The sequence below is a fragment of the Lacibacter luteus genome, assembly GCF_004118265.1.
GTDB lineage: Bacteria > Bacteroidota > Bacteroidia > Chitinophagales > Chitinophagaceae > Lacibacter > Lacibacter luteus.
In genome coordinates this window covers 922,742-1,038,084 of sequence record NZ_SDHW01000001.1, presented here as the reverse complement: position 1 = coordinate 1,038,084, position 115,343 = coordinate 922,742, and the positions used below count along the sequence as shown (strand labels likewise).

The window sequence follows — 115,343 nt, the reverse complement described above, 5'->3', positions numbered from 1 at the left end:
CGCAGGTCTCCCGACCTGTGCATTGTTGTCACTAAACTTTGCATTATCGAATCGAAGGAGTAGTAACAGTTGGCAACAGGTCAGAGACCTGCGCCAGCGGAAGAATAGAGACTTAGCTGGGAAACAAGCACTTGTGCCACTTGATAATGCATTTGATTGATTATGTTTTTTTTAAATAGTTTTCAATCTCCTCTGAATGTTTCGCTATCTTTTCTTGTGTTGTTTTTAGTTTTGTTACTTCCATTTTAAGCGGGTTGTAATTCTTATTGTGAATTTCAAAATATTCATTCTCGTCTGCTTTCCAGTAAGGAAAGTCTTTTGTAAGTAGCCTTTCTATCTCTTCTTTCCGGTCTTTTTTGTCAAAATTTATCTTATATTTTTTGTGCAAATCATCAACTATTTGGTTGCGTCTATGACGAATATTATTACTTCTATCACTTAGACTTCGGACAAATGGCTCAAGTATTTGTAGTTCTGGTTCAATTTTATTTAATCGTTCAGTTATCAATTCAATCTCACGCTTTAGGACTGGCAAAAGCTCCTTATTTATGATTTTAATTTCATTTATTATTTCAGAAATCGCCTGTATAGCAGAAAAGTTTTTCAAATGATTGATAAACGTTAGAGCTCCGGAAACTTTTTCCGCCCTATATTCAATTATTTTATAACCATCATTTCTTATAATAATTAAATCTTTGTCTAAGTTTAGAAGTTTGAATTCATTGTATTCCATTATTTTTTTCAACCCCTCGACCATTTTTTTAGCTTCTTGGATAATGTATGTCTCGACGAATTTATTCTCATTTGAAATTGATGAGTTATATAAGGACTTGCAATCTTCCATCGCATCATTCCAACTCTCATCCGCTAATTTATATTTTCTGGTATAGCGCTGAATTTCGTAGGTCGATGCATCATTATAAATAATCCAGTCGCTATATGGGATTATTTTTATGTTTTTATATGTTATTACTAAATAAAAATAGCTTACATAGCCGTACCCGAAATTAGTCTTAAATTGAATTTGGAATTTATCGCTAAGTTGAAATGGTTCTGCTGACCATCCTGCTTTTCTATGAGAGAAGGCCAATGTTTTTTCTTTCTCAATCAAGGACTTTGCAAACGTATAAGCATTCTCAATTCTATAAGCACTCAATCTTATTTTGACAATGTTAATAAGCTCATCTTTGGGCTCGCTAAGTAAGTATCGGAGTCCTTTATAGCCCGAATAGTTAGGTATTTCTTGATATGAGTTGGCAATTACTTCACAATAATCAAAGTAGTTTAATAGAAAACGAAACTCTTTAAACTCTCGGAGTAGTGTTTTTTTTTGCGTACTTGTTTCAAGTGCATTTAAAAATTTGTGAAGCTCATGCTCGAGTAATTTTTCAATATTCAAAAAATCTACTTTTAAGTATTTACTATCGAGATCTAGTTTCAGTAATACTAAATAGTCTTTGTTTATTTTTCCTTGCATTTACGGTTTTTTATCGATTGGTATAGCCTCCACCAGAAAATAGTTAGAATGATTTGGTTGGTGGGGGCACCAGCCATTAAGGCGAATATTATTCAAAAATCCCAAACTACTCCTGCCAATTCTCCACAACCCTAAACCGCACAAACATATCCTCACTATACCATTTTTCTTTTCTTGTTTTTTGCACCACATCGGCATGCTTCGGCATTTTGTATGCAAACTGTTTCATGTGTTCTTTGCTTTCCCAAACAGAAAAAGTGGCCTGCTTTAACCAGGGATTTTCACCAATGCCCACCGAAAACTGAAAACCATCAGCCTTCCGCATTTCGTTTGATACGGCATCCACATGTTCCCAAAAACGGGAGCGTTTACTGCGGCGGATGGTCGCCCGGGTGAGTACCGCAACCGGTCCTTCATAATCGCTTTTTACCGGGAGTTCGCCAAACGCCTGTTTTCCGTCCCAACTGCCATGTCCTTCAATCGGCTCCAGTAAAAAAGTTTCGGTCTGGCAGCCAAAAAGGCGCCACCAGCCAGGAATGAACTTGCCAAACGCCTTTCGGTGCAGACTTGCTTTGTCCGAAAACCCGGTCAGTTCAGTCTTGTCCATCACCACTAATACCGCCCATTGCTGCCAATCGGTAGTTTGGCTGAACGTGCCGCCCTTGCCACAGCCCAGCAACTTGTAAAACCGTACCCGGCGGTTGAGCCAAAGGGGTAAACGATGCAGCGCCATGGCCAGCAAAGCAAAGTAGATAAAGCGCTTTTTGTAGCGTATAAGGGTTAAAACTGCATACATAACGTGACGGCCAATATTATTGTGTTGGCAGCAAATAAAGCCTGTTTCTGTTGAAAACCTACAGCAAACTGTTGATAAGATGCAAAAAGGGTAAATTTTTTTGCAACCCGAATCGCCTATATTTGTCGCCTTCCTAAATTGAAAAATAGTGCGTTTAAAGAGTTTAGAAATCAAGGGTTTTAAAAGTTTTGCCGATAAAACTGTGGTTAGTTTTGATGAAGGTGTAACCGGCATCATTGGCCCCAACGGTTGCGGCAAGAGCAATATTATCGACAGTATCCGCTGGGTTATTGGTGAGCAAAAGATCAGCCATCTCCGTAGTGAAAACCTGGAGAGCCTGGTGTTTAATGGTTCCAAAACAAGAAGCGCTTCGGGTTTGGCCGAGGTGAGTCTTACGTTTGAGAACACCCGTAACCTGCTGCCTACCGAATTCAGCACCGTAACAGTAACCCGTAAGTTTTATAAAAGTGGTGAGAGTGAATACCGCCTTAACGATGTACAATGCCGTTTAAAGGATATTCAAAATCTTTTCCTCGATACTGGTGTAAGTACCGATAGCTATGCCATCATCGAATTGGGTATGGTGGATGATATCATCAAGGATAAGGACAACAGCCGTCGCCGCATGTTGGAGCAGGCTGCCGGTATCACCATCTACAAAACACGTAAGAAAGAAGCCAAGAATAAACTGGATGCTACTGAACAGGATCTGGCCCGTATTGAAGATCTGTTGTTCGAGATCAACAACCAGTTGAAAACACTGGAGAACCAGGCCAAGAAAGCAGAGAAGTATTACGAGATCAAAAAAGAATACCGTGAAGTAAGTATTGAATTGGCGAAAGCGGCTCTCGAAGGATTTAACCTTACCTGGAAAACTCTCAACGAACAGCACGACGAAGAAACGAATAAGAAAGTTGAGCTGGAAGCAAAGATCGCTACCGATGAAGCAGCGATTGAACAGGAGAAAGTAGGCTTTATTGAAAAAGAACGTGAGCTGCATTCAATGCAGCATTCGTTTAATGATATTCTGCAAAACCTGCGTACCAAGGAAAACGAAAAGAACCTGGCGCAGCAGCGTTTGCATTACCTGAAAGAAAAAGAAACCAGCTTAAAGGATTTCTTAGCAAAAGCAGGCGGACAGTTAAAAGGCATTGAAGAAAGTATTCAGTTTACCGATTTACAAATTCAGGAAGAAGAAGTAAAGCTGAACGATTTGGGTTCGCAACTGGATACCTTACGCAGTGCTGTTGAAAGCACACGTAAAGTGTTTGATGAAAAGCGCAGCGGTATTGATGAGATCCGTAAAGAGAACCAGGCTATTCAACGCAGTCAGTTTGAAGCGGAGAAGAATGTAGCCGTTGGCGAAACATCTATTCAAAACCTGCAACGCACCATCTTCCAGTTAAAAGAAGAACAAGCCAACCGCAAACAACAGTTGCAACAGCTGGAAGAAGATAAACAGCAGAAAGAACATGAGCTGGCAAACTGCAGAGAAGAATTACAAAACCTGCAGGAGCAACACGAGTTCACCAAAGAACAGATTTTGCAAACACAATCGGCATTGGAAGGTTTGCGTAACCAGCTGGCCGATGAAAACCGTAAACTCGATTCAAAGAAAAATGAATACGATCTTCTGAAGAGTCTTGTTGACTCAATGGAAGGTTATCCTGACAGTGTGAAATTCTTACATAACAATCCCGATTGGAATGTAGAATCGCCATTGTTGAGTGATGTGATCTATTGTAAAGAAGAATACCGTACAGCAGTTGAAAACCTGTTGGAGCAATACCTCAACTATTATGTTGTGGGTAATATGAATGATGCGTTGAAAGCGGTGAATCTGTTACATGGCAACCAGAAAGGAAAGGCCAACTTCTTTATGCTCGATCAGTTCAATGGTCAGCAAGGATTGAATGAAGTTCCTGCAGGAACCATTGCTGCATTGAGTGTGGTGGAAGTGGATGCAAAATATCAATCACTCATCAACTATCTGTTAGGACAGGTAGTGATTGCAGAAGATGAAAATAATTTACCTGTTGGTTTTAATGGCGTGGTGCTGGAGAAGACCGGTAAGTTCTTCAAAGGAAAATATTCACTCAGTGGTGGCAGCGTTGGTTTGTTTGAAGGAAAGAAACTCGGTCGTGCAAAAAATCTGGAACGTTTACACGAAGAAATTTTAGCACAGGAAACAGTGGTGCTCGATCTGAAACATGCTATCCAGATGCGCCACAACGAAGTGATCGGTTTCAACGAGCAGTTGAAAGAAAATGCGATCAAAGAAACCGAATCAGCCATCAATCAATTGGTGAACCAGGTGTATGGTTTGGATAACCGCATGGAAAACCTGCGTGGTATGGAAGCCAATGCGGTAAAGCGTTTGGAAGATCTGGAACTGCAGCAGGAAGAAGTGCAGGAAAACCAACAGCAGCACCGTGATGAGCTGGATAAATACAATGCACAACTCGATGAGCTTGCAGGTAAACTGGAAGCTATTGAACAGGAATATGCAGCGGCAGAACGTGGATACAGTGAAGCCAATCAATCGTACAATGATTATAACCTCAATGTAACACGCCAACAAAGCAAGGTAACATCGCTGAAAACAGAGCTTGAGTTTAAACGCAACCAGTTAATGGATCTGCAATTGCAGGTAACTACGAACTCTGCTGCGTTGGATGAAGCTGCCAACCAGATCAACGATAGTGAAGCGAACTTGCTGGATGCACAGGATGCATTGGTGACCTTGTTGCAAAACAAAGAAACCGAAGAGCGTAAGCTGAACGAAGCCGATCAATACTATTACAATCTGCGTAATGCATTGGGCGAAAAAGAAAGTGAGCTCCGCAGCAAACAAAAAGAGAAAGAACTGGTTGATCATTCTCTCAGCGAAATAAAAGATAAACTCACTGATCTTAAATTGCAGTTAAGCGGTACCAAAGAACGTTTGCAGGTTGAGTTTAAAGTAAATCTTGAAGAAGTAATTGAAGAAGACCGTACAGGCGATGAATCGCAGGAAGACTTGCAGGCGAAAGTAGATCGTATGAAAAAGCGTTTGGAAAACCTCGGCGAGGTAAACCCGACAGCGATCGAAGCGTTTGAAGAAATGCGCAAGCGTTACGAGTTTATTCTTGAACAGAAGAATGATCTTGTTACTGCAAAAGAATCGTTGCTGCAAACCATCCAGGAAGTGGAAGCAACCGCCAACCAGCGTTTCCTCGAAACCTTTAACCAGGTGCGTGAAAACTTCCAGAAAGTATTTAAGGCCTTGTTTACCGATGATGATACGGCCGACATGGTTTTGGAAAATCCGGAGAACCTTGCTGAAACAGGAATTGATATTGTGGCGAAACCAAAAGGTAAACGTCCGAGCAGTATTACACAGCTGAGTGGTGGTGAGAAAACATTAACAGCAACAGCGATGTTGTTTGCGATCTATCTTATTAAGCCTGCTCCGTTCTGTATCCTTGATGAGGTGGATGCACCATTGGATGATGCCAACGTAGGTAAGTTCACCAACATGATCCGCAAGTTCAGCGAAAACTCACAGTTCATTATTGTAACGCACAACAAGCAAACAATGGGTGCGGTGGATGTGATCTATGGTGTAACCATGCAGGAAGCCGGTGTAAGTAAACTGGTGCCGGTGGATTTCAGGAATTTGAATTAAGGAATGTATTTGTGTTATAACAAAGAGCCGAAGCAATTGCTTCGGCTCTTTTATTTGTAATCAACTCTTAAGTTGTAGAGATGTCTCCTTCGTCGACATGACGGAGGGGAGTTGAGTTTTGCTGTCTTTCCGACGTTAGGAGGAATTTGTTTGGCTTTAGTACATAGATGAAGCAGATCCCTCGTTCACGGGATGGCATCAATTATACAACAACAGCTTATCAACAATCTCATTCAGTTTTTCTGTGTTTTCAAACACATAACTTTCACCGGCTTCTTTCAATAACTTCAGATTCTTCTTACTCACATTATCCATTTCAGGCGATGCCGTTTTCAGGTCGGGTTCAATACGATAGTAATCCTGTTTGTCTGCATCATCTAATGTATCCCACATACGTACAAGATGATAATGCACTGTTTCACTGTTGCCACTCATCATAATATCAATAAGCACGGGTAGCCATTTTATTAAACCGGCATTGCGTAGTTGTTCAAACTCATATTTCTTTTTACTGCTTCCTGTACCAATGCTTACAAGCAACATGTCTTTTGCTGCAGGCTTATCGGGCTTTGGTTGTTTATAGTTGCCAAACAATACACGCTGATCGCTAAAGTTTAAACCTCTTGCTTCGCTGTAAGCACACAATGCAGGATTGTTGACGAACACACCACCATCAATTAAAAACTGCGGTGCTTCACTTAAGCTGTAGATCATGGCCGGTTCAAAATAAGTAGGAGCAGCGCTGGTTGCCCTTGCCACATTTCGTATTTTAAAATCACGCACTTCGCCACCAATTTTTCTGGAGTTGGCACTGTTGAAGAAGGCGGCTCTTCGTTCGTAAAAGTTATAAGCAGTAATCACACATGGTTTGATCATCTGGCTAAGTGATGTGTCGCCAAGGTACTCCTCCAGCAATACTTCCAGATTGTCAGAAGGGAAACTTTCGTTCCAGAAACTGAAATTTTTAAAGTGCTGCCAGAATTTTTTGTGAAAGATCTTATTACCAAACTTCATGTACAGTTGTACGGCATCGGTAGCAGAAAATTTTGCTTTGCCCGTTTCTTTCTCATCAGGCATTAAATAAATGCTGGTAAGAATGCCACCGGTGCTGGTGCCGGCAATCATATCGAAGTACTCACCAATTTTTGCTTCTTTATTGCCTGTTACTGCACGAATGCGTGTTTCAAGATATTCCACAATCGTTCCGGGAATAACGCCCCGTATTCCTCCGCCGTCAATACTGAGGATTCTTATTTTAGATGTACTGCGGTTGCTCATGGTTAGGTTGTTTTCAGAAAAATACAAAGTTGATCCCGCATTTAAAATACTTTAATGTGGTTACCGTAAACGTTTGCATAATAAACAGGGGCGTTGCATTGTTATATGACCGATTCGTTCGATATTCGGAACCTAAATCAATTGCATGCAGCGTATTTGCTTGTTTCCGGGAACATTTGATCCTATCACCGTCGGCCATCTTGATATCATTTACCGATCGCTCGATCTGTTCGATAAACTGTATATCGGCATTGGCCGCAACGCAGCCAAAGTGCCTATGTTCAGCGAAGAAAAGAGAGTGGACTGGATTCAATCTATTTTTAAAGATGAACCACGTGTTGATTCGGTAGTTTATGAAGGCTTAACTGTTGATTGCTGCAAACGTGTAAATGCAAAATTCATTCTGCGTGGTATCCGCTACGTAAACGATTTTGAATACGAAAAAGCAATTGCCGATATGAACCGCAGTCTTGATCATAATATCGAAACAATTTTTCTTACTTGTTTACCGCAATACACATCGGTTGCTTCAACATTGGTGCGTGATGTTATACGCAACGGTGGCGATGCATCGCCTTTTCTTCCGCCGATCGTAAATCAGGCTGTGCAAAACAAATAAGCGATGGCTGCTATCTGGTTCAAACAAAATTTATCGCTTGCTGATTTTGAAGGTATGGAAGCCAATACCATTGCAGATGTAATTGGTTTACGGTTTTCTGAAGTTGGTGATAATTACATCAAAGGAACCATGCCTGTCGATCATCGCACACACCAACCATATGGATTGTTGCATGGTGGTGCAAGTTGTGTGCTTGCAGAAACATTGGGCAGTGTTGCTTCGGCAAAGATCATCGATCCGGAAAAATTTATTTGTGTTGGTTTAGAGATCAATGCCAACCATATCCGTTCTGTACGCAGTGGAATTGTTACAGGTATTACTACTCCCATTCACATTGGAGCAAGTACGCATGTATGGGATATAAAGATTTACGACGAACGGGAAAAACTTGTTTGTGTAAGTCGTCTTACTGTTGCCATTTTAAAAAAGCCCTGACGCTATTCAGCTTTCTGTAAGTAACGGTAAGTAGTAATTGCTTAATGTTTTTGTAACTTACAGTTACGAACATTACCTGTAAATACTCCTTATGAATTGGCATTATCTCCCTACCGACGAAGTTATTTCTGTAACCGGTTCATCGCAAAATGGTTTGCGAACCGAAGATGCAGTGTTGAAACTTGCAGAGTATGGTCCTAATGAACTGCAGGAAAAAAAGAAGAAACCAGCCTGGGTTTTGTTTCTGCAACAGTTTAAAGATTTTATGATCCTTGTATTGCTGGTTGCAGCAATTATTGCAGGTATTGCAGGCGATCTTACCGATACCATTATTATTCTCATCATTGTTATACTGAATGCAGTGGTTGGTTTTGTGCAGGAGTATCGTGCAGAAAAAGCAATGGAAGCATTAAAGAAAATTGCAGCCTTGCAGGCGCAGGTTTTGCGTGATGGGAAACCTGTTATACTGCCCTCAGCAGAACTTGTGCCCGGTGATTTGGTATTACTTGAAGCAGGTAATGTTGTACCTGCAGATTTGCGTTTGATTGAAACTTTCAGTTTAAAAATTGATGAATCGGCATTAACCGGCGAATCTGTTCCTGCAGAAAAAACAGAACAGAAAATGGGCGAGATCGATATGCCAATTGGTGACCGTTTGAACATGGGATTTAAAAGCACACTGGTAACAAATGGCCGGGCAAAAGGAATTGTGATTGCTACAGGCATGCAAACCGAAATTGGTTTAATTGCACGCATGTTGCAGCAGGATGAAGCAGCAACACCGTTACAAAAACGTATGGCCGATTTTGGCCGCAAGCTTTCCTACATCATTCTGTTTATCTGTTTGTTGTTATTTGCCATTGGTTTGCTGCGTGGCGAAAAACCATTGAACATGCTGCTGGTATCTATTTCGCTGGCAGTAGCAGCAATACCGGAAGCATTGCCTGCATTAATTACCATTGCACTTGCAAGAGGTGCCAAGCGATTGGTAAAGAAAAATGCATTGATAAGAAAATTGCCTGCTGTTGAAACGTTAGGTTCGGTAACATTTATCTGCTCCGATAAAACAGGCACACTTACACAAAATAAAATGAAAGTGGTGCAGGTGCAGGGCGAACAACAGGCAGCATTACATCTCCATAGTCTTTCTGTTTTTGATGTGGCCATTGCATTGAATCATGATGTAAAAGAAACAGAAGAAAAAAAACTCATTGGCGATCCCACCGAAATTGCATTGGTAGAATATTTTCAAATCCAACATAGTGTTGCTAAACTGCAGGAACTGCAAACTGTGTTACTACGTATAGCCGAACTTCCATTCGATTCCGATCGAAAATGTATGACCACTGTACATCGTTACCAACAGCAATACCTTGTTCTGTCTAAAGGTGCTGTTGAATCGGTAACGGCTTCTCTTGAAACATGGATCGATACAGATGCGATTTTGCGAACAGCAGATGAGTGGTCGCAGAACGGCATTCGTGTGATTGCATTTGGTTTTAAACTGGTGAATGAATTACCCGAACCTTTCAGTTATGAAAATGTTGAAACCGATCTGCAATTTGCCGGGCTTGTTGGTATGATTGATCCGCCGAGAGAAGAAGTAAAGCAAGCGATTGCAGAATGTAAAGCTGCAGGTATTCATCCGGTAATGATCACCGGCGATCATCCGGCAACCGCAGCGGCTATTGCAAAAGAGATCGGCATACTTACAAAGAACGATCTGGTAATGACGGGTAAAGAGTTGAAGTCGATAGCAGCCGATGAATTTGAGGAACAGGTAGAAAAGATCCGTGTATATGCACGTGTATCACCCGAGCAAAAATTAAATATTGTAAAAGCACTGCAGCGCAAAAATCATTTTGTATCGATGACGGGTGATGGGGTGAATGATGCGCCTTCGCTCAAATCATCCAACATTGGTGTGGCAATGGGTATTAATGGTACCGATGTAAGTAAGGAAGCAGCACACATGATCTTGCTTGATGATAATTTTGCCACCATTGTAAAAGCAGTAAAAGAGGGCAGAAGGATTTACGATAACATCCGCAAGTTTGTAAAGTATATTATGACCTGTAATGGTGCAGAAATATGGACGTTGTTTCTTGCGCCCTTGATTGGCTTACCCATTCCGTTATTGCCCATTCATATTCTCTGGATCAATCTTGTAACAGATGGTTTGCCGGGGCTTGCGCTTGCAGGCGAAAGAGCAGAGAAAGATATTATGCAACGCCCGCCACGTAAAACCAATGAAAGTTTATTTTCCGAAGGTATCGGGTATCATATTGTATGGGTGGGTTTATTAATGGCCGGTGTTACATTGGGTATACAGGCATGGAGTATTAACCACAGTGGTGCACATTGGCAAACAATGGTGTTTACTGTTTTATCGCTGGCGCAACTTGGTCATGTATTAGCTATACGAAGCGAACGGAGGTATTTGTTTCAACAGGGATTACTCAGTAATAAAGAATTGCTGGGAGCCGTATTGCTTACGTTTGTATTGCAGTTAGGTGTAATTTATTTGCCGTATGCAAATGCAATATTTAAAACGCAGCCATTAACGTTGCAGGAGTTGGCTATTTGTATTGGTGCAGCAGCAATTGTATTTCATGCAGTAGAGTTTGAAAAATTTATTAAAAGCAAACTGCAGAAATAAAAAGCAAAAGGGTACAGACATAACAATTCTCATGGCCTGAATTATTATCAGATCCCGTTTTAAAAAAGCAATCGTTTAATGTGGGGGAAGAGTGTTACAGCACAAGAACGCTGTTAGCGCCGCCGAAGGCGTTTGGTTGTTCTTCATCGGCTTCGGGTTCGTTTACCCAATCGGTAGCATTCACCAGGTACTTAAATTCGTGTTTCGATTCTTTTGGCAGGTTGATCTCTGCTGAGAAAGTACCATCTTTTTTCTTGCTTAATACCAAAGGATTGTTCCAGTCGCTGTTTAAACCAAGCACTTCTACTGAATCTGCACTTTCAGGTTTAAATGAAAACTTCACCTTGCAATAGTCCTTTGTTTTGTAGTAAGTTTTTTGGATCATTTATGTTTGTTTTAGGTTTACTGTTTACCTGAATAAATAATTAATCAGACTATGGAAATAAACATTTCCGCTTTTTATACCGGAAACAAAGATAGGTAACCCACGAGAACCCTTTATCAGCCTGCTTCTTATTAACAACTAACGGCTGTTATGTGTATAAACTAACGCATTAGTTTGTTTTTTGCCTGCTGTTCACGAATCATTTCAGGATAGCCCATCTTTCTTGCTAATGCATTTACTGCAAGAACAATCCGTTTTGTGCGTGTTTCTTCTGTTTTGGCACTCTCAATCCATTTGCTGAAATAATTACGATGCGAACCGGCTAACGATTGAAAATGTTGTAAAGCTTTCGGTTCATCTTCCAGGCACTCCATAAAATCGGCAGCAATTTCATATGCTTTTGCTTGTAATGCGAGTTGTACTTTCAGTTTATCGCCTGCACGTTTGTCAATTGCTTTTCGTACATCGGCTTTTAATGGAATAATAAAATCGCCTTCACCCATCGGCAGCAAAGTCATGGCATCAAATGCAAACGCATCAAATTTTCCTTTTACACGAAACGTTTTTTTGCAGCCTGGATTTATTTTTTCAGCAATTGCAGCAGGAATGAGAATGTAGGTCCACCCGGTTTTTTCGCCCTGTTTTTCAAATTTTTTGATGATGGTTTCAAAGCTGATCATAGTTCAACTTACAAACTTTTTTGCAGGCAGGAAAGTATGCACATTATTTCTGCTGGCATGGTTCTTGTTTTTATCCGTTGAACTTCGTTAACAAAGTATCTCCCCAATTTTCCATCTGTAAGTAAACGTATCGTAACGTCTTCCCGAAAGGGTATTGAATAATTTTTGCAGTGCAAACTGCAAAACAGTTCATCTATTATAAAAACTACATAAACAGAAATTCAACACCAAATGAAATGAGCCGGAAAATTATGAAGCAGCATAAGCTTATGTATAGCAGCATGGTTTTTCAGTGAATAACAGTTGGCAATTTAAAACGCAAAAAAAGTAAGCAATGAAAAAGATTCTATTTGCATTCTCATCAACAGCATTTTTAATGATCGCATCTATTGTAACAGTAAAAGGGCAGGACTCATCGATAAAAGCAGAAGTAATGCCTGTAGCTGTTCAGCAGGATATTGTTGATATTGCCGGCGGTTCGCCCGAACATACCACGCTTGTAAAAGCAATTACTGATGCTAATCTTGTAAAAGTATTTAAGATGAACGGGCCATACACGGTGTTTGCGCCAACCAATGCAGCGTTCGATAAAATTCCTGCCGCAGATCGTACAAAACTTATGAAGAGTAAAGCCGATCTGGCAAAAACATTGAAGTATCATGTAGTAGGTGGTAACTGGAATTCTGTAACATTAATGGCTGCTATTAAACATGGTAATGGTGTGGTTGAATTGCCCACGTTGGCAGGCAGTAAATTAAAAGCAACGGTAGAAGAAGGTAAAGTAAAGTTGACCGATGAAACAGGTAATGCATTTTATGTTACCAATGCCGATATTATGGCAAGCAACGGTGTTATTCATATTGTTGATGGTGTAGCAATGCCAATGCAACAGGTAACAGCCGCTAAAAAATAAGTTGGTTTTCTTGGTATAACGGCCCCGTCTTTTTTTTAGACGGGGCTTTTCTTTTTACCGGAAGAAATCACTTACTTTTAAAATTATGACACTGCTTGTTACAAATATTAAGCAACTGGTTGGCGTAAGAGAAGAGAATGTTTTACTGCGTGGGAAAGAGCTTGCACAGTTGCCTGTTATTGAAGATGCTTACCTGTTAATTAACGATGGCGTAATTGCAGCTTATGGCGAAATGAAACATTTGGGCGAATGGGCAAATTCTATGGAACAGACTTTTGATGCGAGAGGACAGTTTGTTTTACCTGCCTGGTGCGATAGCCATACACATCTTGTATTTGCCGGAAGCAGAGAAGAAGAGTTTGTTGATAAGATCAAAGGTGTGAGTTACGAAGCCATTGCCGCAAAGGGTGGAGGTATTTTAAACTCTGCAGCAAAACTTGCGGCTATGAGTGAATTGGAGTTGTTGCGTTTGGCATGGAGCAGATTAGAAGAGTTGATAAGTCTTGGCACAGGTGCCATTGAAATAAAAAGCGGTTATGGCTTATCGGTAGAAGCGGAGTTGAAAATGCTGCGTGTTATTCAGCAGCTGAAAGAAACCTCACCTATACCTGTTGTATCAACTTTTCTTGGCGCCCATACGTATCCGTTAGCTTACAGAGATGATCACAAAGGATATATTGATGCGATCATTAACGAAATGCTGCCGGTAATTGCCGATGAAAATCTTGCAGACTTTGTGGATGTGTTTTGCGAAAAGGGATTTTTTTCTGTTGAAGAAATGGAAGAGATCTGCAAGGCTGCAATGCAATATGGATTAAAACCCAAGCTGCATGTAAACCAGCTGCACAGCATTGGTGGTTTGCAAAAAGCTATTGAGCTGAATGCTGTTTCAGTCGATCATTTAGAAACAATGACGAATGCAGACATTGCAGACCTTGCACAGTCGAATGTTATTGGTACGCTGTTACCTTCAGCAGCTTTTTTTCTGCGCATGCCTTATCAACCTGCCCGTGCAATCATTGATGCAGGTGCGGCAGTAGCATTGGCCAGCGATTTTAATCCCGGCTCTTCACCCTCGGGTAATATGAATCTTGTAGTAAGCATGAGTTGCATTGGTATGAAGATGTTGCCCGAAGAAGCCATCAACGCTGCAACCATCAATGGCGCTTTTGCTATGAATCTTGAACAGGAGGTTGGAAGTATTACTGTAGGCAAACGGGCCAATCTTATTTTTACAAGGTCTATTCCTTCACTTCCTTACCTTCCTTATGCGTTTGGCAGTAACCTCATTGATCGTGTAATGATTGGTGGAGAGTTTTTTCGTTGATGTATTAACAACTATCGTGCAGGTACATCCCGTCCAGGGAGGGGAGAATGTATTTAAACAATCAAACAGGTTGAAAGGGGTGAGTTTGGATGCAAGAAAAAAAATGGACTATGACGCACTGAACTTAGTTGATTGAAATAAGTTATATTACAGAAACAAACCAACTGCCATATGCAATCGTTCCGTTATTACAACAAAGAAGATGTACTTACGCTTACGAAGATCCGTCGTTTTGAAACAAAGCTTGGCGAACGTGTTCAACTGCCCAATAACAAAGAACAGTTCGAAGAGATATTAAAAACATCTACTGCCCGTTTTGCTTTGTTTGGTATACCCGAAGATATTGGTGTAAAAGCAAATGATGGGGTTGGTGGCGCACATACAGCATGGTTTCCTTTTTTAACTGCCTTTTTAAATACGCAGAGCAACGATTTTCTGCAAGGGGATGAAGTGTTGCTCTTAGGACATTTCGATTTTCATCATATAGAACATCTAATCGAAGAAAATGCACACGGGCACGAAGAACGGCTCGATGCTTACAGACATGCAGTAAACAGTATTGATGATGAAGTAGAAGCCTTAACAAAACTGATTACATCGTATGGCAAAATACCCATTGCAATTGGTGGCGGACATAACAATGCTTATCCTTTAATAAAAGGTGCTGCAAAAGGATTGCACAAGATCAATAAAGTTCAACTGGCACAAATCAACTGTATTAACCTGGATGCTCATACCGATTACCGTCCGTTGGAAGGAAGGCACAGCGGCAATGCATTCCGTTATGCAGAAGAAGATGGCTACTTACAGAAATATTGTGTGATAGGTGTGCATGAAAATTATATTCCGCAAAATGTATGGATCGATATTGTAAACAATCCCTTTATCGATTTAATTACATACGAAGATATTTTTCTGCATGAAAAAAGAAACTTTATACAGGCCGTAGCACATGCTACAGGTTTTACAGAAGATACGTTTACCGGTATTGAACTGGATATGGATTGCATACGTAAAACACTAAGCAGTGCTTTAACACCTGTAGGTATTGATGAAATACATGCAAGGCAATACCTCAACTTTGCAGCAACAGATGCAAAAGTTGCTTACCTGCATATTTGCGAAGCCGCAAGTGCATTAAACGATGGAAGAAGAAGTGAAACCATTGGAAAGCTTATAAGCTATCTTGTAAGCGACTTTATTAAAGCAAGCCTGGAAATGTGACGGGGTGGGGTGAATGGTGAGTAGTGAATGGTGAATGATGACCGATGGCGGCAAGACGTTGTAAACGTCAGACACTTTAGTGATAATTTGTTATTCTTCATTTCGTATTTTTCATTCTACAAACAGCAGTGGTCTGTCGCCCGTCGTCTATGGACTTCTCTACATCACCGCTCCGTAAATCTTTATATCCGTTTGTTTATTCACTTCTTTTAATTGCGTTTCTAAAGCAGCTGCTTCTTTTGTTTTCTGTTGCGCTTTGTAAGCTGTAAGCAAACCTGTAATAGCCCATACATTCAGATTGTTGTTTTTCAGATCGCTTAAAAAAACTGCTTCAGCTTTTTTCCATTCTTTTGCTTTTATTAAGGCATTACCTAAATAATGTTTTGGATTCAGCAACCAGTCTCTTGGTTCGTTGTACACCATTTGTTCTTCCGTAGCAACTGCATTGCCGAACAAAGCAATGGCATCGGCAGTACGGTTTTGCGCAAGTGCAATACTGCCTGCCAACAGATCGGCAGCTGTTTTTGCACCGTCAATGGCAGGAGAGAAGGGCGTAAACGGTACAGCAAGACTTTCATCTTTCAACAACGCTCTCAACAAACCATACTCCCGTTTTGCATCGGGCAGTTTTTTCAATTGTATAAATGCCATGCCTCTGCCGAAATGATAAAGCACATTGGCATAAACCTGTTTTGCAGGAGGCGGTTGCATGGTAAGCAAAGCAACACTGTTTGCAAAACGCACCTCTACCAATACCGATGTGTAATAGATGTATTGAAGATAGTTGCCCATTGCACCTTCCATCAATAAATAATCGGCAGGAATACTTGCTGCTGTTTTTTCTGCACTCTCTTCAGCATATTTTTTATTGCCCATCATAATAGCATGATTGGCTTGCATGTGCAGGTTATGAATGACGTATAAAAAATCGGCACCGGCAGCCGGTGCAAATACCTGCAATATTTTTTTATACCCGGCAACAGCTTCTTCGTTTACACGAACACCTTTGTTGTAATTACCTGTACGCAAATAAATATGCGAAGGCATATGCACCATGTGCGATAGTGCCGGAGTAAGTTTACCCAAACGATCGGCACTTGCAGTAGCCAATGCAGCATAAGGCGATGGCTCCATTACATGAATGTAATAATGATTGGCGCCTGGATGATCGGGTGTTGAAGCAAGTAGTTTTTCAAGCACAGTACGTATGCGTGCTGTCCATTCTTTGGGTGTGCCATTGGTAAACCAAAGATCCCAGGGGTGCTGCAACATCAACGCATCGGCATACAAAGCAGCAACGTCGGCCGAGTTGGAAAACTGTTCGTATAGGGCCTTCATCTTGTCAGCATACAACTGATTCAAATGTGTTCTTGCTTGTGTACTGTCTGCACTGTAACGAATGGTTTGTGCTGCGATCAATCCTTTTTCAACAGCAGTACAATTAGCTGCAAATTCATTTGCTTTTGCAACAGCCGTTAATGCATCGGGCGAAGCAGCATAACCTACATCGTTAATATTCGGTCCGTAAGCCAATGCCTTCGCCCAATGGATCATGGCAGCGCCTGCATCAAACTTTTCTGCTTTTTTAAACGACGCCATTGCTTCAATAATGTGAAAGCCATAATACATGTTCATGCCCTGGTTAAAATAAAACTGTGCACTATCGCTTTGCGTAGTGATTTTCCATTGCCATGAGCCGGCACCTGCAATGGGTGGAATATCCACTTCGTCGAGAAAGTTTTTCAATGCATTCCAGTCGGGCGTGCAACGGATGCTGCGTTGTTGTTTATAGGTTTGCAGTTGCGTCAACTGTTTCGATGTGTGCAAACGTTCGGTTAACTGTACAGCAAAAAATGCAGTAACAAAAGCAGGTAATGCAAGCAGCAGCAAACGGATAGCCATAGTAAATGATTGAAGCAAAAAACTACAATAAATAGCGGAGAGATGCAAGCAGATAATTCGGGAGGGAGCGTTGTGAGTGCCGGGCAATGATTCAATAATCGAATGTTGAAGCAAAGCAGGAGGTTTTTTGCTTTTTCATTTCTAATTCTTCATTTATCATTCCTAATTCCTACTTGCTTTCTGCATTAAAATGCGTAGTGTTCTTCAGTTCTTCCATTACGTTAAAAATAATGGGGCAGCGATCGTAATGCATCATAACTGTAAACAGTCTGCGGTTGAACTGTGGAAGATGCAATGCAGGAAACTCACGACAGCCTGCAAAACGCACTTCATAAATGCTGCATTTATTATCGGAAAGAAAGTGACAGGGGATTTTATTCAGGATCATCAGTTCATGCCCGCCCTTCTCTACATACTTTTCATCAAAAGCTTCACGGCTCATGTGCAGGTGAGCAGAAGCTCTGTCGGCCTCTTCGGCAGTAATGTTCACCATTAATCCTTTGCAACAGTTGCCACAATCGGTACAACTTATCTGTGGCGAAATAACGTTGTCGAGCCGTTGCACTTCTGCATCCAGTTCATCTTCGTTGAGTTGTTTCAGGTGTTGTACAAAGCGATCGTTTTCCTGTTGCTTTGCAGTTGCTGTTTCCAGTATCGCCTGTAAAGAAAGTTGTAGTTGCAATAGAATAATTTGCGCAAAGGTAGTGGTTTGATGGAGGATGAGGGAAGCAGGATTTGGGGCCTGATAGCTATCGGGATGGGATTTGTTACGGGGGTGGTATGAGTGATAACCAAGCAATCAAACGTTGATGTTCTGCGGTCTATCGTCTGTTATCCTTTTTGCAGGTTGCAGTCCCCTCCAAACGAAAGGTATGTGCAGCAAACAGTGGAGGAGACTCCTGTCATCAAGAAAAAGATTTTTCAATACAACAAATCATTAACGAAACATCGCTGGCTGTTGCTTGTTACTCTCAGCAATCAAAATAAATTTGCAGCCGAAAAATATTCACAGTTAAATCGCTAACATGAAACCAAAGCTTACATTTTTATTGCTTCTGTTCATTCTTTCTGTTAACATCATTTCTGCACAAACAAAGCAGGATAGCCTGGAAATAAGACAAGCTGCTCTTGCTTATATCGAATCGCAACACAAACCCAACCCAGGGTTAATGGACAGTGCATTGCATTCCCGTATGGTAAAGCGAACATTCTGGAAAGACAAAGCCACAGGTAAAGATTATGTACGTGAAACAACAACAGAGTCGATGATTCTGCTGGCAGAAAGCTATAATAAAAAGGGTGATAAGTTTCCTGCTTCTCCCAAAAAAGAAGTGATCTTACTCGATGTTTCTGAACGAACAGCCTCCGTTAAATTAATTGCAGACGAATGGATCGATTATATGCATATTGTGAAGTTGAACGGTGCATGGAAGATTATCAATGTGCTCTGGCAGTTTAACGATGTACAGCAACATTAAAAATCAAAACACAAAAATTCCAATCCCGATAGTTATCGGAATCTAATGCCTCTGCTCGTGTCTTCTCCGGCAGGAATAAAATTGAAAAGGTTGGTGAAGAAATGAATCAAGGCTGAAGCGTTGCCTGTTGCGGGTAGTGGCCCAACAATAAATCTGTAAAGGTCTGTTGTCCATCGTCGGTGGTTTGTATCGAAGCGGTTAAAAGCTGAGTTGTTCTAAAGAAAACTGCGCCTGTCGCAAACGGCCTTGTTTTTGTCGCAGTACGGCTTGCAGCTGCAACTGCAAAGTAGTAGGTTTGGTGAAAATATACGAACGCATAAAAAAACAAACATCATGGCACAGATCAATCCTTACATCCATTTTAACGGCAATGCAGAAGAAGCATTTGAGTTTTATAAATCGGTATTTGGCGGCGAGTTCGCAATGCTGTCAAGATTTAAAGACATGGCAGCCTCCGGTTTTCCTGTTGCGGAAGAAGAAACCGAAAAGATTATGCATGTTGCTTTACCCATTGGTAACAACAGTGTGTTAATGGGAAGTGATACACCTTCTGTAATGGGTAAACACAGCGAACAGGAAACAAGAAGTAAAATTGCCGTTGCTCCAGCAAGCAGAGAAGAAGCCGATCATTTGTTTAACGGCCTTTCAGCAGGAGGACAAGTAGAGATGCCTATGGCCGATAGTCCATGGGGAGCATATTTTGGTATGTTCAGAGATAAATACGGTATTGAATGGATGATCAATTACGATCTGCAGCAAAAATAGAAAGCAGTACAGCTGTAAATAATCTCAATAAACACAAAGCCTTCCATTTGGAAGGCTTTGTGTTTATATTCATTTGAGCAGATTAATAATCCACTTTCATTTCAACCCTGCGGTTGGCGGCTCTGCCTTTTGCTGTGCTGTTACTTGCAACAGGTTGCGTATCGCCATAACCTTTAAATGTAATACGGTCGGCTGTAATGCCTTTGCTTATGAAGTAATCGGCAACTGCTTTTGCTCTTCTTTCGCTCCACATCATATTCCGTTCAGGTGTACCTAAGTTGTCGGCGTGTGCAGCAATGCTTAGTTTAAGTGCCGGGTTTTGTTGTAATACTTTTACCACTTCATTTAACGATGCAAATGATTCTGGCAGTATTACATCGCTTGCAAACCGGAACAGGATATGTTTTGCTGCAAAGTCAATCTTCTGTTTTACTTCCTGTTTAATTTCAGGGCAACCATTGTTGGCAGCAACACCTGCTTGGTTGGGGCATTTATCTTCCTCATCGTTCACACCATCTTTATCGCTGTCGGGTATAGGGCAGCCATTGTAACGTGCAAGACCTGCAACATCTTTACACTTGTCATCTTTATCTGCAACGCCATCAGCATCTGTATCGGGGCAACCATTGAGCGGTCCTTTTTCTGTTGGGCATGCATCATCTTTATCTGCAACGCCATCAGCATCCGTATCGGGGCAACCATTGAGTGTACCCTTGGCTGTGGGGCAAGCATCGTCTTTATCTGCAACACCATCTCCGTCGGTATCGGGGCAGCCGTTTAATGTTCCTTTTACATCCGGACATTTATCGTTGGCATCTGCAAAACCATCGCCATCGCTGTCGGGTGGCAATACAGGTTCAACTGGTATCGGCTCAACAGGAGCAGCAGTTGTTTTCTTCTTTCCAAAAGGAAAGTCTTGCGCAAAGCTGATGCTGTGGTAAATATAATCGTTGGTAATGCCCGCCGTAATTTTTTTACGCCATTGTATTTGCGTAAACAAGTAGGCGCCTTGTTTAAAACGAAACTGCAAACCCACACCCAAAGGAGCATATACCGCAAATTGTTTGGGAAAATAACCCATGCCAATACCTGCGGTTAAAAAAGGATTTACAGGTGCAGTTTCTTTAAAGGCACGCATATGCAGCAACGCATCCAGCTGTGTGGAAAAACCAGCCTGCCCGATTGTATCGTTTTTTACAAAATTGGCGGGAAAGTTGGAAAACGTTCCGGTAAGGCTGCCCGAAAAATCGATATTACTGGTAAGGCCACGCCAGTAGCTTACACCAACACCAAACGACATGCGTCCGGCTTTATACCAGGTATTTTGATTAAATGCTTTACTTGCCGAAGAATCTTTTATTAATCCGGGTAATTCGTAATCGGAAAGACTAAGATTGTACGACAGCAGTTGCTGTTTCTTTTTAGAAGGGGCTTGGGCGTTTGTACTCAACACAAACAAGGTGAGTACTGCAGTTAGTAAGCGGGTTTGGTTCATAGAAATCTATTAGGTGCTAAATTAACGTTCCGTTCTCATTTATGGTATAAAATCAGTTTCTTTTTGTGCGTAAATCATATGTTTTTTTATAGGAAATCTCAAATGGGTAACGTACATTTAAGTAGCTCTTTGATGAAACAATATTCTTCACTTTTTAAAACTGTTTCCCATGGTTTCAACAGACACAACACAGCTTAACATGGAATGCAGCTCTTGGAGAGAGCAATTGCGTTCCTGCCGTAACGAAATGAGTCAGCTGAGAGATCAGCTTCAACTTATGGCCAGCGGCGAAAAAGACAAAGATGTCCTTACCGAAGTGGAACATTATCACAACCAGTTTTACATTCAACAGATCAATATCCACGATCTGAAACAAGCGATCAAATCACACGACCGTCGACTGCAAATGGAAGAAATGCGTATGTCCGGTCAACTATCTCCCGAAGCATTACAGGAGCACGAACAACTACACGAACAGTACGAGGTGTTGCAAAGCACACTAAGCGAACTGCGTAGCGATTTTATGCATTTTATAGCGAAAGCATAAAAAGCTCTTTGTAAAACACCTCACTCTTCCCATTCAACAGCCACCCATTCAATTCTATCTGTATCCATCTGTACAAGCATCTACCTGCAGCAATTATGCGGGCAGGCATTTATTTACCATATAAAATTGAATGTTATGGCAGACTTTGATACTTCACATGTAAAAAACATTGTCTTGCTGGGCCATGCCGGCTCCGGTAAGACAACATTAGCGGAAAGCATGCTCTACGAAGCAGGCATTATTAACCGCCGTGGCTCCATTGCCGAAAGAAATACCGTTGCCGATTATCACGAACTGGAACAGGAAAGAGGCAACTCTGTTTTTTCGAAACTGCTCCATAGTAAATGGCGGGGCTATAAAATAAACATCATTGATACACCGGGTTACGACGATTTTGTGGGCGAAGTTATAAGCGCACTGCGAGTTGCCGACACCGGTGTTATGCTCCTGAATGCAGCACATGGTGTAGAAGTAGGCACAGATATAATCTGGGATTATACCGAACAGTTTAAAACACCAATGATCTTTGCTGTTAATAAACTGGATGATGAAACTGCTGATTTTGATAAAACGGTTGCCGAAGCCAAAGCGCATTTTGGATCGAATATAACAGTGGTGCAATATCCACGTCAGCAGGGAGCAGGCTTTCACGAAATTATTGATGTGCTCCGCATGACAATGTATAAGTTTAAAGACTCTGGCGGTAAACCGGAGAAAATGGCAATACCGGACGATGAAAAAGAAAAAGCCGATCTGCTCCACAAAGAATTAATTGAAGCTGTTGCCGGAAACGATGAAACACTTATGGAGAAGTATTTCGACAAAGGCGAACTGGATGAAGATGAAATTAAAGAGGGCATGAAAAAAGCCATGATTCATCACGATCTGTTTCCGCTGTTTTGTTTATCTGCCGAACGCAATATGGGAAGTGGACGATTAATGGGCTTTATCGATAATGTTTGTCCCAGTGCCAACGAAATGCCTGCGCAAACAACAAAAGCCGGCAATACTCTTCCATGTGATGCAAACGGACCTGTTTGCATTTTTGTTTTTAAAACAGTTACCGAGCAACATGTAGGCGAACTCTCTTTCTTTAAAGTGTACAGTGGTACAATTAAAACAGGGATGGAACTGGTAAACGAAAACACCGGTGTAAGCGAAAAAATCAATCAGCTCTTTGTTGTTGAAGGAAATAAGCGCACACAGGTAAACGAGTTGGTGGCAGGCGATATTGGTGCTACTTTAAAACTGAAAAACACACATGTAAATAACACGTTGCACGAGCGTGGTAAGGATATGGAATTGATGCCGATTGTTTTTCCTGCATCAAATCTTACCATGGCAATTGAAAGCACAAAGAAAGGTGAAGAAGAAAAACTTTCTGCCGCATTACACGAACTGCGTAACGAAGATGCTACGTTTAAAGTGGAAGTATCGCCGGAGTTAAAACAAACACTCATCCATTGCCAGGGCGATATGCATTTGGCAGTAGCCAAATGGAAAATAGAAAATCAGCATAAGCTGGATGTGAAGTTTATTAAGCCACGCATTCCGTTTAGAGAAACCATTCGTAAGAGTGCCGAAAGTATGTACAGGCATAAAAAACAAAGTGGTGGCAGTGGCCAGTTTGGCGAAGTGCATTTGCGTATAGAACCCTGGTACGAAGGAATGCCTGAGCCCGATGGTTTAAACGTACGTGGTAAAGAAACGCATGTACTGCCATGGGGTGGTAAGCTGGTTTATTACAACTGCATTGTTGGGGGTGCTATCGATCAACGTTTTCTGCCATCTATTCTTAAAGGTGTAATGGAAAAAATGCAGGAGGGTCCGTTAACAGGATCGTTTGTGCGTGATGTACGGGTAAGCGTGTTCGATGGTAAAATGCATGCAGTAGACAGTAATGATATCTCGTTTAAAATTGCAGGATTGCAGGCGTTTCGCCAGGCATTTCAACAGGCCGATCCGCAATTGCTGGAGCCCATGTATCATGTAGAAGTGTTATGCCCCGAAGATCTTACCGGTTCTGTAATTGGCGATCTGCAAACACGCAGAGCGTTGGTGGAAGGGATGGATACCGAAGGTCATTTTACAAAAGTGATGGCAAAAGTTCCATTGGCCGAAATGCAGGATTATAGCAGTAACCTTCGTTCGTTTACACAGGGCCGTGCAAAATTCAGAATGCATTTTCTCGATTATGAAGCAGTGCCGTTTGAAGTACAACGTAAACTTGCTGATGATTACAGTAAGGTAGCGAAGGAAGAAATGATGGCCTGAGTAATTCTGAAGTCTGAATAAAAAAAATCCTGCCAACGGCAGGATTTTTTTTATTACTCAATACGGAACGATATTTTGCAAACACATCCAAAAGTGGTAACCTGTCCGTCTTTTACATGTGCTTTTATGTCCTGCACATAAACCGAATCGATATTACGAACGGTTTTCGATGCTTCGGCAACAGCTTGTCGTATGGCATCATCAATTCCTTTTTCTGAAGAAGCAATTACTTCAATAATTTTTACAATAGGCATCGTTACTTGTTTTAAAGTGTAAGGAAATTGTTTGCTATGTTAAGTTACTCTTTGCTTACGGTGTTTGCAAGCACTCTTTTTGCCGGCACTTAATGTATTGTAACTGCGGTGTAGTTGATTGTTTGCCGGAGCAACTGAACAGTTATTATAAGGCTTAAGTACTACTACTTATATCCCCAAAATAAGAACAAACGAAAGCAGGCGGATGTATGCAATGTCGTCTTTATATAAGAAATTTGCAGATGTAAAAGAGCAACTGCGACAATGAACTTTTTTGTGTTTAGCGGGCACATTAATTAATGGGCAGTTTAGTTGAAATAAGTGTATTCATTTGTTTTTTGATAAAGGTGTAAGTGGCAAAATCCTGTCGGCTAGAATCAGCGTAGATGATATTGACCATTTTACCGTACCCAATTTTTTTTATGTTAGTCGCCGAATTACCCAAATTTGAAGACGTCCGGTTGGCCGATCTTCATCTATACCATCTTCTTGATTCTCCCCCTGAAAAAGAGTTTGATGAATTGCGTGAGCTGGCTGCCAGAATTTGCAATTGCCCCGTATCCATGATTAGTCTGGTTGATCGGGACAGGCAATGGTATAAATCGCAACAAGGTTTTGATGTTAAAGAAACCGGTCGAGATGTAGCCTTTTGTTCGCATGCAATTTTGCATAACGAATTAATGATTGTGGAGGATATGACAAAAGACATCCGGTTCGATGATCATCCGTTTGTGACCGGAGAACAGCATGTACGTTTTTATGCAGGAGCACCAATTGTATCGCCAACAGGCCAGAACCTTGGTACTATCTGTGTTATAGACCAGCAACCACGTACACTTAACGATTTTCAAAAACACGCATTGGAAATATTATCGAACCAGGTTACAAAGCTGCTGGAGCTACGATTAAAAACAAAGATTATTGAAGACAGAGCCGCTCGATTAATATCATTAAAAGACCAGGCTTTACAGGAATTTATTGCAGAGAACGATCAGGCGCAATTATTAATGGCAAAAGAACTGCACGAAAATATTGCACAGGATCTTGCAGCCATACGGCTATACTTAACCATGGCCGATAATGGCAATGAAAAAAATGTACAATTTATTGCTGCAGCACAAAAAGCAATAAGGCAGGTTATGGATAACGTTAAAAATCTCTCGTATAATTTCAGTCCTTCTACACTCGAAACATCCAATCTTCAATTGTTAATGGAAGATCTGTTAGAGAAGAATAAAAAAGATGGACTGGATGTTGAATTACTTATCAGCGGTAATAGTTCGTCGGTTTCTTTTTTGCAATTGATAAGTTATGTACGTATAACAGAAGCTTGGTTACAGGTGTTGTTAAAACAACCGCTTATAACTAAAGTAAACATTACAATAACGATTGATGCAGGCGTGCATATTGTTATCAGTGACAATGCTGCTGATCGCTGGTTTGCCGATAAAGAGAATGAAATCTTCCGTAATGCATTATACTATCGTGTAATTGGTATGAACGGGCATTTGCGTTTTGTAGAATCTGCAAATGGATTAAACGAATTACATGTGCAATTGCCGATCGTAAAAAAGGAGATATATTCTTCCGGTAACAATTAATCTCTAAACTCCTGCGAAATCATTAACCCGTTTTTACCTCCGTCGGCAATACCAATTCCAACCCGTTTAAACTTAGGGTTTAAAATAGCTTCTCTGTGCAGTTTCGAATGCATTAATCCTGTGTGAGCTTTGCTGAGTGTTGAAGCATAAGCAAGGTTTTCGCCTGCAAGCTTGTATTGAATGCCAGCTTTTTTCATTCTGTAAAACGGGTCTTTCCCCTCAGGAGATACATGCGAAAAATATCCACGACGCAACATGTCTTCCGAGTGTTGTCTTGCAACCTTACGTAAGGGTTCATCGGCCTGCAGCGCACTTAACCCTCTTTGCTTTCTTTCTTTGTTCAACAATTGCAACATCTGATATTCCAGGTCGGGTCTATGTTTAAACAATGCTGTTGCATATACTTCTGCATTGCTGTTTGTTGTTTCTGCGCCGGCTGTAACATTTGCAATGCGTGGACTGATATAGTTTTCTGTTAAACTGATATAAGGTGCTGTCGCATTGTAAGTGAAACTGCTTTTTACTTCATCGGCAACGCTGCTGTCGGCTGTAAGGGTTGCAATTCTGCTGCTTACGGTTACCACCAACACTCCAAGTAATAAGCCGGGAAAAATACCTGCAATGCGGTTTGTTAAATGCTTGCTGTTGCCTGCATTCTTTGTAAGTAATTGTTGAATAAAGGAAAGCAGGAGATAGGTAAGCAGGAACAACGTGAACATGCATAAAGGAAGATAGAAATCTTTCAGCAACGGCTGGCCCGAAATGCTGTTGCTGTTAATGTAAAGAGGCAGCAGTACAGCAATAGCGGCCGAAGCGATCCATTTAATTATTTCACTAAAAAGTTTTGCTGCGCCGGTTCTGAAACCAATGTACGCAGCAACAATTAATAATACGATGGTATAAACATCAACATAATTCATACGGATACAAAGCAGAAAAGCGGCAATCAACGATTGCCGCTTAAAGTTTAATTATTGATTGTTTTGTTTGTTATCGATTGTTTTACCAATACCATAACCTGCACCACCACCAACAATACCGCCAATTACAGCACCGGCTGCACGGTTACGTTTACTTACCACACCACCAACAATGGCACCACCTACGCCACCAATTACTGCACCTTTGGTTGCGTTGCTCCATTTTTTACGTGTTGCAGTTGTTGTACTGTTCGATGTTGTAGCGGCTGCTTGCTTTTGTACAACGTATACAGTTTTTGTTTCTGCATTTTTCTTTGCTTCCTGTTGTTCTTTCCATTCCTGGAAAGCTGCAAACTCTGCCGAGTCAACTGCCGATAATACTTTTGTTTGGTCTGTTTCTGCTTTTGGTTTACATGCTGCCATAATAACCATTGCAGATAAAATTGTAAATAATTGTTTCATAACTTTTGCTTTACAGGTTAAGAAATCGGTTGCCTGTACAGCATCTAAAAAAAGCATGCCAGAAATAATTAAAAATGTTAAAGCAAAGAAAAAGGAAGGGAGCAGATAGCTGAAAATCAAACAAAGCACAACATGTTATTTTAACAAACTGCTGTAGTTTTTTTTTAGAGTTGAAACGAAACAGTAAGCACGCAACCGTTTCCGGGAGCTGAATTGATATGCATATTGCCATTATAGAGTTGTAAACGGCTCTGAATATTTCTGAAACCAAGTCCGGTAGTTATTTTATCTGTATCGAAGCCTTTGCCATTGTCTTTAATAGAGATAACTGCAAGATTATTTTCGCACCACAGCTGTGTTTCTATATGTGTAGCTTCAGCGTACTTGATAATATTGTTTAACTGTTCCTGTATTACACGGTAGGCCATCAGTTTTTGTTCATCACTCATTGCCGATTCGGCTACAGGGTCTTCGGTAAAGCTGAACTCAATCCTTTTAATACGTTTAATATCTGCCATTAACCGTACAATCGACTGTTGTAATGTTGTTGAATGAAAAGAAGGAGGCTTAATACTTGACGAGAGCAAACGGATTTCCTGCTGAACTTCGGTGATGTATTTTTTAGCCTGTTCAATCATTGTTATGTTGTTATCTTTTTGCACCTGCGTATTGCCGAGATAAAGATTGGTAACAGCCAGCATTTGCGAAATATTATCGTGCAACTCTTCTGCCCATCGGTTGCGTTCGTTTTCCTGTGCTTTGATGATGGTAGATGCAAGACGATGCTTGTGCTTTAATTGTTGATTATAATATTCGGCCTGCAGATTACGTAACTGTGTAATGTCTCTGATCTCGCCGATCAACCGTTCAAGCAAACATTCTTTATTGCGGATAAGAAAGAGTGTGCATATAACGGTATAATAGTTATTGTCGGAGCCGAGCAGTTTAAATTCGGTAGTATATGTTTTGGCAGAAGAGTTGACAGCAGTATCGTATTCTGCACGTACTCTTTGTTTATCGTTTGCATGGATGCGGTTTAACAATACATGCAGAAAACTGTTTTCAGCAAGTTCATTGGCTGGTGCAAAAAAGCTCATCTTTTCATTCATCTGAACCTCGTTCGCAGACAGGTCGTAATCAATCATGCCACCAGGGTTGGTGCTGTTGAGTGCTTCTACTTTTTGTTGGAGCGATAGTTTTTGCTTGTCGGTCTTATGTAAACGTTTATACAGGCGATGACTGATGAAAAACAACAAAATGCCCGACAGTACTACATACAGGATTCCTTTTTTACTCTGCAGTTCAAGTAACAGGGCATTGTTGTTACCTGCAATGTGCATAACAATGGTATCGCTCCAGATAATCCAGAATACACCTGTAATTAAGTACATGCAAGTAATTGTAAGCGCAGGGCTTCTTCTGGCATTTAGAACTTTAAGTGTTGTAAGTAGTGGTGCAACTTGCATGCATTTTATTATTGGGAGTAAAATTATAAGCTGCGAAAGGGGGGCTTTATGAGGATTGTTTGTGCTCCGGGTGACGGCAATCATTCCGAGGGTGTTAAAAATAAAGTTATATTAAAAAAGCACCCTGAAAAGGATGCTTTTTTTAAAACAGTTGAAAGTGTACTTAATCAAGTCCGCCTTTACGGGTAGGCTTTGTTTGTGCAGGCCATTTACCAGGTTCGCCTGTTCTTTGGTTAACAGGTAACACAATACGTTCACGTGATGTTTTGTTTTCATCTTCACATGCCATGTAAATAAGAATAGCAGTGAGGATGGCATTGTTTTGTACATCATCAAAAACAATCTTATCATAAGTATCACGGTTGGTATGCCATGTATAGTTGCCATAACTCCAGCTGTTAGAGCTTAATGAAAATGCAGGAACACCTGCTGCAACAAACGATGCATAATCCGATCCGCCACCGCCGGGCGCACCCGGAAATCTTGTTTCAAGTTCGCTCTTGTATTTGTTGGGTACACGGCTTAGCCAACGACCGATATAATCATACGCATGTAAAAAGCCCTGGCCTGAAATGTTGACCACACGACCAGTTCCATTATCCTGGTTGAATAATGCCTGGATGTTTGAAATAATTTCAGGATGATCTTCCACAAATGCACGTGAACCATTCAGGCCTTGCTCTTCGCTTCCCCAATGACCAACAAGGATCGTACGCTTTGGATTTGGATATACCAATTTGAGAATACGCATTGCTTCCATCATTACCAATGTACCTGTGCCATTATCAGTTGCACCTGTGCCACCATCCCATGAATCGAAGTGTGCAGAAAGCATAACATATTCGTTAGGCTTTGTTGAACCTTTTATTTCAGCAACAGTATTGTAAGTAGGTACAACACCATTCTCTTTCGAATCGGCACGCACACTTATTTTTGGCGCAACTCCTGCTTCTGTTAAACGGTATAGTAAACCATAATCTTCCAATGAAAGATCAATTGTTGGAACTTTCTTTGTATTTGCACCGAATATTTTATTTACACCAAAACCTCTCGACCAGTTACTCATAATCACGCCAACTGCACCTGCATTTTCTAACGCAACGGGTAATGTTCGTGCAGTGTAACCTGTTTTGCTGATGCGTTTTGTCCATGCATCTGTAATTTCGGTACGTTCTTTTTTCATTTTCTCAAAGGATTCTTTTGTGCCGAATTCTTCCCAGTTATAATCTGGACGACCGGTTGGCTGATTCATTGAGATCAACACAAATTTTCCTTTTACACTTGGTAACCATTTTTGAAAAGCGATCGAATCTGCCAGGTCGGGAATAAGAATAACATCTGCAGTAACTGTTTTGCCATTTGTGCTTGGGCTCCATGCAAGCTGCATACCTTCCAACGTTTTTACACGAGGCAATACCATATCAATATGTGTTACGCCACGCTGCCATCCACGCCATTCGCCCCATTTTTCGTTTCGTGCAGTTACACCCCAGCTTGTGTATTTTGCAACAGCCCAATCGTGTGCCTGTTGCATTTGCGGACTGCCAACCAAACGTGGACCGATGCCATCCATCAGTTCCTGTCCTAATTTTTTCAGTTGCGAATTTTCGGTAGCCTCTTTAATAATGCGGCTCACCATTACAGAATCTTTGTGTTGTGCAGTTGCTGTAGAGCCAATCAGCAGCAAAGCAAAAAAGAATCGAATCATGTTGATGTGATTATTGTTTTTTACGAATGCTCCGAAAATAAGAAATGATTAAACAGCTGCTTGTTGTTTCACGCAGATTGTGATGAGCGGAAAAGAACGCATGATTCGTTATTCTGTTACCAGTACTTTTTGCTGAACCGGGCCGGCATCGGTTAGTATACGAAGTATATACAATCCTTTTTGCCATTTTGTATTTGCCGCAACCGGTATATGGTTATTACCTTTTACTAAAAGCAGTTTTTGCGTTTGAACGATTGCTCCCGATGAATGAACAAGTTGAAGTGTTGCTGTGTGGTTATATGGTGCGGTAACAAATACCTGCATATAACTGTTGTTAACAGGGTTAGGATTTACTTGTACAGATAATGTTTTATTGAAAGAACGTTTAAACGAAATAATATCGCTGTAATTGCTCCCGTTGTTTTTATCGGTAATATGTAAACGATAATACACTGTTTCGTGATCAATGTTGTAAAGCGAATCAGAAAAATAATAATCGGCTGTTTCTGCTCCGCTTTTTCCCTGCAGAGAACCGATAGGATAGAAGTTGCTGCCGTTAAGACTTCGCTCAATTATAATATTATTTACATTGTTGTTATTGCTGATGCGCCAGTTAAGTGCAACTATGTTTTGCCGTTCTGCTCCTTTAAAGAAATGAAGTTTTGATGCGAGCACACTGCAATTGCCGGCGGATGTAATGATAATTGTATCTCTTCCGTTTTCGCCACAACCGCTTAACAGTTCCTGTGTAACAATATACGTACCCGGTTGATCAACTGTAATTGAAGTGCCGGTTGATGAGCCAACAATATGTCCATTAGATGTGCTCCAGTAATAAGTGGAGGTAGACAAAGGATTTCTTACTGATAAGTTGCTGATGAATTGTAACGGGCACATTGCAGGAAAATCGGCAGTGGCAGCAACACTGGCAACCGAACGAAAACTGAATGGACTCACAAAATCGCTGATGCTTGCAGTAAACGATGTAGAGGTTCTTGTTTTAACCAACACTTTTCCAAACGCAAGATTGCACATAGAACCGTTGGTAAACGTCATTGGATCTAAACCTAGTTTACTGAGATTTACTCCAAACTCCATGAATTGAATAGCGTCGTAATTACTTACATGCGCATTGCCTGTATTGAAATTACCAAACGGCCCGGACCATGTTGAAACGGAGTTTTGTAAACCCTGGTAAAAAGTTCCACCATTATTCGGAATAATTCCTGCATAGCCATGCGTTGCACCCGTACCATCGCCATCAAAAGTACCCGTCCAGTCAAATGCTCCGGGCGATACCGTGGTAATATCTGTTTTCTTCACCCATACCCTTGCTTCAATAAAATTTAAACCTGAATTGCCATATTCTGCGGTGAAAATAATATCGCCTAACTGTGTAATGTTGCCTGAAGCATCAAACTTCCAGGTGGTATGACCATAATCAGGTCCATAGTGTTCAAACTTTCTTGTTGTGCCATTGAAACTGATATCTGTCTGGTATAATTCAAAGTCGAAATAGCGATCGCCGTTTGTTCCCAAGATACCTACAGCACCAAAAAACCATAAGGAGTCGGAAGGGGTTGTGCCGTCTCTGCGGACATGTAAGTATACTTCGGTGATATCATTCTTTGAAAGCACTGGCGAAATAGCCGTAGACCACAACTGCGGGCTTTGCGCATTTTTATTTCCTCCTGCGAAACTTGTTGTGTCGGTACCACGATAATCACGCACATAAGAAGCGTCGTATAAAATACGTCCGCTGATTGTACTTAATACCGGATAACGCATCCCACGGGCAAACGCATAACCTTTCGATGCAGGATTGCTTGTGTAGGCACTTACAATAGCAGCAGCACCCGTTGTATCAATTACATGAATACCGGAACCAAGGGATCCATTACCAAACCAATCATCATTACCGGGCGACCAAAGCAAGTTGAAAAAATTGGAACGTACATCAGCATCTAATCCAAAGTTTGCTCTTATTACCGGGGAGGTAATCTGTGCAGACAGGAATAGCGGAAAAAGAAGAATAATATGCAGTGCATGTTTCTTCAACGGGCATTGGATTTGGATATAAGTAAAGTTACTATACTATTTACGCAAAGGGTACTTATGCGTGCCGCTTGTTCCGCCTTTTTTGACGCATTAATGGTTTTTGTTTAGCTGCCTTAAACGTAGCTGATAGCGGGTGTAAAAATTCTACGACAAGTCACTTGTGTTGGATCGACAAAAGAATACGTACAGCATGTTCTCTTGAATTTTCAATGAACAGCCGGGAAGTGTTCATGCCGCCGCAAATAACACCTGCGAGGTAAATGTTGGGGATATTTGTTTCGTGTGTTTCTTCGTTGTACTCGGGCTTGCGTACATCGTCTGTTGATAATGTAATACCGATCTTTTCAAGAAAGGATAAGTTGGGTTGATAACCGGTTGCTGCAATTACCCAATCGTTCGCAATTGTTTGCATGCCTTCTGGTGTTTGAATGATGACCTCGTGTTCTTTTATTTCCACAATACTTGATTCGTAGTATGCTTTGATAGAACCTTCAGCAATACGATTCACTACATCGGGGCGAACCCAATACTTTACCCGTTCGCCCACTTCCTTTTCTCTTATCACCATTGTAACATCTGCTCCTTTACGCCATGTTTCCAATGCAGCATCAACAGCAGAGTTGTTTGCACCAACCACCATTACTTTTTGAAAAGCATAGAAATGTGGGTCTTTATAGTAGTGTGTTACTTTCGGTAAGTCTTCACCTTTTACATGCAGCAGGTAAGGAATATCATAAAAGCCCGATGCAATGATGATATGGTCGGCTGTATAGTTTTGCTTTGAAGTTTGAATGCTGAAGCTGTTTTCATTACGTTCAACTTTATTTACTTCTTCAAATAAGTTGATGTTGAGTTTATAGGCAACAGTTACCCTGCGGTAATATTCCAATGCTTCTGCTCTTGTTGGTTTTGCATTCACTGATACAAATGGAACATCGCCGATCTCCAACCGTTCTGATGTAGAGAAGAAGGTCATGTTTGCAGGATAGTTGTACAATGAATTCACCAAACAACCTTTCTCTAAAATAAGATAGGAGATACTTGCTTTCTTTGCTTCAATACCACAGGCCAAACCAATAGGCCCGCCGCCGATGATGATGATGGGGTAATGTGTTGTTTGCATGCAATGCAAAGATAGGGAGGGGTAGCATTGCCAACCTTGTTCAACTATAAACCACAAACTAAAAACTATAAACTTTTCCCTTCTCTTCTGCTACCGCTATATAATTCATACTCCAGCAAACGGCAATCGATCGTACTGTTGTAAAATTCTATTCTTCGTTTGGCTTTCAGCCCGATCTTTTTTGCAAGCTCCATATTACCCGTGAAGATGTAACCATAATAACCGCCGCATTGCTGTTTCATAAAATCGCCGATGCGTGCATAAGTTGCTTCCAGTTCTTTGATGTCGCCTAAACGTTCACCATATTCGGGATTGATCATCATGATGCCTTTTGCATCCTGCGGTACTTCTGTTTTTGCAAAATCGCATACAGCAAAATCGATGAGCTTTTGTACACCGGCTGCAACAGCATTCTTCTTTGCATTTTCAATTGCTTTCGGATTATAATCAGTCGCAATAATTTTTAAACCCTGTACATCAACGATCTGTTCTTCGAGCAATGCATCTTCTTGGTGATACACAGTTTCATCGTAACCCTGCACATGCATAAATGCATAGTTGGTACGATACAATCCCGGTCTTCTGTTGGTAGCGATCAATGCTGCTTCAATGGCCAACGTTCCCGAACCACACATGGGATTAATGAAGGGTGATGTGCGATCCCACACCGTTGCATAAATAGTGGCCGATGCCAATCCTTCCAGCATTGGTGCTAAGCCGGGAATCTTGCGATAGCCATGCCTTGCCAATGAATCACCTGATGTATCAATAAACACTTCTGCATCTTCATTCTTCCAGAACAGATGAATAACTGTTCCTGTTAACTCTGCACCTGTTGATGGGCGTGTACCTCTTTTCTCCCGTATGCGATCAACAATAGCATCTTTCACCCGCAGGTTGGCAAACATGCTGTTGTTAATGGTGGGATTGTTCACATTACTCGTCACCGAAAAATAACCGGGACTGGGTAAAATATTCTCCCATGCAAAATGTTTCAAACTGTTGTAAATATCATCACCATCATGTGCAGTAAACTGTTTTAAACTATACAAGACCTGGCTGGCACAACGCAAGTTTAAATTGAGTTTGATACAGTCATTGATCGTTCCCTTCAGTTTAATACCTGTTACAAATGTTTCTTCAATTGCAAAGCCCAACTCCATCACTTCCTTTTCTAAGTATGGAGCAATGCGCTTGTGACAAGTAATGATGATGGTGGACGAGGTTGTAAATAAATTCATTTTGAATATGGTTTAGGGTAGAAGGCTTAAGGTAGTCTGTAGAAGGTTGAAGGTTTGGGGTATAAGGTTTAGGGAAGGCAATATGAAATTTAGAACCTGTATTTGCCTTAAACCCTATGCCTTATTCCTTACGCCTTACTTGGCCACAGCAATTTTCACTTTCTTCCCTTTTATCTTTTCGTCTTTGATCAGGTTAAGAGTATGACTTGCTTTTATTTTCTTTACGGCAACGAATGCAAAAAAATCTTTCACTTCAATTAAGCCGATATCTTCTTTTTTCAAATCGCCTTTGTTGCTGAGGAAACCAACAATATCAATTTTGTTCACCTTGTCTTTTTTACCTGCGGCAATAAACAAGGTTGTCCATTTTGGTTTGTCGGGTATTACAGCTTCTGTTGGCAACGTAATTTCTTCTGCCTCTGCAGGAATGTATTCGGGTTTTGTTTCTTCCGGTCCGAGAATAACGATGGCAGTACCACTTGCTTCCATGCGTGCCGTACGTCCGTTGCGATGTGTGAACGTATCTTCATTATGCGGCAAATGATAATGCACAATGTAGCGGATATTGGCAATGTCTAACCCACGTGCTGCAAGATCAGTCGTCACCAAAACATTCGATGTGCCGTTACGGAACTTGCATAAGGCCGCATCTCTGTCACGCTGTTCCATAGCACCATGATAAAATACATTCACAATATCACGCTCTTTTAATAATGCACTCGTACGTTCCACCGCTTCACGATGATTGCAGAACACAATCGTTGAACGGTTGCCCAGCATACAGATCAATCGGAACAGTGTTTCAATTTTATCTTTCTCTTCGCTTTGTAATAATTGAATACTAAGACCAATTTCTTTTTCTTCATTCGCATTCAGAAAGTCAAGTGTAACCGGTTGCTGCAAACCAACAAAGGCCGGAATCTCTTCCATACGTGTGGCTGAAGTAAGCATGCGTTCTTCAATATTGGGCATTGAACCAATAATAAATGATACCTCTTCCTGGAACCCCAGCTCTAATGATTTATCAAACTCATCCAGCACCAGTGTTGTAATTGTTTTTGTGTTGATACTTTCTCTGCGGATATGATCGGCTAAGCGACCTGGTGTGCCGATGAGCAGGGCAGGTGCCTGTTTTAAATTGTTCTCTTCAATTTCCCGTTTATGCCCGCCATAGCAACAGGTAACTTTTAAATTAAGCTGTAGACTTTTAAAAACGGTTTCTATCTGCAATGCCAGTTCACGTGATGGCACAATAATAATGGCCGTTGTGGTAGTTGGGTTTTGTTGCAACTGCTCCACCAGTGGCAAAAGAAAAGCCAGTGTTTTGCCGCTACCTGTGGCCGATAGTAAAATAAGATCCTTGTGTTGCGCAGTGGCTGTTAAAGCGGCCTCCTGCATTTCGTTCAGCGCTTTAATGTTGAGGTTGTTCAACGCTTTGCTGAGCCATTCCGGTTGTTGTTGCATGCGGCGAAGGTAGGCAATTGTGGGGAGGGCGAAATTTCAGCCTCGTGTGCTCCCTAAGAAGAGAGTACTAAATGAATTTTGAACTATTTCTTTTCAACAAATGAAAAGTCAGCAATATGAAAGGGTATTTGTCCGTTAAAAGCCAACCTCATTAAACTTAGGAGTTTTCTGGCTATCAATGAATCCAAACCGAAAAAGAAACCAATAATCATGAAATCGCTGAATTTGCTGTTATGCCTATGCATCGTCTTTACTGCATGTAAAAAAAACGATCAGCCTGCAACGGGCATGTATTTTCCTTCAACAACAGATAATAGCTGGCAAACAAAATCGTCAACTGAACTTGGCTGGAACCAAACGGCCATTCAACCTTTAAAAGATTATCTTATTCAAAAACATTCCAAATCGTTCATGGTCCTTGTTGATGGACGGATTGTAATGGAGGAATACTTTAATGGTCACAGTGCATCAGCCACCTGGCAATGGAACAGTGCAGGTAAAACATTGGTTACCGCATCTGTTGGTATAGCGCAGCAGGAAGGTTTACTCAACATCAACAACAAGGTTTCACAATATGTTGGATTGGCATGGACCAGCGAACCGCTGCTGAAAGAAAACTTAATTACTGTTCGGCATTTGCTTACAATGTCATCTGGTCTTAACGACAGCAACAACCTTGTTATAAAACCCAATCTTACCTACATGGCCGATGCCGGTACAAGATGGTCGTACCACAACGTATTTCAAAAATTAATTGATGTTACTGCAGCAGCAAGTGGTAAAAGTTTTGATACTTACTTTCAGGATAAGCTGAAGAGTAAAATAGGTATGGAAGGCTCATGGAATTACGGAACAATATTTACTATTTATCACAGCAACACCCGCAGTATGGCACGTTTTGGATTACTGGCCCTTAATAAAGGCAAATGGGGAAATGAGCAGGTGATCAACGAAACTTTTTTTACTGAAAGCACCAATACGTCACAAAGCATCAATCCATCGTACGGTTATTTATGGTGGTTGAATGGGAAAACAAGTTTTATGGTGCCCGGCGGACAAACCGTTTACACGGGGCCGTTAGTGCCGAATGCGCCTTCGGATATGTTTGCAGCAATGGGTGCCGAAGATCAACGTATTTATGTGATCCCGTCAAAGAAAATGGTAATTGTGAGAATGGGCGATGCTTCCGATCCGTTAAATCCAAGCTTTGCTGTTTCAGGATTTGATAATGAACTCTGGCAAAAAATAAATGCTGTCATCAACTAACATTCTGATGTACAGCTTCACATGAAAACAAAAGCGTCCGGTTAAATAGCCCGGGCGCTTTTGTTTTTTTAATCTATTTGCCGGAACAGCGTTTATTTTTTTGCAGTTGCGTTGGCTCCAACAATACCTGCGAGTAAACGTCCCTCCGGAGTTTCTTTCGATGCATAATAAAGATAGAGTGCGCCACTGCCGGTTTGTTTCTGCGAATCAAGAATGTCTTTAATAGCTACTGTTATTCCAAAATTCTTTCCTTCTTCGTTTTTAAACTGCCAATGCTTTAATGTTTTTTGATCGGAAGTTTTCAGTTCCAGCACCCGGCTTTTACCCGTCATACCGCAATGATAAAATTTCACCTTCAATACACTTTTGCTGTTGCTTGCTGTAAGCTGAATATTTTTCAGCTGTTTCATTTCCTGGTTAAACTGGCGAAGTACCAGGGTGTTGTCTACATAAATTTCAAAACCCTCGCCGCCGGCAGGCTTAATAAAGGAAAGCAATAACGCACATGCTACAATGAGTGTAAGTACTGCAGAAATTCTTTTTGTGTTCATGCTTGTAAGGTTTTATATGAGTTAAATAAATGAACAGTACAAAGGACGATAAGCTTTACAGTACTGAATAATTTGTTTGACGAAGGGGCGCTGTTGCTTGATGTTCTGACAGGATTGCCAGCCCTGTCGACTTTTTGTTCGCTCATTTTATTCGCAGATTTCTCTTCATCTTTGCGCTCTCAATTTTCATTCAAAAAAAATCTGTTATGCGCATTGATGATTTTTTAAGCAAACTCCGCAGCAATCCCGATGCGATTGCCTTTACCGATACCATTGCAACCATTGACGCCAATTACGATTTTACGCCTGTGCGTTTTACCAATGGTTCAGCTGTTAACGAAGTTGGCAGTAATTCGGGCTCCTGCAAGTTGTTTGCATTTGCACGTTTGCAGCATTTAACAAAAGAAGAAACGCTTAGCTGCTTTGGCGATTATTACAGGGTTGATGTGTTGCAACATCCAGAAGCAACCAATCATGCCAATATCCGCAATTTTATGGTATCAGGCTGGGAGGGCATCCACTTTGATGCACAACCCTTAATGGCGAAGTAATACCGAAGTGCCAATAACGGCTTCGTAAAGTCCTAAGCTTAATTAAGAGATTCCTTTTAAAACAAAGAAAAGCTGTTGGAGGAGTAAAGTTTTTTACTTTACTTTGCAATTCAAAGTGCTTTTAATTACTTGTATTTAAATAGATCTGTATGACAGCGAATCAATCTTCTTTAAAACAAACCTCTCAACAGTCGTCGTTTCTGATGCCTGTTTTAATTGGCGCCGGCATAGCTTTGCTGCTGATCGTTCTTCTCCTTTCCACAGTAAATAATCCAGATCCTGCATGGTCGCCTTACTGGAAACTAAGGCCGCTGATTGTTGTTCCTTTAGCCGGAGCAACTGGTGGATTCTTTTATTATTTAATGAAGCCGATGCGCAGCAAAACAGGCTGGCAAAAAATTGCAGCGTTTGCGTTGTGTCTTATTGTTTATGTTTTTGGGTTGTGGATAGGTACAATTCTTGGGCTCGATGGTACCTTGTGGGATTAAACAAACTCCGATGGTTTTACAAAAGCTTTGTTCTTTCAATACGAACAAGGCTTTTTTATTTATTTCAAAACCCGGATAATAACAAGCTGCTAACACTTAACTTCAATACCGAAAGCAGGCGGTCTTTCTGTTCCATTTAGCTAAGCGGATGCGGGCCGATAGAGACGCAGTTTGTTGCAAATAATTTTCTTGGCCTGTTTCTTGAAATTGTATACCCGGTTTATCTAAGTATTGGTTGGTTATGTATGCAGGTCCGGATAAAATAATACCCGGAGTAAAACATTGTGCCATGAAATACACAAAGTTGTTATATGGATTTATTGTGTGCTTACTTCTGCTTGTTTTAACAGGCTGTAAAGGCTGTTATAAAAACAGAATGGCAGCTATGGCCGATCCCATCAGAGAAATAACATCTGTCGATATTCCTGTGTCAACTATTAATATTCCTGTTTTTTACGAGGTGAAAAATTTTGAAGAGTGGATCAACAAAAAAATAACCGGGCGCTTTTTAGAAACTACCGTATATCCATCCTCAAATAAAAAGGACGAAGTAAAACTGGAGTTCACCAAAATTGACCCCATACGTATTACAACATCGGGCAACAGATTGCTTTGTAATTTACCCTTACACATTACCGGCGAAATTGTAAACAGCCGTTTAGGAAAATTAATTACCGACAGGTTTAAAACTGTAGAGGCGCAGGTTGTTATTCAGCTTGCAACAACAGTTGGTATTGATGCGGGTTGGAATATTCTTACAAAATTTAAAGTGCAGAAAGTTGCTTGGATAAAAGAACCTGTGTTGCAGTTTGGGCCGGTTAAATATAATCTTGAAAAGAAAGTAAGCAAGTGGCTGAATGAAAATGAACAGCAGCTTATACATATGCTCGACAAGGAAATCAATGAATCGGTATCGCTTGAACCGGTAATCAGTAAAATATGGACCGATCTGCAAAAGCCCTTGGTGGTGCATCGTAAGCAACCGATGGCCTGGATGAAATTTACCTGTAACAGCATTGAAGGTAAGGTAGAATTGCAGCCCGGTATTATAGCCTGTTATACGAGTGTGCGGGCAAAAATGATGATGATGACGGATACAACGAATCTTGCAGCACCTTCACGATTGCCCATGTTTAAATCGCTGCGCAATGTATCGCCCACTTCGGAATTGTATTTATATGCATTTGCATCGTTCGATGAAATAAATGAAGAGATCAACAAGCTCCTGAAAGGAAAATCGTTTACAGCTAAAGGTTACAATGTTTCTGTTAAAGATGTACGGGCTTATGCATCGGAAGCAGGTCTTTCTGTTGAGATCAATACAGGAAAAGATATAGCAGGGAAAATGATTGCAAGTGGAAAGCCGGAATTTGAGGTGGCAACACAAACGATCCGCATTAATAATTTTGAGTATGCCATTGCTTCTGATAACAGTTTGGTTAATGCAGGTGAAGAATTGCTGCATCAAAACATAAGAGATACCATTGCATCGAAACTTTCGCTGAAACTGGATTCGTTTATTCATATTGTTCCTCCTTTAGTAGAAGAAGCGATCGCAAAAGGAAAAGCCGGAAAATCGGTGGCAATTAATTTCGATCATTTGTATGTAAAGGATTGTAGAATTATTATGGCAAAGGACCAGGTTCATTTTAAAATTCATGCAGGAGCCATTGCCGATATTAAACTAATGGAAATGAAACCGGGTAAAAAACTACGCATCAAAAAAAATACTTCTGTTAAATAGGTTGGATCCGCCTTTTCATGCAGCGAGTTTTTTTGCTTACAATCGTTAACTTCGCAATCTCAAATGCTACAAGCTATATGAAAGAAGTATATGTAATCTCAGCTGTTCGTACACCAATGGGCAGTTTCGGCGGCAGTTTAAAAAGTTTAACCGCTACACAATTAGGAGCTGTTGCCATTAAAGGCGCATTGCAAAAAGCAGGTGTTGATGCAAATAAAGTACAGGATGTTTTAATGGGCTGTGTAATACAGGCTAATCTTGGTCAGGCGCCTGCACGGCAGGCTGCAAAATTTGCAGGCTTGCCGAACGAAGTAAACTGTACAACTGTAAATAAAGTTTGCGCCAGCGGTATGAAAGCTATTGCACAGGCGGCTCAAAGTATTATGCTTGGCGATGCAGATATTGTTATTGCAGGTGGTATGGAAAGCATGAGCAATGTTCCGTTTTATGTAGATAGTTTACGTTGGGGAAACAAATATGGTAATACAGGTTTGATCGATGGATTGGCGAAAGATGGTCTCACTGATGTGTACGATGGTAAGGCTATGGGTAATGCAGCGGAATTGTGTGCAAAGGAATGCGGTATCAGCCGTGAAGATCAGGATGCATTTGCTATTGAAAGTTATAAACGTTCACAGGCTGCATGGGAAAAAGGTTTGTTCGATAACGAAATTGTGCCTGTTGAAATTCCACAACGCAAAGGTGAGCCTATTGTGTTTGCAAAAGATGAAGAGCCTTACAATGTAAAGTTTGATAAGATACCAACATTAAATCCTGCATTCATTAAAGATGGAACTGTAACTGCAGCCAATGCAAGTACAATGAACGATGGTGCTGCAGCATTGCTGTTAATGAGCAAAGAAAAAGCAGATGAGCTGGGATTAAAACCTATTGCAAAAATTAAATCGTACGCCGATGCGGAGCAGGCGCCGGAATGGTTTACCACATCACCTGCATTAGCTGTACCAAAAGCTGTTGCCAAAGCAGGTTTGCAAATGAGCGATATTGCTTATTGGGAACTGAACGAGGCATTTGCAGTTGTTGGTATCGAAAACAGCAAACGTATGCAACTCGATCCTGCGAAAGTTAATGTACATGGTGGAGCCGTTTCGTTAGGTCATCCGTTGGGTGCAAGTGGTGCAAGAATTATTGTTACACTCATTAATGTATTAAAAGCAAATAACGCAAAATATGGCGCTGCCGGCATTTGCAACGGCGGCGGTGGTGCAAGTGCAATGGTGATTGAAAATGTAAATCTCTAAGTATTCATAAAAGATACTTGTTTATTACAGCTATCGATTTACATAATTTTCTATAAAAAGAGACCTCTCCGAATATCGGAGAGGTCTCTTTTATTTTGCTCTGCAAAAAGTAAGGGTTGTGTTAAGCAATCCCTTGGAGAAGTTAGAGGGGCTGGCTTAATTTGCTGCCACTACTTTTACAACTCTGTAAATAACTCTTGCGCTTTCCTGTTTGCGCATATTGCCGATAAGTTGAAGATTGTCGGGAAAAACAGTTGCAGGATCCCATGGAGTGAGCAACGCATCCTGTAATGTGCGGAACAGGTCGTACGAAACTGTATTGAATTGTACATTTCCACCTGTTGGCGAAAGTACAATCGCATTTCCCCAACCTAATTGTTGGGTTTGTTTTTTATCCATAGCGGTTTGAAGAAAAGGTTTCCAGATGTTTTTTTCTGCGTTAATAAAACTCTGTGCGTCGTTTGAAAGATGATAGTTCATTACCACGTAATTGAAATCTTTTGCAGGATTAACAGCTTTTGCTTCAACCCAATCTTCATCGTGTAAAAACAACTGACTGGTAACTGTTGTAAAAGAACCTGTTTCCATCTGGCTGTAAGGAACAGCAGGAAATACTTTAGTAATATCAAACACGCCGCTCGACCATGCAGAATCAATATTCGGGAATGTATTTATGAATAAGTAGTTCGACGAGTTGGGCAAATCGTAACCGCCAACTTTTTCAAGCAATGCCCAAAAGCTCATCTTCTTTGCATCAACTGCTTTTTGTGCAACCTTGCTCCAGTAAGTTGTTTCACGTTTAATAAATTCATCTACTTTGTTTGCAGGCACATGCCGGTATTGATAAGAAGTTATTTGCGCCTGTTGCCGTAATGGTAACAGCAAGGCTATGAGCAAAATGCAATAAAGCATTTTTGTATATGGAAGAATCGAGATTTTCATTTTGTTGATTTTTTTAATGAAAGAGATGTGTTAACAACGGAGTTATTTTGAACTGAGATCTGCCCGGAAAACAAGCATTTCGTTCCACCTGTTTTCAACAGCTTCCGCATAATCTTTCAAATAGTATTCCCATGCTCCTTCGCCATGTATTTCGTTATACCGTTCGGGCATTGGTTTACGAAAGCCGGGAGCTAATTCTTTTAACCCTTGTTTCAATCTTGTTACGGTTACAATTTGCGGCGGTCCCGAAAGGCTTACATTATATACCGCAACGCTCTCGTTACCGGCAGCCCATACTTTTTTCAACTTCTTTACGAGGTCGGTTGCTTTGTTAATCATACCCGGTTTAATAAACATATGGTTGATGATGATCTTGTCGCTGTAATCTGTAAGAGCAACTGTACTCAATTCGGCATTAAAAACAGAATAGCCTGTAGTTCCACGATCGAGTGTAAGTGGTGAAACATTTTTTGCCCAATCTGCGGTATGTTCTGTGCTGATGTTGCCACGTTTATCAAGCTGCTCCCAGCTAAGTGGCCCTTCCGTTACATGATAGCCCCCTGCATCGGGCCCGCTTTCAATATAAAACACCCGCCACTTCCAATCGCCGGTGTGATACTTTTGCGCATGTGCCGTTAATGCTTTTTCAAACTCTAACAATTTGTCTGCTTTGGGAAAAACTCTGAAAGTGCTGAGCACATTGTTCTGGCTTATTCCAAGTACAGGAACAAGCAAACAGAGAAGAAAAATCTTTCTCATGTTGTGTTGTTTTAAAATGTGAAAAAAAAGCGAGGGTAGTGTTGAGATAGGATGGGAGTAATAAGAAAGGTAGCTAACTTTTCTGCCAAATCAAAGCATAAATATTTGCATTCTTTTCTAATGAAAAGCGGTAGTGATAACCGTTAGAGTTTAGTAAAATAAAGCTTAGTCTTTTTGTGCAACACACATCCAGTCCCATGGGTATGGCTCGTCCAGCCATTTGGGTGGGTTATGAAATTCTGTTTTCCAGGTATAGTTTATTTTTTCAACACAGTCTACGGTAAAACCTTCGAGTTTCAGCAGCAACTCCAGTTCTTCTTTCAGGTAATGTTTGGTAGGCACATTGTCTATATCGGTTACACCCTGCTTTATGTTCTTTGCCAAAGCATACGCTTTCTCTTCCGATGCTATTTTTTCTTTGTTTTCCTCATCCACATTCCAACGGTTAGCAATAATGTTGGCGTACAGTTTCGATTCAAGCGATGGAACAACCAGTATAAGTGAGCCTCCTTTGTTTAAACAGAGATCGAGCGATTGAAAGAAGTTGATGCGTTTCTTCAGATTGTCGGTTAAAATAGCATTAATGCACACAGCCACATCGCAAGGGGTTACTGTTAATGAGTAAGCACTCATATCCATCCGCTGATAATCTACATTAGGATAGTCTTTGCATCGTTCTTTTGCAATGTCGAGATTAATGGCAGAAATGTCGGTGGCTACCACGTATTTAAAAGCAGTAGCAAGCAAGGGTATCCATTTGCCAATTGCACAACCAATATCCATTACTGTCTTGTCTTTCGATGCTGCTGTTTCAATGGCATGAATAATTTTTCCGCTTTTATCGTTTTGAAGTACGTCAAAAATTTCTTCGTTGTAGTTAGGCGCAATACGTTCCCAATACTGTCTGTCCATAGTTTAAATTAATCGTCGTTCTAAAGATAAATTTTAATTATTGTAAAACATTTCAGGAAATTTATACTTCCGATAAAAATTGTACAATGAACGAATTTGAAGTTACTGTATCACGTGCTTCAGCAACTGATGCTGAGTTGATAGCCGATCTGAGCCGCACTGCCTTTTACCAAACATTCGCAAAGGATAATACTGCGGCCGATATGGAGATGTTTATGAACGAGCAGTTCACAAAAGAAATGTTGATGAAAGAAGTAGAAGAGGGCAATGGTATTTTTTTGTTGGCTAACCACAACCACGAAGCTTTAGGCTATGCCCGTATGCGTGTTGAGAATAAACTGAAAGATGAATCTGCAATTGAAATTGCCCGTATTTATGCGTTGGATAAAGCAATTGGCAAAGGCGTTGGTAAAGCGTTAATGCAAAGCTGCCTGCAGATAGCAGAAGAAATGCAGATGAAAGCCGTTTGGCTGGGTGTATGGGAAAAGAACAGCAGGGCTATTTCGTTTTACGAAAAGTGGGGATTTAAGAAGTTTGATGAGCATAAATTTCTGCTGGGAACCGATCTGCAAACAGACTGTTTAATGAAGAAGATCCTCTGAAAACCGCTGTGGTAGCTGCTTTTTGGCAATTTTTTTTGGTTAGAATGCAATGAGTAAAGGCAAAAATCGTTATATTGTAGACTCTTTTCACGTTTAAAAATCATATTACTATGAAACGCTTTGAAAAAACCATTCCGCCCTATAGTCGTAAAGATGTACCCCTGGCGCTCTTTATTGTATCCTTTTTAGTGATTGCAATTTTGACTGTAGTTGTAAAATATTAATTAGAAGACTTTGGTATTCTTGTCCAAAAAGTAAAGCCCCTTAACGGGGCTTTTTTCTTATCCTTTCTTTAAAACTATTTTTTGAGTTTCGTCTTTTTTAATTGCTTCAAAACTGTTGGCAACTTCGTTATATTGTACGGCAGGTACAAGGTGTTTCAATAATTGCAGTTCGGTGTATACCGTTAATTCCGTTTTGCTTTCATTCAGTTCTGTTTTGCTGTTATAAGTTACAATGCTGCTTTTTACTTCTTTGGGTTGGGGCAGTGTTTCTGTTACAAAACCCGTTGGCAGTTTGTAGGTAATCTTATCGGTTTTTAAGTACGGGTAATTGAACAGGTAATCGAATTTTCGTTTTTCAGCTGGTTTTATAGGCTCGTCGTTCAATTTGTATTGGCGTACAGGATAAAAAAGTTTGCTGCCGGCTTTAAAATCATAATACTGGTTATAGGCAAGTTTAATCTCCACTAAATGTCCGTTTGCCGAGTCGTTTAAAATACTTACCATTAAATCATTTGGTACTTTATAGCCAAAAGCATCTGCCAGTGCTTTTTTCATTTGTTCTTTTGTTTGGCCGTTGAGATAAGCGTACACGTAGTCCCAAAATTCGCCGCTAACATAAACCCTGCTGTTAAGGATAGCACTACCATCATCGAACAGCTCAGCAACGGTTTCCGACCGCCATTGATTATCTATGCTGTTGCTGGTTGGAGTTTTTGCCAATACACCTCCAGCTTCGGTAATAAGCAGCGCATTTCTGTTTTCGGTAGCCGGACCCAATACACCGGAAATATTTTGCTTGCTGGTACACTCAAGCCAGACAGTATCATTTTTCAAAGGCACGCATAAAATAACATGATTGAATGTGTTTGATGCAAATACAGGATCTACAGGATATTGATTGATGCCTGAGTTAATAAGCGCCGGTAATGACTTAATGCCAACAGTGCTTAAGATCTGTTTCATGTAGTGTGTAAGTCCTTTACAATCGCCATATTTTTTTTGTTCGGCAAACGAAAGAGGAAAGGGTTTAAAACCGCCGATGCCAAACTGGATACCAACATAACGCATTTCTTTTTGCATGTAACGATACAGGATGGAGATCTTTTCCTGTTCGGTTTTTGCATCTTTCACCAACGATTGAAAAAAGGCAGAGCGTTCAGGGGTAAACCCGGTTTTCTCTTCGTAAAAAGGGAAACTCCATTTGCCAAATTCCTTCCAGCTTTCAAGCGATCCTGCATACCCATCATAACTGAATTGTAAAGGCGACACATCGATCCAGGGCAGCGAAATTTTTGCACCGTAGGAATTATTCTCTCTTACCTGTACTGCTTTGTTGTTGAGTTCCCAGCTGTATATTTTTTTATCAGCTTCGGTGGTAATAACAGGCTCATCTTTAAAATTGTACGCTTTGTATTTAACAGGAATTGCCGATTTTACGATATACCTGCTTTTCCTGTACGCTTCAGTACTTCCGCTAAAAAACCATAAAGGGATGTCGATAAATCCGTTAAAATCCAATTCGTATTCTGTTTCTATTGTACAGGGTAATCCTGGTACCGGAAAATCGAGTTCGAAGATTTTAATATCGGAAGCGAGTGTCATGCCATCAAACATGCCTTGCAGGCTTCCATCTTTTTTATTGTACTTTTCAACTTCAATGCCCAGTTCGTTGTAAATTTTTATTTTAATATCATCAAGCTTTCGGAGTTTGTCTACAGCAATACGTTGTCTTGCATGATGCAATGCCGCTTTTGTGAGTACCGTAACAACTGTATGCGACTTGATTCTCATTCGGGACGGCGATTCTATTTCAACGATACTTTCATTCAGGTGATAAACGGCATCGGCATCTTTTTTTAAACTATCCGGCAGTGAAAGTGAGGAATAGTTAAAAAGGCTTTGCGCATTTAGATTTGCAGCTGCACAAATAGTTAAAAGAGAGACTATCAGTTTTCTCATGGCTTGGGTGTTGCTTTTTTCTTGAAAACGATCTGCTCGTTCAGTATTTCATAAAGCTTGGTATAAAACTCTTTGAAGAAATCATATTCATCGGCATAAAATGTAGGCCGTTTAATTTCCATGGAATAACGCATGGCAATGGTGTTTTCTGTTTTGCTTACAAAGCGTTGCAGAATAATGCTGGTGTCGGGCATGATTATTTTAATGTTCTTTGGTAACTCTTCCAGTTCAAAAGTTTCAGGAAAGCGCACTGTAGTATACATGTTGTAATACTGTGTGTAACCAAACTCAACATCGGTAAAGCGTTTATCCGAAATAAATTCGTTTTTCTCCAGCTCCATTAAAAAGTTGGGCGAGTAAAATAGGTAGTCGCCACTGCTGTTTAATGTGCCGCTGAATTGGATAATATTATCTAATGGCAAAGAGTCAATGTCTTTGTTTTTGTATTTCAGTGAATCAAATTTAAAATCGGGGTGAGGCCCATTAAAGTAATCCGAAAGATATTTTTTCTCACTTTGTCGTAATGATCTCAGGCGCTCGTCTTTTGCATATTCGTATGCAAGAATATTAGCCGATCCGGTTAATTTTCCATCTGTTGTAATATCACATAAAACAGAAGTAATCAGTTTGAAGCGATGTTTAATATCACCGATGTTTATAAACTGGGCCAATTGTTTGTCAACTAAAAGCCCTTCGGTAAATTGAACATCCCAAGGTACCTGCGAAATCGGGTTTGTGTAATTCGATCCGTCAATGATATAAGGTTGACTGTCTATTTCCGTATAAACATACACGTCGTTAAACTGGTCGAGGAACGGATAGGTGGTATTTACTTTTCCGTTGTTTCTTGTGCTGATGAGCAGCGGATAAGCTTTAAAACCGGCATCTCTTAAAAGACTAATGATTAGCAGATTAATATCGGCGCTGTTGCCAACATGTTTGTCAATTGCATTTTTAATGCCTTCCTGCGACCATTTTGAAGAAATTCCATTCCACGCTACTTCTTTTTTTACATAGCTTACAATTTTATTCAGCTGATCTTGCTGGCGGGGTATTTTCTTCAGTATGTCAGGCAAGTCGGTGTTTTTAAAAACATTCTTTTTTATCTGCAAGCCAAACGATTCTTCTTCGGTAAGAATTTCAATTAATTTTTCCCAGGTAGTCATAACAGGAGTACCGTTAATTGCACGGAGTTGAAAGTCGATACGTTGCAGATAATCTTTTGAACTGCTCATGAAAGGTTCTTTATCAAGACCGGGAATATCTGTCATTACAAATCGCTGAATACTCCTGATGCCTTCCTTTGTTTCTTTAACAGGTAATGTGCGACGCATGAGATAGGTAAACTCGAGAGCAGAAGGTGTTTCAACATTGTACTCGCTGTAACGAACAGGATGCGGACGTTGAAATACCCAATCTTCAATTTCGAAGTAATTACGTTTACTATGTTCGTAACGGTATTCTATAACACTTCCGACTTTTACATTAGGCATAGAAAAAACCATCATTTCAACATTCTCATCAACACGTTGTGTTATTACCGATTTTTTTTCAAGTTTGGTTTCTTCTACTTCTCCGTTTGCATTGAGGTTGTAAGTATAACCTTCGATGGATCGGATATTCTGGCGGTTGTTTTTACTGTAAAATCCAAGACGTACATCGGCAAGCTCTAACGCTTTTTCGTTCAGAATTTTTATACGGATACGTTTTGTGGTTTCATAAATGAAATCGTTGCCGGCAAAATAATAACGTACTTCAGCCATGTCAATCAAATATTCAGCAATCGATTCTTTATCGTAGCTGCATTCTTTTTTTGCAAGCTCTTCTTTATCAATTTTACCGAACGATGGAATTTTCTGGGCTGAAGTGGCGGTGGAAAATGCAATCAGCAACAGCATTACAACAATGCTTCTCATATTGATGTGTTTTTGTGGTATACAAGTTTAAAACACAATCAGCATATACGTTCATTTTTTATATAAAAAAATCCCTCTTATTCTCAGGAATAAGAGGGACCTCTTAGTGTGATATTTCACTTATTAATATTGCTCAAGACCACTGAAGAAAAAGTTTCCTTCAATTTTTGCGTTGTCATCACTATCACTTCCGTGTACTGCATTTTCGCCAACAGATGTTGCATACAGTTTACGAATTGTTCCTTCATCTGCTTTTGCAGGATCAGTTGCTCCGATAAGTGTGCGGAAATCGGCTACAGCATTGTCTTTTTCAAGGATAGCTGCGATAATAACACCACTGCTCATAAACTCAACCAGTTCGCCAAAGAAAGGGCGTGCTTTGTGAATTGCATAGAATTCACCGGCAGTTTCAGTTGTAAGTTTTGTTTGCTTTAATGCAACAACACGGAAACCTGCTTTAATAATTTTGTCTAAAATAGCACCGGCATGACCGTTCTTCATCGCATCGGGCTTGATCATTGTAAACGTACGATTGCTCATTGTTTTTTCCTTTTTGGGCCGCAAAGATAGGAAAGGAGGGGCAAGTAGGCTGCGGGAATTTGGATTAAGTAATTGGGGAACTCCTGGTTTTCCGGTGTTGGGCTTGGTTTTGGAATCAAAGCACAGACGCCTTTCAGCATGCCATCAGTCTAAACCTCCGGCCCTAAACCCTTTGCCTTCAAATGCCTGTTTTCCCCTACATTTGCAACCGCCTTTTATGCAAGCAATTAACGAATTATACCCCTTACTCAGTACTCCGGCCAATGTGGTTATTACAACCCACCAAAAGCCCGACCCCGACGCAATGGGTTCATCGCTTGGGCTTTACCATTTATTGGTACAGCTCGGGCATACCGTGCAGGTAATTTCGCCAACCAACTGGGCTGCCTTTCTCGACTGGATGCCCGGTTGCGATAAAGTGCTTAATTACGAAGTCACCATTGATAAGAGCAATACCATCATTCAAAATGCCGATTGGATTTTTTGCCTGGATTTTAATGCGTTGAACCGTTTGAAAAAAATGGGACAGGTAGTAGGCGAGGCAAAAGCCAAACGGGTGCTTATCGATCATCACCGTGAGCCGCAAACAGAAGTGTTTGCTTATGGTGTAAGTGATGTAACCAAGAGCTCTACCTGCGAAATGATTTACGATTTTATTGTAAAAAGTGGCAACGCAGATAAGTTGAACATGGATATGATGCAATGCCTCTATGCAGGGTTAATTGGTGATACAGGAAGTTTTCGTTTTGCATCGGCTTCGGCAAGTGTATTTGAAATGGTGGCCGATTTTAAACGCAGAGGACTGGAGCATACCGGTATACACGAAAACATTTACGATAATTTCCTGGAGAACCGTTTCCGTTTTATCGGTCACGTACTCAGCAACCGAATGGAAATCGATTACCAATTAAACACAGCACTTATTTGGGTAACCAAGCAGGACCTGCTGCGTTACCAGATCAAAACCGGCGATACTGAAGGTTTGGTTAATTATCCGTTAGGCATACAGGGTATAAAACTTGCATGTATTGTGATAGACAGGGACGAAAAAAGAAAATGGAGTTTCCGCAGCAAAGGAGACTTTGATTGCAATACATTTGCCCGGACTTATTTTAATGGTGGCGGGCATTTTAATGCTGCCGGAGGTGAAACCGACGACAGTCTTGATACAACGGTAAGACAGTTTAAAAAAGTAATTCAGCTTTATAAAGAACAATTAGAAACGATTTAAATACAAACAATGAAGACAATTAAAACCATTTTTGCTGCCCTGATGGCGGTTGCGATCCTGGGGAGTTGCGGTGGCGGCTCTTTCAAAAAAACAAAGGGTGGCTTGCTGTACAAAATTATTTCCGACGATAAGGGAAAGAAGATTGGACATGGCAAATTTTTCGAACTCCAGTTTGGTGAAACAAAGTTTACAGGTGCAGGAAAAGATACCTTGTTGTCTGATCCTGAAAATGTGATGAGCCAGATTGTACCGCTCGATTCTATGCAATTGCCTCCTGATTATTATGCAATTTTTGCTCAGATCAGAAAAGGTGACAGTATCATCATCCGTCAATCTGCTGACAGTATTATCAAAAGCAGCCAAGGCAATGTGCCGGCTTTTATAAAGAAAGGTGGTTTTATAGTAAGCTCATTTAAAGTATTGGATGTATTAGATACAAAAGAAGATGCTGAAAAAGCAAACATTGCTATTATGGAAAGAGCTAGAACAAGAGACTCTATCCGTGGTATTGAGCAAACAAAGAAAGATGATAAGTTGATTGCTGAATTCCTTACAAAAAACAAGATCACTGCATCAAAAACTGCATTGGGTGTTTATGTAGAAACAATTGCTCCTGGCGTTGGTGAAAAACCGGCAGTAGGTCAGCAGGTTTCTGTAAAGTATACAGGTATGAACCTCGAAGGCAAAAAGTTTGATTCAAACGTTGATACAAGCTTTGGTCACATCGATCCTTATACATTTGTAATCGGTCAGCAAGGAAGTATTCCCGGTTTTGAAGATGCAATTAAGCAAACTGCAAAAGGTGGAAAAATCAAAGCATATATTCCTTCGGCACTTGCATACGGCGCACAAGGTTCACCTCCCCGTATCAAGGCAAACGAAATTCTGATGTTTGAAATTGAGTTGATCGATATTACAACTCCGAAACCTCAGCCAACTGCACCTCCAGCACCACAAGGTGGTAAACAATAAGCAACAGTTATTCGCTATAAAAAGCCGCAAACAAAAATGTTTGCGGCTTTTGTTTTTAGTACAAGTGATGTGTTGTTATGCTTTTCGGTAGGCGGTAAATAGTTTTACTGCCTCCACAGCTTCTTTTACGTCGTGTACCCGAAGTATGGAAGCACCTTTTGTTAATGCAATTGTGTTAAGTACAGTGGTACCGTTTAATGCTTCGTCTGCTGAACTGTTTAATGTGCGCCAAACAGTTGATTTACGGCTAAGCCCTGCCAGCACCGGTAGGTTAAACATTTGTAATGCTTCCATTTGCTTCAGCAATTGAAAATTATGGGTAATGGTTTTGCCAAAGCCAAACCCGGGGTCGAGTATAATATCATTGATGCTTGCTCGTTTGCATTGCTCAACTTTTTTTATGAAGTAATCAACTACTTCTTTTGCAATATTTTCATACTGTGGGTTTTGCTGCATCGTGTCTGGGTTACCCTGCATATGCATAGCAATAAACGGAATCTTTAGATCTGCTATTGTTGAAAGCATGGCTTCATCGAGATCACCTGCGCTGATGTCGTTTACAATATCTGCACCTGCCAATGCAGCGTCTTTTGCTACTGTTGAATAGTACGTGTCAACAGAAATAAAAATTTCAGGAAACTGCTCTTTTATTGTTTTAATAACCGGAACAACTCTTGTTGTTTCTTCTTGGGCCGAAATGCGTGTGCTGCCGGGGCGGGTGCTTTGTCCGCCAATATCGAGTATTGCAGCTCCATCAGCAATCATTGCTGATGCCTTTTGCAATACCTCATCTGTTTGCTGTACTCGGCTGCTGCTGTAAAACGAGTCGGGAGTAGCGTTGAGGATACCCATTACCAACGGTTCATCAATGGTTAATAATCTTCCTTTGCAATTGAGCGTGTACATCTTATTTTTGAGAACTTTGATAGAAGTACGAATTAACGAAACAATTTTCAACCTTTCATGAATACAATTGAGCAATATAGCAGGGCCGTGCAGGAGTGTATGGATGTGTTTAAGAAGAAGACGAGCGATTATGGCACTTCCTGGCGTGTGTACCGCACCATTTCTATTGTTGACCAGATATACATTAAAGCAAAGCGCATACGCACCATACAGGAAAAGCAACAACAGAAGATCGGCGATACAATTGCATCGGAATTTAAAGGTATTTTGAACTATGGCATCATGGGGTTAATTCAGTTGGAATTGCCGCCAAGCGAAGGTGAGGAGTTGAGTGTGGAACAGGTGATGAGCCTGTATGAGCAAAAAGTAACTAATGCGAAAGCATTGATGCTTGATAAGAACCATGATTACGGTGAAGCATGGCGTGAAATGAGCCAGGAAAGTTTTGTTGATCTCATCCTTGCCAAGCTGCAACGTATTCGCCAGATATTAGTGAACGAAGGAAAAACGCTTATCAGCGAAGGGATTGATGCAAACTATTACGATATCATCAACTATGCTGTGTTTGGTTTGATCTTGATTGAGGAAGGAAAGCATAAGATGTAGGATGCAGAATATCTGATGTAGGTTTCTGATGTAGAAGGTAAGAAGTAACTGTTGACTACTCACCATTAACCATTCACAATTCACCATATGAATAAATCGCTTACAGTAGTCCGTTGGTTTGTTGGCATCCTTTTTATTTTCTCAGGATTGGTAAAGGCCAACGATCCGTTAGGATTAAGTTACAAAATGCAGGAGTTTTTTGAAGCGTGGAGCATCAATGGCTTTCACGATTATACACTTGCAATGTCTGTGTTAATGAATGCCTTTGAAATTATTGCAGGTGTAGCTGTGATCGTTGGCTGGCGTATGCGTTTGTTCAGCTGGTTGCTGCTGTTACTCATTATCTTCTTTACTTTTCTTACAGGTTATGCATGGCTGGCAAAAAATCCGGATGGAATGCCCAAGTTTGCTTCTTGTGGTTGCTTCGGCGATTGTTTGCCATTAACACCGGTACAATCATTCTTAAAAGATCTTTTATTGCTTGTATTGATCGGGTTTATTTTCTTCAACAGTAAAAAAATTAAACCGTTGTTTAAAACAGCATGGCTGAATGTGTTAAAGGTAGCTGCAGCTGTTGTATTTGCATTTGGGTTACAGTGGTACACGTTAAAGCATTTACCCATTGTAGACTGTTTGCCGTTTAAACAGGGAAACAATCTTGTTGAGTTACGCAAACTTCCTGCAGATGCTGTACCCGATAAATACGAATACCAGTTTATTTATGAAAAAGATGGGAAGCAACAATCGTTTGCTATGACCAACCTTCCCGACAGTACCTGGAAATTTGTTGACCGTAAACAAACGCTGGTAGCCAAAGGAAAAAACAACGAACCGAAGATCAAGGATTTTGATTTGAAGAATCCCGACGGAGTTGATGTTACAAGCGAAGTACTTGAACAGAAAGGAACTTACTATTTGTTATTTGTACAGCAATTTAATGATCTTAAAACTTCCGATGCGTGGGTAAAACAAATGAGCAGTCTTGCTAAAAAGAGCAAGCTGATTATTATTACAAGTGTGCCCGATGTTGCAAAAGATTTTATGGCATCGGATATTATTCTTGGCCAGATGCAGTTATTGGTTTGCGATGTTACTGCTATTAAAACTGCGGCTCGTGCCATACCAACACTTTACAAAATGAACGGCCCGGTAGTGGAAGGTAAATGGAGTGCTGCCGATTTTAATAAAGTAAAATAACGCTGCTTTTTCTTTCGTCGCAGAGAATATGAGAAAGGAAGTTAAGCGCAGAGTGGACTTTTAAAAGTGATGGGCTGCATTGTTTACTCCAAAAAATAAAATAACCGATCTTTAAAAGGTGGCAACTTATTTTCTCCGCAAACTGTTTTATGGATTGCTCGTATTAATGGGCGTGGTTACCGTTGTGTTCTGGATGTTCCAGGGCTTTGGCGATCCTGCACGTTTGGTGATGGGGCAAACCGGTGACAGTGCCACCATCAACAACATCAAAAAAGAATTATACCTCGATCAGCCGAAATGGAAACAGTTTACATTGTATGTAAATGATGTATCGCCCATTGCAGTTCATTCGCAAACAGAAATTGAAAAAAAACAGTTGAAAGGGGTGTTCATTGGTGGTGAAAACAAACTGGCGATCAAATGGCCATATCTGCGCAGAAGTTACCAAACAAAAAAACAAGTAGGAGAGTTGTTGATGGAAGCTCTGCCCGGTACCATTATGTTAGCGATTGCAGCTATGTTAGTCGCAACAGTACTCGGCGTTTTTCTTGGTGTAATAGCTGCGGTAAAAAAAGATACATGGATGGATACATCTGCAGTGTTCAGCAGCATCGTTGGTATATCAGCTCCTTCTTTTTTCATGGGCATTCTCATTGCTTATTTCTTTGGCTTTGTTATTAGCAAATACACCGGCTTAAACATGACCGGCAGTTGGTTTGATATTGATGTAAAAACAGGCGAACATTATTATACGTTGCAAAACCTGTTGTTACCTGCTCTTACATTGGGCATTCGTCCATTGGCAATCATTACACAGCTTACACGTAGTTCCATGCTCGATGTGTTGAACCAGGATTATGTACGCACTGCTTATGCAAAAGGGCTGAGTCGTACAACAGTTATCTGGAAACATGCATTGCGTAATGCATTGAATCCGGTTATTACTGCTGTTACGGGTTGGTTTGCCGAGTTGCTTGCAGGTGCTTTTTTTGTGGAATATATTTTTGGCTGGAAAGGAATTGGTAAAGTAACAGTAGATGCTTTGGAAAAACTGGATTACCCGGTGGTGATGGGGAGTGTGTTGTTGAGTGCATTTATTTTTGTGGTGATCAATATACTTGCCGATCTGTTGTACGGTGTGGTTGATCCGAGAGTGAGAGTAGCTTGACATAAGTACGAAATACGAAGCTAGAAGTACGCACCGTCGGATGGATTTTATGAGTCAAATAAAACTACAACTATATGCGACTGCTTCTTTTCATCTTCATTACAGGTGTGTTTTTTTCCTGCAAGGAAAAATCAACAACGCCAACTGTTGCAGACTATTTTAACTATGGCGATAGCGGTGTGCAATCGGCAGGCATCAAAATGATTCCCATTCAAACGCCTGTTGGAACTTTTAAAGTATGGACCAAACGTTTTGGTAATAATCCCCGCATCAAAATATTGTTATTGCATGGCGGTCCGGCAATGACACATGAATACATGGAATGTTTTGAAAGCTTCTTTCCAAAAGAAGGTTTTGAGTTTTATGAATACGATCAACTTGGTTCGTATTACAGCGATCAACCGAAAGACAGCAGCCTTTGGACCACCGAACGTTTTGTTGAAGAGGTGGAACAGGTGCGAAAAGCCATTAGAGCAGACAGCACAAATTTTTACATACTCGGAAATTCGTGGGGCGGCATATTGGGTATGGAGTATGCGTTGAAATATCAACACAACATGAAAGCCTTGATTGTTGCCAACATGATGGCAAGTGCACCTGCGTATGGCCGTTATGCACAGGAAGTATTGGCAAAGCAAATGGATTCGGCTGTGTTGGCCGAAGTACGGGCAATAGAAGCAAAAAGTGATTTTGCAAATCCACGTTACATGGAATTGTTGCTGCCTAATTTTTATAAACAGCATTTATGCAGACTCGAAGAATGGCCCGATGGATTTAACCGTGCCATGAAACATGTAAACGGAGAGATATATACCATGATGCAGGGACCAAGTGAATTTGGTGTAGGTGGCCGTTTAATAAACTGGGATATTAAAGCTCGACTGAAAGAAATTAAAATACCCACACTCATGATCGGAGCAAAACATGATACCATGGATCCTGCTGCAATGGAAGAACAAAGTAAGCTGGTGCAGAAAGGTCGTTATCTCTATTGCCCTAATGGAAGTCATTTAGCGATGTGGGACGATCAGCAGGTGTTTATGAGTGGTGTTATAGCATTTATTAAAGATGTAGACGAAGGAAAAATGTAACACATGCTATAAAACCAAGAGCCGCCTGGAAAGGCGGCTCGATTATTTAAAGATTAACAGCTGGCCGATTGCACAGCCAGTAAGTTTATGGATCTACATCCATTTGCTGAGATAGCGTTTGAACTCATCTCTTAATTCGTTGATTACTTTTTCAAAGCCACTGAACTCTTCTTTCAAAGCATTATGACCAACTACCTGTTGTGTTTCAATATGGCCGGCATGGATTTGTACATCTCTCAATACTTTGCCTTCGTGTTCATGAATGTAATGCCGTAGTTCGTCGATTGTGTTGCGTTGTATAATAAACTGGTTCTGGAAATGTTCAACACCTTTCATCACTTCTTCTCCTGTGTTTTTCTTTGCAACCTCTGCTAAGCGCTCTTCCAGTATATCCAGTTCGTTATCGTAAAAATCAATTGCTTTTAACCATTCCTGGTGGTCGGTGCCGCAATGGGCAACAGTAGTATAGCTCATGGCAAACTAATTTAGATGTTTGAAATCTGAATGACAGTTTCAAAGTTTCTTCAATACAGCTGAAAAAAGGATGATGAGCGTTAGCAAAAAAGATGAGAGTACTCAGGGCTGTGAATGAATGCTGAAAGTGAGCGTGCCGGTCAGACCACGCTAAGGCGTGGGCCGACCTCGATGTTGATTATTAGTAAGATGTTGCTTATTTAATGATCACTTCTTTTACCGCATGTTCATTAAACAGTTCGTTAATGCGGTTGCGGATCTTTTCTTTTTGAAAAAGTAATTCCTGTTTCAGTGGGGCAACGCTGGTGCTGATGATGAGCTGCTGGTTAATGAGCTTAATTTCGTCGGTGTATTTGGCAATGGTTTTGCCCATGAGCTCTTCCCATACGTCGGTAATTTCCAAAGCACGCACTCGTTGTTTGAGTTTGCTCTGTGTGAGGAATTTTTCCATTGCCTGCTGTATACTCATTTCGCCCATGTTGCGAAGGTAGGAAGAATGAGGGATGTCTGATTTGTGATTTATGATGTAGGAAGAAAATACCGGCTTTAACCAGAAACTAAAAACCAGAAACATAAACTCAACTGATTAACCTAACTCTATCAGCTGCAGCGGAATATTCATTTCTGCAAAAGCCGTTTTCATCCGTTGCGGATGTGTGTCGGTTAAGAAAACCTGTCCGCCAAATTGCGAACAAACATAATTTAACAAGTTATGCATACGTTCTGCATCAAGCTTTTCAAATACATCATCCAGTAATAACAGCGGAGCGAAGCCTTTCTGTTTTTTTATTACTTCTGCTTCTGCAAGTTTTAAACTAAACAATAAACTCTTTCGCTGTCCTTGTGATGCTGTTTGTTTAAAAGGCTCATCATTCATCGAAAAATAAAGATCATCTCTGTGAACACCGTTGCTGGTACGCTGCAACAGGTAATCTTTTTCTCTTGCTTGTTGCAACAACAACTCGAACGGCTGCTCCAGCAATTTACTTTCGTAAGTAACAGCAACAGGTTCGGCCTTACCTGCAATTGAGCTGTAAAACTGCAGCACCTGTTCGTTAAAGCCGGGCAGAAATCCGTTGCGTGTTGTAAAAATATAATTGCCTGCTGCTATCAGTTGATCATCGAGTACATCGAGCAATGCATCATTACGGGTTTGTGTTTGTGCGCAGGATTTTAAAAAGCTGTTGCGTTGCTGTACTACTTTATTGTAAGTGATCAGTTGTTGAAGATAAACGGCGTCGATCTGCGACAGAACAGTATCAAGAAAGGAGCGACGCATTTCACTGCCGCCAATGATCAGCTCCACATCGTCGGGTGCAATCATTACACAGGGAAAACGGCCGATATGATGCGAGAATTTTTCATAAGGGGCACCGTTGCAGTTCACTTCTTTTTTTCCGTTTTCACGCAAAACAATACTTACCGAAAGTTCTTCGTCCGAAAGTGTAAATGTGCCGTTGATGCGAAAGCCCTGCATACCGTGCTGCACATTTAAGCCATCGCCCGATTGAAAATAACTTTTCGTGAAACTGAGGTAATGGATAGCATCGAGCACATTGGTTTTGCCAATACCGTTTGCTCCTGTAATTGCTGTTACAGCCCCTTGAAACCGGAACGTTTCCTGGTTGTAGTTTTTAAACTGGATCAATTGCAGCGATTGCAGAAAAAGCATGCCGCAAGATAAGAAAAGGGCAGTTTGCAAAACTCCTGCCGCTGCTGTTTCAAAAAGCTTTCTTCATAAAAAAATCATATCTGTGGCCAGTAATTTGTTTTATCTTACTCATTCTATTTTTTTCACCTTAAAACTTACAGTAATGGAAGAAAACAAAAACACGCAACCTGCCAACGATCAACAAAGCTGGAAAGATAAAGCCGAAGATAAATTACAGGAGCTGAAAGCAAAAGCATCGGAGTATGCCGATAAGGCTGAAGACAAACTGGAAGAATTGAAAGATAAAGCGGAAGACAAGTTTGAAGAGTTTAAAGACAAAGCCGAAGATGTTGTTGATGATCTGAAAGAAAAAGCTTCCGGACTTTGGGATAAAGTAAAAGACAAGTTTGACGGCGATGATGAACCCGCCAAAAAATAATCCTGTTGCAGATTTCTATAAGCCCCCGACAGAATCGTCGGGGGCTTTTTTGTTGACTGTTGTTTGCTATTTTGCATGCATTAAACAGCAGCGCATGCATTCCAGAGTTCAGCAGTATGTTCAGCAATTGCAATTACATCCACACCCCGAAGGTGGATTTTATAAACAAACTTACGCCAGCAGTGAACAGGTGGCGGCCAATGCATTGCCCGAACGTTTTGCCGCAAGTCGTCGTTTTTCAACGGCTATTTATTTTTTACTGAGTGGTACAGATTTTTCAGCTTTTCACCGGATAAAGAGCGATGAGCTTTGGCATTTTTACGAAGGCGAAGGATTGGAAATTTATGTTATTCATCCAAACGGAGAAGGGGAGTTGCTGAAGCTGGGGAATAAGCTGAACGAAGGTTTTTCTTTTCAGCAGCTGGTAAAAGCCGGTTGTTGGTTTGCTTCGAAAACGGTGGATGAAAACAGTTATGCATTAGTTGGTTGTACTGTATCGCCGGGTTTTGATTTTGATGATTTTGAAATGGCGAAGAGGGAGGAGTTGTTAAATGAATATCCGCAGCATAAAGAATGGATAGAACGGTTGTGCAGATAGTTGTTATAAAATGCTGTTCAAACGCAGATATTGTAAAAGCATAATCGTTTTTGCATCTTGTATTTCTCCCGTTGGTATCATTTGAAAGGCTTTTTCAAATGGCAATTCAAGTACTTCAATATTTTCCTGTTCATGTTCCAAACCGCCGCCATCGTTAATTTTCATCTGCGGTTCGTATGCTGCAATAAAGAGATACAGCTTTTCTGTAACTGATCCCGGCGACATGTAAACTTCATACACTTTCTTAACCTCGCTTACTTTGTAGCCAGTTTCCTCTTCTGTTTCCCGGCGAATGCAATCTTCAGGGTTGTCTGCATCAAGCAAGCCCGCACATACTTCAATGAGCATGCCTGTTTCATTGCCGTTGATATAGGTTGGTAAACGAAATTGCCTTGTGAGAATAATCGTTTGCTGATTAGTATTGTACAGCAGAATAGCCGCACCATTGCCCCGATCGTATGCCTCACGTTGCTGTACCTGCACGCTGCCATCTTTCATGCGATACTCGTAGGTTACTTTTTTCAGGATATACCAATTGTTAGAAAGGATGTCTGTTTGGAGAATGTTGATGTTGTTGTTCATTCAAAACGTGATTACTGTAATGAAAGTACATCATTGAAAGCATTTACATGATAGGCTGTTTTGTTAAAACTTATCTTTTGCCCACCCGTAGGTAACTTTCAAAACTGTTTGTAATTCGATTGAGTTGAGAGCGAGTGAAAAAAATAAAGTAGAGAAGTATTAGCGAAAGCACTACTGGTCGTACATAATCTATTGTGAAATTGCTTTCAAGTAAACAGTAAAGATCGTACGCAAGGAATGCAGAGGCAGCATAAAAGTAAAATAACAGTAAGTAGTTGCATCGAACAGTGATATTGATGGTAGTTGCAGTATTGTCTTCAGTAAGCTGCCCGTCAATTAAAACAAAGTTCTTTGGCAAGCCTTTCGTGAAGCCCGTGAAACCAAGTTTGCGTGAAAGTTGAAAACTGTCGTCTTCTTCTACTTTCCCGGTAAGGTTAACAGCAATATCATGCCAGCTTGTTTTTCGTAATTCTTTTATCCTGCTTCGGATATCTTCAATGGAAGTGTGGGTTTCGTATTGGTGGTTACGTTGGAAAAGAAAGTTCATAAAAAATGGGAATATTTATTATTCCAAATAACTGTTGCAAATTTATAGTCTTCGAATCATGATTTGTGATTCAAACAAAAGCAAGTAAGTAAAGAGGAAAAGGAGTATAATAGAAAGAATAGTAAAAATAATTATGCTGGTTAATCTTGAAAGGTTGTATGGAATAGGTCTCTTTTTATTCTTTTTGAAAACAAAGAAAAGAAATAGTGGGATGAAAAGAAAGATTGATAACTGGAAGAATCCTTTTAGATATGTATTTGCCAAAAATGACGGAGCAAAACGGGAGATTAGCAGCTTGATTAATGACGCTGTAAATAAAACTATGCAGATCGATAAATAGGACAAGCCATGTAAATAATTGTTAAGCGCTCGGCTTGCTATTGATAGTATATAACTCGTGATAATGTTAAGGAATCTCGTCATTTTACTGCCCGCTTCGTATCTTATAAATCACCAGGTACGCCAATACAATCAATACCAGTATTAAAAAAGTTGCAACGATTACCAACGATTGGTTGGGCACAGGTTTTTGTTTGCGTTTGCGGCGTTGTTGCTGCAATTGTTGTGCAAGCTTTCGGTTAATATCGTTTACTGCGAAGTTTGTTTTTGCAGTATCGGCCATTCGCAAACCTTCTTCTGCATCACTCATCATTTCACTGTCGGCCAGTTTTTCTTCTACGGCACGGCGTTCTTCGGGTGTAAGATCGCCCTGCAGGTATTGCAGCAATTCCTGTTCAGTGAGGTCGTCACGCTGTTTTAATATGTCGAGCAGGTTATCGCCCATGTTTCTGTTGTTTCAGCAAAATCATTTTCAAGTTACGCTTTCCGTTCTGAATATAGCTTTTCACCTGCATCAGTGTAAAGCCGGTGTCATCGGCAATTTCGGTATAGCTTTTCTTTTGCAGGTAAAACAATTCAATGCAGGTGCGTTGTTCGGGTATTAGTTCGGTTACGGCAATGCTGAGTTTTTCAAGTAACTCATCTTTCTGCAGCAGTTCGGTTTTATTGGCCTCTTCTGCAGGCGTTGCCAGCATCTGTTCACTTAATTCTTTCGGCAGTTTGCCTTTATCCCGCAGCTGCATAAGGCAATAATTTTTTGCCACCATGTACAGCCAGCTTTTAAAATAGTCTACTTTGTATTTGCCCAGTTCTTTAATGGCTTTTTCAAATACCTGTTGCACGGCATCCTTTGCTTCCTCTTCGTTTTTCAAATACTTCATACATACACCAAACAGCAGCAGGGTATAGCGTTGGAACAAAATGCCAAGCCATCTGTTATCGCCATCGGAATAAAAGCGGTTGAGTAATTCCTGATCGGGTATGGTAGAGTAAGATGAATTCACAAACAGGTTTCGGGGAACAAGTTAGTTATTTTACCTCTGAGATGCGCAGGCAATGGAAATTCCATATATTCATGGAAACGATTTTTTACAGTATGAATAATGCATTGTGTATTGTTCCGGTTGCCACTCTCCGTAAGGAGCCAAGGCATGAAGCAGAAATGACATCGCAGCTGTTGTTTGGAGAAGCCGTTGAATTACTGGCTGCCCATGGCGATTGGGTGGAACTGCTTTGTTTGTACGATGGGTACACCGGGTATTGCATGCGCAACCAGTTGGTGGAGGTTGATGAAGCAATTGCATTGATGGACCAGGTGCCGCTTGTAAATACATGGAGTGGTGTTATGATGGTAAACGATGTGCCCATGCATGTGCCTTTTGGCAGTGCTGTGCCGGGCTTGCAAAACGGCGAAGCCGTATGGAACGATCAATGGATCAAAAGCAGCAGCAAACTTGTAATGGAAGGAGCTTATGTGTTTGATGAAGAAAGTATACGACAGATTGCTTTCTCGTTTTTAAACACAACTTACCTGTGGGGCGGGCGTTCGGTTTTTGGTATCGACTGCAGTGGGTTTACGCAAAACCTGATGCGTTTTTTTGGAAAGAAATTGCCACGTGATGCATCGAACCAGGCAATGGTAGGAGAAGATGTTGGCTTTTTGCAGGAAGCACGTTGTGGCGATCTTGCTTATTTCGATAATGAAGATGGAAAGATCATACATGTAGGATTGTTACTCAACGATCATGAAATTGTACATGCTGCAGGAAAAGTACGCATCGATCATATTGATACTGCAGGAATCATTCATCGTCGTTCGGGAGAACGAACGCACAGATTACGTACAATAAAACGTTTATGAGAGATGTCAGGTTATGCAATTGGCTTTTTTATGGCTAGTAGCACATACCATGATCTTTGTTGTTTATCATAGCCGTAACCAACCTCAAACGGAGTAATTTCTTCGGGCGGCCATTGTTGCGAAAAATGCTTTATTGTATATTTCTTTGGTGTTCCTGTAAGAGCGTGTTTAAATAAGGGAGCCATTTTTGCGCAGATCTTATCATATGCATCCTGTGCTTGTTCTTTAGTTGTGCCAGTTTTTGTTTTTAGTCTAACTGCGACGTATTGCACTTTTTTTGTTTTATCATAAGTATAAACTCCAACAATTATATATCCGGTTATAATATAATTTGAAAAGTCAAGGTAAGGGTTGAGGTTTTTTATTATAAAAGCCGCTCGTACATTTTTCCCCGTAAATGTTGTATCAGAAAAGTTCTCTTGTTGTTTTTTTAATTCCTCAATCCATACTTCATATTCTTTATTAAGTGTAATGTTATGAAATAAAGGGCCTATTTCTGGTTGAGACAGTGAGTCGTTTTGAGCATTGACTTTGTAAATACAAGCAAATAAGCATATGATCAGTGTGAGTTTTTTCATGGTTGAGTAGGTTACGTATAAATTGAATTAATACAGTTATTGCTTATTAGAAAATACGGCCATTCCGATAATTCGTCCACTATAAAATTTTACACGGAGCCTGAATTTTTGTAATATTTGATTATGCTAATTATTTCACTGTAAAGGCAGGTGAAGTCTCTTTACAGTGAAATAATTAAAGAAATAACATGAAACATTATGACATTTAGTATTTTGGAAAAAATCCGGTTGCTACCAAAAATGGATTTTTTCAATTTGAGAGTCACATCCATTTCTGAGAATAAACATCCACTACTTATCTCTGAACTTGTCTTTGTATAATCCAATTGCTTCTTCAATAATTGCAAACGCTTCAGATTTGCTTTGGAAATTGTCGATCTCCACCACTTTATTCTCCAGTTTTTTGTACTCTTCAAAATAATGTTTCAATTCATGGAAAAAGTGTTCGGGCAATTCTTCAATATCTTTAATATGTTTAACAGTAGGGTCATTACTTGCAACAGCAATGATCTTATCGTCGTGCTCACCCTGATCGATCATCTGCATATTGCCGATTACATTTGCTTCAACCAAACATAAAGGCTGGATGGCTTGCGAACAGATGACTAAAATATCAAGCGGATCTCCATCGTGTCCTAACGTTTGTGGAATAAAACCATAGTTAACGGGATAGATGAACGAAGAGAAAATTACACGGTCGAGTTTAAGTAAGCCTGTGTCTTTATCAATTTCGTATTTGCTGCGGCTGCCTTGCGAAATTTCAATCAACGCATTTACCGTTTCAGGTGATTTTGAGCCATAATGGGCTCCATGCCAGGGATGAAGTACAGTAATCATATCAGTTAAATAAGAATTCAGGGCCGAAGGTAATAAGATTTAACCGAGCTGTTAAAAAGAAAAGCAGCGATGAAGAATCACCGCTGCGTATTAACCAAAAATTGGCCGGTTTACAGGGCCAAAAGTTTCACAGTTGAAGTAATACCCGATGTTACATTCTGCTTATCGTAAAAGTGAACATAGAGTTCATAGGTTTCGCCTGCCTGCATAGGTGCGCCGGTTGTTAGCGTAGCTTTTAATTCGGTTGCTTCTGCTGCAGGTAAACCATCGCTTAAAGAGGCAAACGCATCGGGAAGATTGAGTAGTTCTTTTTTGTTTTTATCTGTAAGAATGATGGTGCAGCCGGGGTAGGCTTTTCCGTTTACCAGTTTATAGTTTTCTACTCCGCTTGCAACCAATAATAACGCACTGCCTAATGCAACTTTGTTGCTGCTCAGTTTATTTCCTTTGTCATCGGAGAGATAAATGTCATCTACAGAAAAACCATTGTAGCTGCTGGAAAGCCCCGTTGTTATATCTTTTTTTACGCCTTTGCTGAAACTGCCACCGCCGCATGCTGCAAGCAACAGCACCGACAGGAAATAAATAACTTGTTTCATGTATAGTGTTTGTGGTTAGGTGAGATTTATTGAATTCCTTTCAGAATTTCTTGTGCTTTGTCTCCAAGAACAGGAACTTTTTTCTCCTCGCCGTTAATGGCCGCTATTAAACCAAGGATCCATAGTACAAACAATCCGAGTAAAACTAAATAGAGGAGGATAGAGATGAGCCATCCCAAAATGGGAATAAAGAGAAACAGCGATTGTGCAATAGCTGTTGCAAACCCTGTAAGCATCAAAAACAACGATTGCCGTAAATGAAATGCTCCCAGCTGTGTTTTGCTGTTATTGTGCATAACGTAAGCGATGATCCAGCCAATGATGGTAAGATAGCTGATGATGGCAATGGATTTTCCATCTAATGCAGAATTGTTTGTGTTTATGTTTTCTGTTTGCATGATATTGCTTTTATAATTTATTTTGATTTATACTTTAGTAGCGTAATTATTTTTTCCTGGTTAATCCTGTAAAAATTCCACTACCGGGATGGTTTGCATCGTTTACCCATAAAATTCTTCCGCCTTTTATGGCTGAGAAATACACATCAAATGTTTTATCGTTTCCTCCAATATTTGAAAAATATAGTTGCCAGTTGTTGGGCGATTTAAATGAACCATCACTTTTTGATTGTGCAGCATTCATATTTCCTCCACCTGTATTGGTCATAACTGCTTCCCAGTGATAGTTATTACCGCCTTTAAAATCATACCACTCAGATGCAGAGAACGTACTCATGCCGGCTGAGTTACCGGTGTAATAGTTATAATAAAATGTGTTGCTGTTATAGTTCGCATTCCAGCGGCCGGTATTATCTAAGTCAGATGCAGCTACTGCAAACTTGTTTCTGCCCATCATGTTTTCTAATTTATTGTAGAGTTGCGCCTCATCGGCCAATACAGTTTGGCCCATACTGTTATCAACTACATAACCACCGGAGTAATCAGTAACTTTTGCCCAGCGTATCGTTTCAGGATTAAAACCAAATTCGGAAGTAAAGGTTTTTACATCCGGAGTAATCACTTCCATCCATCCGCCACCTCTGCGAAAGAGCACAACAAAAAATGTATTGCCGGATGATGCTTCTGTTACAGAACCCATTCCGAAATACGGACGGTTATTGATTTCTACATACGCATTTTTATAATTTGTAAGCTGTGAGTAGCGTGGTGCTACTAAAATATTCCAGGCGGCAGCAATCACTTGATCAGGTGCTGCAGGAAAAACAGTTCCATCCTTTGGATAGTGTAACAACACTTTAATGTTTCCTTTGGTTACTTCCACCCAGTCTTCGTGAATGGTACTTGTCCACCCATCATCAAAGTTGGTGGTATTAAAAGCGTACCCTGAATTTACATTATTCGTTTGTTGTATTGTAACCGTTTGTTGTTGTTCGGGAAATGTTTGTTGCTGTGTAGTTGTTTGCTCCTGGGGATTGATGGTTTGATTTACAGGTTCAGGCTGTTGCTGTATAGTACCTCCTCCCATAACAATATTGCCGGGAGCCTGGTTCGCATCAGCAAAATAAAGATTGGTTTCCTTTTTATTAGTGAGATAATATGCGAGAACAAACCTGCCGTTTTGTTCCAGCCATAAATATTCGGGTTCTCCATCAACAAGGTGTATATTCCAACCCAATTGCTGCATTTGCGTTTTCAACGTTTCATTTGTAAAGTTGTTGATGTTTACGGGTAACAGGTAAAGTACTTCTGTATTTTTCAAGGTAACACCTGCTTTCTTGCTCACCATCTCCAGTAATAATTTAGCTCCACCAATACTCAACATGCGCTTATCCTGCTTGCTGCCATCTGGTAAAGCAAGACCTGTTACCGTTGATTGTTTTACTTCCGTAAGTTTTGCCTGTGCATTTGCACCTAACCATAAACTGCATATGATAATGAAAAGTGCCGGTTGTTTAAAACTGATTTTCATCTTTTTATGTTTATACAATACTAATTGATTGCTTAAAGCTGTTCTATCCTGTAAAAAGAGGATTTTGGGTAGTGTTGTAAAAAAGATCAGGCTGCATTTAATGTGTCTTCGCCAGCGTAAGTGTTGTTCCAAGTCTGTCGGTGATGATTAGCAAACGGCCGCCTTTTACAGCTTCAAAATAGCTGTTGTATGTTTCTGATTGATTTTGAAAACGATTGGTGAGTGAAATAGTCCAGTCTGTAACAGTTGAATTTCCTTTATATGCCTGTCTTGAAAATTGTTGATTACCTACAACGCCCGATGCACCTGCATGGTCGCTTTGATAACTGTTGCCGGATAAGAAAGTAAACTCATCAGACGTTGATGTAGCTGTTGCACCTGCATAACCACCGCTGCTTACATAATAATAAGTAAGTGATGCATAATTGTTGGCGCCCCATTTACCCAGCAAATCAGTAGGGGCAATGGCAAACTTATTTCTCCATTGCATGTTGGCCAGCTTATCCCATGATTTAATCTGGTCCATATAACTCCAGTCTGAACGATTGATGTAGTTGTTGCCAAACTCCCGTTCAAATGTTTGTTTGTCATCTGTCACTATTTCCATGTAGCGGCCAACACCGGTATCATACTTCTTTTTATACAATACAACGTGCACCAGTTTACCTTGCGCATTTATGGCATCTGCAGTAAAGAATGTAATGGATTGGTAATCCTGGATACCCCTGTCGAATAAATTACTGATGTTGCTGTAACGTTGCGCCACCAGTGTATTCCAGGCATTGTTATCACTTTGTGATTTATCGGTATTGTATGCATCAACAGCCTGGTTGGGATAATGAATCAAAATTTTTATTCCCGGTTTACTTACTTCCACCCAATCAGATTGTTCAACACTTGTCCATCCATCATCAAAATTGGTACTGGTAAAATGATAACCCGTGTTTGCAGGTTGCGTAGTTTGTTCCTGTTGAATTGGTTGTTGTTGCTGCTCAGTTTGTGTTGGTTGCTGTGTGTTGCCATAAGTTGGTTGCATAGTGACGGGTGCATTGCTTACTTCGCCAAAATAAAGATTGGTTTGTTGTTTATCGTTTGATAAATACAGCAATACATGTTTACCATTTTGTTGCAGCCATAAGTATTGTGGTTCACCGGCAACATCAGTAACATTCCATCCGCTTTGCTGTAAATTATTTTTTAATAATTGCATGTTGAAGTTGTTGGCAGCAACAGGAAGCAGCGAAAGCACTTCTGTGGTTTTAATGGTAGTGCCTGCTTTTTTACTCACCATTTCCAATACGCTTTTGGCCGCAGTGATTGAAAGAAAACGTTTATCCTGCTTGCTTCCGCCAGGTAATGCAAGTCCTGTTAAGGACGATTGTTTTACCTCAGCTACTTTCGATTGGGCTGATGTGTGGTTAACTGCAAGCATCAATAAAAATGTGCAGAGCAGTATGAAATGATAGCGGCGCATAAAATTATTTTTTCAAATGTATTTCTGCTGTAATGTTTTTCTTATCCCAGAAAAAAAGGAATTATTTATTCTTTTTTGATTTTGATATTGCTGATGTAAAACTCTTCCACTTCCCAACCCTTTCGCCCATTAGAAAAATAAAAGTGATTAAAAACAGTATTAGCAGGCAGTGCATCATTTATATCAAACAGTTTGTTGTTTTCAACCCATACTGTTAGCTGTGTTCCTTGTTTACGAATTACTACCTGTACTTTGTTAATGAGTTTATCATTAGAAAAACCGGGAATAGCAACTTCTTTTGGAAATTCGTTTTTGGTTGCTGTTTCAATATTGGTAACTGCCCAACCATCTCTTCCGCTAAAACCGGGTCTTATTCTCACCCTGATTTTATTTTCATAAACTGTCCTTGATTTTTTATTACCCACAATAAATAATTCCAAACCCGGCACACCCCATTGAAAATCTTTTCGAACACAAGCATCAAAACTCATGGTAAAATTTTGCGGAAGATTTTTGCCAAGCTCATTCACCTGCACATTTTGCCCGATGATTTCAAACCAGTTGCCGGTTTCGCCTGCCGGTGTTTTTACAACTGCTTTTTTTGATATTGCATTTAAGTCAGAGTTCCATCCGGTAGGTGTGCTTCCCTGCTGCGTAGTGGAAAAATCGTCAAAATAAAAAACAGAAGGGTCTGTTTCCATTCGTTTTGTGGCTGATGATTTTTCTTTTGTTATTACCGGAGCTTCATAAACAGGCGAGCGAAGTGGTTTGTATTTTCTGCCATTTAATTTTTCAGGTTCAAAAAAGAATTGATACAGATAATCAAAATCAAAATTGTTAATAATGGATTCATGCATGTGTTTGAATGCTTCATTATTTAACTCGCCTCCCCACCATCTTACAACAATCCATTGCGGTTTATCTGTACTGCATAGTTTTTCAAACTCCGGTTTTATTTTTAAAATGGGGTCTAATGTTCCATAGGTGCCGGGTTCATCTATTTTTAAACCGGAGAAAATATCATAGTCGTTTTCAAGATCTGAAATGAGGTAGCTTTTTGAAAACGCCAATTCATTTCTCCTGTTCCTGTATTTTTCTTTAAGCAAGTTTAAAGTTGCTTTTGCTTTATCAAATCTTTTTCTCACTTGTTCTGATTGTATCGCTATTTCCTGTGGTCTTCCAATATTATTACCCCTAATGATTGCCAGCATTTCTTCCATCTTAAATGGCAAAACAGTTTCCAGGTGGTTCAATGCTTCGCCAATTGTAATTTGCACAAAAGGCGAAATATTGTTTTTGCTTAACAACACCTGGTTTATACGTAAGAATTGACCTACTCTTGGAACTACATTATGATTGTATTTTGCGGCTGATGAGTGAGATGGTACATCGTATAATGCAAGCTCTTGCCGTTCATCATCGTGTTTCAGATTATAGGAAGGAAGCGTGAAGTACAATGCTTTATCAGTACAATAATCAACAAGCCGGTAGTTCAGGGGGATTTCATTGGCGCTTATGGCCCAGTGATTACCGAGGTTGTTAACCGGTGTGTAGTTGTTGTTTACTTTTTTAAGAAAAACATAGCTAACGGCTCTTACACCAAAACTATGCGGCAGCACTTTGTTGTACACATCATCATTATACATTCCTGTTTTAGGTGACAGGTATTTCTTCATATCGCCCAACGAACCTTTGGGCGTATAACTGGCCTGCATCCAGTTGCCAAACGAATCAACAATGGATAACTGTGCTTTTGAATAGGTTTTATTTTCAACAGTTACAGGGTTTAAAGCGCCTTTGTAGTTGTAGATTTTTATCCAGCCCACATACATTTGCTTATACTCATCATAGTTATACTGTGCAACCGATGTATAACAGTGACAGAGGACAATAGCTGTAATAGTAAAAAATTTCATGCTTATTCTTTTGTAATTTTAATATTACTGATGTACACACCTGTTTCTTTTGCATTGTTGGTAATATTGTTAAACGCTAAAAAATTAAAACTTCTGCCGGTTGGTACGCCGCACAATACACAGGCACCGCCGTATTTCATTTTAAAATCTGCCGGCTGAATAACAGGTTGTTCGTTTGCAAGAATGGTAACCTTCCCATCTTTTACCAGGATGCTGATGTGCACTTTGTTTTTTTTGCCGTTAAATGCTCTTAATGGTCGTTCAGCATAAATACCTTCTTCAAAATTTTCCCGATTAACAGTAGGAGAGGAGTTGATGCTTGCTTTTATCAAACCACGATAATTATTATTGTCAGCATCCGCATCATTTCCAGAGTGAATTTCAATTTTTAAAACGGTGCCATTGGTAAAAAGCCTGCTTTCCTGGTTTTGATTTGTTTGATTTATTTTTTCGGTATTTAGTATCAGTTCTACGTTGCCACCGGTTCTTGTAGTGAAATTTGGGTCGGTAACTACATCAAATTCCATTTTAAAGTTTTGCGGAAGTGGGTTTTTCAAAAAGCTCGGGCTTATTCTTCTGCCATAACTTAATTTTAACCAGTTGCCATCAAAGCCGTTTACTTTATTTAAAGTAAACGGCTCCACTCCCCCTTTTTCATGATACCAGTTACGGGGTGTAGTACCAATAGTTCCTGTGCTAAAATCGTCAAAGAAAAATGCACCGGACGCTGCGGGTTTAGTATTTGGAACTTCAATAGCACTGTTTCTGTATTTTGTTCTGTATGCATTAAGTCTTTGCTGTAGTTGCTCTTCATTAGCCGGCTTGTAAGAAATGCCATTTATTTTTTCGGGGCTAAAAAAATAGTTATAGATGTATTCGTAATTAATGTTTTCCATCATAGCAGTACTCAATTCAAAATCTTTTACGCCATCTGCAGCTCCGGCAAAAGACCACCATGCTGTTATCCATTGAGGCTTGTCAGCTTTGCATTTCTCAACTACCTCTTTTGTTATTTTATAAACAATTTGGTATTGTTTCCGTTGCTTTTCTATTTCTCTTAAGCTAAAGGGGTCAATATCATCAGTATTAAAACCGGTTAAAACAGACTGTTGACTTGCTCTGAATGTAGCGGGTTCCTGCAACCTGTTTTTATGAACCTGTCTCCATTTGTTGATACGTGCCAATACAATTTCAAATTGTTTTTCCTTATGTGACCAGGCTTGTAGGCGGCTTTGTTTATCTCTTTCGCCGTTTCCGGAAAATGTACGGTCAACAATTTCTTTTTCCTTTATTTTTTCTTTTGCTATTGATGCTTCTGCTTTATCCAGGAACTCGCCGATTGTTACCTGCACAAACGGGGAGATATTCCCGGGAGCTAGCATCACCCAATTCTGGCCATTGGTAATACGGGTAATAAACCTGCGAATATTGGAGTTGTTTTTAAAATCAATTCCTTTTCTTCTGTTAGCAGTTTGCTCTGTCATATACTCATCCGGCTCCAGCAAAAAGTAAAAGTCTTTTTCATGATTCAGGAAATCAACAGGCGTAACTGCCGGGAGTGTATTTACTTCCAGTGCAAAAGTTGTGTTTTCTTCAGGTATTGGTTTGAAACGCCCTTTTTCATCTGTCCATTTTTTATCATGACTCACATTCCATGCATCAAATGAAACGCCGTATGAGAGGTCTCCGTTATATCGTGTAAACGTTCCTAAACTTGCTACAGGCGTATAACTTTTTTTTACCCAGCTTGCAATGCTGTCACAAATTTGAACTCTTCTTTTTTGAACCGGGTCGGCGGTTGGTTTTATTTTGTTATCAAAGCGGTTGTTATTCCACCAGCCAATTACACTATCCTGTATGCGTTGCTCTGCTGTTAATTGTGCAGTTAAATGATTGATTAGAAAAAAAGTAAAAAGCATTAATGCCGTTATCCTCTTCATGGTGGTTATTTTAATTTTGAAAATGAACTTTCACCTTTAGCACTATAACCACTGTTTACGCTCCAGCGGCTGTCTGCACTTACGTTTACTGATGGTGCAGCAGGTAAACCAAGCTTCACTGTTTCAGGTTCAGTTACTTTTCCTGCTTTAGAAATCATACCCGGGCTAATTTCAACTTCGTTGTCAACTTCAAGCTTACTGCCAAATTCTATTTCTGCTTTATCCTTAACAACAAAGTCTGAAATCAGATTTCCATCTTTGTCTTTGTTTAATTCCATTCCAACGCCCATCTTGTTTTTCATTCCTATATCCACCGGTGCTTCTTCTTCTAAACTTTTTGGTAAAAGCTTTAATTCATTTTCAAGCTCAAGTTCAATACTGCCTTTTTTAAATCCGTTTTCATCAAATGTTATTTGTCCCTCAAGGCTTATTTTAACATCCTTCATAATTTTTGTTTCAAGACCTCCTGTAGCTTTTTCGAAATTTCCTTTTTCATCAAACTCTGCACCTGCTTTTATTTTTACAGACTTTACCTGAATTGCAATGGATGCCTGCTCAACAAAGCCATCAAAATTTGCTCTTAAGCTTGCATCAAACGGAAGAAAAATCGGGTTTAAATGAACACTCATTGTATTGCAGCGCATAACAATAGCACCTAAGCCGGGCGTATAAATCCAGTTGAAAATTTTACAGTTTACCTCATCATAGTCATTCAATGGTTTTAATATGCTGTATTCTGTTTTTTTCTGTTCATCTGAGCTGCAGGGATAACCTAAATCACTTTCGTGAAATAATTCATGTAGTTTTTCCAGGAATCCTGCCCGTAAATTCAAAACAATTAATTGAGCGGTTGCATCTGTATTAGCAGTAGAGGGGTAATAATAATACATGTTATAAAATTCAGTAAGCCAGAATGAAACGGATAGCTCATTGGATTTTATGTTCAGCTCATTTGTTTGTTTCAGAAATTCATTAATGATGGGTAATTGACCCTCGCAATTCACCTGTTTGTTTGCGCCTCTTTTGATTTCTTCACTAAAACGTTCTTGTTCTTTTTTATAAGCTACATTGAACTTTTCTTTTATTTTGTTTTTTTCTGTTATAAAAAGCAGGAGTTTTTCGGTGTGTTGTTTTAAGCGGCGATCAAAATCTTTTGTATAATTGTTATAACGTTCGACAGCTTTAGTATGATAAGGTGAATGAATATTAAATTTGTTTGACTGTGCTTTTTTAAAAAATGCTTGTTCAGCAATACTTGCATTTTTGCTCACCATCTCCATTTGTTTATTAATCTTTTCCAGTTCTGATTTAATGTATTTTCTGAATTCACTCCATTGTAATTCTACATTGCTTCCCAAAGCAGTTGCATAAGTTTTGGGAACCAATGCTGCATATTCATGTAAGTTAAACGTGGTGGAATAGTACACTCTTGGTGCATAAAACTTTACGGGCTTGTATTGATTACCTTCCAATTCTTTTAACAGGTTTGTTTTTGGCGTAGTGATGCTGTGTTTTAAAGAGCGATGCAGTGCAGCAATCGCTTCAGCTTTTTTCCCTCTTGATTTTAGCAGCAGGCATTTTGTATAGTTCGCCTGCGGATGATAAGTATAAACACGGATCGCACTGTCTAAATATTTTTCTGCTTTTATTTCTTCACCAAGTTGCAACCAGGCCTGTCCTAAGTTGTTAAGTATCGTGCTGTTGTTTTTATGTACGCTGTTTAACTTTTCAAGAATAGGAATAGCTATATGCGCCGCACCACCCATTGTTAAATAAGATGCAAAGTTGTTGAGATGGTCAGCATTGGGAATTACTTCTGCCGCCTTTCCCATAAGGTAAGTGGCAGATTCTTTGTAACCCATCATCCACATACCATTGGCTGCTGAAGCAATCATGTATCCGTAATAAGGATCATTTTTAAATTGCTCATTTATTTTATCTGCCATTTGCTTTGCTTCCGGCTTAATAACAGACAGGATAGATACATTGGTTTTTTTTACAAATGCCAGTAGTTGCTCTTTCGAAAAAATTGTTTTGGGAAGTGTATTAATGATTGCTGTTTTTCTTGCGGGTACAACTCTGCTTTCATCTTCCCATGCATCAGCCAATTGTTGATCCGTCATCTTTGGCATATTCTTTATGTTGGGAAGTTTAATACCCAGGCTGTCGTATATTCTTTTTTCTTCCGGAGTCATATTCTTTAACATGTCCTCCATTTCCTTCATCATTTTATCCATTTCACTTTGCGTAGGAGGTTTCTCCTGCGGCTTTACGGGTTTCTTGGGTTGTTGTGCCGTGCACACAAAGCATAATAGCAATAAGATGATGGTATATGTAATTCGTAACATGCTGTTGTGATTAATAATTGTAATAAATACTGAGAATGTTTACTCATTCGGCTTTAACCACATTTATCATTCTTCCATGTAAGCTTTACCCTGCATCCGCCGGTCAGGGCTTCTAATACCGGCCATTTATAGGGAAGCAGTGTATGTACTCCCAGTAGCTTAGCTTTCCAGAAACTGATCCCTTTTGTTCGGTCTATATCTGCTGCATTTACCTGGATGGTATAAGAAGTTCTGTTTTCGCTTGCAATGAGTGAATGGTTTTGAACCCAGTTCATTGCTTCTGTTCCGTTCTTTAGCGGCACAGCAATTTGTTTCCACCAGGTTATATTTCTGCCAGAACTATTGGTGCCCAGCTCTAAAATAAATTCAATTTTATCTTTAGGTACAACATTATAATCAACACGAAAATCAATCAAATCACAATCATCGCCTGTGCGTAATGTGCCTGTAGCACCACTGTTATAAACCGGAAACGGATACAATGCTCTTGCATACTGCATATCTATGTAGGAGAAATTTGTGTTGTAAGTGGTGCCTGTATTAGTAGTGGTTAACTCCGCCGGTATTTCGTAATGCATGATAGAGGCGGGGTCATAAGCGGAGTAATTAGTAGTTGTTCTTGCATACCGGTTAAACACATTGAGGTCTACTTCTGCACGACTCCATTTGTTTGGTTCTTCTGCAAAGAAAGCATATACTTTTTCCTTATCCCATTGGATGCCCGATGCAGGCGACTGATGTTCATGAATAAACCCTAATGCATGTCCAAATTCGTGAAGTACAATGGCACGTACATCAGTTGTTGTTATGCCTGAATTTATAAAACCGAGATTCATTGTGTACGCATCAAATGGGTTAAACAGCACATCCCTTCCAATCCAACTCCAATATTTTTTATTGGATGCAAACCATACTTTAATTTTTGCATCTGATTTGCTTGTTACAAACTGAAAGTTGATGTTGGCAATTCGCTCCCATTCTTTTACAATAAGTTTTATCTGCTCACGTATGGCATCTGAACCATTGGTGGTACTCAAAAAAACTTTAATGGTTTCGCCGGGGCTCCACATTTTTAATGTTTCGCCTGCAAGTGGTTGGTGTTTTACCGCTATGGTTGAAATGCTTCCATCGCTGTTGATACGTGGCGGTGCGGTTACCAATGAAAAATCCCTTTCCGGTAATGATTGATTAAGTAGCGGACGGTCCACACAAATTTTCATATTACTGAAATCGTAGGTTTTTGAAGGGAGTATTTTGTTTGCGATAGTGACGTTATTGCCTTGCTGTATTTGTGTTTTTGTACTAATTGGGTATTGGGCATAGCTATTTAGAGAAGCAAGGAGAATTGTTATTGAAGCCAACTGTTTCATGATTTTATTTTTAGAGACAGAATGAAATAAGTAATACCTGATTGAATAGCGTTTACCTGATGTTGGTTGTTGCTCCTGTTGCCGCTTTCGTCATCATCCATCTGCCTCCGCCGCTTACGTTTGAACCTGAGCCCCAAGTGCCTTCCATTTGCGAACCTTTAACTGAAGCCGCAAATGAAAACGCATTATTATTTCCGGTATATCTGTAAATCCCAGTTAGCTGATTGTTGTTAAGATTATAAGTGCCTGCAGCAATACTTTTTCCTGAAGCATCCAGTACATTCATAGTGCCATCAGGGTTCAATTGAAAAGAATAAAAAGTTGTGTTATTGCTGCTGCCCGTTCCATAGGTTCCTTTCCAGATTCCTGCAACAGTAGATGTGCTTGTTGTTGTGCCTGTGTTTACTGTTTTAATTGTTGATGGTGCAGTAGTTTTTGTAACTGTTGTGGTAGTAGTTGTACCATTGCCCGTGTTTGATGGTTGCGTTGTTGTTGTACTTTGTGTTTGCGAAGGAAAGAATTCTACTTTCAGTAAAACAGTATAAATGCCATGGTCACGCAGGTTACCAACTGCAGTTTCATCGTAGTGAACTGGAATAACACCTTTGCCATACCCCATATCACTATTACTTAGAAATGCAAGATCGCTCGATTTAAGTCCAACAAATTTTGGAGAAAAATCACCATATTTTTCCATTCCAATTGGTCTTGTTCCGGGTTTGCCTAACTCCCCCTGCTCACCACCAGCTTTTATTTTTGGAATGCCTAACTGCCCTGCACCAAAAATAATTGAAGTGGGATTCATAGTTAGTATGCCGATGCCTAAAACAACAGGAGCTATCTTCTGATTAATGCTGTAAGCCATACTTTGAATAGTAGAACTAAAGCCAGCCTGGTTATCTGCAATGGGATCCTGCTCCCATGCAGTAGGTACAATCGTTAAGATGTCGTCATTGGCTACATCGTACTCACCAAGTAACAGGTTGCCTCTGTAATTATCACCGGCTTTTATGCCTCCACGATTGTTGCCAAACACATCCACCCAAGAGCCAACACTGATGCGGTTCGAAAACTGCCCTGTAGCATCTCCATAAACAGGCGTTCTTTTTTCATAGTTGAGTTTTGTGGTTCCGTTTTTATCGCCAAGTAAAAAGGAAAAAGTAAAATAGACTTCATCGCCCTTTCCATCTGCGTGTAGAATATCATCCCAGGTTTCACGAATGCAATCAAAACCTGCAAACGAAACACGAATACGGCCGGCTTGCGCCAGTAGTAGATGGGATGTAGCAATGCATACAAGAAGGCAAATTAATTTTTTCATGTCTGTGATTTTTATTGACGTAAAAATGATGACTTGCCTAAAAGAAATCTATCCCTTAAAAGAAGGATATTTTGTGTGCCTTAAAAAATCATGTAAAAAGGGGAGGAATTACCTGCACCATGTTGATTTTATTTGTAATCTGTTGAATTAAGTTTATATGATGAAACAGCTGCTATTTTCTATACTGCTCTTTTTGTCGTTTGTTTCAACTGCTCAAACGGTAATGAACAGAGATAGTCTTTTAAGGTTAATGCCTGCTATAAAAGAGGATTCGGCAGGTGTAGAGTTTTACATTAATCTCGGTCAGCAATACGAAGCCAATGAACCGGAGCTTGCTAAGTATTACTACAGGAAAGCAGGTACTATCAGCGAAAAAATTAACTACGAAGCAGGAGTGGTTCGTTACATTTTCAATTACACGTTCGTACTCAATTTGCAGGCAAGGTACGATTCGGGCTTACTGCTAAATCAACAATCAGTTGCCATTGCAAGAACGTTGAACGATCCTGTATTGCTGGGCAAGGCATTGTTTAATACAGGCACATCTTACAGGCAATTGGCCAGGTATGCTGAAGCTGCAAAGTTTTATGAAGAGGGTAGAAAGTTGTTTGCAGATAATGGAGATAGTTTTCTTTCGGCGCAGGGGTATGATATTTTACAGTTAATGTATTTTAATATTGAAGATTATGATAAGGCCATCGAATATGGCCAGGCTGCTGTAAAATACCTCCGTACGGTTGATGAGCCAATGTGGTTAGGTACTGCTTTAAACAATCTTGGGTTGAGTTATATAAAAAAGCGAAAGTTTAATGAGGCTGAGCAAGTGTATAATGAAACATTAAAAATCAGTAAGCGTATTGCACATGTGGAAATGGAGTCGTCGGCAATGCTTAATATGGCCGATGTGTTTTTGCAAAAAGGAGAATATGAAAAACTAAAACCGTTTTATGAAAAAGCAGTTGTACTTAACAAACAATTGCAATCGGATGATGGGTTGGTAATTTCTTACAGAGGCATGGCTATATATTATTTTTTCCGCAAGGAGTTCGAAACAGCAAAAGCCTATGCATTACAATCTTATACCATTGCCGATACAAACAACTTGCGTATGGAAAAGCAACAGACCATGCAAACGCTTTCCCGTATTTATTTTGCTCTGCACGATATGAAGAGCGGCTATGCTTATCTGCGTGCTGCTGATGTTTTAGCTGATAGTATTTTGAGCGACAAGATACGCAGGAATGCCCTGGATCTGGAAGCCAAATATCAATCTCAGCAAAAGATTTTGCGTATTCAACGGTTAGAAGATGATAAAAAAATTCAGCAGTTAACCATCAGCCGTAAAAATACACTCAATTATATTTTAATTGGCAGTGCTGCATCTCTGCTTATTATTTCTCTTTTATCGTACCGCAACTACAGGCATAAACAAAAATTGCAGCAACAGCGTATTAACGAATTGGAAACTGAAAAACAATTGGCCGCAACAGAAGCTGTATTAAAAGGCGAAGAACAGGAACGAACACGATTAGCAAAAGATCTGCACGATGGATTAGGAGGAATGTTGAGCGGCATTAAATATTCATTTAATACTATGAAAGGGAACTTAATTCTTACGCCTGACAATGCACAGGCTTTTGAACGCAGCATGGATATGCTGGACAGTTCTATTAAGGAAATGCGCCGTGTAGCACATAACATGATGCCGGAAGCATTGGTGAAATTTGGGTTAGATACAGCGTTGAAAGATTTTTGTAATGATATTAATGCATCGGGCGCTTTAAAGGTAAGTTACCAATCGCTTAACATTGAAGAGGTAGAGTTTGAACAATCAACTGCAATTACTATTTATCGTATTGTGCAGGAGTTAATTAATAATACAATGAAACATGCGGTTGCAAAAAATGCCATTGTGCAATTAAGCAAAACAGATGATGCAATTACCATTACCGTTGAAGATGATGGTAAGGGCTTTGATGCCGATATATTAAAAGCTGCACGGGGTATTGGCTGGACGAATATTCTGAGCCGTATTGAGTATTTAAAAGGTAAATTAGATGTAAGATCAGAGGCCGGTAAAGGAACTTCTGTTCATATAGAACTGAATGCATAATTAAAAACTGCTCACCTAATGGCAATAAAAGTTTTTATCGTAGATGATCATTACATGGTAATTGAGGGCATTCGTTCTCTGTTGCAGAACGAAAAAAATATAGAGTGGGCCGGTCATGCTATGAATGCAGGTTCCTGTTTGGCTTTTCTGCAAAAGCAATTACCCGATGTTATATTGATGGATATAAACATGCCCGAAAAAAACGGAATTGATTTGTGTAAGGAAGTAAAAGCGAAATACCCGGCTGTTTTTATTATTGGATTAAGCACGTTTAATCAACAAAGTTTTATTGAGAAGATGATGGAAAACGGAGCTTCGGGATATGTGCTGAAAAATGCTTCGAAAGAAGAAATACTTGAAGCACTGCAAACTGTTGTAAAGGGTAAAACCTATTTAAGTTTTGATGCCATCAAAACAATGAAATCCAAATCGGAAGCCAATCTTATTCTTACCCGTCGGGAAAAGGAAGTACTCGAACTTATAGCTGAAGGAATGATCAATAGCGAAATTGCAACTAAACTCTTTGTTAGCGTAACTACCGTGGATACGCATCGGAAAAATCTGCTTGCTAAATTGAATGCCAGGAATGTTGCGGAGTTAATCAAGCTGGCGTTTTATCATCAACTGATTGCTGTAAATCATTAATCCCGACCTTATGCGGTTAATTTTTCTGTTTTTAGTTTTTGTAACAGGTAGTTACGGCGTGGCGCAAATTAGGCAGCTGCCGGTTAAAGACAGCCTGCGAACAACAAAGAAGTTGATGGTTAATGAACGTAATACTGCAAGGTCATCAGCTTCAATTGTTCTTGCGAATGAAATACAGCTGAGGTTGCAATCGATAGTTAACAGATATAAAGGGCAACCATCAACTGATACAGTATGGATTAACTTAAAAAGAGATGCAGTCTTTTACCTTGATAGTTTATATCGTACAGGCAAATTTGCCGGCAATAAACCGGAGGAATGTTTTTTTGTGAAAACAGGCGTAGAGGTTACATCTCAACAGGAGATAGCGGTAAATATAAAAGTATTGGTTGCGGGTTATGCACTTTTAAAACCCGCCGAATTTTCGCTGCTTCGCTTTTACGTTAAATAGCTTTACGTTAATGGTATTTCGATAAGAACTGATGTGCCTTTCCCTTTCTCAGATTTATAGTCAATAACCCCTTTTATTATTTTTAACCTGGCTGCAATATTCTTTAACCCAATACCTTCTTTTTGCGAAATGTTATTAAGGTCGAAACCGGTACCATCATCCTCAACTGTAACGGAGAGTTTGTTATTAGCGCCACTTAACTGTACAATGGCATTGTTTGCTTTTGCATGCTTAATGATGTTCTGAATTAATTCCTGTATAATTCTGAACAGATGCAAACTCACTTCTTCGCTTAAATTGATATTGGTTGTTTCAATAGCTGAAAAAGAAATGTTTAATCCTGCCGGTTGGCTTATGTTGCGGCAATAGTCCTGCAGGGAGTTAACAAAACCAAATTTCAGCATATTGTCTGTTGCCATACTATGCGAAATGCTGCGTAATTCTGTAATTGTTTCGTTTATTTTTTCTATGTTAAACTGAAATCTTTGTTGCTGCGTTTCATTCATATCCATTTGGTTTTCCATTGCGCTGAAAGAATGTTTAATGCCACTGAGCATACTGCCTAAACCATCATGTAGCTCCCTTGCCATACGTGTACGTTCCTGTTCAATTGCAAGTTCTTTTTCAATCAGTATTTTTTGCTTTTCCATTTGCCGCAGATAATACAACCGTAAAAACTGTGCTGCAATAATTGCAGTTGCTGCAATAAGCAACAGCATAAACCAGGTTTTTTTATACCAGGGAGTAAGGATCGTAAATGTAAATGGATAGCTTGTTTCTTTCCATGTATCTGTTTCTTTGTATTTGCAACGAATCGATAATGTGTAGCTGCCGTAAGGAAGATTATTAAAAGATACGGAACGGCTTTCGCCTGTTTCTGTCCAATTGTTGCCCGTGCCGCTTAATTTGTATTGAAACTGTAATTGATTGTTTCGGGCATAGTCCACGGCCGAAAAGCTAAACTCAATATTGTTTTCATCGGCTTGAAGTGTAATGTTTTTTTCGTTTTCGAAATACCAGGGCTTGCTGTTTACAAACATTGCATCAATAAATACTTTCGGTTGCTGCAAAATTGTTTTGTTCAGCAGTGTATCGGGATTAAACCATATCAATGTATTTTTCGAGCCAATGTAAAGGAGGTTTGTTTCTTTATCGTATAATACGCCTCTGCTTTCAAAATTATCGTTGGGTAAACCATCGTACGTGGTAAAGGTTACAATCTTATTCTTTTCGGGTAAATAGCAACCCAATCCCTTACGGGTTCCCAGCCATATTCTTTTTTGCGAATCTCCTGTTATGCTGGTAACACCATCGGCAGGTAAGCCTTTGTTAATATCATAATAATCGCCTAGCCTTGTGTTTACATTGTATTTAATAAGCCCTGCGCCATCAAGCGCAATCCAGAGGTTGTCCGATGCATCTACATATAAATGATTGATGCCGTTTGTACCATTGTATTGTGGCAATAGTGCGCCAATAAACTTTTCTTCAAATTGCCGGGTGGTTGTATTCCATTTAAGCAGCTGTGCCGATTTATTATTGCCCCACCAGATATTTCCATTGCTGTCTTCTGCTGCGCAGTGCACATAACTATGGCTAAAGGTAGGTGGTGATGATTGGCGACTGTATTGTATTAGTTGTGATGAGCCTGCGGGAGATCGCATAATGCCTGCACCGCCATTACAACTATACCATGTGTCGCCATTACGTGCTTTGTAAATTAATGTAACAAGATCGGTATTAGCTGTGTAATAGGGTTGTAAAAAAGCAGGGTAGTTTGTTTTGCCGGAAGCAATGTTGTAAACTGCTAATTTTTGCCCGGCACCGCCTATTAATATGTCTTCGGTAAGCTTTACTGCTGTCCATGCATACGCTATTTTTTTTTCTACCTGTGTAAACTTTTTTTCCTGCTTATTGAATTTTAATAAACTGTTTCTTTCAGTTAAAAGATAAATTGTATTCGCATCTGTTTTGATCATTGATTTAATATCGTCGATACTCAGATCTTTTGCTTCGGGACTGCTGTACTTAAAAACAGGTTCATCAAGGCTAAACCGGCTGATCCCATTCATTGTGGCAATCCAATAAAGTTGCTCGTTTGTTTTACAGATGCTTAATACTGCATCGGATGTTTGCATGTTTCCGGTAAAAGCGTCGGCTTTAAAAACATTTCGGCCTGTATCGCTTACAAAGTATAATCCGAAATCGCCAGCCTGGATCATTTTGTTTCCGGGCAATAACATCATTTTTCGAATAGCTCCATTGGGTTGTTGCAGGAATGGGAGAGGTGTATAGTTAGTATTTTGCGGAAGTTGAAGATCGCAATAAAAATTTCCATTAAAGTAAGTTGAAAGGTAAAGGCGCTGCATGCCATTGTCGTACAAAACAGGTGTATAAAATGCTGCACGACTATCCAGGCGCTCATTTTTTAAATTAAAGGGCAATACCTGTTTGGTTTCATAATTTACAAGATACTTTTTATCGGTACCATGTATATACAACATTAACCAGGAATTTTGTAGTGGGTAGCAATCAACCAACGAGCCCGCAGGATAAAACTTGTTTATTGCAAATGAATGCAAAACAGTAAAATCATTATTTGTAATATAGAACGAATCTTTTTTAGATATATACCAACGTGTGCTGTTAAGCCTGTGTGGATGAACGATAATGTCGGCACTTGAGAAACGACTTATCTTTTTTAATTGATGATTGAAAATATTTATTTGCCAAAGGTTGGCTCCGCTTATGAAAAGCAGCCAGCCGGGCTTGTACTCTTCAATTACACTAATGTTGTTGCTGTAAAATTTAGTGCTATCGTTGGTATTGGCATACCATGTTTTAAAATACAATCCATCAAAACGTATAAGTCCTTCACGGCTGCCGAGCCACAAATAACCACGGCTGTCTTGCGTAATGTTGTTTACAAATTCTTCAGAAAGTCCGTTGCTGCGGTTATAGTTCGTAAAACGAATTTCAGCAGGAAACTGTGCTGAACAGTTAACACTAAAAAAAATGAATAGTAGTAATGTGCAAAACCGCATTTATAAAAAATCGATTATTCAAAATCTTTATAAAGTAGATATTTTTTTCGCAACGTTTTGAATTTGCTTAAAGCAGGTTCCCAGCTTTTGCGTATTTCTTCTTCGCTTTTTCCATCTTTAATCTGTTGCATAAGCGTACTGTTGCCGGCCAGTTTATTAAAAAAGAAATCCTGTGGTTTGCCGCTTGCTGCAGGCAAAAAGAAATCTTCTTTGTTGGGGAAAAGACGATAAGCTTCCAGCAACCATTTCAACTGTACTTTGTTGTTTACTGTTTGCAGCACTTTTTCTTTTGTTCCACTAACATCCCAGCCGTAGCAAAGCTTATCCTGCAGCTTTGGTGTTTTTGCACCTTCCATGCTGCGTGGTGTAAACGAGGTTAATGTTTTTGGTAAAGAAGGATGCCCGAAAATCTGGAACTGTTTGTTTGTTCCTCTTCCTTCGCTAAGTACTGTGCCTTCGAAAAAGCAAGTGGAAGGGTAAAGCCAGATCGATTGTGTGTTTGGTAAGTTAGGCGAAGGCTTTACAGGTAAATCGTATTTAGTTGCATGTGTGTAATTGTTACATGGGATCACCGTCATTTCAAATTTACCATGCTTGCCGGCAAGTTCGTAATAACGTGCATCGATCCATTCTTCTTCATAAATCATTTGTGCATATTCGCCAATCGTCATGCCATAAACAACGGGCACCGCTTGCATGCCTACAAACGATTTGTAAGGAGCTTCCAAAACAGGACCATCCACATAATGTCCATTGGGGTTTGGCCTGTCGAGAATAACAAGGTATTTGCCAAATTCCATTGCAGCTTCAATGTAATATTCAAGCGATGAAATGAATGTGTAAAAACGTACACCTACATCCTGTATATCAAACAACATCACATCAACACCTGCAAGATCTTCTTTTGAAGGTTTGCGTTTTGTACCGTATAATGATACAACGGGAATACCGGTTTTCTGATCGGTATAGTTGCCAACTTTTTCACCAGCATCTGCAGTGCCACGAAAGCCATGTTCTGGTGCAAAAATTACTTTGATGTTTATGCCAAATCTGCGCAATGTATCTACCAGATGCGATCTGCCTGCAACAGATGTTTGATTAGCGAACACGGCAACTGTTTTGCCACTGAGCAACGGAATGTATTGCGCCAGGTTTTCTGCTCCTGTTTGCAGTGCTCCGCCATTCATTGTACCACGATTGTAGCCGGAGCGTTTATGTTTTATTTGGGCGCCGGAAAAAAGCGTTAACAATAAAAAGCTTAAAAGCAGGGTGAGTCGCATGTGTTATTGGGGTTTTGTATACCAAATTTGCACAAATAATATGGTAAAAAAAATTATTGGCAGGGTTGGTGTTTGCGGGTAATTTTGCTTCAAATTACAATTTATGCAACAAGCAAAAAAAGGCGATACCGTTCGTGTGCATTACACCGGTAAATTAACAACGGGCGAGCAGTTTGATTCAAGTGCAGGTCGTGAACCCCTTGAGTTTGAAGTTGGTGCCGGTATGATGATTAAAGGATTTGATGATGCGGTGGTTGGTATGGCCATTGGCGATAAAAAAACAATTAATATTCCGCCAAATGAAGCTTATGGCGAACGTAACGACCAGATGGTGATCGATTTTCCGCTTTCTAATTTTCCTGATGATATGACGCCGGAAATTGGCATGCAGCTGATGATGAACAACAGTGCAGGTCAGCAGTTTCCTGTAACCATTACCGAAGTAAAAGAAGAGGTGGTTGTGCTGGATGCAAATCATATGCTGGCAGGTAAAGAGCTGGTATTTGATATTGAAATGGTAGAAATTGATTCGAAAGGACTGATCATTGTTCCGTAACAAGTTTATAGCTTATTGTTACAAGCTTTACTACTACTATCAGCGGCATTGGCGTCGCACTCTTGTACAAAAGTTCAATAAGCAACATAAAAAACGGTTCGCATTATTGCGAACCGTTTTTGTTATATAGAATTCCACAAGTATAAAAATGAAATTACTTCTGTTCATCAAAGTTTGAAAAGCCTGTAACGATAAACAAGAAACTATAAACTTGAAACTACTTCCTCCCCATCCACCAGCCCAACCACAAACCAACCAGGCCCCAACTCGCAAAAGCATCCATTAAATAGGCATTGATATCATGTTTTGGGTACCATATATGACCCGTATATGGACCATTGGCAAAACAAATGATACCTACAAATATGCTGGCAAGAAAATAAGAGCCAAAACTTTGTGCTGTCATCTTTGAAAAAATCCACGCAAGTAAACAAACAATAATGATATTCGTCAATGCACCTCTGGCCATGTTCATACCCATATCCATTTTCCAGGCTTTGTAATAGCTTAGTTGAGCCCAGGGCTTACCATCTACTTCTTTCATAAACTTCTCCATTTCTTCGGATGAGTTTTCGTTTTGCAGACGAGGCATAAAATAAGTGCCCTCTTCCAAACCCGAATTGTTGAGGAACTGTAGAATTGTGTCTTGCTTAGGTGTGTAAGCCTGTCCCTTATCATGAAGATTAGCAACTGCGAAAGAAATGGTTTGCCATGTAAAAAGTAAAAGACCGCCCACAAGGCCGCCGATAAGAATCTTCTTCATGTTTGTTGATTTTGGTGAAACAGTAAAGTAGAGAATAGAACGAGTATTCGCAAGTTCTGAATACACAATTATTCAACGCTTTTGTACTTACGCTGAAATACAACAAAGAGAAGGATGCCGGTTATACTTAAAATAAAGGTTGCAAGCCACGATGCTTCAAGACCAAATGCACCGCCTGTGAGTAATGTTGAACCACGTAGGTTTTGTTCGAGCATTACCGGTAAATCAAGTCCGCTAACTTCAAAACCTAATACAGGTCCCTGGAAAAAATTCCAGCTGAAATGAAAGAAAATGGAAAACCACAGGTTGCGTGTAAAAATATAGTTGGTACCCATTAATGCACCAGCAACAAAAATATTCAGAAATGCAATTAACGACATACCTGGGTTTAAGGTATGAAAGCCTGCAAACAAAAGCGCCGATATAAGCAATGCAGGCAGCTTGGGCATCGCTTGTAAAAGGTTGTTGAGTATGTAGCCACGAAACACAAGTTCTTCTGAGAAACTTACAAGGATGAGAATGAACGTTATCTGCAATATCTCAATCCAGTTAATATCGGCAGTAAACCATTGCAGCAGCTGCATGGCCCATAATACGGCTGCAAGTATAGTGATGGCAACAATGCCGGTTAAAAAACCTGTGTTGCGTTCGTTTGTAAAACCTTTCCATTTAAAACCGAGACTTGCAAACGATTTTCGGTCGATTGCTTTTCTGAAAATCCATACACTTAAAAAAGCGGAAAGAAAAATGAGTACTGTTCCAACGTAAAACAAACTGGTATCGGTTTGCGGTAAACCAAGTACAACAAAAAAGACAGCAACAAGCGTGCTGCCAAAATAGGTTAGCATGGTAAAGAAGATAACAAAGAGTAAAACTCTGAGCCAGCTTTTTTTAATTGCAGCAGTGGAATCCATAGAACAGTTTTGGGTTGAGCGGTGAAACGCTGTTATTTTACATTCTCAAAAATAAGTGTATGGCAGCAGAATACAAGTATGGAACAGCAGATCGGTTAATGCGATATGTACAGGTAGATACACAAAGTGACCCTGAAAGTAATTTATCGCCAACAACCGAAAAGCAAAAAAACTTATCGGCCATGCTCGTAACAGAATTGCTGGCAATGGGCATTGCCGATGCGCATATGGATGCTTACGGTTATGTGTACGCTACAATTCCATCAAACACCACAAAGCAGGTTCCTGTTGTTTGTTTCTGCAGCCATGTAGATACAGCACCCGATTGCAGCGGAACCAACGTAAAACCTATTCTGCATACAAACTACAATGGAGGCGATATTGTATTGCCGGATGATGAATCGCAGGTTATCAGTCCGGCGAAATACAATTATCTCAAACAGCATATTGGAAAAGATGTTATTACGGCCAGCGGTACAACTTTGCTTGGTGCCGATGATAAAGCAGGTGTAGCTATTATTATGAGTATGGGCAATTATCTGCAACAGCATCCCGAAATAAAACATGGTGCTATTAAACTTTTATTTACACCTGATGAAGAAGTAGGAAGGGGTACAGATAAAGTGGATCTGCAAAAATTAGGAGCCGATCTAGCCTACACTTTGGATGGTGGCGAGTTGGGAACTTTAGAAGATGAAACCTTTAGTGCCGACGGCGTAAAAATTATTGTGCATGGTGTAATAGCGCATCCGGGTTATGCAAAAAATACACTTGTAAATGCATTGAAAATTGCAGCGGAAATAGTGAGTGCGTTACCAAAGCAGGAGTGGAGCCCTGAAACAACGGAGAAGCGGGAAGGTTTTGTACATCCCGTTGCAGTTACAGGTATAGCAGAAAAGGCAACGATCGAATTTATTGTTCGTGATTTTACAACTGATAATTTGCAGAAGCATGAAGCCCGTTTAAAAATCATTGCAGAAAAAATAATGCAAGAATACCCTGGCTGCAGCATGGAGTTTATTGTAAAAGAACAATACCGTAACATGAAATTGATTCTTGATCAACATCCGCAGATTGTAGCAAATGCAGTGGAAGCATATGAGCGTTGTGGTTTAACTGTTGTAAAAGAACCTATACGTGGCGGTACCGATGGAAGCCGCTTAAGTTACATGGGTTTGCCTTGCCCCAATTTGTTTACAGGTATGCAGGCCATACACAGCAAACACGAATGGGTAGCTGTGTACGACATGGAGCAAAGCGCCCATATGCTTATTGAACTGGTAAAAGTATGGGAAGAAAAAGCCAAACAGCTATAATCCCATCCCGTAAGCTCCTATTAAAATGGCAATGTAAATGATCAATACAAACAGGTAAACAATACCGATAATACTTAAGATCAAACCAACTTTTGCAAGGCTTTTGTTGGTTGGTTCTAAAGTGCCGGGAGCGAGTTTTTCTTTTGTGGTTGCAGACTTTGAAAGAAAAAAGCCCGGTATAGCCAGCAAAGGAAAAATTACAAGACTGCATACACCTAATATAAATCCTGCTAAGGCCTGATTGTTTGCTTTCTTCGCATCAAATTCCGGTTCGGGGGTAAGTGTGGTGTAATACCATAAACCAATGCGTTCGAATAAGCCTAGTTTACGACCCAGCTTTTTTTCTGTTGCTTTACGAAAGCTCTTAAATGAAGTGTGTTTTTCTTTTTTTACAACAGTTGTCGGTTCAGTTTTTACCGGCAAAATGGGTTCTGCTGCATTTGTAAAAACAGGCGCAACAAAGAACATGGCTAGCAGTGTAGCGAGGATTACATTTTTCATAAACGTAGTTTGGTATAAAACAAATTTAATGAGTTGAATTGGTTACATGCGAACAAAATTGCTTTCTGTTTTTTCGGCAGGCCAAATGCGAAGCCCCCAATAGATGGGGAAAGCGATGCTGTTTACAAAAATGAACAGCAGTACCCAGATAATGCGTTCTTCTGGCTTAACACGGGTGTTGTTAATTGCATGAATAATAAAGAATACGAGTAAACCAAGATGGATAATGCCCAGTACAAGAGCAGTAATAATAAAACCTGTCATGTTGAAAAAGAATATTTCGGGTGGAATGTCTCCCTGATATTCCCTTTCTAACTTAAGCATCTCCGGCAGAAAATTAATAAGCATATATCCTATAAGAACAACGGATGCTATAATGGGAAGAAAGGAAAGGAATCCAATGAAGATTTTCTTACTGCGATTCATGATGATAGTTTCCTGAAAGATACAAAAACTGCAAACAGATTCCTTCTCTTAATTAACAGGAATGTGCTACTTTGGATTTAAATTTTACTACTATGTTAGATTTATTTGTTAGCTATTGGTTTGTCTTCGTTATCCTCATCATTGTCTTTAGCGGTTTGTTTACCGTTAACCAGGGTACAATGGCTGTAATTACCATGTTTGGAAAATACCAGCGCTCTGTTGGTCCGGGTTTAAAATTTAAAATACCACTTATTGAACAGGTGTACAAACGGGTAAGTATTCAAAACCGTTCGGTAGAACTGGAATTCCAGGCAGTAACGATAGACCAGGCGAATGTTTATTTCAAAAGCATGTTGCTGTACAGTGTTCAGAATTCAGATGAAGAAACAATCAAAAAAGTAGCATTTAAATTCATCAGCGATAAAGATCTGATGCAGGCATTGGTACGTACAGTTGAAGGAAGCATCCGTGCTTTTGTGGCAACCAAACGCCAGGCCGAAATTCTTTCATTGCGCAGGGAAATTGTGGAGTTTGTAAAAGATCAAATCGATCATTCGCTCGAAGATTGGGGCTATCATTTACAGGATCTGCAGATCAACGATATAACTTTCGACCAGGCTATTATGGAAAGTATGAGCCGTGTGGTAGCAAGTAACAACTTAAAAGCTGCTGCAGAAAACGAAGGACAGGCGTTATTGATCACTAAAACAAAATCGGCAGAAGCAGAAGGTAATGCCATTAAAATATCAGCAGAAGCAGAAAGAGAAGCTGCACGTTTAAGAGGGCAGGGTGTGGCATTGTTCCGTAAAGAAGTTGCACAAGGTATGACGGAAGCTGCGGAACAAATGAAACAAGCTAATCTTGATACCAATGTAATTTTATTCAGCATGTGGACGGAAGCTGTAAAGAACTTTGCAGAGTATGGCAAAGGCAACATCATTTTCCTCGATGGCAGTGCAAGCGGAATGGAATCGACAATGAAACAGATACAGGCGTTAATGGTGAAGCAGGCAGGTAAATAATTTTTCAAACAACATGTATAAAAAAAGACCACAGCTGTGGTCTTTTTTTATACAATGAATAATCTAACTTTTTACAGGTGGCGGTGGTGCATTGATCTTTGCCTGCGGTACTACATTCTTAACCGGTTTTGTTGATTTGAGGTAAGCGAAAATGGCACTAATTTCATCATCGGTCATATGTTGAAATGCCTGCCAGGGCATAGGCGGTAAAATGGGGCGTGTGTTATCCAGGCCTTTGAATTTACCTTCTCGTAAAACTTTTTTAAACTGTTCTTCTGTCCACATACCAATACCGGTTGAATCGCTGCTGATGTTTCCGGCATACGATTGTCCCCATGGCCCAATAACAGAAGTAAAATCCGGAGCAAATAATACCCAGCCCGATTTTAATGCTGCATCATTTGTTGGAGGTAATGTGCTGGTAGATGGATGACCGCTGAAACGAAGTTCAGGAATGATCTCCGGACCCTGCGGTCCTAAACGTTTGGGTGAATGGCAAATTTCGCAGTCGTGTGACGCAACTAAACGTTCGCCTTCTTTAATCATTTCTTCCGGCGATTTAACAGGAACTTCTTTGGTGCCTGTGTTTGTTTCCGGAGCCTGTTCGTTACAGGCATTCATAAAAAACATGCTCAACAGAATAACGCACAGCAAATACATGGAGTTACGCATGGTTGGTAATTTTGGAGTAAAAAATAATAGCAGTTACGAGAGGCAAGCTGGCATGGCTCGTTAACAGAGGAGTACGAACAGTTTAGAAATGTAGAAAGTTTCTCTGTAAAATCATAACATCAGCAACAATAAAATATTGCTTAGCTATTGCTGGCAACGGCAACGGGCTGCAGTAGAATTTCTTTTACAACATTGTGTAATTGTTGTTGCAGATCGTCGGCACTTTTGTAAATAACAGCGTAATCACTAACACCGGAAAGTGTAGTAGAGTGTTCCGATTCTTTATGACGTAAATAAACTACCGGCTTTTGTTTTGCCTTTGCATAACCTGCTTCAATACCAATGCCAATGCCTTTGTGCGATGTTTCTGCAATGAGAATATCGCATTGGTCGAGAGAAGCAAGTGCAGCCTGCATCATTTCCTGTTCCTGTTCGGGTTCAAACTTGTGTTGGTCTACAAATACCAGCGATTCAATCTGGTGTTCTTCCAATACAGTCATAATAGCTGTAATAGCGGTGTTTAAACTGCGGCGTTTTTGGTAACTGATGGAAATATAGGCTTTCATACTCCTGCAAAATACGATTTGGAAAGTAAGATAAAGGAATACCAACCCGCCTAAGTGAATAAAAAGTTAATCACATTTATGGGGAAAAATTTATGCATTTCCTTAACTGCTTCGTTTACAGGTACAACCGCTTTTTTCGTTTTGCTAACACCTATAAGTGGTAGATGGGGAAGTGTTTTTTTTCGTATGGCTCGAAAATAATTGCCTGTTATATTTCTGTTTCCTTAAATGAAAGTTGCAGGTGTTGGATGTCGGTTTCTACTTTTCTGTAAATAACACCTGCTGTTTGTAACATGCGTTTCGATGCAAGCGATGAATCGGTTGTTCCATATTTGTCCGATAGAAAGATAACTTCTGATATACCCGCCTGTATAATTGCTTTTGCGCATTCGTTACAAGGAAAAAGAGCGGTGTAAATTCTGCATCCATGAAGATCCATGCCAATATTGTTGAGAATAGCATTTAGTTCTGCATGGCATACATAGGGATATTTTGTTTCAAGAAACGCACCCTGTTTATCCCACGGAAATTCATCATCATTACAACCTGCGGGTAAACCATTGTAGCCGGCGCCAACAATTTTATTTTTTGTGTTTACAATGCACGCTCCAACCTGTGTGGAAGGATCTTTACTTCGTTTTGCCGAAAGTAAAGCAACCCCCATAAAGTATTCGTCCCATGAAATATAATTGGCTCGTTTGCTCATAAAAAATACGCAGTGCTTTAGTAATTAATTATGGCAGCGAAGGTAACAGGAAACATGGTGTTTAAACAGCATATTCTCTTTTCTTGTATTCGGGCATTTAAATAATTGCATATTTTATTGTAATAAGTTGAAGGAAGACAGGCACTTATAATGAATAGTATTTTTACTAAGTGATTTGTCTCTTTTGCCGGTTACGAGTTTTACTAGCTTTGTGTTAGAATTATAAGTGTTTTCGATTATCCGATCCCAATGAAAATGAATATTTCTTCAGTATTTTCTCTTATTCAGTTTCACAAGTATTTACGGGATTCGATTTGAATGAACAAGCTGTAAGGCGGCTGTTTACGATAACTAAATCGTAAAACGCTAATTGCTCATCGTATCAACACGTATTAACCTAGTAATTATAACCTATACTTATGAAACATTTAGTACCCTTCCTTATTCTTCTTGCTGTTAACAGCTTGCATGTTAAAGCTCAATTGGCAAATGGCGGAACACTTGCAAATTTTACAATTGATGGTGATACAAAAGTTGGTTATGCAAAATTCGGCACAACAACACTTCTTGCATATAATAACGATGATTGGTTTTTACCTGCAGCATATTCAGGTACAGGAAGAGGAGTAATTGACACTACCGGTGCTTCAGCTTACAGAACAAGATTGATGACCGGTGAAAACATTTCCTTCAGCCGAAGAATGAATGTTGTGAATAATACAACTGTGAATGGAAGAGTTTGGATTGACGGGTTATATGTAAGAGATTATACTGGTAGTGCAGTTGGTTCCACTACAACTTACGATAGTACAACTTTTGGTAATGCAGCTAAAAATGCAGATAATCCCAATACTGGCTGGAATGTAGGTACGCAAACAATACCAAGTAAGAATGATCTTGTTGATGGATTTGCGCACATGCGGAGAGATGGGAGTTCGGCAAGCGACTCGTTATGGATGAATTTTGGCATAACTACGCTGGGTGTACTAGGCTCCCGCTATTATGATATAGAGCTTTTTAAAAAATCATGTGTTTATAATGCAACAACAGGTTTGTTCGCTACCGGTGGTACAGAAGGAGGACATTCCGAATGGAAGTTTAATGCAAGTGGGCAGATTATTCAAACAGGCGATATGATCATTTCAGCTACATTTAGTCCTGGCTCAGCTCCTGTACTCGACATCAGAATCTGGATTTCAGCTTCTACTTATAGCACAGTAAATCCGGCGTTCTTTAATTTTAATGCAAATTTCGATATGCCATCGGGGGGCAGTTATGGCTACGCACAAATTGTTTCAAATGCAAACACTACAGCGTTTGGTGCGGGTACGTCTAACTACAGTGGCATAGCACTTACCGATACTACATATGCTACACCATGGGGTACAACAACTTTTAATTCTTCAAATACACAACGGATATGGTCTTCTAATTTCGATCAACTTCAGTTTGTTGAAACCGGTATCAATTTAACAAGGATAGGATTAGATCCTGCTTTGTATACTGCTTTAGGTATAGGTCAATGTACACCATTGTTCAATTCTGTTTTTTTTAAATCAAGATCATCGGCTTCCTTTACATCAAACCTGCAGGATTTTATGGGGCCTTACGATTTTGGAGCATTGCCATCGGGTTCTGCAGTGAATGCTTCTTCAAATTTCCCGGCTTTGTGTCCTAACAATCCTGTAAGTACACTTTTTGTTAATAACCCTGTTAGTTCATCTTCTTACGAATGGAGTACACCCAACGGAAGTATTACTACCAATCCGGCAACCGGCACATCTGTAAATATCAACGGTCCCGGTATTTACTATGTTGCGCAACGCTTGTATAACGGATGTGAAGTACATGCAGTTGATACCATTCAGATTGTTTATACAACAGGCAGTTGTTCAGTTTTGCCCAACGCAAAAGTTGAAATAAATGGAAACAGCAAAGGCAATAAAGCGTTTGTGGGTTGGAAGGTTGATGCTGAAATACTTTCTTCAGCAAATAGTTTTGTGGTTGAACGAAGTGCAGATAATGGAATTTATGTAACGGTTGCTGAAGTTAATGCGGTTGTACATAAAACTGTTTATGCTGTTGAAGATATTCTTTCAGCGCAGGGAGTTGGGTTTAACTACAGAATAAAAGTGATCATGAAAGATCACTCAATTGTATATTCTTCTTCTGTTTTGATAAAAGCTAATCAATTAACGGATGAGTTAAATTTTTATCCCAACCCTGCACAGCACGAACTGAATTTATATACCGGAGCTCCTGTTAAAAATGCACAGGCGGTTATATACGATGTGTCCGGTGCTGTTTTGCAGCAAACAACTTTTTCAGGCAGCAACCTTAAGATGAATATCAGCTTGCTTAAGCCGGGTACGTATTATTTGTATGTGCAGCAAAAGGATGCTGTTGCAGCTAAAATGTACAAGTTTGTAAAACTTTGATCTTAGTGTGTAGTAGTTTGAATGGTTATAAATAAAAACAGCCCTGCTAAAAGCGGGGCTGTTTCTTGTAAATGCATTTTTTATCGTTGCGTTTGTACAGGTTTCGGCATTTCTTTACGTGGTAATAAACCATCACGCATTGCTGTGTTGTACACAAAGCTGGCAACAATTACAGCCATTTGTTTAAGATCATCTGCAACCAAATGATCGTAGCTGTCCATGGTGGTATGATGTGTTCTGGTGTCGTATTCAATTTCGTCCTGGATAAACTGAAAACCCGGTATACCTAATTCGTTAAACGAAATATGATCGGTACCGCCGGTGTTTTGAAGTGTAAGCGTTGAAGCGCCCATTTCTTTAAACGGCTCCAGCCATTTCGAAAAAATCGGTTGTACGGCAGCGTTACCTTCTAAATACACGCCTCTTATTTTTCCTGTTCCGTTATCAATATTGTAGTAAGCAGAAATTTTTCCCTGTTCAGGTTTAATTTCTTTTGTTACACGATCGCCCACATAGTTTTTGATCCAGCCACGGGAGCCAAGTAAACCTTGTTCTTCGCCGCTCCACAATGCAATGCGGATGGTGCGTTTCGGTTGCAGGTTCAATGCTTTAAAAATGCGCATCACTTCCAGCATTACAGCACAACCGGCCGCATTATCAGTTGCACCTGTTGCACCATGCCAGCTGTCGAGGTGTGCACCAATCATTACCACTTCATCTTTCAGTTTGGGATCGGTTCCTTTTATTTCGCCAATAACATTGTAACCTTTTACATCTTTACCCGTAAACTCCGATTGTACATCTAATTCCATACTCACTGGTGTGCCCATGTTTACCAAACGATTGATGGTTTTCAGATCTTCATACGCAACAGCAATTTCCAGTACCGATGGTTTGCCGTTTACAAAATCAACACGGTTACCAGCGGGGTTTTGTACAAAAATGGTTCCGTCGTGCGATGCTGTGCTGGCGGTTAAAAATGCTGCAGCACCTTCGCTTGTAATTAATTCTTTAATGAGTGTGTTTAAACGTTGTGCAGCTCCAAAGCGTGCCATGTTTGGATTACCACCCTGGCGTGGACCTTGTGGCTGTGTTGGAATTTGATACGCTGCCATTTTTTGCAACTCATCTTCGGTATAACGGGTTGCATCTGGTTTAAAACTGTGCTTGTATTCGTCTGTACGATTTACCAATACTACTTTGCCTGCAAGCTTGCCTTTGTATTGCAGTAATTCTGTTGAGTCTTTTACATTAATCACAACTACTTCTGCTTTTTGCAAACCCTTTGTACTTTGTGTCCATGTTTTTGGATAGGCAAGAATAGGTTTGTAATAAGGTGCAGTCATGGCTACATAGCTTTTTTTCAACTGCCAACCCTGGCCAAATTCGCCCCATGCATCTAAGCCTGCTTTGGATACGCCCCATTTTTTCATTTCGGCAATGGCATAGTCCGCAGCACGGTAATAGCCGGGCGAGTTGGTTAAACGTGGACCACTTACATCGGTTAAATGAAACGCAATGTTCATTACCTGCGAATTGGTTGTTCCCTCTTTAATGATTTTGTTGATGATTTCCTGATCTACTTTTTCTTCCTGTGCAAGAGCCGAAAGGCTTAGCAACAAGGAAGCCGATAACAGAAGCTTTCTCATACTGGTTGTTTAAATGGTTTATGCCTGAAAGTAAAGAACTCACAGAAAAAAAGCAGGGCTTTCGTTGCAGCGGTTGATAGAGTGGTTGGATGGTGAGGGTTGCCAACTCCCGAGCCTGCCGAAGGATGAAGGTTGGCAACCCTTGCGCAACTGGCTTACAAACCATAACCGAACTGACGAAGGTCAGCCGCAAACAGGTTTCCTGTCATTTAACTGTACAACAGAAGCTTGGCAAGTCGCAATAATTTTGCGAACGAAAAAGGTTTCTAAACAACCAACTGTTTTATTGATCACTCCAAACGCAACAGGCAATTTGTTAGTGCCTGGTTATTTGCAGCATGAATTATTCTTCTCCGCACAGGTTTCATATCCCCGTAATGGGATTGGCCTACACTGTTGATAGTCCCATTAAAGTTGCACGCTTCGGTATCTCTTCTGTTATTTCCATTGTGGAAGACAGGTTAATTGAAATGATGCGTAGCCATTATTATCAAACAGCCAATCTTCCTTATCATCCCATTGCAACGCATGAAGAAGATTACAGGGCTAAACGTATTGCTGACTATCTCAATCTTGTAAACAGCATTGTGCAACAACAGGTGGAGAAGCTGAAGACAGCTGCATTTGAAAAAGGCTCGGAGATCATCAAGTATTTTGAAATGCTGCCTGAGGACAGTGCTTTGAAGCAACTGTATAAGCAAATGATGAAGATGAGTCATCAACACGAAAAAGAAAAGATTGAACAGTATTTGCGTTCGCAGATTGTGCCTGGTGCAATTGATGTAAACATCATGACCAAGGTTGATCGTGAAACTTTCAATAAAGAAGGTGTGTTACAGGAAGATGGTTCGGAAGCTGTTGCTGCCTTACGTGGATTTGTAAAAAGCGATCTTGCTAATTCGTCCGTAATTTTTTCTGCAGGAATGAATCCACGTTTGTACAACTATCTTGAACAATGCAAAGAACTGGATGCAAATGAGGAAGGCGTGTTTAACAAGAAAGTAGTGGTGAAGGTGAGTGATTACCGATCGGCATTGATACAGGGAAAATATTTAGCCAAGAAAGGTATTTGGGTAAGTGAGTTCAGAATTGAATCGGGGTTGAATTGTGGAGGACATGCATTTGCAACAGAAGGTTATTTGCTTGGGCCCATACTCGAAGAGTTTAAAACAAAGAAAGAAGAATTGACAAGTGCTTTGTTTGAAATTTATAATGCGGCACAACAGAAAAAGAACAACCGCAGTTTCGATAAAGCACCAGCGATTGTGTATTCGGTACAAGGCGGCATTGGTACAAGCGAAGAAGATGAATTCCTGCATCAGCAATACGGCATACAAAGTACCGGCTGGGGAACACCGTTTTTATTAGTACCCGAAGCAACAACGGTTGATGAAGAAACCATGCAACTGTTATGCGCAGCCAAAGAAAACGATGTGGTGCTGAGCAATAACTCGCCGTTGGGTGTACGTTTTCATTATCTCAAAGGAACAAGTTCAGCAAAAGAAAAAGAAACGAGGATCAACAAAGGAAATCCCGGCAGCCCCTGCACCGAAAAGCATTTGTCGTTTAACACCGAGTTTACAAAAGAACCAATCTGTACTGCATCAAAAAAATACCAGCAGTTGAAGCTGGAACAATTACAGTTGTTGCAATTGCCGCAAGCGGAGTATGAAAAGCAGGCACAGCAAGTGTTGGATAAAGAATGTTTATGTGTTGGTCTCAGTAATTCTGCTGCAATAAACTATAAGCAAACTTTTGTAAAGAAGTTGGAAGCCGTAACCATTTGTCCCGGCCCGAACATTGCCAATTTTTCCAAAGTGGTTTCTTTGCAAACAATGACAGATCATATTTACGGCAGAGAAAACATTATGGAAAATAAAAGCAGGCCGCATATGTTTATTGCCGAATTGCATTTATATATGAACTACCTGCGTGAGCAATTGGCAGAAGGAGCAACTGTTGAACAGGATGCGAAGAAGAAAAAATACATTACTTCTTTCTGCAGCAACCTGCGTGATGGGATTGACTATTACCGTAATCTTTCTGTTGTTGCGGTAAGTGGGAGAGAGGAGTTTGATGCGGCTTTGAATAGCGTAGAAGAAGAACTCGATTTATTGATGACTGTTCATCGTAAAATAATTTAAATCGGTCAACGGAAAAGAAAAGCCCCGATTTTAAAGTCGGGGCTTTGTTTATCTCTTAAAACCGTGAAATCCTAATAATCACGGTTCGGACAATTAAATATCAATCGCCTCACCGTAAGCAGCAGCAGTTGCTTCTTTCACTGCTTCACTCATGGTAGGATGCGGATGCACTGAGTTAAGGATCTCATGGTAAGTTGTTTCCAGCTTACGTGCAACAACCACTTCGGCAATCATGTCTGTAACACCCATGCCAATCATGTGAGCGCCGAGGAACTCGCCATATTTCGCATCGAAAATTACTTTTACAAAACCTTCAGTAGCGCCGGCAGCACTTGCTTTACCACTTGCCATGAACGGAAACTTACCAACCTTTACTTCGTAACCTGCTTCTTTCGCAGCTTTTTCGGTATAACCTACGCTTGCAATTTCAGGCGTGCAATAAGTACAACCGGGAATGTTGTTGTAGTCCATTGCTTCAGGAGTATGGTGGTATTTCTTTTCGAGGTAACCCATGTGTTCAGCTGCATTGATACCTTCTTTACCTGCAACGTGTGCAAGGGCCTGGCCGGGAGCACAGTCACCGATAGCATAAATGCCGGGCACAGATGTTTGCTGGAACTTATCTACAACGATCTTTCCTTTTTCAGTTTTGATACCGTTTTCTTCAAGTCCGATGTTTTCGATGTTGGCAACAACACCGGCAGCACTTAACAGAATATCTGCTTCAAGTACTTGTTCGCCTGCAGCTGTTTTAACAGTAGCTTTTACACCTGCACCTGAAGTATCAACTTTTGTTACTTCGGCGCTGGTCATAATGGTGATGCCTTTCTTCTTGAACTGTTTTTCCAGTTCTTTCGAAATGTCTTCATCTTCCACAGGAACCACACGTGACATAAATTCAACGATGGTGATCTTTGTACCCATGCTGTTATAGAAATCTGCAAACTCAACACCAATAGCACCACTGCCAACCACGATCATTGATTTTGGTTGATCGGCCAAAGTCATTGCTTCACGATAGCCAATGATCTTTTTACCATCCTGCGGCATAGAAGGCAACTGACGGCTGCGGCCACCTGTTGCAATCACAATATATTTTCCTTCAACGATGCTTTTGCTGCCATCGGCTGCAGTTACTTCCAGCTTGCCTTTGCCGGCAATTTTTCCGTAACCCATAATTACATCAATCTTGTTTTTCTTCATGAGGAAGGTAACACCTTTGCTCATTTTATCGGCCACACCACGGCTGCGTTTTACCACACCGCCAAAATCGTGTTGTACACTCGAAGCGGCAATACCATAATCGGCACTGTGCTTCATGTATTCGTACACCTGCGCACTTTTCAGCAACGCTTTTGTAGGAATACAACCCCAGTTTAAACAAACACCACCAAGGCTTTCTTTTTCAACAATTGCTACTTTAAAACCAAGCTGAGAAGCACGGATAGCGGCAGGATAACCACCAGGACCACTACCAAGAACAATAACGTCGTATGCCATACAGAGAATTTGAAAATTTGAAAATGCAGTAATTTGAAAATTATCGGCTGCGAAGGTAACTTAAGTGAAGGAAATAGCAAAAGGGAAGAAGCTGCTGGATGTTAGCCGATAGTTCACAGCCCGTAGCCAATAGTTGGTAGTAGTTAGGGCAGATTTTTATGACTTGTAACTACGTACTATTGGCTATCGGTTTATTTCTTTCGGCTTCTTTTAGCTTATCCATAACACAAATCGTTAAAACATGGCTGCATATTTGACTGTGGAAAATAAACAGCAGCTCAACACGTTAAGTTGCTTTGTACGATTTACATTTGACCGGCGGGAACGTTTGCGTATCCGCATTACTAAAACCATTTGAACAGTATGAATTTTTTTCTTCTCCAAGTGCAGAATGCAGTTGATACCTTAACCAACGCTGCAACTCAGGCCGTTCCTAAAAAAGAAATGCATTTAATTGATCTGTTGATGCAGGCAGGATGGATCATGATTCCGTTGCTGTTGTTAAGCATTGCCACCGTGTATGTGTTTGTTGAACGCTGGATGGCTATTAAAAAAGCAACAGAAGTAGATGGCAATTTCATGAACATCATCCGTGACAATATCCTTAGCGGAAACGTTACTGCTGCCCGCAATTTTGCACGCAACACCAACAATCCCGTTGGACGCATCATCGATAAAGGTTTGCAACGTATTGGTAAACCTATCGACTCCATTGAAAACAGTATGGAGAATGTGGCGCAACTGGAAATGTACAAACTGGAACGTAATGTAAATGTACTTTCGGTCATTTCGAAAGTGGCACCCATCTTCGGTTTCGTTGGTACTCTGGTTGGTTTGATGCAGTTGTTCTTTAACATCAATGCAACAGGCGAATACGAACTGAGTACAATTGCCGGTGGTATTTATACAAAACTGATCACATCTATCAGCGGTCTGGTAATTGGTTTGATCGCCTACCTGTTTCACAATATTCTGCACACGCAGGTAGAAAAAGCGTTGAATAAAATGGAAGCGTCAGCTGCCGATTTTCTTGATGTATTACAGGAACCCACCCGTTAAACTGATGAAGCATGAATTTAAGAAAGAAAAGAGCTGAATCGAGTGAGGTGTTTACAGATGCGTTGAACGATATCCTGTTCATCCTGCTGATGTTTTTCCTGATCGTATCTACACTGGCTAATCCCAATGTGCGCAAAGCATCGTTGCCAAAAGCCAAGAGCAATACAACAGCCAAACAATCTGTTGCTGTAACAATCGATTCGTTAAACCGTTTTTATGTAGAAGCAAAACCTGTTGATCCGTTGATGATGGATAGTGCATTGGCAAGAATCATCAATGCAAAACGGGCCAATGGGGAAGAACCAACCATTGCTGTAAACGCCGATCGTAATTGCAAACTGGAAAGTTTTGCTGCGGTACTCCGTGCTGCCGATCGCTTAGGTGTAAAAGCGGTGATGAATGTAGATAAGAAAGGACTTTGATAAATACGAAGTTAGAAGTACGAGGTACGAAATACAGCCCGTCAGACGTTCTCATCTGACGGGCTTTTTGTTTATGGTTTGTGGTTTATTGTTTTTTGTTGTTGAGCAATTGAACAGGCATCAACAGCATTGGCGTCGCACACTTGTACTGCAGTTCAGTATTAAACAGAAGCAGCCTAACTATAAACAAAAAACTAAAAACCATAAACAGCTTTTATCATCCGTTCATTGCCGCTCATATCTTTCCTTAACTCAACAGTAAATCCTTTTTGCTGAAACAGCGCTGCAGTTTCTTTTCCCAATTGCTGATTGATCTCCACATACACGGCTCCGTTCGGTTGCAAATGCTGCAGTGCAAAATCAGCAATCTTACGGTAGAACAACAATGCATCTTCATCGGGAACAAACAATGCTTTGTGCGGTTCAAACTCCAACACATGCTTACTCATAGTGGTTGCTTCGGTGTTTTTAATATACGGCGGATTACTTACGATGATATCGTATTTGTCGAGAAGGCTCCATTTGCTTTCATCTAAAAAATCGAGCAAATGAAAGTTGATCTCTGTTTCATTGTTCACCGCATTGGTTGTTGCTGTATGCAAAGCTTCGCTGCAAACATCAACGGCTGATAATTTAGCATCGGGCAAATTCTTTTTTAAAGAAATCGGAATGCAGCCGCTGCCGGTACCAATATCGAGAAGACGTAAGTACGAAGTACGAGGTACGAGGTACGCAGGCATTTCGGTTCGTACTTCGTACTTCTTACCTCGTACCTCTTTCACGATCCAATCAACCAGTTCTTCTGTTTCCGGTCTTGGTATCAAAACGCTTTCGTTTACTTCAAACTTCAATCCGTAAAACCAGGCTTCGTTCAATACATATTGCAACGGACGATGCTTGAGCAGTTGTTGAAGAACTGACTTGATCTCTTCTTCTTCTTCTGCGGTAACTGCTGCAGCTTCTAAACTTCGGAAATTCTTTTTGCCAACATGTTCAGTCACTAAACGGGCGATAGCTTCTGCTTCAGACGGTTCGTGTGCAACAGTTAGTGCTTCCCGTAAGTGTTGATATTGTTCCTGCCAGTTCATTTCTGCAAAGCTAATTCGGTTGGCGATAGATATGCCATACTTACGACATTATAATCAAATTTATCAGGTGCTTAAAGTCTGGCATACCTTGTCCTCGCTGCGAAACCGTTACTTTTGCAGCCTTACAGATGACTATCCACGAACAATACATGCAACGTTGTATTGAACTGGCCCGCAACGGAGCCGGTTCTGTTGCGCCTAATCCAATGGTTGGGGCAGTATTGGTACACGATGGAAAAATTATTGGCGAAGGATGGCATCAACGTTATGGCGAAGCACATGCCGAAGTGAACTGCATAGGTCAGGCCACTCAAAGTGGCCAGACCGGAAACCTGCAACAATCAACACTCTATGTTTCTTTAGAACCCTGTGCCCATTTCGGTAAAACACCTCCCTGCAGCGATCTTATCATCAAACATAAAATTCCAAAAGTTGTTATTGGTTGTCGTGATCCGTTTGAAGAAGTAAACGGAAAGGGAATTGAAAAACTGAAAGCAGCGGGCTTGGAAGTGATCGTTGATGTGCTGAAAGAGGAGTGTGTTGAACTGAATAAACGCTTCTTTACATTTCATCAGCAGCAACGCCCTTATGTGATTTTGAAATGGGCGCAAACGAAAAATGGCATCATCGGTTTCAAGTCTGCAGAACGTTTGCGTATCAGTAACGAATTCACCAATCGTTTGGTGCATCAATGGCGAAGCGAAGAAGCAGCAATTCTTGTTGGTTCTAATACAGCTTTGTTAGATAATCCGCAACTCAGCAATCGTTATTGGGATGCGGCAAAACAACCAGTTCGTTTAGTTGTAGACCGTCAATTAAAATTATCCTCATCATTAAAATTATTTAATGGAGAAGCTGCAACCATTGTGCTGAACAATGTGCAGCAATCAAATGAAGGAGCTGTGCAGTATGAACAACTGAGCGGAAACGGTTCTGTTGTGCAACAGGTTTTGCAGGCGCTGCATCAACGCAAGTTGAACAGTGTATTAGTGGAAGGTGGTGCAGAACTGTTACAGCATTTCATCAACGAAGGGTTGTGGGATGAAGCACGCATCATTACCAATGAAGAATTGATTGTTACAGATGCTGTAAAAGCACCGTTGCTGCAAAACGAATTGCAAACAGAAATACAACAGCTCGGCAGTGATAAAATTTGTTGGTATAAAAACAAGCTGCAAAATCCAATCATACATCCTACATCATAAATCCTACATCGTTTATCATGCTCTATCTCATCGGCAGTATTATTCTTACCTCATGGCTCACACTTTCGTTTAAAGTAGTGGAGCGTTTGGGTGTAAATACATTTCAGTCGATCGTGTTTAACTATATCAGTTGCGTAATTACGGGTTCGTTTGTGAATGGCGCATTCCCCATCAATACTGCAACTGCACAGGAGCCCTGGTTTGGCTGGGCATTCCTAATGGGATTTATTTTTGTTTCACTTTTTAACGTCATTGCATTTACAACACAAAAGCTGGGTGTTGCCATTGCATCGGTTGCCAATAAACTGTCGCTGGTTATTCCATTCGTGTTTTCTATTTATTTGTACAGCGAAACTGTAACCATATTGAAAGTGTTGGGAATCTTTATTGCCTTACTTGCGGTGATGTTTACCTGCTGGCCTTCTGCCTCAAACAAGAAAGAAAAAACAATCAACCCCACCTGGTATTTTTTACCTGTAATCATTTTCATCGCAAGCGGATTGCTTGATACGATGATTAAATACGTGGAGATCAGTTTTATCGATCAGCAGAATCACAATGCATACCTGATCACAGCATTTGCGTCGGCTGCTTTCTTTGGAGTGCTGGGTATGTTGTTTCTGCTCTTTACCAATCGTATGCGTTTCGATGCAAAAGCGATACTTACGGGATTAATGATCGGCGTGCCGAATTATTTTTCCATCTGGTGCTTAATGCATGTACTTAAAGCCAATGCAGGAAACAGTTCGGCCATTATACCAATCAACAATACAGGCATTGTGTTGTTCAGTACAGTTGCCGCACTTATTTTATTCAACGAAAAATTAGCAAAGATCAACTGGCTGGGTATTGCACTATCGGTGCTTGCCATTGCCCTGATCGCATACGGGTAATATTCGCTACTCATTATTCATCACTCATTACTCATCCTTTCCACTACATGAACGAAGAATTTTACTATACCATTTCACAATCTGTTGTAGCCGAGTTTAAAGACAGGGGCAGTCGTTTCCTTGCCTATGCTTATCCCATTGCATCGGTTGATGAGTTTAAAGAAAAGCTGAAGCAACTGAAAGAAGAACATTCAAAAGCAGTGCATCATTGTTTTGCTTATCGGTTAGGAACAGATGGTAATACCTATCGTGTAAGTGATGATGGTGAACCATCGGGAAGTGCAGGTCGGCCTATACTTGGACAGATCGATAGCAAGCAGGTAACCAATGTGCTGGTGGTGGTAGTGCGTTATTTCGGCGGAACATTGTTAGGTGTACCGGGACTCATCAATGCCTATAAAACAGCCACAACACTGGCGTTGCAAACAACACCCATCATTCAAAAACAAATTGAAGTGAACTATTTGCTGCATTACGATTATACACGTATGAACGATGTGATGATGATCGTGAAGCAATACAACTGCACGGTAGTAAAGCAGGAGCAGAATCTTTTTTGCGATGTAGAGATCAGTATTCCTAAAAACCGTTTGGAAGAAGTGCTGTTTAAATTAGGCGAGATGCATACAGTGGAAGTGAGGAAGAAGTCCTGAGCGAAGTCGAAGGGCTGTTAAGTTCATCGAGCGGAGTCGAGATGGACGCTTGCGGTTTGCTTCGTACTTCTATCTTCGTATTTCGTACTTTTCTTCACGCTTTTCCCGTCATCTTGTACACAAATAATCCTACAACTTCTTTCAAATAAATATCCCAGCCCGTAAATGCGTTGTGCGAAGGCATAATTGAACTGAGAAATTCCTGCGGATTATCAATTGCATTAAAATTACAAGGATACGCAACAGTTGCAATGCCGGCTTTTGTAAATACCTGTTGCGAACGTTTCATGTGTATGGCTGAAGTAATGAGCAGAAAGGGGCCCTTTTGCGATGTTGAGTCGAGCAGTTTCTTTGAGAACAAGGCATTCTCATACGTATTGCGACTTTGATTTTCGGTAAGAATATCTTCTTTCGGTACGCCCATTTCCTGCAGTTGTATTGTTACAAAATCTGCTTCTTTAAACTGCTGACGTGTAGAATTTATACTTCCGCTGCCACCTGTGATCAGAATTTTTTTGATATAGCCCAGTTTATACAAACGCACAGCCTGTATAAATCTGTCGGCCGCTCCTCCGTAAAAGCCCTGTTTCGATTTAAATTCGAAACCAACAAACCCGCTAAGTAAAATGCCCACACTATACTGCTCGTTTTGCTGAAAGATTTTTTGGTTGGCCTGCCAGTTAACCGTAAGCTTATGAATGATGTAGGGGTTAGAAAATATTAAAAACCAGCAGCAGGTAATGATGATCCAGCGTTTCTTTTTCCGGGCATCTTTTACAAAAAAGCATAGCAGTACCAATACTAACAGCCAATTAAATGGCGACAATAAAAAATTAAAGACTTTCGACAGTATGAAGAACATAGCGTGAAGATAAAAATTTCCACGGCCTGAAAAATTTTTATGCAGCACGCAACATTTAGCAGGGATTTTGCAGCTGGGTATAAAACATCAATTTATGAAAAAAGCAATATTGCTGCTGGTACTTGTTACTGTTTCGGTTATGGTAACGGCTCAATTAAAAGTAAAACCCGATTGTGGTGTGCTTACAGTAGATGTGCACAAGGGCTGGATCAACGAGGCAAAGCCAAATGCCGATCCGGAACAGATAAAAACAAAACTGCCCTGCTTTACTTCGTTTGAAAAAGAAGGTACGACTTCAACCTGTGGTGGCGGCGTTTTTTTTGATGATAAGGGCATCCGGTTTTATACGCAACGTGATTATATTGTTATTACCGATAAATTCAAAGGCAAATTTACTTCTCCTTTATTGGGTGTAAAGAAAGCAGCTATGTTTGCAAAGTATGGCAACCCCAAACTGAAAGATGCCAATTGGGAAGCCTACCAGATGGCATACGGAATAATAGTGGTGTATTACAATACTGCAGCAACAATCAATAAAATTATCATCAGCACAAAAACAACAGATGATATTGATTTGTGTAATCAATAATTGTTGAGCGGAAAGCATGTATTTTTGTTTTTTTAAAATTTGTAGTATTACGCAAACTTTTCTATGAAACATTTCCTCCTGGTTTTATCTTTTGTAGTTGCTGTTACCGGTGCAACAGCTCAGTTAAAAACAAAACCCGATTGCGGATTAATTACGGTTGATGTACACAAAGGCTGGATCAATGAAGCCAAGCCCAATGCCGATCCTGAACAGATAAAAGCCAAGCTTCCTTGTTTTACTTCGTTTGATAAAGAAGGAAACGAATCGGGCTGCGGTGGGGGTGTGTATTACGACGATAAAGGCATTTGCTTTTATGTGCAGCGTGATTATGTAGTGATCACCGAAGCTTTCAAAGGAAAATTTACAGTGCCCATACTTGGCGCAAAGTCGGATGATCTGTTTGTAAAGTTTGGTAACCCCAAAGTAAAAGATGCCAACTGGGAAGCGTATCAAATGGCTTTTGGTATCATGATCGTGTATTACAACATGAAGGGCACCATTAATAAAGTTATTCTCAGCACAAAAGGTGTAGATGAAATTGATCTTTGCAATATCAATTAAGCCCTTTATTTCTGAATGTAAACTGCTGTGCCCGATTTTACATAAAGCGCAAGGTCATCAATATGCGTATTCTTTAACGAAATGCATCCGTTGGTCCAGTTGTAATAACGATCAATAAAATAATCGTTGCCTTTTTCCACACCATGAATGCCGATGCCGTTACCTACGCTCGCATTGGCCGGGATTTGTCCGTTGCTTTTACGGTTGTTAAACCTGCTCATGCTTTCTTTGGTAGGATAGTCGAGCATAAACATTTTTCGCCAGAGCTGATGTTGCTTCGTATAAACAATTTTGAAATTTCCTTCCGGTGTTTTACGGTCGCCCTGCATAAACTTATCTTCCAGTGGCTTTAAGCCAAACACAACAGGGTAGGCAGCAAGTAAACCTTTGCTGTCGTACACCCGTAATTCAAAATCCGATTTATCAATTACAATGCGCACCGGGCCTGTAGCCACACCTGCTGTTCTTGTAAACTTTTGCATTGATCTGATACCCGATTTATTTGCTGTGGAAACCGTTGGCGCAGGATTGTTTTTTTTAACAGCCGGAGCGGTGGTTGTTGATGCTGTTGAATTGGAATTGGTGGAGCAGGATACAAAAAATCCTGTGCTCATAAACAGTGCCGGTAAAAAACGTTTCATAGCATATTGCTTTTAAAAAACAGTTGAAACTTTTTACAACGGAGGATGTGGGTAAAACTGCAGCATTAACGCTGTTAGGCGAAGGCTTATTGTATGTTGATGCAGCAATGTGGACAGACTGTGAACAACAGAAAGAAAGCAACGTACTAACACTTAGTACTGTGGATGCTTGCACAGGTAAAATTGCTTACTGTTATAAACTGAGCTTACGCTTTAGGCGAAGCAGATCTCCAGCGCAAAAATTTAGTAACAGCGTAGATGAGAAAAATAATTCCCATTATAATCCGCATAAATGAGTTGAAGCGGTCTTCACTTGCAAAACGCAAAGCAGTAATAACAAATGCAGCCACAGCAGCTGCAAATACAAAAAGCGAAAGAAAAAGTAAAAATGCTTTTGACCGAAACATAGGCTTGCTTTCAGTAAAAATAAAAAAAACATTTATTGGCCGTTAAGCCAATAAATGTTTTTTAAACCCAATACATTATTTGCTTTCATTTACCACTTTAATATAGCCATAACCTTCGGCTTGTTTTTTTACCAGTTCGTAAATGCCATCGGGTACTGTTTGTATGCCGGGTAATAAATTTTCTTTGTTGATGGCATGTACTTTCATGGCCACTTCGCATACTTTAAAACTGGCTTTATTGGCGGCTATTATTTTCTGGATATCGTCTGTTACCGACGATTTTTCTTTTGTAACCATATTGAGCGATTTGCCATAGAATACCACTTCAATTTTTGCATTGGGATCGGCATCGGTAATAAGGTTGATCCAGCGGATAACCCTTGCGTGTACTTCTGGGTCGGCACTGGTAATATCAAACACTACGTTGTAAGGTTTGTTTTGTGCAATAAGTGCAGCTGTAAAGAACAGCGCAAACAAAAGAGAAAAGAACTTTTTCATGTGATGATTTTTTAATTGATTTAAGCCACATAGTATACCCATAAAAAACAACATTGCTGTTTTTTTGTGAATCAATCGATATTTTTTTATGGGTATTTCATAACCGTTATTTTAAGACATATAAGTTAAGCAATTGAAATTGCTCTGTCAAGGGGAGGAACCGGATGAATTGTGAGGGTGGCTCGTGGAGACAGGAGCCAGGGCGTTAGTCTTGTTTAAACGATGCGCCTAAGTCTGCAACGCTCAGCTTTTGTTCCTTGATCACGACGAGTCGGCGTTGCCAGACATCGTCTTTGAAGTATGGAGACTCGACGGAGAAAGAATGTTATTCGTCACGCCGGAACTGAAGCTGAATAGCGAACCAATGCCGAAGTTTATTCCGTCGCCCCGCCATAGCAGCAAACCCAGTGTTGCCTGTAGTACTTCATTTGTCGAAAGGTTGTGATTGAAAGGCTATTCCAAATAGTCCTTTGTCAAATATCACTCGTATCGTGTCAAATTGTTTTAAGTTCAACCTGTAAATCTTGTCCGTAAGTTTTTTTTCGTTTATTATTTGTTTTGATGCGATGTCATAAGGAATAAAGTTGCTTTTCGTTTGGCCGGTGCCAGCCAAGTAATCAACAATATATGCCTTTTGCAAAGTTTCACGTTTGAACTGCCTGTTTAAAAACAATGAGAAGCCTAATATTACATCTTGAAAAATGAAAAGAAAAAAGCGATTGTCACGCCTGCAGAAATAAAAGTGGTTGTAGATTGCTTTAATGATTTGGCTTTTACAAGTACCAAAACAAAAATTGCACCGCTTGTCACAATGCCTGTCCACAATAGAATTCGTGTCAGATAAGTCTGTTTAAAAGCATTGATGTCGTTGTCTAAATAGTAGTCGCTTTGTCTCGGAACAAAAAGCAAGACAATTGTCAAAAACAATGTCCAGTAAAGGATTTTCCACTTATATTTTGATAGAAACGCTTTCATTTCGTATTGCAGGCAACGAGCAGGTATTGCCGATGGTGGGGAATTAGAATTCCGTCCGCCGGAACAACTGCCAGGCTTTTTGATAAAGTTAAATATTAAGAACTAAAGCTAGGCTTTATTCGTCGAGCCCCGAACCGCAGTACAGCAGGATTACCGCTGCCGATTGCTCCAATGTCCAGCCCCGCTATTGGCAATACCAATGTTGGCTGCAGTGGTTTTAGACTGTCGCCAATTTATTGTTTTCAATAAACTGGTTTGGTCGCTTTAACAGAAAAATTAAAAGCCCAATTGTCAGAAGAACAATTCCGTTAAATAAAAACTCAATTGTTGTGTTATTAAATTTTTGACCAACAAACCAAAATATTTTCTTTAAATAAGTCCAGCCTAAAATGTCGTAACGATAAAGAAAGTATGTCGCAATGAAAGCAATTAAAGAGTTGACCCAGAACCAGTGTCGCTTGATTGATATAACCAATGAAACAATGAATGCTACCAATAAGCCAATAAACCCAGAAACACTCGTCCAAAGTTGAAAATAAACAAGGTCTGACGCTGTCGTGCCATTATTGGTTAAAACATTAACCGTGTCTTGCCCATTTGAATGTCTTACTATGTCAACAAGATTTGTGTTATACAAAAAGGAAAGTGTCTGAAAGGCATGAATAAAAAACCAGAAAGCAACAAAGTGTATTAGAATTTGTCGCCAGTTTATTTTTGCTATAAAATTTTGAAGTGTCATGATATCATTACAGCCAACGTTGAGGGCTTTGCGCAGGCGGGGGATTAGGATTACCGTCGCTCCACTACGTCAGCCCGTTAAATTTACAAATGTTGGTGATTAGTCAAATGTCTCATATTAAGTCGTCAGCCCAGGCTGAAGCCGATTAGGAATACTGAAGCTGAAAGATTATTCGTCAGCCCCAATTGCTGCAAAACCCATGTAGGCAGCAGTGTTGTCAGGGAACGATAATTGAAGCTTCATCGTCAAGCTTACATAGCCCCCATCCCTTATTTCCCAATTGCTGATTTATTTTTTCGAAATATATGTCAAGCTTCTTGTCAAACAATGCGTCAATTAAATCATTGTAGTTGATTAGATCCAAAAGCTTGTCCATATTTACAAGATCGATAATTAAAAATACTGAAGTATCTAATCTGAAAGCTGTGATTTGTTTTAATGCAGCTTGTTTCTCAATTTCATCGTTTTCGTCATCGTCAGAGTCCCAAGGTTTCAAGCTTCGTGGATCAAGCAGATATGTTTTTATATTCTCGGTAAGATATTTATATCCCAAAAGTGCGCCACCACCATAAGGAAATACTTGCTCTTCGTACGATTTCAAAAGCTCCTTTTTATTCTCAGTTGTTTGCGTTTTTAGTGTCGAATAATTGTCTGCTATTTTTTGAAAATATAAAGGATCTACAAATAACAAATGTCCCGAATAGATGTCTAGCTGGAGAGATGAATTGTCAATAGAATATTGCTTCATCGTGATGTTACTTAACATTGCTGCCTACGAGCAGGGCTTTATGCAGGTTTGGAATTATTATTCGTCCGCCCACAACCGCTGCTGATTGAAAAACTGATGTTGAAATTAAGAACTAAAGTTAAAAGTTATTTGTTCAGCCCGAACCACAGATTGGATTTGCAAATAGCTGATGTTACAATGTCAAGCCCAACTTGCATAAAACCTAATGTTGTACGTCGCTTATTGTCGAAGGAATTTAATTATTACTGGTCTGTACTCTTCGTCCTTTTCTTTTAATTCAATCCAATGTTCAGTCGGATTAATATTCAAATAAATTTCTGCATAGTCTCCTTCTTTTTCTCCTTCGTAAAATAGTTTATACTGATTTTCGGTCTTGTATTGTCCACCGTCTTCTGCACCAAGGCTTTTTGCAAATTCGTCAAGATTAACGTATGTAACCGAAACTGAACTTGTAAATTTTAATGTTGTATCAACCTTTTGTTTATAGAGTTTTGAAAGAACTTTTAACAAATTGTCTGATTCAGCACCAATACTTTTTAAAGTTATCCCACTAGCAAAACCTTTGTCGCCCTCTTTTTTCTTAGGAATAGAAACCAATAGCCCTAATCTCTTTCCTTCATATGTGGATATAGCTGTAAACACTTTTGATGTGTCCGTTTCTGAATTTGAAATGATTGAAAGCCTTATGTCAGCTCCCCAACCTTCCTCATCACCGTTTTCTACAAATAATTCTTTTACTGGGAAGGTGTCAGTTTTTTCAACCTGTTTTGTGTCGGAAGATGAAGAAGCATTTGAATTGTCAGAGTTATTACAACTCAAAATTGTCAAAATCAAAATTGTTATTAATGCTTTTGTCATATTTGGAAACGTCTGTTTAAGTGGCGTACAACGGGCAGGGCTTTAAGCGGGTTGGGATTTGCAATTTGTTGATATTTGCTGGTCATGCCCAACTTGCATAAAACCCAATGTTAGGTGCAGTTTATTTGGTCGTATTTAACTTTAATTTCTAGCATTTTGTTGGAAGGAGTTTTGCCTCTATAACTGTTGAACATATTTCCAATCAAGACTTCCTTCTCTATAGCTTTTATTATTGAAAATTCTTCTTTACTCCAAAGCTGTCTGTACCATGCCTTAGTTACAAAAACTAAAGAAAGCCAGCTGTCTTTCCATGTTTCATTGTACCATGGATGTCCAGCCTTGTCAATTCTATTTATAAGTTCAGCCACTCTTGACTTTAATACTTTGCCAACTTCAATATCAAGTTCATCTAAAGCAATAGTTTCTATCGCAATATTTTTAAAAACAACAACCTCAGATATAGATTGCTTTTCAGCAAGTCTCTTTATTTGTCCTATAAAACCATCGCTTAAATATTTGATTTTATATTTTGTCGAAAGTAAATTCTTGGAGAGTTCATAAAACCGACATTTACCTTTTCGTCCTATTTCATAACCAGTGACGAAGCTTTGAATATTGTGAATGTCAACTGGGTTGATGTACATGCCAGTTCTTGTAACAAAATGAATCAGAAAAATTTTATCGTCTTTCGTCATTTATGAAGGTTTGTCCAAATTGCACCTAACGTCCAGGGCTTGCTGCTGTGCTGATATTCCGTAATTCGTCAGCCCGAACCGCTGATGAGTAAAGTTATAAAGTTGATGTTACATTCTTTTGTTCGGCTTTATTCGTTCAGCCCGGACTGCAGATGATAAGCGAACTGGACGATCAGTATATATTCGTCAGCCAGCATAGCAGAAAACCCATGTTGCCTGCAGTCAATGTCATTTGGTAATTTTTCGCAAGTAGTTATTGAATACTTCAAAGTACGAGTATTTGTCAAACTCAAATTTCAGTACATTGTCTCCTTCTTTTATTGTCCAAATGACAGCGGTGTCAGTCTTATCTATGGTTACTGCAATGCCGCCACAATCATAGTCGCCACACTCCGCACAACAATAAATCAATACTTCAGGATTTTCTAACTCTTCCCGATACTTGTCTAAGTACCAACTAAACTCATCGTCAGTCCATGCCGAAGGATATACTTGCCTTATTTCTGTGTCTGAAATTTTCTTTTGAAGAAGTTGTTTTACTTTGATAGGATCTGTTTTTTGGATTTGAACCTAATGCTCCAGTCCTGTTTTCTAAAATAGTTGTTTTTGAATTATAGAAATTGTCCAGCAGTTCTGATAAAGGTTTGTCATTAATGAAATACTCAAGGAATTGTTTTTCGGATTTAATAAGTCCTTTGTCTGTCAGCTTAGTGTTGCCCGAAACATGCATTCCCTTTCTTGAAATTTTATCAAGTGAGTTGATGTCTTTGTCGATTAGCGATCCTTGTCTGTTATATTTTTGAAGTCGTAGGCTGTCCATTTGATTGCAGGCAACACATAAATATACGTACCTTCTTGGTGAAAAAATGACTGATTTACAAATGAAAATTCAACAAATCATAAAACTCAGCTATTACAATCCGGAATTGAAAATTGCATTCAGCCAATGGCGGGAGTTATACCTTTTAAAAGGCGCAAATGATTTTGAGTTGCTTTCAACAGAGGTTTACCAGGGCCAATTGGTCTACCGTTCAAAAGGTTCCCATAAACGTATTTCATGGACGAGCATAAAAAAAGGACTTCTCAAAAAAGAAGTTCTGCTTTATTTGCCTTTTTAATTTCAGTTACTCGAAAATCCTGCCTCTTCTGCAACTGTTACATCGCTGTAATCTTTCACCACATTGTAGAGCGTATCACGTTCAACCGGTTTGCGGTTTACCTGTTTAATCAGCGCCACTAATTGTTCGGTACTCATGGTTGGCGTTTGTTCTTCGCTGCCGGCCATGCTGTAAATTTTAGTGGTATCGTCAATGGTGCCGTCAATATCATTTACACCAAAGCTTAAGGTCATTTGTGCATTGTGTCTGCCCAACATTGGCCAGTAGGCTTTCAGGTGCGGAAAATTATCGAGGAACAAACGGGCCACTGCATACATCTTCATATCTTCTGCAATAGTGCTTTCTGCAACATTGCTCATATCGTTATCCCGGTTACGGAACTTAAGCGGAATAAACGTCTGGAAACCCTTCGTTTCATCCTGCAGTGTACGCAAACGGTTCATATGGTCAATACGGTGTTCAAACTTTTCAATATGTCCGTACAACATGGTTGCGTTGCTGTGTAAACCGAGTTTATGTGCAGCTGCATGAATATTCAACCATCCATCACCATCCACTTTATCGGCACAGATTTTTGTACGGATATCGGGATGGAAAATTTCTGCACCACCACCGGGTATCGAATCCAGTCCATGACTGATGAGTATTTTCAATCCTTCTTCCACACTCACTTTCGCTTTGCGGAACATATAATCGTATTCAACAGCGGTAAAGGCTT

General features: G+C 40.1%; 108 protein-coding genes (1 of these 108 cut by a window edge). 44 read left to right on the top strand and 64 right to left on the bottom strand.

What is annotated here, in order from left to right; all coding sequences use genetic code 11:
• Positions 1-160: 160 nt before the first annotated feature.
• Together ESA94_RS03925 and ESA94_RS03920 are read right to left on the bottom strand one after the other, a co-directional pair.
• Entirely contained in the window at positions 161-1,477 is a 1,317-nt protein-coding gene (locus ESA94_RS03925) for a hypothetical protein (RefSeq protein ID WP_129129543.1), read from the bottom strand.
• A gap of 106 nt (positions 1,478-1,583) precedes the next feature.
• Positions 1,584-2,273, bottom strand: coding sequence for a spheroidene monooxygenase (locus ESA94_RS03920; RefSeq protein WP_129129542.1), 690 nt, complete (start codon positions 2,271-2,273; stop codon positions 1,584-1,586).
• 148 nt (positions 2,274-2,421) lie between these two features.
• On the opposite strand from ESA94_RS03920, the gene smc reads away from it, so the two are divergent.
• Positions 2,422-5,940: a chromosome segregation protein SMC gene (gene smc / locus ESA94_RS03915; RefSeq protein ID WP_129129541.1), complete on the top strand. Its 3,519-nt coding sequence runs from the start codon at positions 2,422-2,424 to the stop codon at positions 5,938-5,940.
• A 198-nt stretch (positions 5,941-6,138) separates the two neighbouring features.
• Here the strand turns inward: smc and ESA94_RS03910 are convergent, their stop codons facing one another.
• A complete protein-coding gene (locus tag ESA94_RS03910) occupies positions 6,139-7,218 on the bottom strand; it encodes a patatin-like phospholipase family protein (RefSeq protein WP_129129540.1) in 1,080 nt (359 codons plus the stop codon).
• Between the two features lie 145 nt (positions 7,219-7,363).
• Between ESA94_RS03910 and coaD the strand changes: the two genes are divergently transcribed.
• The 3 genes from coaD to ESA94_RS03895 all read left to right on the top strand — a co-directional run bounded on the left by coaD (position 7,364) and on the right by ESA94_RS03895 (position 10,931).
• Positions 7,364-7,837, top strand: a complete 474-nt coding sequence (gene coaD, locus ESA94_RS03905; protein WP_129129539.1) for a pantetheine-phosphate adenylyltransferase — start codon at positions 7,364-7,366, stop codon at positions 7,835-7,837.
• Positions 7,838-7,840: 3 nt separating this feature from the next.
• Positions 7,841-8,272: a hotdog fold thioesterase gene (locus ESA94_RS03900; protein WP_129129538.1), complete on the top strand. Its 432-nt coding sequence runs from the start codon at positions 7,841-7,843 to the stop codon at positions 8,270-8,272.
• Positions 8,273-8,363: 91 nt separating this feature from the next.
• Positions 8,364-10,931: a cation-translocating P-type ATPase gene (locus tag ESA94_RS03895; RefSeq protein ID WP_129129537.1), complete on the top strand. Its 2,568-nt coding sequence runs from the start codon at positions 8,364-8,366 to the stop codon at positions 10,929-10,931.
• 94 nt (positions 10,932-11,025) lie between these two features.
• Here ESA94_RS03895 and ESA94_RS03890 read toward each other — a convergent pair whose 3' ends face one another.
• Positions 11,026-11,316 (bottom strand): isoamylase early set domain-containing protein, encoded by a 291-nt coding sequence (locus tag ESA94_RS03890; protein WP_129129536.1) that lies wholly within the window; start codon positions 11,314-11,316, stop codon positions 11,026-11,028.
• 161 nt (positions 11,317-11,477) lie between these two features.
• A complete protein-coding gene (locus ESA94_RS03885; RefSeq protein WP_129129535.1) occupies positions 11,478-11,996 on the bottom strand; it encodes a YdeI/OmpD-associated family protein in 519 nt (172 codons plus the stop codon).
• Positions 11,997-12,330: 334 nt separating this feature from the next.
• Between ESA94_RS03885 and ESA94_RS03880 the strand changes: the two genes are divergently transcribed.
• The 3 genes from ESA94_RS03880 (at position 12,331) to ESA94_RS03870 (ending at position 15,460) form a co-directional block, all read left to right on the top strand.
• Positions 12,331-12,909 carry a fasciclin domain-containing protein gene (locus ESA94_RS03880; protein WP_205755901.1) on the top strand — a complete coding sequence of 193 codons (579 nt, stop codon included), beginning with the start codon at positions 12,331-12,333 and terminating at the stop codon, positions 12,907-12,909.
• A gap of 85 nt (positions 12,910-12,994) precedes the next feature.
• Positions 12,995-14,236: an imidazolonepropionase gene (hutI, locus tag ESA94_RS03875; RefSeq protein ID WP_129129534.1), complete on the top strand. Its 1,242-nt coding sequence runs from the start codon at positions 12,995-12,997 to the stop codon at positions 14,234-14,236.
• 171 nt (positions 14,237-14,407) lie between these two features.
• Positions 14,408-15,460, top strand: a complete 1,053-nt coding sequence (locus ESA94_RS03870; RefSeq protein ID WP_129129533.1) for a formimidoylglutamase — start codon at positions 14,408-14,410, stop codon at positions 15,458-15,460.
• Between the two features lie 159 nt (positions 15,461-15,619).
• On the opposite strand, the gene ESA94_RS03865 is transcribed toward ESA94_RS03870, so the two are convergent.
• Together ESA94_RS03865 and ESA94_RS03860 are read right to left on the bottom strand one after the other, a co-directional pair.
• Complete coding sequence (locus ESA94_RS03865; RefSeq protein WP_129129532.1) at positions 15,620-17,362, bottom strand: tetratricopeptide repeat protein; 1,743 nt, start codon at positions 17,360-17,362, stop codon at positions 15,620-15,622.
• 169 nt (positions 17,363-17,531) lie between these two features.
• Positions 17,532-18,044 carry a YkgJ family cysteine cluster protein gene (locus ESA94_RS03860; protein WP_129129531.1) on the bottom strand — a complete coding sequence of 171 codons (513 nt, stop codon included), beginning with the start codon at positions 18,042-18,044 and terminating at the stop codon, positions 17,532-17,534.
• A gap of 343 nt (positions 18,045-18,387) precedes the next feature.
• On the opposite strand from ESA94_RS03860, the gene ESA94_RS03855 reads away from it, so the two are divergent.
• Positions 18,388-18,840, top strand: a complete 453-nt coding sequence (locus ESA94_RS03855; protein WP_129129530.1) for a nuclear transport factor 2 family protein — start codon at positions 18,388-18,390, stop codon at positions 18,838-18,840.
• 333 nt (positions 18,841-19,173) lie between these two features.
• Complete coding sequence (locus ESA94_RS03850; RefSeq protein ID WP_129129529.1) at positions 19,174-19,605, top strand: VOC family protein; 432 nt, start codon at positions 19,174-19,176, stop codon at positions 19,603-19,605.
• An 82-nt stretch (positions 19,606-19,687) separates the two neighbouring features.
• Here ESA94_RS03850 and ESA94_RS03845 read toward each other — a convergent pair whose 3' ends face one another.
• Positions 19,688-21,100, bottom strand: a complete 1,413-nt coding sequence (locus tag ESA94_RS03845; protein WP_129129528.1) for an OmpA family protein — start codon at positions 21,098-21,100, stop codon at positions 19,688-19,690.
• A gap of 199 nt (positions 21,101-21,299) precedes the next feature.
• Between ESA94_RS03845 and ESA94_RS03840 the strand changes: the two genes are divergently transcribed.
• Together ESA94_RS03840 and ESA94_RS03835 are read left to right on the top strand one after the other, a co-directional pair.
• The gene (locus ESA94_RS03840; protein WP_129129527.1) at positions 21,300-21,647 is read left to right on the top strand and encodes a hypothetical protein; all 348 of its coding nucleotides are present in this window, start codon (positions 21,300-21,302) and stop codon (positions 21,645-21,647) included.
• Between the two features lie 135 nt (positions 21,648-21,782).
• Positions 21,783-23,921: an elongation factor G gene (locus tag ESA94_RS03835; protein WP_129129526.1), complete on the top strand. Its 2,139-nt coding sequence runs from the start codon at positions 21,783-21,785 to the stop codon at positions 23,919-23,921.
• Between the two features lie 53 nt (positions 23,922-23,974).
• On the opposite strand, the gene ESA94_RS03830 is transcribed toward ESA94_RS03835, so the two are convergent.
• Positions 23,975-24,175, bottom strand: coding sequence for a dodecin family protein (locus ESA94_RS03830; RefSeq protein WP_129129525.1), 201 nt, complete (start codon positions 24,173-24,175; stop codon positions 23,975-23,977).
• 422 nt (positions 24,176-24,597) lie between these two features.
• Here ESA94_RS03830 and ESA94_RS03825 point away from each other — a divergent pair, with 422 nt between their 5' ends.
• Positions 24,598-25,776 carry a sensor histidine kinase gene (locus ESA94_RS03825; RefSeq protein ID WP_164972639.1) on the top strand — a complete coding sequence of 393 codons (1,179 nt, stop codon included), beginning with the start codon at positions 24,598-24,600 and terminating at the stop codon, positions 25,774-25,776.
• On the opposite strand, the gene ESA94_RS03820 is transcribed toward ESA94_RS03825, so the two are convergent.
• From ESA94_RS03820 to ESA94_RS03785, 8 genes are all read right to left on the bottom strand, one after another.
• Positions 25,773-26,696: a CvpA family protein gene (locus tag ESA94_RS03820; RefSeq protein ID WP_129129523.1), complete on the bottom strand. Its 924-nt coding sequence runs from the start codon at positions 26,694-26,696 to the stop codon at positions 25,773-25,775. The genes ESA94_RS03825 and ESA94_RS03820 overlap by 4 nt on opposite strands.
• A 51-nt stretch (positions 26,697-26,747) precedes the next feature.
• On the bottom strand, positions 26,748-27,158 hold the full coding sequence (locus ESA94_RS03815; protein ID WP_164972638.1) for a glycine zipper domain-containing protein: 411 nt from the start codon (positions 27,156-27,158) through the stop codon (positions 26,748-26,750).
• 164 nt (positions 27,159-27,322) lie between these two features.
• A complete protein-coding gene (locus ESA94_RS03810; protein WP_164972636.1) occupies positions 27,323-28,549 on the bottom strand; it encodes a PAS domain-containing sensor histidine kinase in 1,227 nt (408 codons plus the stop codon).
• A 238-nt stretch (positions 28,550-28,787) separates the two neighbouring features.
• A complete protein-coding gene (locus ESA94_RS03805) occupies positions 28,788-30,332 on the bottom strand; it encodes a M20/M25/M40 family metallo-hydrolase (RefSeq protein ID WP_129129520.1) in 1,545 nt (514 codons plus the stop codon).
• A gap of 108 nt (positions 30,333-30,440) precedes the next feature.
• The gene (locus tag ESA94_RS03800) at positions 30,441-32,390 is read right to left on the bottom strand and encodes a T9SS type A sorting domain-containing protein (RefSeq protein ID WP_129129519.1); all 1,950 of its coding nucleotides are present in this window, start codon (positions 32,388-32,390) and stop codon (positions 30,441-30,443) included.
• A 154-nt stretch (positions 32,391-32,544) separates the two neighbouring features.
• On the bottom strand, positions 32,545-33,513 hold the full coding sequence (locus tag ESA94_RS03795) for a YpdA family putative bacillithiol disulfide reductase (RefSeq protein WP_129129518.1): 969 nt from the start codon (positions 33,511-33,513) through the stop codon (positions 32,545-32,547).
• A 65-nt stretch (positions 33,514-33,578) separates the two neighbouring features.
• On the bottom strand, positions 33,579-34,754 hold the full coding sequence (locus ESA94_RS03790; RefSeq protein WP_129129517.1) for a THUMP domain-containing class I SAM-dependent RNA methyltransferase: 1,176 nt from the start codon (positions 34,752-34,754) through the stop codon (positions 33,579-33,581).
• Between the two features lie 135 nt (positions 34,755-34,889).
• Complete coding sequence (locus tag ESA94_RS03785; protein WP_129129516.1) at positions 34,890-36,218, bottom strand: DEAD/DEAH box helicase; 1,329 nt, start codon at positions 36,216-36,218, stop codon at positions 34,890-34,892.
• 210 nt (positions 36,219-36,428) lie between these two features.
• Between ESA94_RS03785 and ESA94_RS03780 the strand changes: the two genes are divergently transcribed.
• Positions 36,429-37,484, top strand: coding sequence for a serine hydrolase domain-containing protein (locus ESA94_RS03780; RefSeq protein WP_164972635.1), 1,056 nt, complete (start codon positions 36,429-36,431; stop codon positions 37,482-37,484).
• 92 nt (positions 37,485-37,576) lie between these two features.
• On the opposite strand, the gene ESA94_RS03775 is transcribed toward ESA94_RS03780, so the two are convergent.
• Positions 37,577-38,035, bottom strand: a complete 459-nt coding sequence (locus ESA94_RS03775) for a hypothetical protein (protein WP_129129515.1) — start codon at positions 38,033-38,035, stop codon at positions 37,577-37,579.
• 206 nt (positions 38,036-38,241) lie between these two features.
• Here ESA94_RS03775 and ESA94_RS03770 point away from each other — a divergent pair, with 206 nt between their 5' ends.
• From ESA94_RS03770 to ESA94_RS03755, 4 genes are all read left to right on the top strand, one after another.
• A complete protein-coding gene (locus ESA94_RS03770; protein WP_129129514.1) occupies positions 38,242-38,586 on the top strand; it encodes a HopJ type III effector protein in 345 nt (114 codons plus the stop codon).
• 149 nt (positions 38,587-38,735) lie between these two features.
• Positions 38,736-39,074: a hypothetical protein gene (locus ESA94_RS03765; protein WP_205755900.1), complete on the top strand. Its 339-nt coding sequence runs from the start codon at positions 38,736-38,738 to the stop codon at positions 39,072-39,074.
• 289 nt (positions 39,075-39,363) lie between these two features.
• Positions 39,364-40,818: a DUF4403 family protein gene (locus ESA94_RS03760; protein ID WP_164972634.1), complete on the top strand. Its 1,455-nt coding sequence runs from the start codon at positions 39,364-39,366 to the stop codon at positions 40,816-40,818.
• A gap of 77 nt (positions 40,819-40,895) precedes the next feature.
• Positions 40,896-42,080: an acetyl-CoA C-acyltransferase gene (locus tag ESA94_RS03755; protein ID WP_129129512.1), complete on the top strand. Its 1,185-nt coding sequence runs from the start codon at positions 40,896-40,898 to the stop codon at positions 42,078-42,080.
• Between the two features lie 156 nt (positions 42,081-42,236).
• On the opposite strand, the gene ESA94_RS03750 is transcribed toward ESA94_RS03755, so the two are convergent.
• From ESA94_RS03750 to ESA94_RS03740, 3 genes are all read right to left on the bottom strand, one after another.
• Positions 42,237-43,022 carry a hypothetical protein gene (locus ESA94_RS03750; protein ID WP_129129511.1) on the bottom strand — a complete coding sequence of 262 codons (786 nt, stop codon included), beginning with the start codon at positions 43,020-43,022 and terminating at the stop codon, positions 42,237-42,239.
• A gap of 42 nt (positions 43,023-43,064) precedes the next feature.
• On the bottom strand, positions 43,065-43,781 hold the full coding sequence (locus ESA94_RS03745) for a hypothetical protein (protein ID WP_129129510.1): 717 nt from the start codon (positions 43,779-43,781) through the stop codon (positions 43,065-43,067).
• A gap of 165 nt (positions 43,782-43,946) precedes the next feature.
• Positions 43,947-44,693 (bottom strand): class I SAM-dependent DNA methyltransferase, encoded by a 747-nt coding sequence (locus ESA94_RS03740; RefSeq protein ID WP_129129509.1) that lies wholly within the window; start codon positions 44,691-44,693, stop codon positions 43,947-43,949.
• A gap of 86 nt (positions 44,694-44,779) precedes the next feature.
• On the opposite strand from ESA94_RS03740, the gene ESA94_RS03735 reads away from it, so the two are divergent.
• Positions 44,780-45,295: a GNAT family N-acetyltransferase gene (locus ESA94_RS03735; RefSeq protein WP_129129508.1), complete on the top strand. Its 516-nt coding sequence runs from the start codon at positions 44,780-44,782 to the stop codon at positions 45,293-45,295.
• Between the two features lie 281 nt (positions 45,296-45,576).
• Here ESA94_RS03735 and ESA94_RS03730 read toward each other — a convergent pair whose 3' ends face one another.
• From ESA94_RS03730 to ESA94_RS03720, 3 genes are all read right to left on the bottom strand, one after another.
• Entirely contained in the window at positions 45,577-47,478 is a 1,902-nt protein-coding gene (locus ESA94_RS03730; RefSeq protein ID WP_129129507.1) for a DUF3857 domain-containing protein, read from the bottom strand.
• Positions 47,475-49,394: a DUF3857 domain-containing protein gene (locus ESA94_RS03725; RefSeq protein WP_129129506.1), complete on the bottom strand. Its 1,920-nt coding sequence runs from the start codon at positions 49,392-49,394 to the stop codon at positions 47,475-47,477. The genes ESA94_RS03730 and ESA94_RS03725 overlap by 4 nt, the downstream gene beginning before the upstream one ends.
• Positions 49,395-49,517: 123 nt before the next feature.
• Complete coding sequence (locus ESA94_RS03720; RefSeq protein WP_129129505.1) at positions 49,518-49,934, bottom strand: nucleoside-diphosphate kinase; 417 nt, start codon at positions 49,932-49,934, stop codon at positions 49,518-49,520.
• Between the two features lie 217 nt (positions 49,935-50,151).
• Here ESA94_RS03720 and ESA94_RS03715 point away from each other — a divergent pair, with 217 nt between their 5' ends.
• Positions 50,152-51,165: a DHH family phosphoesterase gene (locus ESA94_RS03715; protein ID WP_129129504.1), complete on the top strand. Its 1,014-nt coding sequence runs from the start codon at positions 50,152-50,154 to the stop codon at positions 51,163-51,165.
• 9 nt (positions 51,166-51,174) lie between these two features.
• Positions 51,175-52,137, top strand: a complete 963-nt coding sequence (locus ESA94_RS03710) for an FKBP-type peptidyl-prolyl cis-trans isomerase (RefSeq protein ID WP_129129503.1) — start codon at positions 51,175-51,177, stop codon at positions 52,135-52,137.
• A gap of 75 nt (positions 52,138-52,212) precedes the next feature.
• Here ESA94_RS03710 and folP read toward each other — a convergent pair whose 3' ends face one another.
• Positions 52,213-53,043: a dihydropteroate synthase gene (gene folP, locus ESA94_RS03705; protein ID WP_129129502.1), complete on the bottom strand. Its 831-nt coding sequence runs from the start codon at positions 53,041-53,043 to the stop codon at positions 52,213-52,215.
• 57 nt (positions 53,044-53,100) lie between these two features.
• Between folP and ESA94_RS03700 the strand changes: the two genes are divergently transcribed.
• The 4 genes from ESA94_RS03700 to ESA94_RS03685 all read left to right on the top strand — a co-directional run bounded on the left by ESA94_RS03700 (position 53,101) and on the right by ESA94_RS03685 (position 57,105).
• The gene (locus ESA94_RS03700) at positions 53,101-53,649 is read left to right on the top strand and encodes a DUF1599 domain-containing protein (RefSeq protein WP_129129501.1); all 549 of its coding nucleotides are present in this window, start codon (positions 53,101-53,103) and stop codon (positions 53,647-53,649) included.
• A gap of 87 nt (positions 53,650-53,736) precedes the next feature.
• Positions 53,737-54,846 carry a BT_3928 family protein gene (locus ESA94_RS03695; protein ID WP_129129500.1) on the top strand — a complete coding sequence of 370 codons (1,110 nt, stop codon included), beginning with the start codon at positions 53,737-53,739 and terminating at the stop codon, positions 54,844-54,846.
• 118 nt (positions 54,847-54,964) lie between these two features.
• The gene (locus tag ESA94_RS03690; protein ID WP_129129499.1) at positions 54,965-56,014 is read left to right on the top strand and encodes an ABC transporter permease; all 1,050 of its coding nucleotides are present in this window, start codon (positions 54,965-54,967) and stop codon (positions 56,012-56,014) included.
• A 74-nt stretch (positions 56,015-56,088) separates the two neighbouring features.
• On the top strand, positions 56,089-57,105 hold the full coding sequence (locus tag ESA94_RS03685; protein WP_129129498.1) for a proline iminopeptidase-family hydrolase: 1,017 nt from the start codon (positions 56,089-56,091) through the stop codon (positions 57,103-57,105).
• A gap of 93 nt (positions 57,106-57,198) precedes the next feature.
• Here the strand turns inward: ESA94_RS03685 and ESA94_RS03680 are convergent, their stop codons facing one another.
• From ESA94_RS03680 to recF, 3 genes are all read right to left on the bottom strand, one after another.
• Positions 57,199-57,579 (bottom strand): hypothetical protein, encoded by a 381-nt coding sequence (locus ESA94_RS03680; RefSeq protein WP_129129497.1) that lies wholly within the window; start codon positions 57,577-57,579, stop codon positions 57,199-57,201.
• Positions 57,580-57,775: 196 nt separating this feature from the next.
• Positions 57,776-58,048, bottom strand: coding sequence for a DUF721 domain-containing protein (locus tag ESA94_RS03675; protein WP_240670980.1), 273 nt, complete (start codon positions 58,046-58,048; stop codon positions 57,776-57,778).
• A gap of 117 nt (positions 58,049-58,165) precedes the next feature.
• A complete protein-coding gene (gene recF / locus ESA94_RS03670) occupies positions 58,166-59,251 on the bottom strand; it encodes a DNA replication/repair protein RecF (RefSeq protein WP_129129496.1) in 1,086 nt (361 codons plus the stop codon).
• A gap of 142 nt (positions 59,252-59,393) precedes the next feature.
• On the opposite strand from recF, the gene ESA94_RS03665 reads away from it, so the two are divergent.
• Both ESA94_RS03665 and ESA94_RS03660 read left to right on the top strand, forming a co-directional pair.
• Positions 59,394-59,669: a YtxH domain-containing protein gene (locus tag ESA94_RS03665; protein ID WP_129129495.1), complete on the top strand. Its 276-nt coding sequence runs from the start codon at positions 59,394-59,396 to the stop codon at positions 59,667-59,669.
• 94 nt (positions 59,670-59,763) lie between these two features.
• Positions 59,764-60,267 carry a cupin domain-containing protein gene (locus tag ESA94_RS03660; protein WP_129129494.1) on the top strand — a complete coding sequence of 168 codons (504 nt, stop codon included), beginning with the start codon at positions 59,764-59,766 and terminating at the stop codon, positions 60,265-60,267.
• 3 nt (positions 60,268-60,270) lie between these two features.
• Here ESA94_RS03660 and nudK read toward each other — a convergent pair whose 3' ends face one another.
• The 4 genes from nudK to ESA94_RS03640 all read right to left on the bottom strand — a co-directional run bounded on the left by nudK (position 60,271) and on the right by ESA94_RS03640 (position 62,739).
• Positions 60,271-60,849: a GDP-mannose pyrophosphatase NudK gene (gene nudK / locus ESA94_RS03655; protein ID WP_129129493.1), complete on the bottom strand. Its 579-nt coding sequence runs from the start codon at positions 60,847-60,849 to the stop codon at positions 60,271-60,273.
• Positions 60,850-60,919: 70 nt separating this feature from the next.
• Positions 60,920-61,396 carry a hypothetical protein gene (locus ESA94_RS03650; protein WP_129129492.1) on the bottom strand — a complete coding sequence of 159 codons (477 nt, stop codon included), beginning with the start codon at positions 61,394-61,396 and terminating at the stop codon, positions 60,920-60,922.
• A gap of 424 nt (positions 61,397-61,820) precedes the next feature.
• Positions 61,821-62,180 carry a hypothetical protein gene (locus ESA94_RS03645; protein WP_129129491.1) on the bottom strand — a complete coding sequence of 120 codons (360 nt, stop codon included), beginning with the start codon at positions 62,178-62,180 and terminating at the stop codon, positions 61,821-61,823.
• Positions 62,170-62,739: an RNA polymerase sigma factor gene (locus tag ESA94_RS03640; RefSeq protein WP_129129490.1), complete on the bottom strand. Its 570-nt coding sequence runs from the start codon at positions 62,737-62,739 to the stop codon at positions 62,170-62,172. Before ESA94_RS03640 ends, ESA94_RS03645 begins: the two co-directional genes overlap by 11 nt.
• 71 nt (positions 62,740-62,810) lie before the next feature.
• On the opposite strand from ESA94_RS03640, the gene ESA94_RS03635 reads away from it, so the two are divergent.
• Complete coding sequence (locus ESA94_RS03635) at positions 62,811-63,596, top strand: C40 family peptidase (RefSeq protein WP_164972633.1); 786 nt, start codon at positions 62,811-62,813, stop codon at positions 63,594-63,596.
• An 11-nt stretch (positions 63,597-63,607) separates the two neighbouring features.
• Here ESA94_RS03635 and ESA94_RS03630 read toward each other — a convergent pair whose 3' ends face one another.
• From ESA94_RS03630 to ESA94_RS03580, 11 genes are all read right to left on the bottom strand, one after another.
• Positions 63,608-64,174: a hypothetical protein gene (locus ESA94_RS03630; RefSeq protein WP_129129488.1), complete on the bottom strand. Its 567-nt coding sequence runs from the start codon at positions 64,172-64,174 to the stop codon at positions 63,608-63,610.
• Positions 64,175-64,465: 291 nt separating this feature from the next.
• Positions 64,466-65,011, bottom strand: coding sequence for an inorganic diphosphatase (locus ESA94_RS03625; RefSeq protein ID WP_129129487.1), 546 nt, complete (start codon positions 65,009-65,011; stop codon positions 64,466-64,468).
• A gap of 110 nt (positions 65,012-65,121) precedes the next feature.
• On the bottom strand, positions 65,122-65,610 hold the full coding sequence (locus tag ESA94_RS03620; RefSeq protein ID WP_129129486.1) for a hypothetical protein: 489 nt from the start codon (positions 65,608-65,610) through the stop codon (positions 65,122-65,124).
• Positions 65,611-65,636: 26 nt separating this feature from the next.
• The gene (locus ESA94_RS03615) at positions 65,637-66,008 is read right to left on the bottom strand and encodes a DUF4870 domain-containing protein (protein ID WP_129129485.1); all 372 of its coding nucleotides are present in this window, start codon (positions 66,006-66,008) and stop codon (positions 65,637-65,639) included.
• 46 nt (positions 66,009-66,054) lie between these two features.
• Positions 66,055-67,539: a hypothetical protein gene (locus tag ESA94_RS03610; protein ID WP_129129484.1), complete on the bottom strand. Its 1,485-nt coding sequence runs from the start codon at positions 67,537-67,539 to the stop codon at positions 66,055-66,057.
• Positions 67,540-67,636: 97 nt separating this feature from the next.
• On the bottom strand, positions 67,637-69,013 hold the full coding sequence (locus tag ESA94_RS03605) for a hypothetical protein (protein WP_129129483.1): 1,377 nt from the start codon (positions 69,011-69,013) through the stop codon (positions 67,637-67,639).
• 65 nt (positions 69,014-69,078) lie between these two features.
• On the bottom strand, positions 69,079-70,929 hold the full coding sequence (locus ESA94_RS03600) for a hypothetical protein (RefSeq protein ID WP_129129482.1): 1,851 nt from the start codon (positions 70,927-70,929) through the stop codon (positions 69,079-69,081).
• A 2-nt stretch (positions 70,930-70,931) separates the two neighbouring features.
• Positions 70,932-72,869, bottom strand: coding sequence for a hypothetical protein (locus tag ESA94_RS03595; RefSeq protein WP_129129481.1), 1,938 nt, complete (start codon positions 72,867-72,869; stop codon positions 70,932-70,934).
• 5 nt (positions 72,870-72,874) lie between these two features.
• On the bottom strand, positions 72,875-75,217 hold the full coding sequence (locus tag ESA94_RS03590; protein ID WP_129129480.1) for a tetratricopeptide repeat protein: 2,343 nt from the start codon (positions 75,215-75,217) through the stop codon (positions 72,875-72,877).
• Positions 75,218-75,270: 53 nt separating this feature from the next.
• Entirely contained in the window at positions 75,271-76,437 is a 1,167-nt protein-coding gene (locus ESA94_RS03585; protein ID WP_164972632.1) for a M12 family metallopeptidase, read from the bottom strand.
• A gap of 202 nt (positions 76,438-76,639) precedes the next feature.
• Positions 76,640-77,908: a hypothetical protein gene (locus tag ESA94_RS03580; RefSeq protein ID WP_129129478.1), complete on the bottom strand. Its 1,269-nt coding sequence runs from the start codon at positions 77,906-77,908 to the stop codon at positions 76,640-76,642.
• Between the two features lie 157 nt (positions 77,909-78,065).
• Between ESA94_RS03580 and ESA94_RS03575 the strand changes: the two genes are divergently transcribed.
• From ESA94_RS03575 to ESA94_RS21350, 3 genes are read left to right on the top strand one after another with little or no spacing between them, the layout of a single operon-like run.
• The gene (locus tag ESA94_RS03575) at positions 78,066-80,021 is read left to right on the top strand and encodes a tetratricopeptide repeat-containing sensor histidine kinase (RefSeq protein ID WP_129129477.1); all 1,956 of its coding nucleotides are present in this window, start codon (positions 78,066-78,068) and stop codon (positions 80,019-80,021) included.
• A gap of 18 nt (positions 80,022-80,039) precedes the next feature.
• Entirely contained in the window at positions 80,040-80,666 is a 627-nt protein-coding gene (locus tag ESA94_RS03570) for a response regulator (RefSeq protein WP_129129476.1), read from the top strand.
• 10 nt (positions 80,667-80,676) lie between these two features.
• Positions 80,677-81,117, top strand: coding sequence for a hypothetical protein (locus tag ESA94_RS21350; protein WP_164972630.1), 441 nt, complete (start codon positions 80,677-80,679; stop codon positions 81,115-81,117).
• 2 nt (positions 81,118-81,119) lie between these two features.
• Here the strand turns inward: ESA94_RS21350 and ESA94_RS03565 are convergent, their stop codons facing one another.
• The gene (locus ESA94_RS03565) at positions 81,120-84,161 is read right to left on the bottom strand and encodes a sensor histidine kinase (RefSeq protein WP_129129475.1); all 3,042 of its coding nucleotides are present in this window, start codon (positions 84,159-84,161) and stop codon (positions 81,120-81,122) included.
• A gap of 14 nt (positions 84,162-84,175) precedes the next feature.
• A complete protein-coding gene (locus ESA94_RS03560) occupies positions 84,176-85,441 on the bottom strand; it encodes an exo-beta-N-acetylmuramidase NamZ family protein (RefSeq protein WP_129129474.1) in 1,266 nt (421 codons plus the stop codon).
• A 103-nt stretch (positions 85,442-85,544) separates the two neighbouring features.
• On the opposite strand from ESA94_RS03560, the gene ESA94_RS03555 reads away from it, so the two are divergent.
• A complete protein-coding gene (locus tag ESA94_RS03555) occupies positions 85,545-85,997 on the top strand; it encodes an FKBP-type peptidyl-prolyl cis-trans isomerase (RefSeq protein WP_129129473.1) in 453 nt (150 codons plus the stop codon).
• A gap of 217 nt (positions 85,998-86,214) precedes the next feature.
• Here the strand turns inward: ESA94_RS03555 and ESA94_RS03550 are convergent, their stop codons facing one another.
• Positions 86,215-86,760, bottom strand: a complete 546-nt coding sequence (locus ESA94_RS03550) for a hypothetical protein (protein ID WP_129129472.1) — start codon at positions 86,758-86,760, stop codon at positions 86,215-86,217.
• Between the two features lie 68 nt (positions 86,761-86,828).
• On the bottom strand, positions 86,829-87,674 hold the full coding sequence (locus ESA94_RS03545; protein WP_129129471.1) for a CPBP family intramembrane glutamic endopeptidase: 846 nt from the start codon (positions 87,672-87,674) through the stop codon (positions 86,829-86,831).
• 59 nt (positions 87,675-87,733) lie between these two features.
• Here ESA94_RS03545 and pepT point away from each other — a divergent pair, with 59 nt between their 5' ends.
• Positions 87,734-88,990 (top strand): peptidase T, encoded by a 1,257-nt coding sequence (gene pepT / locus ESA94_RS03540; protein WP_129129470.1) that lies wholly within the window; start codon positions 87,734-87,736, stop codon positions 88,988-88,990.
• On the opposite strand, the gene ESA94_RS03535 is transcribed toward pepT, so the two are convergent.
• Together ESA94_RS03535 and ESA94_RS03530 are read right to left on the bottom strand one after the other, a co-directional pair.
• The gene (locus ESA94_RS03535; protein ID WP_129129469.1) at positions 88,985-89,491 is read right to left on the bottom strand and encodes a hypothetical protein; all 507 of its coding nucleotides are present in this window, start codon (positions 89,489-89,491) and stop codon (positions 88,985-88,987) included. The genes pepT and ESA94_RS03535 overlap by 6 nt on opposite strands.
• A 42-nt stretch (positions 89,492-89,533) precedes the next feature.
• Positions 89,534-89,815 carry a hypothetical protein gene (locus ESA94_RS03530; RefSeq protein WP_129129468.1) on the bottom strand — a complete coding sequence of 94 codons (282 nt, stop codon included), beginning with the start codon at positions 89,813-89,815 and terminating at the stop codon, positions 89,534-89,536.
• A 194-nt stretch (positions 89,816-90,009) separates the two neighbouring features.
• On the opposite strand from ESA94_RS03530, the gene ESA94_RS03525 reads away from it, so the two are divergent.
• Positions 90,010-90,939, top strand: coding sequence for an SPFH domain-containing protein (locus tag ESA94_RS03525; RefSeq protein WP_129129467.1), 930 nt, complete (start codon positions 90,010-90,012; stop codon positions 90,937-90,939).
• Between the two features lie 63 nt (positions 90,940-91,002).
• Here ESA94_RS03525 and ESA94_RS03520 read toward each other — a convergent pair whose 3' ends face one another.
• The 3 genes from ESA94_RS03520 to ESA94_RS03510 form a co-directional block, all read right to left on the bottom strand.
• Positions 91,003-91,611, bottom strand: coding sequence for a c-type cytochrome (locus ESA94_RS03520; protein WP_129129466.1), 609 nt, complete (start codon positions 91,609-91,611; stop codon positions 91,003-91,005).
• Between the two features lie 140 nt (positions 91,612-91,751).
• Positions 91,752-92,177 carry a nucleoside 2-deoxyribosyltransferase gene (locus ESA94_RS03515; RefSeq protein WP_129129465.1) on the bottom strand — a complete coding sequence of 142 codons (426 nt, stop codon included), beginning with the start codon at positions 92,175-92,177 and terminating at the stop codon, positions 91,752-91,754.
• Positions 92,178-92,385: 208 nt separating this feature from the next.
• Complete coding sequence (locus ESA94_RS03510; RefSeq protein WP_129129464.1) at positions 92,386-92,883, bottom strand: deoxycytidylate deaminase; 498 nt, start codon at positions 92,881-92,883, stop codon at positions 92,386-92,388.
• A 419-nt stretch (positions 92,884-93,302) separates the two neighbouring features.
• Here ESA94_RS03510 and ESA94_RS03505 point away from each other — a divergent pair, with 419 nt between their 5' ends.
• Positions 93,303-95,321, top strand: coding sequence for a T9SS type A sorting domain-containing protein (locus tag ESA94_RS03505; RefSeq protein ID WP_129129463.1), 2,019 nt, complete (start codon positions 93,303-93,305; stop codon positions 95,319-95,321).
• 80 nt (positions 95,322-95,401) lie between these two features.
• On the opposite strand, the gene ESA94_RS03500 is transcribed toward ESA94_RS03505, so the two are convergent.
• On the bottom strand, positions 95,402-96,970 hold the full coding sequence (locus ESA94_RS03500; RefSeq protein WP_129129462.1) for a M20/M25/M40 family metallo-hydrolase: 1,569 nt from the start codon (positions 96,968-96,970) through the stop codon (positions 95,402-95,404).
• A 338-nt stretch (positions 96,971-97,308) separates the two neighbouring features.
• On the opposite strand from ESA94_RS03500, the gene ESA94_RS03495 reads away from it, so the two are divergent.
• Positions 97,309-99,114: a hypothetical protein gene (locus tag ESA94_RS03495; RefSeq protein ID WP_129129461.1), complete on the top strand. Its 1,806-nt coding sequence runs from the start codon at positions 97,309-97,311 to the stop codon at positions 99,112-99,114.
• A gap of 93 nt (positions 99,115-99,207) precedes the next feature.
• Here ESA94_RS03495 and lpdA read toward each other — a convergent pair whose 3' ends face one another.
• A complete protein-coding gene (gene lpdA, locus ESA94_RS03490) occupies positions 99,208-100,614 on the bottom strand; it encodes a dihydrolipoyl dehydrogenase (protein ID WP_129129460.1) in 1,407 nt (468 codons plus the stop codon).
• A gap of 363 nt (positions 100,615-100,977) precedes the next feature.
• Here lpdA and ESA94_RS03485 point away from each other — a divergent pair, with 363 nt between their 5' ends.
• Both ESA94_RS03485 and ESA94_RS03480 read left to right on the top strand, forming a co-directional pair.
• Entirely contained in the window at positions 100,978-101,673 is a 696-nt protein-coding gene (locus tag ESA94_RS03485) for a MotA/TolQ/ExbB proton channel family protein (protein ID WP_129129459.1), read from the top strand.
• Between the two features lie 11 nt (positions 101,674-101,684).
• Positions 101,685-102,095, top strand: coding sequence for an ExbD/TolR family protein (locus tag ESA94_RS03480; RefSeq protein WP_129129458.1), 411 nt, complete (start codon positions 101,685-101,687; stop codon positions 102,093-102,095).
• 194 nt (positions 102,096-102,289) lie between these two features.
• On the opposite strand, the gene prmC is transcribed toward ESA94_RS03480, so the two are convergent.
• Positions 102,290-103,183 carry a peptide chain release factor N(5)-glutamine methyltransferase gene (gene prmC, locus ESA94_RS03475; protein WP_129129457.1) on the bottom strand — a complete coding sequence of 298 codons (894 nt, stop codon included), beginning with the start codon at positions 103,181-103,183 and terminating at the stop codon, positions 102,290-102,292.
• Between the two features lie 128 nt (positions 103,184-103,311).
• On the opposite strand from prmC, the gene ribD reads away from it, so the two are divergent.
• From ribD to ESA94_RS03460, 3 genes are read left to right on the top strand one after another with little or no spacing between them, the layout of a single operon-like run.
• On the top strand, positions 103,312-104,388 hold the full coding sequence (gene ribD / locus ESA94_RS03470) for a bifunctional diaminohydroxyphosphoribosylaminopyrimidine deaminase/5-amino-6-(5-phosphoribosylamino)uracil reductase RibD (RefSeq protein WP_129129456.1): 1,077 nt from the start codon (positions 103,312-103,314) through the stop codon (positions 104,386-104,388).
• Positions 104,389-104,405: 17 nt separating this feature from the next.
• Positions 104,406-105,281, top strand: coding sequence for a hypothetical protein (locus ESA94_RS03465; protein ID WP_129129455.1), 876 nt, complete (start codon positions 104,406-104,408; stop codon positions 105,279-105,281).
• Between the two features lie 47 nt (positions 105,282-105,328).
• Positions 105,329-105,934 (top strand): IMPACT family protein, encoded by a 606-nt coding sequence (locus ESA94_RS03460; RefSeq protein ID WP_129129454.1) that lies wholly within the window; start codon positions 105,329-105,331, stop codon positions 105,932-105,934.
• Between the two features lie 94 nt (positions 105,935-106,028).
• Here the strand turns inward: ESA94_RS03460 and ESA94_RS03455 are convergent, their stop codons facing one another.
• Positions 106,029-106,796: a YdcF family protein gene (locus ESA94_RS03455; protein WP_129129453.1), complete on the bottom strand. Its 768-nt coding sequence runs from the start codon at positions 106,794-106,796 to the stop codon at positions 106,029-106,031.
• A 94-nt stretch (positions 106,797-106,890) separates the two neighbouring features.
• Here ESA94_RS03455 and ESA94_RS03450 point away from each other — a divergent pair, with 94 nt between their 5' ends.
• Together ESA94_RS03450 and ESA94_RS03445 are read left to right on the top strand one after the other, a co-directional pair.
• Positions 106,891-107,385 (top strand): hypothetical protein, encoded by a 495-nt coding sequence (locus tag ESA94_RS03450; protein WP_129129452.1) that lies wholly within the window; start codon positions 106,891-106,893, stop codon positions 107,383-107,385.
• A 63-nt stretch (positions 107,386-107,448) separates the two neighbouring features.
• Complete coding sequence (locus tag ESA94_RS03445; protein ID WP_129129451.1) at positions 107,449-107,946, top strand: hypothetical protein; 498 nt, start codon at positions 107,449-107,451, stop codon at positions 107,944-107,946.
• Positions 107,947-107,951: 5 nt separating this feature from the next.
• On the opposite strand, the gene ESA94_RS03440 is transcribed toward ESA94_RS03445, so the two are convergent.
• A complete protein-coding gene (locus tag ESA94_RS03440; RefSeq protein WP_129129450.1) occupies positions 107,952-108,587 on the bottom strand; it encodes a L,D-transpeptidase family protein in 636 nt (211 codons plus the stop codon).
• A gap of 482 nt (positions 108,588-109,069) precedes the next feature.
• Positions 109,070-109,492 carry a DsrE family protein gene (locus ESA94_RS03435; protein ID WP_164972629.1) on the bottom strand — a complete coding sequence of 141 codons (423 nt, stop codon included), beginning with the start codon at positions 109,490-109,492 and terminating at the stop codon, positions 109,070-109,072.
• Between the two features lie 694 nt (positions 109,493-110,186).
• On the opposite strand from ESA94_RS03435, the gene ESA94_RS21345 reads away from it, so the two are divergent.
• Positions 110,187-110,336 carry a hypothetical protein gene (locus ESA94_RS21345; protein ID WP_164972627.1) on the top strand — a complete coding sequence of 50 codons (150 nt, stop codon included), beginning with the start codon at positions 110,187-110,189 and terminating at the stop codon, positions 110,334-110,336.
• Between the two features lie 348 nt (positions 110,337-110,684).
• On the opposite strand, the gene ESA94_RS03430 is transcribed toward ESA94_RS21345, so the two are convergent.
• The 5 genes from ESA94_RS03430 to ESA94_RS03410 form a co-directional block, all read right to left on the bottom strand.
• Complete coding sequence (locus ESA94_RS03430) at positions 110,685-111,206, bottom strand: hypothetical protein (RefSeq protein ID WP_129129448.1); 522 nt, start codon at positions 111,204-111,206, stop codon at positions 110,685-110,687.
• A 217-nt stretch (positions 111,207-111,423) separates the two neighbouring features.
• Positions 111,424-111,954: a hypothetical protein gene (locus tag ESA94_RS03425; protein WP_129129447.1), complete on the bottom strand. Its 531-nt coding sequence runs from the start codon at positions 111,952-111,954 to the stop codon at positions 111,424-111,426.
• 219 nt (positions 111,955-112,173) lie between these two features.
• Positions 112,174-112,812, bottom strand: a complete 639-nt coding sequence (locus ESA94_RS03420) for a hypothetical protein (protein ID WP_129129446.1) — start codon at positions 112,810-112,812, stop codon at positions 112,174-112,176.
• Positions 112,813-112,922: 110 nt separating this feature from the next.
• Positions 112,923-113,507: a hypothetical protein gene (locus ESA94_RS03415; RefSeq protein WP_129129445.1), complete on the bottom strand. Its 585-nt coding sequence runs from the start codon at positions 113,505-113,507 to the stop codon at positions 112,923-112,925.
• 469 nt (positions 113,508-113,976) lie between these two features.
• The gene (locus ESA94_RS03410) at positions 113,977-114,327 is read right to left on the bottom strand and encodes a hypothetical protein (RefSeq protein WP_129129444.1); all 351 of its coding nucleotides are present in this window, start codon (positions 114,325-114,327) and stop codon (positions 113,977-113,979) included.
• A 46-nt stretch (positions 114,328-114,373) separates the two neighbouring features.
• Here ESA94_RS03410 and ESA94_RS03405 point away from each other — a divergent pair, with 46 nt between their 5' ends.
• On the top strand, positions 114,374-114,625 hold the full coding sequence (locus ESA94_RS03405) for a hypothetical protein (protein ID WP_129129443.1): 252 nt from the start codon (positions 114,374-114,376) through the stop codon (positions 114,623-114,625).
• Positions 114,626-114,627: 2 nt separating this feature from the next.
• Here ESA94_RS03405 and mqnE read toward each other — a convergent pair whose 3' ends face one another.
• Positions 114,628-115,343, bottom strand: partial view of an aminofutalosine synthase MqnE gene (gene mqnE, locus ESA94_RS03400; RefSeq protein ID WP_129129442.1) — the 3' portion only. Its footprint extends 454 nt past the window's final position; the window shows 716 of its 1,170 coding nt (coding positions 455-1,170); the start codon falls outside the window, past its right edge; it ends in the stop codon at positions 114,628-114,630.

Bases quoted from the DNA above. Each gene is read 5' to 3' on its own strand.
- ESA94_RS03925 (WP_129129543.1), bottom strand. From the start codon at position 1,477: ATGCAAGGAAAAATAAACAAAGACTATTTAGTATTACTGAAACTAGAT.
- ESA94_RS03920 (WP_129129542.1), bottom strand. From the start codon at position 2,273: ATGTATGCAGTTTTAACCCTTATACGCTACAAAAAGCGCTTTATCTAC.
- ESA94_RS03910 (WP_129129540.1), bottom strand. From the start codon at position 7,218: ATGAGCAACCGCAGTACATCTAAAATAAGAATCCTCAGTATTGACGGC.
- coaD (WP_129129539.1), top strand. From the start codon at position 7,364: ATGCAGCGTATTTGCTTGTTTCCGGGAACATTTGATCCTATCACCGTC.
- ESA94_RS03900 (WP_129129538.1), top strand. From the start codon at position 7,841: ATGGCTGCTATCTGGTTCAAACAAAATTTATCGCTTGCTGATTTTGAA.
- ESA94_RS03895 (WP_129129537.1), top strand. From the start codon at position 8,364: ATGAATTGGCATTATCTCCCTACCGACGAAGTTATTTCTGTAACCGGT.
- ESA94_RS03890 (WP_129129536.1), bottom strand. From the start codon at position 11,316: ATGATCCAAAAAACTTACTACAAAACAAAGGACTATTGCAAGGTGAAG.
- ESA94_RS03885 (WP_129129535.1), bottom strand. From the start codon at position 11,996: ATGATCAGCTTTGAAACCATCATCAAAAAATTTGAAAAACAGGGCGAA.
- ESA94_RS03880 (WP_205755901.1), top strand. From the start codon at position 12,331: ATGAAAAAGATTCTATTTGCATTCTCATCAACAGCATTTTTAATGATC.
- hutI (WP_129129534.1), top strand. From the start codon at position 12,995: ATGACACTGCTTGTTACAAATATTAAGCAACTGGTTGGCGTAAGAGAA.
- ESA94_RS03870 (WP_129129533.1), top strand. From the start codon at position 14,408: ATGCAATCGTTCCGTTATTACAACAAAGAAGATGTACTTACGCTTACG.
- ESA94_RS03865 (WP_129129532.1), bottom strand. From the start codon at position 17,362: ATGGCTATCCGTTTGCTGCTGCTTGCATTACCTGCTTTTGTTACTGCA.
- ESA94_RS03855 (WP_129129530.1), top strand. From the start codon at position 18,388: ATGAAACCAAAGCTTACATTTTTATTGCTTCTGTTCATTCTTTCTGTT.
- ESA94_RS03850 (WP_129129529.1), top strand. From the start codon at position 19,174: ATGGCACAGATCAATCCTTACATCCATTTTAACGGCAATGCAGAAGAA.
- ESA94_RS03845 (WP_129129528.1), bottom strand. From the start codon at position 21,100: ATGAACCAAACCCGCTTACTAACTGCAGTACTCACCTTGTTTGTGTTG.
- ESA94_RS03840 (WP_129129527.1), top strand. From the start codon at position 21,300: ATGGAATGCAGCTCTTGGAGAGAGCAATTGCGTTCCTGCCGTAACGAA.
- ESA94_RS03835 (WP_129129526.1), top strand. From the start codon at position 21,783: ATGGCAGACTTTGATACTTCACATGTAAAAAACATTGTCTTGCTGGGC.
- ESA94_RS03830 (WP_129129525.1), bottom strand. From the start codon at position 24,175: ATGCCTATTGTAAAAATTATTGAAGTAATTGCTTCTTCAGAAAAAGGA.
- ESA94_RS03825 (WP_164972639.1), top strand. From the start codon at position 24,598: ATGTTAGTCGCCGAATTACCCAAATTTGAAGACGTCCGGTTGGCCGAT.
- ESA94_RS03820 (WP_129129523.1), bottom strand. From the start codon at position 26,696: ATGAATTATGTTGATGTTTATACCATCGTATTATTAATTGTTGCTGCG.
- ESA94_RS03815 (WP_164972638.1), bottom strand. From the start codon at position 27,158: ATGAAACAATTATTTACAATTTTATCTGCAATGGTTATTATGGCAGCA.
- ESA94_RS03810 (WP_164972636.1), bottom strand. From the start codon at position 28,549: ATGTACTTAATTACAGGTGTATTCTGGATTATCTGGAGCGATACCATT.
- ESA94_RS03805 (WP_129129520.1), bottom strand. From the start codon at position 30,332: ATGATTCGATTCTTTTTTGCTTTGCTGCTGATTGGCTCTACAGCAACT.
- ESA94_RS03795 (WP_129129518.1), bottom strand. From the start codon at position 33,513: ATGCAAACAACACATTACCCCATCATCATCATCGGCGGCGGGCCTATT.
- ESA94_RS03790 (WP_129129517.1), bottom strand. From the start codon at position 34,754: ATGAATTTATTTACAACCTCGTCCACCATCATCATTACTTGTCACAAG.
- ESA94_RS03785 (WP_129129516.1), bottom strand. From the start codon at position 36,218: ATGCAACAACAACCGGAATGGCTCAGCAAAGCGTTGAACAACCTCAAC.
- ESA94_RS03780 (WP_164972635.1), top strand. From the start codon at position 36,429: ATGAAATCGCTGAATTTGCTGTTATGCCTATGCATCGTCTTTACTGCA.
- ESA94_RS03775 (WP_129129515.1), bottom strand. From the start codon at position 38,035: ATGAACACAAAAAGAATTTCTGCAGTACTTACACTCATTGTAGCATGT.
- ESA94_RS03770 (WP_129129514.1), top strand. From the start codon at position 38,242: ATGCGCATTGATGATTTTTTAAGCAAACTCCGCAGCAATCCCGATGCG.
- ESA94_RS03765 (WP_205755900.1), top strand. From the start codon at position 38,736: ATGACAGCGAATCAATCTTCTTTAAAACAAACCTCTCAACAGTCGTCG.
- ESA94_RS03760 (WP_164972634.1), top strand. From the start codon at position 39,364: ATGAAATACACAAAGTTGTTATATGGATTTATTGTGTGCTTACTTCTG.
- ESA94_RS03755 (WP_129129512.1), top strand. From the start codon at position 40,896: ATGAAAGAAGTATATGTAATCTCAGCTGTTCGTACACCAATGGGCAGT.
- ESA94_RS03750 (WP_129129511.1), bottom strand. From the start codon at position 43,022: ATGAAAATCTCGATTCTTCCATATACAAAAATGCTTTATTGCATTTTG.
- ESA94_RS03745 (WP_129129510.1), bottom strand. From the start codon at position 43,781: ATGAGAAAGATTTTTCTTCTCTGTTTGCTTGTTCCTGTACTTGGAATA.
- ESA94_RS03740 (WP_129129509.1), bottom strand. From the start codon at position 44,693: ATGGACAGACAGTATTGGGAACGTATTGCGCCTAACTACAACGAAGAA.
- ESA94_RS03735 (WP_129129508.1), top strand. From the start codon at position 44,780: ATGAACGAATTTGAAGTTACTGTATCACGTGCTTCAGCAACTGATGCT.
- ESA94_RS03730 (WP_129129507.1), bottom strand. From the start codon at position 47,478: ATGAGAAAACTGATAGTCTCTCTTTTAACTATTTGTGCAGCTGCAAAT.
- ESA94_RS03725 (WP_129129506.1), bottom strand. From the start codon at position 49,394: ATGAGAAGCATTGTTGTAATGCTGTTGCTGATTGCATTTTCCACCGCC.
- ESA94_RS03720 (WP_129129505.1), bottom strand. From the start codon at position 49,934: ATGAGCAATCGTACGTTTACAATGATCAAGCCCGATGCGATGAAGAAC.
- ESA94_RS03715 (WP_129129504.1), top strand. From the start codon at position 50,152: ATGCAAGCAATTAACGAATTATACCCCTTACTCAGTACTCCGGCCAAT.
- ESA94_RS03710 (WP_129129503.1), top strand. From the start codon at position 51,175: ATGAAGACAATTAAAACCATTTTTGCTGCCCTGATGGCGGTTGCGATC.
- folP (WP_129129502.1), bottom strand. From the start codon at position 53,043: ATGTACACGCTCAATTGCAAAGGAAGATTATTAACCATTGATGAACCG.
- ESA94_RS03700 (WP_129129501.1), top strand. From the start codon at position 53,101: ATGAATACAATTGAGCAATATAGCAGGGCCGTGCAGGAGTGTATGGAT.
- ESA94_RS03695 (WP_129129500.1), top strand. From the start codon at position 53,737: ATGAATAAATCGCTTACAGTAGTCCGTTGGTTTGTTGGCATCCTTTTT.
- ESA94_RS03685 (WP_129129498.1), top strand. From the start codon at position 56,089: ATGCGACTGCTTCTTTTCATCTTCATTACAGGTGTGTTTTTTTCCTGC.
- ESA94_RS03680 (WP_129129497.1), bottom strand. From the start codon at position 57,579: ATGAGCTATACTACTGTTGCCCATTGCGGCACCGACCACCAGGAATGG.
- ESA94_RS03675 (WP_240670980.1), bottom strand. From the start codon at position 58,048: ATGAGTATACAGCAGGCAATGGAAAAATTCCTCACACAGAGCAAACTC.
- recF (WP_129129496.1), bottom strand. From the start codon at position 59,251: ATGCTTTTTCTGCAATCGCTGCAATTGATCCAGTTTAAAAACTACAAC.
- ESA94_RS03665 (WP_129129495.1), top strand. From the start codon at position 59,394: ATGGAAGAAAACAAAAACACGCAACCTGCCAACGATCAACAAAGCTGG.
- ESA94_RS03660 (WP_129129494.1), top strand. From the start codon at position 59,764: ATGCATTCCAGAGTTCAGCAGTATGTTCAGCAATTGCAATTACATCCA.
- nudK (WP_129129493.1), bottom strand. From the start codon at position 60,849: ATGAACAACAACATCAACATTCTCCAAACAGACATCCTTTCTAACAAT.
- ESA94_RS03650 (WP_129129492.1), bottom strand. From the start codon at position 61,396: ATGAACTTTCTTTTCCAACGTAACCACCAATACGAAACCCACACTTCC.
- ESA94_RS03645 (WP_129129491.1), bottom strand. From the start codon at position 62,180: ATGGGCGATAACCTGCTCGACATATTAAAACAGCGTGACGACCTCACT.
- ESA94_RS03635 (WP_164972633.1), top strand. From the start codon at position 62,811: ATGGAAACGATTTTTTACAGTATGAATAATGCATTGTGTATTGTTCCG.
- ESA94_RS03630 (WP_129129488.1), bottom strand. From the start codon at position 64,174: ATGAAAAAACTCACACTGATCATATGCTTATTTGCTTGTATTTACAAA.
- ESA94_RS03625 (WP_129129487.1), bottom strand. From the start codon at position 65,011: ATGATTACTGTACTTCATCCCTGGCATGGAGCCCATTATGGCTCAAAA.
- ESA94_RS03620 (WP_129129486.1), bottom strand. From the start codon at position 65,610: ATGAAACAAGTTATTTATTTCCTGTCGGTGCTGTTGCTTGCAGCATGC.
- ESA94_RS03615 (WP_129129485.1), bottom strand. From the start codon at position 66,008: ATGCAAACAGAAAACATAAACACAAACAATTCTGCATTAGATGGAAAA.
- ESA94_RS03610 (WP_129129484.1), bottom strand. From the start codon at position 67,539: ATGAAAATCAGTTTTAAACAACCGGCACTTTTCATTATCATATGCAGT.
- ESA94_RS03605 (WP_129129483.1), bottom strand. From the start codon at position 69,013: ATGCGCCGCTATCATTTCATACTGCTCTGCACATTTTTATTGATGCTT.
- ESA94_RS03600 (WP_129129482.1), bottom strand. From the start codon at position 70,929: ATGAAATTTTTTACTATTACAGCTATTGTCCTCTGTCACTGTTATACA.
- ESA94_RS03595 (WP_129129481.1), bottom strand. From the start codon at position 72,869: ATGAAGAGGATAACGGCATTAATGCTTTTTACTTTTTTTCTAATCAAT.
- ESA94_RS03590 (WP_129129480.1), bottom strand. From the start codon at position 75,217: ATGTTACGAATTACATATACCATCATCTTATTGCTATTATGCTTTGTG.
- ESA94_RS03585 (WP_164972632.1), bottom strand. From the start codon at position 76,437: ATGAAAATTTGTGTGGACCGTCCGCTACTTAATCAATCATTACCGGAA.
- ESA94_RS03580 (WP_129129478.1), bottom strand. From the start codon at position 77,908: ATGAAAAAATTAATTTGCCTTCTTGTATGCATTGCTACATCCCATCTA.
- ESA94_RS03575 (WP_129129477.1), top strand. From the start codon at position 78,066: ATGATGAAACAGCTGCTATTTTCTATACTGCTCTTTTTGTCGTTTGTT.
- ESA94_RS03570 (WP_129129476.1), top strand. From the start codon at position 80,040: ATGGCAATAAAAGTTTTTATCGTAGATGATCATTACATGGTAATTGAG.
- ESA94_RS21350 (WP_164972630.1), top strand. From the start codon at position 80,677: ATGCGGTTAATTTTTCTGTTTTTAGTTTTTGTAACAGGTAGTTACGGC.
- ESA94_RS03565 (WP_129129475.1), bottom strand. From the start codon at position 84,161: ATGCGGTTTTGCACATTACTACTATTCATTTTTTTTAGTGTTAACTGT.
- ESA94_RS03560 (WP_129129474.1), bottom strand. From the start codon at position 85,441: ATGCGACTCACCCTGCTTTTAAGCTTTTTATTGTTAACGCTTTTTTCC.
- ESA94_RS03555 (WP_129129473.1), top strand. From the start codon at position 85,545: ATGCAACAAGCAAAAAAAGGCGATACCGTTCGTGTGCATTACACCGGT.
- ESA94_RS03550 (WP_129129472.1), bottom strand. From the start codon at position 86,760: ATGAAGAAGATTCTTATCGGCGGCCTTGTGGGCGGTCTTTTACTTTTT.
- ESA94_RS03545 (WP_129129471.1), bottom strand. From the start codon at position 87,674: ATGGATTCCACTGCTGCAATTAAAAAAAGCTGGCTCAGAGTTTTACTC.
- pepT (WP_129129470.1), top strand. From the start codon at position 87,734: ATGGCAGCAGAATACAAGTATGGAACAGCAGATCGGTTAATGCGATAT.
- ESA94_RS03535 (WP_129129469.1), bottom strand. From the start codon at position 89,491: ATGAAAAATGTAATCCTCGCTACACTGCTAGCCATGTTCTTTGTTGCG.
- ESA94_RS03530 (WP_129129468.1), bottom strand. From the start codon at position 89,815: ATGCTTAAGTTAGAAAGGGAATATCAGGGAGACATTCCACCCGAAATA.
- ESA94_RS03525 (WP_129129467.1), top strand. From the start codon at position 90,010: ATGTTAGATTTATTTGTTAGCTATTGGTTTGTCTTCGTTATCCTCATC.
- ESA94_RS03520 (WP_129129466.1), bottom strand. From the start codon at position 91,611: ATGCGTAACTCCATGTATTTGCTGTGCGTTATTCTGTTGAGCATGTTT.
- ESA94_RS03515 (WP_129129465.1), bottom strand. From the start codon at position 92,177: ATGAAAGCCTATATTTCCATCAGTTACCAAAAACGCCGCAGTTTAAAC.
- ESA94_RS03510 (WP_129129464.1), bottom strand. From the start codon at position 92,883: ATGAGCAAACGAGCCAATTATATTTCATGGGACGAATACTTTATGGGG.
- ESA94_RS03505 (WP_129129463.1), top strand. From the start codon at position 93,303: ATGAAACATTTAGTACCCTTCCTTATTCTTCTTGCTGTTAACAGCTTG.
- ESA94_RS03500 (WP_129129462.1), bottom strand. From the start codon at position 96,970: ATGAGAAAGCTTCTGTTATCGGCTTCCTTGTTGCTAAGCCTTTCGGCT.
- ESA94_RS03495 (WP_129129461.1), top strand. From the start codon at position 97,309: ATGAATTATTCTTCTCCGCACAGGTTTCATATCCCCGTAATGGGATTG.
- lpdA (WP_129129460.1), bottom strand. From the start codon at position 100,614: ATGGCATACGACGTTATTGTTCTTGGTAGTGGTCCTGGTGGTTATCCT.
- ESA94_RS03485 (WP_129129459.1), top strand. From the start codon at position 100,978: ATGAATTTTTTTCTTCTCCAAGTGCAGAATGCAGTTGATACCTTAACC.
- ESA94_RS03480 (WP_129129458.1), top strand. From the start codon at position 101,685: ATGAATTTAAGAAAGAAAAGAGCTGAATCGAGTGAGGTGTTTACAGAT.
- prmC (WP_129129457.1), bottom strand. From the start codon at position 103,183: ATGAACTGGCAGGAACAATATCAACACTTACGGGAAGCACTAACTGTT.
- ribD (WP_129129456.1), top strand. From the start codon at position 103,312: ATGACTATCCACGAACAATACATGCAACGTTGTATTGAACTGGCCCGC.
- ESA94_RS03465 (WP_129129455.1), top strand. From the start codon at position 104,406: ATGCTCTATCTCATCGGCAGTATTATTCTTACCTCATGGCTCACACTT.
- ESA94_RS03460 (WP_129129454.1), top strand. From the start codon at position 105,329: ATGAACGAAGAATTTTACTATACCATTTCACAATCTGTTGTAGCCGAG.
- ESA94_RS03455 (WP_129129453.1), bottom strand. From the start codon at position 106,796: ATGTTCTTCATACTGTCGAAAGTCTTTAATTTTTTATTGTCGCCATTT.
- ESA94_RS03450 (WP_129129452.1), top strand. From the start codon at position 106,891: ATGAAAAAAGCAATATTGCTGCTGGTACTTGTTACTGTTTCGGTTATG.
- ESA94_RS03445 (WP_129129451.1), top strand. From the start codon at position 107,449: ATGAAACATTTCCTCCTGGTTTTATCTTTTGTAGTTGCTGTTACCGGT.
- ESA94_RS03440 (WP_129129450.1), bottom strand. From the start codon at position 108,587: ATGAAACGTTTTTTACCGGCACTGTTTATGAGCACAGGATTTTTTGTA.
- ESA94_RS03435 (WP_164972629.1), bottom strand. From the start codon at position 109,492: ATGAAAAAGTTCTTTTCTCTTTTGTTTGCGCTGTTCTTTACAGCTGCA.
- ESA94_RS03430 (WP_129129448.1), bottom strand. From the start codon at position 111,206: ATGACACTTCAAAATTTTATAGCAAAAATAAACTGGCGACAAATTCTA.
- ESA94_RS03425 (WP_129129447.1), bottom strand. From the start codon at position 111,954: ATGAAGCAATATTCTATTGACAATTCATCTCTCCAGCTAGACATCTAT.
- ESA94_RS03420 (WP_129129446.1), bottom strand. From the start codon at position 112,812: ATGACAAAAGCATTAATAACAATTTTGATTTTGACAATTTTGAGTTGT.
- ESA94_RS03415 (WP_129129445.1), bottom strand. From the start codon at position 113,507: ATGACGAAAGACGATAAAATTTTTCTGATTCATTTTGTTACAAGAACT.
- ESA94_RS03410 (WP_129129444.1), bottom strand. From the start codon at position 114,327: ATGGACAGCCTACGACTTCAAAAATATAACAGACAAGGATCGCTAATC.
- ESA94_RS03405 (WP_129129443.1), top strand. From the start codon at position 114,374: ATGACTGATTTACAAATGAAAATTCAACAAATCATAAAACTCAGCTAT.